This window comes from Salinispora pacifica DSM 45544 (assembly GCF_000378845.1).
GTDB lineage: Bacteria > Actinomycetota > Actinomycetes > Mycobacteriales > Micromonosporaceae > Micromonospora > Micromonospora pacifica.
Genome location: NZ_KB905359.1, coordinates 456899 through 569163, shown reverse-complemented (window position 1 = coordinate 569163; position 112265 = coordinate 456899). Strand labels below are relative to the sequence as shown.

Annotated in this window: 109 protein-coding genes, 6 pseudogenes and 1 riboswitch (2 of these 116 running past the window's edge); of the genes and pseudogenes, 43 read left to right on the top strand and 72 right to left on the bottom strand. The window is 70.0% G+C overall.

Annotation, left to right across the window (positions count from 1 at the left end; translation table 11 throughout):
* The 4 genes from SALPAC3_RS0102555 to SALPAC3_RS0102540 all read right to left on the bottom strand — a co-directional run.
* A protein-coding gene (locus SALPAC3_RS0102555; protein ID WP_026185167.1) for a tyrosine-type recombinase/integrase crosses the window boundary here: on the bottom strand, positions 1-894 show its 5' portion. It extends 99 nt beyond the left edge of the window; 894 of the gene's 993 nt are visible here — the first part of the coding sequence; the start codon lies at positions 892-894; its stop codon lies beyond the left edge, outside the window.
* Positions 895-1551: 657 nt separating this feature from the next.
* Positions 1552-2046 carry a DinB family protein gene (locus SALPAC3_RS0102550; RefSeq protein ID WP_018219702.1) on the bottom strand — a complete coding sequence of 165 codons (495 nt, stop codon included), beginning with the start codon at positions 2044-2046 and terminating at the stop codon, positions 1552-1554.
* A gap of 352 nt (positions 2047-2398) precedes the next feature.
* Complete coding sequence (locus SALPAC3_RS0102545) at positions 2399-4792, bottom strand: ATP-binding cassette domain-containing protein (RefSeq protein ID WP_018219701.1); 2394 nt, start codon at positions 4790-4792, stop codon at positions 2399-2401.
* A gap of 77 nt (positions 4793-4869) precedes the next feature.
* Positions 4870-5598: an SDR family oxidoreductase gene (locus SALPAC3_RS0102540; protein WP_018219700.1), complete on the bottom strand. Its 729-nt coding sequence runs from the start codon at positions 5596-5598 to the stop codon at positions 4870-4872.
* A gap of 132 nt (positions 5599-5730) precedes the next feature.
* Here SALPAC3_RS0102540 and SALPAC3_RS0102535 point away from each other — a divergent pair, with 132 nt between their 5' ends.
* Complete coding sequence (locus SALPAC3_RS0102535) at positions 5731-6438, top strand: hypothetical protein (protein WP_018219699.1); 708 nt, start codon at positions 5731-5733, stop codon at positions 6436-6438.
* Positions 6439-6514: 76 nt separating this feature from the next.
* Here the strand turns inward: SALPAC3_RS0102535 and cydB are convergent, their stop codons facing one another.
* Both cydB and SALPAC3_RS0102525 read right to left on the bottom strand, forming a co-directional pair.
* The gene (gene cydB, locus SALPAC3_RS0102530) at positions 6515-7513 is read right to left on the bottom strand and encodes a cytochrome d ubiquinol oxidase subunit II (protein WP_018219698.1); all 999 of its coding nucleotides are present in this window, start codon (positions 7511-7513) and stop codon (positions 6515-6517) included.
* 16 nt (positions 7514-7529) lie between these two features.
* Positions 7530-8942, bottom strand: coding sequence for a cytochrome ubiquinol oxidase subunit I (locus SALPAC3_RS0102525; protein ID WP_018219697.1), 1413 nt, complete (start codon positions 8940-8942; stop codon positions 7530-7532).
* Positions 8943-9106: 164 nt separating this feature from the next.
* Here SALPAC3_RS0102525 and SALPAC3_RS0102520 point away from each other — a divergent pair, with 164 nt between their 5' ends.
* From SALPAC3_RS0102520 to SALPAC3_RS0102505, 4 genes are all read left to right on the top strand, one after another.
* A complete protein-coding gene (locus tag SALPAC3_RS0102520; RefSeq protein WP_018219696.1) occupies positions 9107-9874 on the top strand; it encodes a lysophospholipid acyltransferase family protein in 768 nt (255 codons plus the stop codon).
* A 64-nt stretch (positions 9875-9938) separates the two neighbouring features.
* A complete protein-coding gene (locus SALPAC3_RS0102515) occupies positions 9939-10709 on the top strand; it encodes a glycerophosphodiester phosphodiesterase family protein (protein WP_018219695.1) in 771 nt (256 codons plus the stop codon).
* Between the two features lie 20 nt (positions 10710-10729).
* Positions 10730-12118, top strand: a complete 1389-nt coding sequence (locus tag SALPAC3_RS0102510) for an MFS transporter (protein ID WP_018219694.1) — start codon at positions 10730-10732, stop codon at positions 12116-12118.
* 54 nt (positions 12119-12172) lie between these two features.
* Complete coding sequence (locus SALPAC3_RS0102505; protein WP_080635109.1) at positions 12173-12880, top strand: thymidine kinase; 708 nt, start codon at positions 12173-12175, stop codon at positions 12878-12880.
* 43 nt (positions 12881-12923) lie between these two features.
* Here SALPAC3_RS0102505 and SALPAC3_RS0102500 read toward each other — a convergent pair whose 3' ends face one another.
* Entirely contained in the window at positions 12924-13382 is a 459-nt protein-coding gene (locus SALPAC3_RS0102500; RefSeq protein ID WP_018219692.1) for an Rv0361 family membrane protein, read from the bottom strand.
* An 82-nt stretch (positions 13383-13464) separates the two neighbouring features.
* Here SALPAC3_RS0102500 and SALPAC3_RS0102495 point away from each other — a divergent pair, with 82 nt between their 5' ends.
* The 4 genes from SALPAC3_RS0102495 (at position 13465) to SALPAC3_RS0102480 (ending at position 17577) form a co-directional block, all read left to right on the top strand.
* Positions 13465-14466, top strand: a complete 1002-nt coding sequence (locus SALPAC3_RS0102495) for a Gfo/Idh/MocA family oxidoreductase (protein WP_026185166.1) — start codon at positions 13465-13467, stop codon at positions 14464-14466.
* A gap of 91 nt (positions 14467-14557) precedes the next feature.
* Positions 14558-15724, top strand: coding sequence for a 3-dehydroquinate synthase family protein (locus SALPAC3_RS0102490; protein WP_018219690.1), 1167 nt, complete (start codon positions 14558-14560; stop codon positions 15722-15724).
* A complete protein-coding gene (locus SALPAC3_RS0102485; protein WP_018219689.1) occupies positions 15721-16632 on the top strand; it encodes a sugar phosphate isomerase/epimerase family protein in 912 nt (303 codons plus the stop codon). The genes SALPAC3_RS0102490 and SALPAC3_RS0102485 overlap by 4 nt, the downstream gene beginning before the upstream one ends.
* A gap of 12 nt (positions 16633-16644) precedes the next feature.
* The gene (locus SALPAC3_RS0102480; protein WP_026185165.1) at positions 16645-17577 is read left to right on the top strand and encodes an LLM class F420-dependent oxidoreductase; all 933 of its coding nucleotides are present in this window, start codon (positions 16645-16647) and stop codon (positions 17575-17577) included.
* Positions 17578-17600: 23 nt separating this feature from the next.
* On the opposite strand, the gene SALPAC3_RS0102475 is transcribed toward SALPAC3_RS0102480, so the two are convergent.
* From SALPAC3_RS0102475 to SALPAC3_RS0102455, 5 genes and pseudogenes are all read right to left on the bottom strand, one after another.
* On the bottom strand, positions 17601-18599 hold the full coding sequence (locus SALPAC3_RS0102475; RefSeq protein ID WP_018219687.1) for a tyrosine-type recombinase/integrase: 999 nt from the start codon (positions 18597-18599) through the stop codon (positions 17601-17603).
* Positions 18600-18612: 13 nt separating this feature from the next.
* Positions 18613-19584, bottom strand: coding sequence for a hypothetical protein (locus SALPAC3_RS0102470; RefSeq protein WP_018219686.1), 972 nt, complete (start codon positions 19582-19584; stop codon positions 18613-18615).
* Positions 19585-19745: 161 nt separating this feature from the next.
* A pseudogene (locus SALPAC3_RS25250) lies at positions 19746-21390 on the bottom strand (RCC1 domain-containing protein).
* Between the two features lie 130 nt (positions 21391-21520).
* Positions 21521-22693, bottom strand: a complete 1173-nt coding sequence (locus SALPAC3_RS0102460) for an MFS transporter (RefSeq protein WP_018219685.1) — start codon at positions 22691-22693, stop codon at positions 21521-21523.
* A 151-nt stretch (positions 22694-22844) separates the two neighbouring features.
* Complete coding sequence (locus SALPAC3_RS0102455) at positions 22845-23348, bottom strand: MarR family winged helix-turn-helix transcriptional regulator (protein WP_018219684.1); 504 nt, start codon at positions 23346-23348, stop codon at positions 22845-22847.
* Between the two features lie 64 nt (positions 23349-23412).
* On the opposite strand from SALPAC3_RS0102455, the gene SALPAC3_RS0102450 reads away from it, so the two are divergent.
* On the top strand, positions 23413-24465 hold the full coding sequence (locus SALPAC3_RS0102450; RefSeq protein ID WP_026185163.1) for a GNAT family N-acetyltransferase: 1053 nt from the start codon (positions 23413-23415) through the stop codon (positions 24463-24465).
* Positions 24466-24556: 91 nt separating this feature from the next.
* Here the strand turns inward: SALPAC3_RS0102450 and SALPAC3_RS0102445 are convergent, their stop codons facing one another.
* On the bottom strand, positions 24557-24880 hold the full coding sequence (locus SALPAC3_RS0102445; RefSeq protein WP_018219682.1) for a GYD domain-containing protein: 324 nt from the start codon (positions 24878-24880) through the stop codon (positions 24557-24559).
* 176 nt (positions 24881-25056) lie between these two features.
* Between SALPAC3_RS0102445 and SALPAC3_RS0102440 the strand changes: the two genes are divergently transcribed.
* Positions 25057-25656, top strand: a complete 600-nt coding sequence (locus tag SALPAC3_RS0102440; RefSeq protein ID WP_033660395.1) for a TetR/AcrR family transcriptional regulator — start codon at positions 25057-25059, stop codon at positions 25654-25656.
* Positions 25657-25680: 24 nt separating this feature from the next.
* Here the strand turns inward: SALPAC3_RS0102440 and SALPAC3_RS0102435 are convergent, their stop codons facing one another.
* The 4 genes from SALPAC3_RS0102435 to SALPAC3_RS0102420 are packed head-to-tail and all read right to left on the bottom strand — an operon-like array spanning position 25681 to position 29310.
* Positions 25681-26919 (bottom strand): glycosyltransferase 87 family protein, encoded by a 1239-nt coding sequence (locus SALPAC3_RS0102435; RefSeq protein ID WP_018219680.1) that lies wholly within the window; start codon positions 26917-26919, stop codon positions 25681-25683.
* Positions 26916-27590 carry a class I SAM-dependent methyltransferase gene (locus tag SALPAC3_RS0102430; protein ID WP_018219679.1) on the bottom strand — a complete coding sequence of 225 codons (675 nt, stop codon included), beginning with the start codon at positions 27588-27590 and terminating at the stop codon, positions 26916-26918. Before SALPAC3_RS0102430 ends, SALPAC3_RS0102435 begins: the two co-directional genes overlap by 4 nt.
* Complete coding sequence (locus tag SALPAC3_RS0102425) at positions 27590-28300, bottom strand: polysaccharide deacetylase family protein (RefSeq protein ID WP_018219678.1); 711 nt, start codon at positions 28298-28300, stop codon at positions 27590-27592. Before SALPAC3_RS0102425 ends, SALPAC3_RS0102430 begins: the two co-directional genes overlap by 1 nt.
* The gene (locus SALPAC3_RS0102420; RefSeq protein WP_018219677.1) at positions 28297-29310 is read right to left on the bottom strand and encodes a glycosyltransferase; all 1014 of its coding nucleotides are present in this window, start codon (positions 29308-29310) and stop codon (positions 28297-28299) included. Before SALPAC3_RS0102420 ends, SALPAC3_RS0102425 begins: the two co-directional genes overlap by 4 nt.
* 343 nt (positions 29311-29653) lie before the next feature.
* Here SALPAC3_RS0102420 and SALPAC3_RS0102415 point away from each other — a divergent pair, with 343 nt between their 5' ends.
* The 7 genes from SALPAC3_RS0102415 to SALPAC3_RS0102385 are packed head-to-tail and all read left to right on the top strand — an operon-like array spanning position 29654 to position 38401.
* The gene (locus tag SALPAC3_RS0102415) at positions 29654-30970 is read left to right on the top strand and encodes an aspartate aminotransferase family protein (protein ID WP_080635108.1); all 1317 of its coding nucleotides are present in this window, start codon (positions 29654-29656) and stop codon (positions 30968-30970) included.
* Entirely contained in the window at positions 30964-32007 is a 1044-nt protein-coding gene (locus tag SALPAC3_RS0102410; protein WP_018219675.1) for an NAD-dependent epimerase/dehydratase family protein, read from the top strand. The genes SALPAC3_RS0102415 and SALPAC3_RS0102410 overlap by 7 nt, the downstream gene beginning before the upstream one ends.
* A 15-nt stretch (positions 32008-32022) precedes the next feature.
* Positions 32023-33021 (top strand): UbiA prenyltransferase family protein, encoded by a 999-nt coding sequence (locus tag SALPAC3_RS0102405; RefSeq protein ID WP_018219674.1) that lies wholly within the window; start codon positions 32023-32025, stop codon positions 33019-33021.
* A gap of 14 nt (positions 33022-33035) precedes the next feature.
* Complete coding sequence (locus SALPAC3_RS0102400; protein WP_018219673.1) at positions 33036-34046, top strand: glycosyltransferase family 2 protein; 1011 nt, start codon at positions 33036-33038, stop codon at positions 34044-34046.
* Positions 34043-35065 carry a glycosyltransferase family A protein gene (locus SALPAC3_RS0102395; protein WP_018219672.1) on the top strand — a complete coding sequence of 341 codons (1023 nt, stop codon included), beginning with the start codon at positions 34043-34045 and terminating at the stop codon, positions 35063-35065. The genes SALPAC3_RS0102400 and SALPAC3_RS0102395 overlap by 4 nt, the downstream gene beginning before the upstream one ends.
* Positions 35062-36285 (top strand): endonuclease/exonuclease/phosphatase family protein, encoded by a 1224-nt coding sequence (locus SALPAC3_RS0102390; protein WP_018219671.1) that lies wholly within the window; start codon positions 35062-35064, stop codon positions 36283-36285. The genes SALPAC3_RS0102395 and SALPAC3_RS0102390 overlap by 4 nt, the downstream gene beginning before the upstream one ends.
* A 16-nt stretch (positions 36286-36301) precedes the next feature.
* On the top strand, positions 36302-38401 hold the full coding sequence (locus SALPAC3_RS0102385; RefSeq protein WP_018219670.1) for a glycosyltransferase: 2100 nt from the start codon (positions 36302-36304) through the stop codon (positions 38399-38401).
* Between the two features lie 230 nt (positions 38402-38631).
* Here SALPAC3_RS0102385 and SALPAC3_RS0102375 read toward each other — a convergent pair whose 3' ends face one another.
* Positions 38632-40536 (bottom strand): AfsR/SARP family transcriptional regulator, encoded by a 1905-nt coding sequence (locus SALPAC3_RS0102375; RefSeq protein WP_026185160.1) that lies wholly within the window; start codon positions 40534-40536, stop codon positions 38632-38634.
* Positions 40537-41390: 854 nt separating this feature from the next.
* Between SALPAC3_RS0102375 and SALPAC3_RS0102370 the strand changes: the two genes are divergently transcribed.
* Positions 41391-41957 (top strand): hypothetical protein, encoded by a 567-nt coding sequence (locus tag SALPAC3_RS0102370; RefSeq protein ID WP_026185159.1) that lies wholly within the window; start codon positions 41391-41393, stop codon positions 41955-41957.
* 26 nt (positions 41958-41983) lie between these two features.
* Here SALPAC3_RS0102370 and SALPAC3_RS0102365 read toward each other — a convergent pair whose 3' ends face one another.
* The 3 genes from SALPAC3_RS0102365 to SALPAC3_RS0102350 form a co-directional block, all read right to left on the bottom strand.
* Positions 41984-42763, bottom strand: coding sequence for an endonuclease/exonuclease/phosphatase family protein (locus SALPAC3_RS0102365; RefSeq protein ID WP_018219667.1), 780 nt, complete (start codon positions 42761-42763; stop codon positions 41984-41986).
* 163 nt (positions 42764-42926) lie between these two features.
* Positions 42927-43430, bottom strand: a complete 504-nt coding sequence (locus tag SALPAC3_RS0102355; RefSeq protein ID WP_018219666.1) for a peptide deformylase — start codon at positions 43428-43430, stop codon at positions 42927-42929.
* Positions 43431-43527: 97 nt separating this feature from the next.
* Entirely contained in the window at positions 43528-44952 is a 1425-nt protein-coding gene (locus SALPAC3_RS0102350; RefSeq protein WP_026185158.1) for a hypothetical protein, read from the bottom strand.
* A gap of 260 nt (positions 44953-45212) precedes the next feature.
* Here SALPAC3_RS0102350 and SALPAC3_RS0102345 point away from each other — a divergent pair, with 260 nt between their 5' ends.
* From SALPAC3_RS0102345 to SALPAC3_RS27820, 4 genes are all read left to right on the top strand, one after another.
* A complete protein-coding gene (locus tag SALPAC3_RS0102345; RefSeq protein WP_018219664.1) occupies positions 45213-45791 on the top strand; it encodes a DinB family protein in 579 nt (192 codons plus the stop codon).
* A gap of 222 nt (positions 45792-46013) precedes the next feature.
* Positions 46014-46328, top strand: coding sequence for a hypothetical protein (locus tag SALPAC3_RS0102340; protein WP_018219663.1), 315 nt, complete (start codon positions 46014-46016; stop codon positions 46326-46328).
* The gene (locus tag SALPAC3_RS0102335; RefSeq protein WP_018219662.1) at positions 46325-46726 is read left to right on the top strand and encodes a hypothetical protein; all 402 of its coding nucleotides are present in this window, start codon (positions 46325-46327) and stop codon (positions 46724-46726) included. The genes SALPAC3_RS0102340 and SALPAC3_RS0102335 overlap by 4 nt, the downstream gene beginning before the upstream one ends.
* Positions 46727-46826: 100 nt before the next feature.
* Positions 46827-47285 carry a hypothetical protein gene (locus tag SALPAC3_RS27820; protein WP_018219661.1) on the top strand — a complete coding sequence of 153 codons (459 nt, stop codon included), beginning with the start codon at positions 46827-46829 and terminating at the stop codon, positions 47283-47285.
* On the opposite strand, the gene SALPAC3_RS25245 is transcribed toward SALPAC3_RS27820, so the two are convergent.
* The 7 genes and pseudogenes from SALPAC3_RS25245 to SALPAC3_RS25240 form a co-directional block, all read right to left on the bottom strand.
* The gene (locus SALPAC3_RS25245; protein ID WP_018219660.1) at positions 47279-47722 is read right to left on the bottom strand and encodes a hypothetical protein; all 444 of its coding nucleotides are present in this window, start codon (positions 47720-47722) and stop codon (positions 47279-47281) included. The genes SALPAC3_RS27820 and SALPAC3_RS25245 overlap by 7 nt on opposite strands.
* Before the next feature lie 39 nt (positions 47723-47761).
* Positions 47762-48550: a S1 family peptidase gene (locus SALPAC3_RS0102320; RefSeq protein WP_232430444.1), complete on the bottom strand. Its 789-nt coding sequence runs from the start codon at positions 48548-48550 to the stop codon at positions 47762-47764.
* A gap of 96 nt (positions 48551-48646) precedes the next feature.
* Complete coding sequence (locus SALPAC3_RS28560; protein WP_018219658.1) at positions 48647-49018, bottom strand: hypothetical protein; 372 nt, start codon at positions 49016-49018, stop codon at positions 48647-48649.
* Positions 49019-49128: 110 nt separating this feature from the next.
* Positions 49129-50529 carry an autotransporter outer membrane beta-barrel domain-containing protein gene (locus tag SALPAC3_RS0102310; protein WP_018219657.1) on the bottom strand — a complete coding sequence of 467 codons (1401 nt, stop codon included), beginning with the start codon at positions 50527-50529 and terminating at the stop codon, positions 49129-49131.
* A gap of 959 nt (positions 50530-51488) precedes the next feature.
* A pseudogene (locus tag SALPAC3_RS28555) lies at positions 51489-51649 on the bottom strand (LLM class flavin-dependent oxidoreductase); the annotation flags it as partial.
* Positions 51650-51707: 58 nt separating this feature from the next.
* On the bottom strand, positions 51708-52322 hold the full coding sequence (locus SALPAC3_RS0102305; RefSeq protein WP_269744929.1) for a class I SAM-dependent methyltransferase: 615 nt from the start codon (positions 52320-52322) through the stop codon (positions 51708-51710).
* Positions 52323-52339: 17 nt separating this feature from the next.
* On the bottom strand, positions 52340-53596 hold the full coding sequence (locus SALPAC3_RS25240; RefSeq protein WP_080635240.1) for a chorismate-binding protein: 1257 nt from the start codon (positions 53594-53596) through the stop codon (positions 52340-52342).
* A gap of 96 nt (positions 53597-53692) precedes the next feature.
* On the opposite strand from SALPAC3_RS25240, the gene SALPAC3_RS0102295 reads away from it, so the two are divergent.
* Positions 53693-53893 carry a DUF5999 family protein gene (locus SALPAC3_RS0102295; protein WP_018219654.1) on the top strand — a complete coding sequence of 67 codons (201 nt, stop codon included), beginning with the start codon at positions 53693-53695 and terminating at the stop codon, positions 53891-53893.
* A gap of 123 nt (positions 53894-54016) precedes the next feature.
* Here SALPAC3_RS0102295 and gcvP read toward each other — a convergent pair whose 3' ends face one another.
* The 11 genes from gcvP to SALPAC3_RS0102240 all read right to left on the bottom strand — a co-directional run bounded on the left by gcvP (position 54017) and on the right by SALPAC3_RS0102240 (position 64090).
* Positions 54017-56833, bottom strand: coding sequence for an aminomethyl-transferring glycine dehydrogenase (gene gcvP / locus SALPAC3_RS0102290; RefSeq protein ID WP_018219653.1), 2817 nt, complete (start codon positions 56831-56833; stop codon positions 54017-54019).
* 71 nt (positions 56834-56904) lie between these two features.
* Positions 56905-57004: riboswitch (glycine riboswitch) on the bottom strand.
* A gap of 85 nt (positions 57005-57089) precedes the next feature.
* On the bottom strand, positions 57090-57992 hold the full coding sequence (locus SALPAC3_RS0102285; RefSeq protein ID WP_018219652.1) for an NAD-dependent protein deacetylase: 903 nt from the start codon (positions 57990-57992) through the stop codon (positions 57090-57092).
* 37 nt (positions 57993-58029) lie between these two features.
* A complete protein-coding gene (locus SALPAC3_RS0102280; RefSeq protein ID WP_018219651.1) occupies positions 58030-58596 on the bottom strand; it encodes a MerR family transcriptional regulator in 567 nt (188 codons plus the stop codon).
* Positions 58597-58796: 200 nt separating this feature from the next.
* A complete protein-coding gene (locus tag SALPAC3_RS0102275; protein WP_018724884.1) occupies positions 58797-59261 on the bottom strand; it encodes a bifunctional nuclease family protein in 465 nt (154 codons plus the stop codon).
* A gap of 160 nt (positions 59262-59421) precedes the next feature.
* Positions 59422-60117, bottom strand: coding sequence for a transcriptional regulator FtsR (gene ftsR, locus SALPAC3_RS0102270; protein WP_196231405.1), 696 nt, complete (start codon positions 60115-60117; stop codon positions 59422-59424).
* A 50-nt stretch (positions 60118-60167) separates the two neighbouring features.
* Entirely contained in the window at positions 60168-60620 is a 453-nt protein-coding gene (gene odhI, locus SALPAC3_RS0102265) for an oxoglutarate dehydrogenase inhibitor Odhl (RefSeq protein ID WP_018215541.1), read from the bottom strand.
* Positions 60621-60837: 217 nt separating this feature from the next.
* On the bottom strand, positions 60838-61218 hold the full coding sequence (gene gcvH / locus SALPAC3_RS0102260; protein WP_018219649.1) for a glycine cleavage system protein GcvH: 381 nt from the start codon (positions 61216-61218) through the stop codon (positions 60838-60840).
* A 62-nt stretch (positions 61219-61280) separates the two neighbouring features.
* Complete coding sequence (locus SALPAC3_RS0102255) at positions 61281-62234, bottom strand: DUF881 domain-containing protein (RefSeq protein ID WP_018219648.1); 954 nt, start codon at positions 62232-62234, stop codon at positions 61281-61283.
* Between the two features lie 10 nt (positions 62235-62244).
* Positions 62245-62577, bottom strand: a complete 333-nt coding sequence (locus tag SALPAC3_RS0102250) for a small basic family protein (RefSeq protein ID WP_018219647.1) — start codon at positions 62575-62577, stop codon at positions 62245-62247.
* The gene (locus SALPAC3_RS0102245; protein WP_018219646.1) at positions 62574-63497 is read right to left on the bottom strand and encodes a DUF881 domain-containing protein; all 924 of its coding nucleotides are present in this window, start codon (positions 63495-63497) and stop codon (positions 62574-62576) included. Before SALPAC3_RS0102245 ends, SALPAC3_RS0102250 begins: the two co-directional genes overlap by 4 nt.
* The gene (locus SALPAC3_RS0102240; protein ID WP_018219645.1) at positions 63494-64090 is read right to left on the bottom strand and encodes a cardiolipin synthase ClsA; all 597 of its coding nucleotides are present in this window, start codon (positions 64088-64090) and stop codon (positions 63494-63496) included. The genes SALPAC3_RS0102245 and SALPAC3_RS0102240 overlap by 4 nt, the downstream gene beginning before the upstream one ends.
* Before the next feature lie 375 nt (positions 64091-64465).
* Between SALPAC3_RS0102240 and SALPAC3_RS0102235 the strand changes: the two genes are divergently transcribed.
* On the top strand, positions 64466-65347 hold the full coding sequence (locus tag SALPAC3_RS0102235) for a universal stress protein (RefSeq protein WP_018219644.1): 882 nt from the start codon (positions 64466-64468) through the stop codon (positions 65345-65347).
* Positions 65348-65515: 168 nt separating this feature from the next.
* Positions 65516-65983, top strand: coding sequence for a hypothetical protein (locus SALPAC3_RS0102230; protein ID WP_018219643.1), 468 nt, complete (start codon positions 65516-65518; stop codon positions 65981-65983).
* Positions 65984-66032: 49 nt separating this feature from the next.
* Here the strand turns inward: SALPAC3_RS0102230 and SALPAC3_RS26560 are convergent, their stop codons facing one another.
* Entirely contained in the window at positions 66033-66227 is a 195-nt protein-coding gene (locus SALPAC3_RS26560; RefSeq protein WP_080635106.1) for a hypothetical protein, read from the bottom strand.
* A gap of 118 nt (positions 66228-66345) precedes the next feature.
* On the opposite strand from SALPAC3_RS26560, the gene SALPAC3_RS0102225 reads away from it, so the two are divergent.
* Positions 66346-66996, top strand: coding sequence for a hypothetical protein (locus tag SALPAC3_RS0102225; protein WP_026185156.1), 651 nt, complete (start codon positions 66346-66348; stop codon positions 66994-66996).
* A 4-nt stretch (positions 66997-67000) separates the two neighbouring features.
* On the opposite strand, the gene SALPAC3_RS0102220 is transcribed toward SALPAC3_RS0102225, so the two are convergent.
* Complete coding sequence (locus SALPAC3_RS0102220; protein WP_018219641.1) at positions 67001-67159, bottom strand: hypothetical protein; 159 nt, start codon at positions 67157-67159, stop codon at positions 67001-67003.
* A gap of 92 nt (positions 67160-67251) precedes the next feature.
* A complete protein-coding gene (locus SALPAC3_RS0102215; RefSeq protein ID WP_018219640.1) occupies positions 67252-67449 on the bottom strand; it encodes a hypothetical protein in 198 nt (65 codons plus the stop codon).
* Between the two features lie 515 nt (positions 67450-67964).
* Here SALPAC3_RS0102215 and SALPAC3_RS29335 point away from each other — a divergent pair.
* Positions 67965-68165 carry a hypothetical protein gene (locus tag SALPAC3_RS29335; protein ID WP_018219639.1) on the top strand — a complete coding sequence of 67 codons (201 nt, stop codon included), beginning with the start codon at positions 67965-67967 and terminating at the stop codon, positions 68163-68165.
* Positions 68166-68490: 325 nt separating this feature from the next.
* Complete coding sequence (locus SALPAC3_RS0102205; protein WP_018219638.1) at positions 68491-70179, top strand: RCC1 domain-containing protein; 1689 nt, start codon at positions 68491-68493, stop codon at positions 70177-70179.
* Positions 70180-70416: 237 nt separating this feature from the next.
* Here the strand turns inward: SALPAC3_RS0102205 and SALPAC3_RS0102200 are convergent, their stop codons facing one another.
* Positions 70417-71565, bottom strand: coding sequence for a geranylgeranyl reductase family protein (locus tag SALPAC3_RS0102200; RefSeq protein WP_018219637.1), 1149 nt, complete (start codon positions 71563-71565; stop codon positions 70417-70419).
* A gap of 213 nt (positions 71566-71778) precedes the next feature.
* On the opposite strand from SALPAC3_RS0102200, the gene SALPAC3_RS0102195 reads away from it, so the two are divergent.
* From SALPAC3_RS0102195 to SALPAC3_RS0102185, 3 genes are all read left to right on the top strand, one after another.
* Positions 71779-72015, top strand: coding sequence for a hypothetical protein (locus tag SALPAC3_RS0102195; protein WP_018219636.1), 237 nt, complete (start codon positions 71779-71781; stop codon positions 72013-72015).
* Positions 72016-72051: 36 nt separating this feature from the next.
* Positions 72052-73524 carry an MFS transporter gene (locus SALPAC3_RS0102190; protein ID WP_018219635.1) on the top strand — a complete coding sequence of 491 codons (1473 nt, stop codon included), beginning with the start codon at positions 72052-72054 and terminating at the stop codon, positions 73522-73524.
* Positions 73525-73591: 67 nt separating this feature from the next.
* Complete coding sequence (locus SALPAC3_RS0102185) at positions 73592-75214, top strand: alkaline phosphatase D family protein (RefSeq protein ID WP_018219634.1); 1623 nt, start codon at positions 73592-73594, stop codon at positions 75212-75214.
* A 48-nt stretch (positions 75215-75262) separates the two neighbouring features.
* Here SALPAC3_RS0102185 and SALPAC3_RS0102180 read toward each other — a convergent pair whose 3' ends face one another.
* The 3 genes from SALPAC3_RS0102180 to SALPAC3_RS0102165 all read right to left on the bottom strand — a co-directional run bounded on the left by SALPAC3_RS0102180 (position 75263) and on the right by SALPAC3_RS0102165 (position 79106).
* Positions 75263-76066: a hypothetical protein gene (locus SALPAC3_RS0102180; RefSeq protein ID WP_018219633.1), complete on the bottom strand. Its 804-nt coding sequence runs from the start codon at positions 76064-76066 to the stop codon at positions 75263-75265.
* A gap of 633 nt (positions 76067-76699) precedes the next feature.
* On the bottom strand, positions 76700-77629 hold the full coding sequence (locus SALPAC3_RS0102170; protein ID WP_018219631.1) for an SDR family NAD(P)-dependent oxidoreductase: 930 nt from the start codon (positions 77627-77629) through the stop codon (positions 76700-76702).
* Positions 77622-79106, bottom strand: coding sequence for a flavin-containing monooxygenase (locus SALPAC3_RS0102165; protein WP_018219630.1), 1485 nt, complete (start codon positions 79104-79106; stop codon positions 77622-77624). Before SALPAC3_RS0102165 ends, SALPAC3_RS0102170 begins: the two co-directional genes overlap by 8 nt.
* Before the next feature lie 115 nt (positions 79107-79221).
* Between SALPAC3_RS0102165 and SALPAC3_RS0102160 the strand changes: the two genes are divergently transcribed.
* Positions 79222-79662: an archease gene (locus SALPAC3_RS0102160; RefSeq protein WP_018219629.1), complete on the top strand. Its 441-nt coding sequence runs from the start codon at positions 79222-79224 to the stop codon at positions 79660-79662.
* 39 nt (positions 79663-79701) lie between these two features.
* On the opposite strand, the gene SALPAC3_RS0102155 is transcribed toward SALPAC3_RS0102160, so the two are convergent.
* The 9 genes and pseudogenes from SALPAC3_RS0102155 to amcA (SALPAC3_RS28220) form a co-directional block, all read right to left on the bottom strand.
* Entirely contained in the window at positions 79702-81120 is a 1419-nt protein-coding gene (locus SALPAC3_RS0102155; RefSeq protein WP_018219628.1) for an RtcB family protein, read from the bottom strand.
* Between the two features lie 28 nt (positions 81121-81148).
* A complete protein-coding gene (locus SALPAC3_RS0102150) occupies positions 81149-81751 on the bottom strand; it encodes a GNAT family N-acetyltransferase (RefSeq protein WP_018219627.1) in 603 nt (200 codons plus the stop codon).
* Positions 81752-81930: 179 nt separating this feature from the next.
* The gene (locus SALPAC3_RS0102145; protein WP_018219626.1) at positions 81931-82659 is read right to left on the bottom strand and encodes a coenzyme F420-0:L-glutamate ligase; all 729 of its coding nucleotides are present in this window, start codon (positions 82657-82659) and stop codon (positions 81931-81933) included.
* A 95-nt stretch (positions 82660-82754) separates the two neighbouring features.
* Positions 82755-83318, bottom strand: a pseudogene (locus tag SALPAC3_RS28545) (kinase).
* A gap of 15 nt (positions 83319-83333) precedes the next feature.
* Positions 83334-83996, bottom strand: coding sequence for a pentapeptide repeat-containing protein (locus SALPAC3_RS0102135; RefSeq protein ID WP_018219624.1), 663 nt, complete (start codon positions 83994-83996; stop codon positions 83334-83336).
* A gap of 62 nt (positions 83997-84058) precedes the next feature.
* Positions 84059-84241: a multiple cyclophane-containing RiPP AmcA gene (gene amcA / locus SALPAC3_RS26545; RefSeq protein WP_080635105.1), complete on the bottom strand. Its 183-nt coding sequence runs from the start codon at positions 84239-84241 to the stop codon at positions 84059-84061.
* Complete coding sequence (gene amcB / locus SALPAC3_RS0102130) at positions 84238-85377, bottom strand: cyclophane-forming radical SAM peptide maturase AmcB (protein WP_018219623.1); 1140 nt, start codon at positions 85375-85377, stop codon at positions 84238-84240. Before amcB ends, amcA (SALPAC3_RS26545) begins: the two co-directional genes overlap by 4 nt.
* Positions 85374-85721 (bottom strand): hypothetical protein, encoded by a 348-nt coding sequence (locus SALPAC3_RS0102125; protein WP_018219622.1) that lies wholly within the window; start codon positions 85719-85721, stop codon positions 85374-85376. The genes amcB and SALPAC3_RS0102125 overlap by 4 nt, the downstream gene beginning before the upstream one ends.
* Positions 85718-85882 (bottom strand): multiple cyclophane-containing RiPP AmcA, encoded by a 165-nt coding sequence (amcA, locus tag SALPAC3_RS28220; RefSeq protein WP_018219621.1) that lies wholly within the window; start codon positions 85880-85882, stop codon positions 85718-85720. Before amcA (SALPAC3_RS28220) ends, SALPAC3_RS0102125 begins: the two co-directional genes overlap by 4 nt.
* 369 nt (positions 85883-86251) lie before the next feature.
* Between amcA (SALPAC3_RS28220) and SALPAC3_RS0102115 the strand changes: the two genes are divergently transcribed.
* Positions 86252-87478, top strand: coding sequence for a helix-turn-helix domain-containing protein (locus SALPAC3_RS0102115; protein WP_018219620.1), 1227 nt, complete (start codon positions 86252-86254; stop codon positions 87476-87478).
* 6 nt (positions 87479-87484) lie between these two features.
* Here the strand turns inward: SALPAC3_RS0102115 and SALPAC3_RS0102110 are convergent, their stop codons facing one another.
* From SALPAC3_RS0102110 to SALPAC3_RS0102085, 6 genes are all read right to left on the bottom strand, one after another.
* Positions 87485-88165, bottom strand: a complete 681-nt coding sequence (locus SALPAC3_RS0102110) for a YdcF family protein (protein ID WP_018219619.1) — start codon at positions 88163-88165, stop codon at positions 87485-87487.
* A gap of 321 nt (positions 88166-88486) precedes the next feature.
* Positions 88487-89356 carry a carbohydrate ABC transporter permease gene (locus tag SALPAC3_RS0102105; RefSeq protein WP_018219618.1) on the bottom strand — a complete coding sequence of 290 codons (870 nt, stop codon included), beginning with the start codon at positions 89354-89356 and terminating at the stop codon, positions 88487-88489.
* A gap of 68 nt (positions 89357-89424) precedes the next feature.
* The gene (locus SALPAC3_RS0102100) at positions 89425-90480 is read right to left on the bottom strand and encodes an ABC transporter ATP-binding protein (protein ID WP_018219617.1); all 1056 of its coding nucleotides are present in this window, start codon (positions 90478-90480) and stop codon (positions 89425-89427) included.
* Positions 90477-91802 carry an ABC transporter substrate-binding protein gene (locus SALPAC3_RS0102095; protein ID WP_018219616.1) on the bottom strand — a complete coding sequence of 442 codons (1326 nt, stop codon included), beginning with the start codon at positions 91800-91802 and terminating at the stop codon, positions 90477-90479. The genes SALPAC3_RS0102100 and SALPAC3_RS0102095 overlap by 4 nt, the downstream gene beginning before the upstream one ends.
* Entirely contained in the window at positions 91799-92659 is an 861-nt protein-coding gene (locus tag SALPAC3_RS0102090; protein ID WP_018219615.1) for a carbohydrate ABC transporter permease, read from the bottom strand. The genes SALPAC3_RS0102095 and SALPAC3_RS0102090 overlap by 4 nt, the downstream gene beginning before the upstream one ends.
* Before the next feature lie 25 nt (positions 92660-92684).
* Positions 92685-95480, bottom strand: a complete 2796-nt coding sequence (locus SALPAC3_RS0102085; RefSeq protein WP_018219614.1) for a WD40/YVTN/BNR-like repeat-containing protein — start codon at positions 95478-95480, stop codon at positions 92685-92687.
* 237 nt (positions 95481-95717) lie between these two features.
* Between SALPAC3_RS0102085 and SALPAC3_RS0102080 the strand changes: the two genes are divergently transcribed.
* The gene (locus SALPAC3_RS0102080; RefSeq protein WP_018219613.1) at positions 95718-96587 is read left to right on the top strand and encodes a pentapeptide repeat-containing protein; all 870 of its coding nucleotides are present in this window, start codon (positions 95718-95720) and stop codon (positions 96585-96587) included.
* 82 nt (positions 96588-96669) lie between these two features.
* On the top strand, positions 96670-96897 hold the full coding sequence (locus SALPAC3_RS0102075; RefSeq protein ID WP_018219612.1) for a hypothetical protein: 228 nt from the start codon (positions 96670-96672) through the stop codon (positions 96895-96897).
* Between the two features lie 29 nt (positions 96898-96926).
* Here SALPAC3_RS0102075 and SALPAC3_RS0102070 read toward each other — a convergent pair whose 3' ends face one another.
* Positions 96927-98225, bottom strand: coding sequence for a lycopene cyclase family protein (locus SALPAC3_RS0102070; RefSeq protein ID WP_018828280.1), 1299 nt, complete (start codon positions 98223-98225; stop codon positions 96927-96929).
* A gap of 243 nt (positions 98226-98468) precedes the next feature.
* On the opposite strand from SALPAC3_RS0102070, the gene SALPAC3_RS0102065 reads away from it, so the two are divergent.
* Positions 98469-99677, top strand: a complete 1209-nt coding sequence (locus SALPAC3_RS0102065; RefSeq protein ID WP_026185155.1) for an MFS transporter — start codon at positions 98469-98471, stop codon at positions 99675-99677.
* 149 nt (positions 99678-99826) lie between these two features.
* Here the strand turns inward: SALPAC3_RS0102065 and SALPAC3_RS0102060 are convergent, their stop codons facing one another.
* The 6 genes from SALPAC3_RS0102060 to SALPAC3_RS0102035 form a co-directional block, all read right to left on the bottom strand.
* Positions 99827-101071: an MFS transporter gene (locus SALPAC3_RS0102060; RefSeq protein ID WP_018219609.1), complete on the bottom strand. Its 1245-nt coding sequence runs from the start codon at positions 101069-101071 to the stop codon at positions 99827-99829.
* A gap of 116 nt (positions 101072-101187) precedes the next feature.
* Positions 101188-102039 carry a slipin family protein gene (locus SALPAC3_RS0102055; protein ID WP_018219608.1) on the bottom strand — a complete coding sequence of 284 codons (852 nt, stop codon included), beginning with the start codon at positions 102037-102039 and terminating at the stop codon, positions 101188-101190.
* A gap of 147 nt (positions 102040-102186) precedes the next feature.
* Positions 102187-104085, bottom strand: a complete 1899-nt coding sequence (locus SALPAC3_RS0102050) for an AMP-dependent synthetase/ligase (protein WP_018219607.1) — start codon at positions 104083-104085, stop codon at positions 102187-102189.
* 150 nt (positions 104086-104235) lie between these two features.
* Entirely contained in the window at positions 104236-104526 is a 291-nt protein-coding gene (locus SALPAC3_RS0102045; RefSeq protein WP_018219606.1) for a hypothetical protein, read from the bottom strand.
* On the bottom strand, positions 104523-104933 hold the full coding sequence (locus SALPAC3_RS0102040; protein ID WP_018219605.1) for a DUF1622 domain-containing protein: 411 nt from the start codon (positions 104931-104933) through the stop codon (positions 104523-104525). The genes SALPAC3_RS0102045 and SALPAC3_RS0102040 overlap by 4 nt, the downstream gene beginning before the upstream one ends.
* Before the next feature lie 111 nt (positions 104934-105044).
* Entirely contained in the window at positions 105045-105845 is an 801-nt protein-coding gene (locus tag SALPAC3_RS0102035; RefSeq protein ID WP_018219604.1) for a potassium channel family protein, read from the bottom strand.
* A gap of 45 nt (positions 105846-105890) precedes the next feature.
* On the opposite strand from SALPAC3_RS0102035, the gene SALPAC3_RS0102030 reads away from it, so the two are divergent.
* The 3 genes and pseudogenes from SALPAC3_RS0102030 to SALPAC3_RS28540 all read left to right on the top strand — a co-directional run.
* On the top strand, positions 105891-106421 hold the full coding sequence (locus SALPAC3_RS0102030) for a MarR family winged helix-turn-helix transcriptional regulator (protein WP_026185153.1): 531 nt from the start codon (positions 105891-105893) through the stop codon (positions 106419-106421).
* Between the two features lie 41 nt (positions 106422-106462).
* Positions 106463-106960, top strand: a complete 498-nt coding sequence (locus SALPAC3_RS0102025; RefSeq protein WP_018219602.1) for a DUF421 domain-containing protein — start codon at positions 106463-106465, stop codon at positions 106958-106960.
* A 117-nt stretch (positions 106961-107077) separates the two neighbouring features.
* Positions 107078-107356 (top strand): annotated as a pseudogene (locus tag SALPAC3_RS28540) (cell wall anchor protein); the annotation flags it as partial.
* A gap of 25 nt (positions 107357-107381) precedes the next feature.
* Here SALPAC3_RS28540 and SALPAC3_RS0102020 read toward each other — a convergent pair.
* On the bottom strand, positions 107382-108662 hold the full coding sequence (locus SALPAC3_RS0102020) for an amidohydrolase (protein WP_018219601.1): 1281 nt from the start codon (positions 108660-108662) through the stop codon (positions 107382-107384).
* Between the two features lie 151 nt (positions 108663-108813).
* Here SALPAC3_RS0102020 and SALPAC3_RS0102015 point away from each other — a divergent pair, with 151 nt between their 5' ends.
* Positions 108814-108990, top strand: a complete 177-nt coding sequence (locus SALPAC3_RS0102015; RefSeq protein WP_018215603.1) for a thiazolylpeptide-type bacteriocin — start codon at positions 108814-108816, stop codon at positions 108988-108990.
* A gap of 230 nt (positions 108991-109220) precedes the next feature.
* On the opposite strand, the gene SALPAC3_RS0102010 is transcribed toward SALPAC3_RS0102015, so the two are convergent.
* The 3 genes from SALPAC3_RS0102010 to SALPAC3_RS26535 form a co-directional block, all read right to left on the bottom strand.
* A complete protein-coding gene (locus tag SALPAC3_RS0102010) occupies positions 109221-109961 on the bottom strand; it encodes a MerR family transcriptional regulator (RefSeq protein WP_018219600.1) in 741 nt (246 codons plus the stop codon).
* Positions 109962-109974: 13 nt separating this feature from the next.
* The gene (locus tag SALPAC3_RS0102005; RefSeq protein WP_018219599.1) at positions 109975-111210 is read right to left on the bottom strand and encodes an MFS transporter; all 1236 of its coding nucleotides are present in this window, start codon (positions 111208-111210) and stop codon (positions 109975-109977) included.
* Positions 111211-111467: 257 nt separating this feature from the next.
* Positions 111468-111872: an SAM-dependent methyltransferase gene (locus SALPAC3_RS26535; protein ID WP_408640395.1), complete on the bottom strand. Its 405-nt coding sequence runs from the start codon at positions 111870-111872 to the stop codon at positions 111468-111470.
* On the opposite strand from SALPAC3_RS26535, the pseudogene SALPAC3_RS29330 reads away from it, so the two are divergent.
* Both SALPAC3_RS29330 and tgmC read left to right on the top strand, forming a co-directional pair.
* Positions 111826-111927: pseudogene (locus SALPAC3_RS29330) on the top strand (ATP-grasp ribosomal peptide maturase); the annotation flags it as partial. The gene SALPAC3_RS26535 and the pseudogene SALPAC3_RS29330 sit on opposite strands and share 47 nt — an antisense overlap.
* Positions 111924-112265, top strand: a pseudogene (gene tgmC / locus SALPAC3_RS26530) (ATP-grasp peptide maturase system methyltransferase); it runs 803 nt beyond the window's last position. The pseudogenes SALPAC3_RS29330 and tgmC, both read left to right, overlap by 4 nt.

Sequence of the window (112265 nt, the reverse complement as noted above, 5' to 3'; positions counted from 1 at the left end):
CGCCAGCGACACATGCCCCAGCAGCCGCATGATCTCCGCCGCGCTCGCACCATCCTCCGCCAGCCGCGTCGCGAACGTGTGCCGCAACGCGTGCAGCCGCGCCCCCTGCGGCACCCGGTCACCAATCCCGGCCCGCCGAAAGCAGGAGTCCACCAGATACTGCAGTCCGCCCCGGCGCAGCGGCCCACCCCGTCGATCCATCAGCAACGGCGCGTCGGGGCGTACACTGCGGGCACCAAATCGATGGCGACAACTGCTCAGGTAGTCCGCCAACACCTGGTCCACCTCCGGCTCCACCGGCACCACCCGTGGCCGCCCACCCTTACCGGCCACATCAAGCCGCCGCTCGCCAACCCGCCCGGCCAGGGACGCCACCCGAAGCGCCAACATCTCGGCCAGCCGTAGCCCGCCGCACAGCGCCAGCGCCAACACCGCCACGTCCCGCTGCGGCCAGGGGTCTCGCTGCCGGCCGTCAACCCGGGCCACGGCGGTCAACAGCTGCTCTGGGGTGTCCGCTCCGCGCAGTGGCTTGGGCCGGGGTAGGGGCGCCTTCGGACGCCCGACCGCTGCCATCGGATTGCCGGCAACGATCCCGTCCGCCACCAGGAAAACGAAGAAGCTGTTCCAGGTAGACCAGGCGCGATGCACCGACGCGGCGGAGCGGGTAGCGGCAAAGTGGGCGAACGCTGACCGCAGCGTGCGGGAGTGGAGCGCCGCCAACGGCAGGTTATCCAGGGGGAGGGGAGGGGCGAGCGCCTCGGCGGCGATGCTCGCCACGGTACGCAGGTCCCGCCGGTACGCCGCCACGGTGTGGGGGGAAGGTTTGCGGGTGGCGCGATCGGTCAGGAACTCCTCGATCAGCCGTGCCACCGCTTCACCCGACCTATCCTGCATAAGGAACATTATGCATGAAACTTCGCGTTTTGGGCAGGGGGTGCTGTCGACAATCCCTGACGGAGGGCTGGGGACGCGATAGACCCGCCTGGGCTCATCCACCGGCAAGGCAGGGGCTGAACGGGCGACGGAAGGGTGACCGGGCCGTACCGACTGCGGCGGTGGTGCGCGGGGGTAGGCCACTCGGTGGCTGCCCGGATGATGGCGCCGCCGTCCGCGCCAAGGTCGCGATGCTGCCCCTGCGGGGTGAAACACCAAGGAGTCGAGCAACTGCACGTGGCCCGCCGCCCGGGGGTTTGGGGCGTAGCCGGAGAGGGGCCCCCGCTCGTCGGAGGGAGCCGTCCAACCACCTTACTTGACATAATGTACATTATCGAATCTTGGCGGATGGGTCGAAGTAGCCGAGAAGCCTCATCACGAGCCCACGAACGATCAGCCGTGCATACTGCGGTGTCAGCACGATGGCCCGGCCGTCAGCGGCAGATCCGGACGGTAGGACATTCCGGCCGTGGGACCAAGGCGTTCCACTGATGGTCGGCCGCAGCCATCATCAGTCCCGGCTCCAAGGCCTTCGCGATCTTGCCGAAGGCGGGCTGCGCCTCGGGGCTAGCTGTTCCGGCTGACCAGTGGTTGTGGCAGCTGGTAGCCGTCACACGATCAACGGCCGGTGACGCCGTCGATGAGTTCGCGAAGGATGTCGGCGTGTCCGGCGTGCCGGGTGGTTTCGCTGGTCATGTGAGCCAGTACCCAGCGAAGCGTACGGGGCTCCTCGTTCACGGACTGGGCCGTACGGACGTCAAGGTCGCCAGCCGCACGGATGTGCACGTCGCTGTCGGTCATCGCGGCGCGGTAGTCGGCAATGACCTGTTCGGCAGGCTGATCCTCAGCGACCACCATGTCCATGTTGGCATCGGCGTACTGGGCGTCACCAGCCACTGTGTATCCAAACCAGTACCGCTCGGCGCCGGTCAGGTGCTGGACCAGCCCGAGCATTGTCGTATCGGACGCCACCAGGCGGCGTCGCAACTTCTCCTCGTCCAGCCCTTCCAGCTTTTTCAGGACGCAGGACCGGCTGAAGGACAGAAACGCCAGTGCCGTATCCGTCTCGTTGTCGTCGTTGAACGGCACGGGTTCGCGCTGTGACTCGAGCATGGGCACGACCCTACGGTCACCTGCCCCCGGCAAGCACTCCCACACCAGCCGCTGAGCGTCTCCCCGAACACTGAGGCCACCAGGGCCAACGGAGACATCCCTGGGATCGAGTTCAGGGGATTTATCCAGTGCGGGCACGACGCCGCCACCCCGATCGACAAGGGCCAGGGGCAGCGCGGTAGCCCCCTCCACCTCCAGGTTGACAACGTACTTACTCACCGCGCCATGATCGCCTACTCCCCCAAAATGACCAACTCGAATTCCTCGTGCCGCCACACGACGGCTACCAGTTGGCCGGTGCGGTGTCCCCCATCAGCATCTGACGAACTGACGCCCGAGCGCCGACGGGTGCTCAGGGGCGGACGTAGGCGGCGAGATGCTCGCCGGTGCGGGTGCTCCGGCTGGTGACCAGGTCGGCCGGCGTACCGTTGAAGACGATCTGGCCGCCGTCGTGGCCGGCTCCGGGTCCGAGGTCGATGATCCAGTCGGCGTGGGCCATCACCGCCTGGTGGTGCTCGATGACGATGACCGACCGGCCGGCGTCAACCAGCCGGTCGAGTAGGCCGAGGAGTTGTTCGACGTCGGCGAGGTGCAGACCGGAGGTCGGCTCGTCCAGGATGTAGATCTCGCCCTTGTCGCCCATCTGGGTGGCGAGTTTCAGCCGCTGTCGTTCGCCGCCGGAGAGGGTGGTGAGCGGTTGGCCGACGCTGAGATAGCCGAGCCCGACATCGGCGAGTCGCTCAAGTATCCGGTGGGCGGCCGGGGTGCGGGCCTCGCCCGCGCCGAAGAACTCTCGGGCCTCGGCGACCGGCATCGCGAGCACTTCGGCGATGTTCCGGCCGCCGAGTGAGTATGCGAGTACCGAGGCCTGGAAGCGTTTGCCCTGGCACTCCTCGCAGGTGGACTCGACGGAGGCCATGACGCCCAGTTCGGTGTAGATGCTGCCGGCACCGTTGCAGGTGGGGCAGGCGCCCTCGGAGTTGGCGCTGAACAGGGCCGGTTTGACGCCGTTGGCCTTGGCGAACGCCTTCCGGATCGGGTCGAGTAGGCCGGTGTAGGTGGCTGGGTTGCTGCGTCGGGAGCCGCGGATGGCGCTCTGGTCGATCATGATCACGCCGTCGCGGCCGGCGACGGATCCGTGGATCAGGGAGCTCTTGCCGGAGCCGGCGACGCCGGTGAGGACACAGAGCACGCCGAGTGGGACGTCAACGTTAACGTCGCGGAGGTTGTGCGTTGTCGCGCCCCGGATTGGCAGGGTGCCGGTGGGTGTGCGTACGGACGGCTTCAGGGCGGCGCGGTCGTCCAGGTGTCGGCCGGTGATGGTGGCGCTGTGGCGTAGGCCGTCCAGGGTGCCTTCGAAGCAGACGGTGCCGCCGGTGGCGCCGGCACCGGGGCCGAGGTCGACGATGTGGTCGGCGATGGCGATGGTTTCTGGTTTGTGTTCGACGACGAGGACGGTGTTGCCCTTGTCTCGTAGGCGTAGCAGCAGGTCGTTCATGCGGCGGATGTCGTGCGGGTGTAGGCCGATGGTGGGCTCGTCGAAGACGTAGGTGACGTCGGTGAGTGCGGAGCCGAGGTGGCGGATCATTTTGGTGCGTTGGGCCTCTCCCCCGGACAGGGTTCCGGTGGGCCGGTCGAGGGAGAGGTAGCCGAGGCCGATCTCGGTGAAGGAGTCCAGGAGGTGGCGTATTCCGGTCAGGAGTGGGGCCACGGTCGGTTCGTCGAGGTCGCGTAGCCAGCTGGCCAGGTCGCTGATCTGCATGCGGCACAGGTCGGCGATGCTCCTGCCGTTGATCTTTGAGGAGCGGGCTTCGATGCCCAGTCGGGTGCCGTCGCACTCGGGGCAGGTGGTGAAGGTGACGGCGCGTTGTACGAAGGCGCGCAGGTGTGGTTGGAGTGAGTCGACGTCCTTGGCGAGCATGGACTTCTGGATGCCCGGGATCAGGCCGGTGTAGGTCAGGTTGATGCCGTCGATCTTGACTTTGGTGGGTTCCCGGTGGAGTAGGTCGTGTAGCTCCTGCTGGGTGTACTTGCCGATGGGCTTGTCGGGGTCGAAGAAGCCGCAGCCGCGCAGGATGCGGCCGTACCAGCCCTCCATGCTGTAGCCGGGGATGGTCAGCGCGCCTTCGTTGAGGGTGCGGGTGTCGTCGTAGAGGGCGGCCAGGTTGAAGTCGGTGACCGCGCCCATGCCCTCGCAGCGGGGGCACATGCCGCCGACTCGGGTGAAGGTGACCTTTTCGGTTTTCGTGCGGGCCGCGCCGCGCTCGAGGGTGACCGCGCCGCTGGCGGTCACCGAGGGCACGTTGAAGGAGTACGCGTTGGGTGAGCCGAGGTGTGGGTGGCCGAGCCGGCTGAACAGGATGCGCAGCATGGCGTTGGCGTCGGTGGCGGTGCCGACGGTGGAGCGTGGGTTGGCGCCCATTCGTTCTTGGTCGACGATGATGGCGGTGGTCAGGCCTTCGAGGAGGTCGACCTCGGGTCGGGACAGGGAGGGCATGAACCCCTGCACGAACGCGCTGTAGGTTTCGTTGATCATCCGCTGGGACTCGGCGGCGATGGTGGCGAAGACCAGGGAGCTCTTGCCGGAGCCGGAGACGCCGGTGAAGACCGTGAGTCGGCGTTTGGGTATGTCGACGCTGATGTCTTTGAGGTTGTTCTCGCGGGCGCCGTGTACGCGGATCAGGTCGTGGCTGTCGGCGACGTGCGGCCCGGCTGGCTGGTGTGCCGGGCTGGTGGCCGTGCTCATCGGGTCTCCTGGGTCGGGTGTGTGCTGGCTGGGTCTGGGTGCTGGCTCCGGTTGCTGACGGTCGGGTTGGTGGCGGGTCAGAGGCCGCCGGCGACGCGGAGGATGGTGCCGGTGGTGTAGCTGGCGTCGGGTCCGAGGAGCCAGGCGATGGCGGCGGCGACCTCGTCGGGTTCGCCGGCGCGTCCGAGTGGGACGCGGGTGGCGGCGTGGTCGGCTCGGTCGGGCTGGCCGGATTGGATGTGGATGTCGGTGCGGATGATGCCGGGGGCGACGGCGTTGACGCGGATGCCGCGGGGGGCGAGTTCTTTGGCCAGGCCGAGGGTGAGGGTGTCGGTGCCGGCTTTGACGGCGGCGTAGTGGACGTATTCGCCGGGTGAGCCGAGGGTGGCGGCGGCGGAGGAGATGTTGACGATGGCGCCACCGGCGGGCATCCGGCGGGCGGCCTGTTGGGCGGCGAGGATGTAGCCGATGAGGTTGACGTCGACGACGTGGCGTAGGTCGGTGGGGTCGAGGTCGACGAAGGGGCCGATGGGGCTGGTGACGCCGGCGTTGTTGACCAGGCCGGTGAGGTCGCCGAGGTCGGCGGCGGCGGTGAACAGGGTGGCGAGTTGGTCGGGGTCGCGGGTGTCGGCGGGGATGGCGATGGCGGTGGTTCCGGTGGCGCGTAGCTCGGCGAGGACGGTGTTGGCGGCGGTGTGGTCGCGTTGGTAGGAGAAGGCGATGTGGTGGCCGGCGCGGGCGAGGCGGCGGGCGGTGGCGGCGCCGATTCCGCGGCTACCACCGGTGATGACGGTGACTGGACTCAACGGTGCTTCTCCCCTGGTCTGGCGGGTGTGTGGCGAGGCTACCCCGGGGGTGTGATGGGGTGGCGCACCTTGGGTGGGCGGCAGCTGGTATCAAGTACTGCTGTCGGACAGGTGTACGGAGGAGGGGGTGTGATGTCGGGGCAGGGTTTGTCCACCGAGGAGGTGGCGGGTATCCGGGAGGCGGTTGCCGCGGGCCGGAAACCGAAGGTGGTGTTCACCGCGTCGGCGGGGCAGATCGCGGGGCAGGTCGGTCAGGTCGTGGCGTTGACCGATCCGGCGGTCTCCGACGAGTTCGTGGTGGTGCGGTTCGGGCGGGACGAGTTGCCCTTCTCCCCTGTTGATGTGGCGGTGGCGCCACGGGGGGCGGGGCGGAGGGTGTCGTCGGCGGAGCGGCCGGCTGGGGAGCCGGTGGTGGCGGAGCCGGTGGTGGCGCCGGAGCCGGAGTTCGTGTTGGACACGCCGCCGGTGGCGGCGCGGGCGGTCGGGGAGGATGCCTCGGCGCGGCCGGCGGAGTCGGCGAAGCCGGCGCGGCGGGCGGTAAAGCCGGTGAAGGCGGCGAAGGCGAAGGGGCCGGCGGGGCTGACGGTGACGTTGGCGTACGGCGAGGGCGAGTGGACGGTGGCGGCGCAGCAGGGGGCGAAGGTGCTCGCCAAGCCGTATGTGGTGAAGCCGGCGGAGGCGCTGCGGATGGTCGGTCTGGTGGATGTGTCGGGGGTGCAGGAGGCGGTGGAGCAGATCCTCGCCGCGGAGCGGGCGGAGGCGGAGCAGCAGGCGGAGAAGCTGCGTTCGGAGTTGGCGGAGGTGGAGGCGCGGCTGGCGGAGCTGCGGGAGGTGGGCTGAGGGCATTGTGCCGACGGTCGCCCGCCTCCCGGGTTTCGGGGGCGGGCGACCGTCGTTTTGGTGGGGCGTGGTGGGGTCAGTGTCGCGGGATGTGGGCCACGCCGATGCGCTTGCGGAAGACCCAGTAGGTCCAGCCCTGGTAGGCCAGCACGATCGGGGTGAAGATCACCGCCACCCAGGTCATGATTTTCAGGGTGTAGGGGGTGGAGGCGGCGTTGGTGGCGGTGAGGGTGCCGGCGGCGTCCAGGGTGGATGGCAGCACGTTCGGGAACAGAGCGGTGAACAGGGTCGCCACGGCCAGGCCGATCGCGGCGGCGGTGCCGATGAAGGCCCAGCCCTCCCGGCGGGCGTAGGCGGCGGCGAGGCCGCCGAGCAGGGCCACGGCGGCGGCGACGGCGAGGATGATGGCGGCCGTGTTGGCGCGGATGGTTAGGCTCCAGGTGAGGAACGCGACGGCGAGTACGGCGGTGGCGATGCCGACGCGGATGGCGAGGGCGGCGGCCCGGTCCCGGATGTCACCGACGGTTTTGAGGGCGATGAACACGGCGCCGTGGGTGAGGAACAGGGCGGCGGTGGTGAGGCCGCCGAGGAGCGCGTAGGGGTTGAGGAGGTTGAAGAACCCGCCGGCGTATTCGTGGTCGGCGGTGAGGGGTACGCCGCGCAGGATGTTGGCGAATGCGACTCCCCAGAGGACGGCGGGGAGCAGGGATCCGAAGAAGATGGCGTGGTCCCAGCGGCGTTTCCAGGATGCTTCGGGGCGCTTGTGGCGGTATTCGAAGGCGACGCCGCGGGCGATCAGGGCGAGCAGGATGAGTAGTAGTGGTAGGTAGAAGCCGGAGAAGAGGGTGGCGTACCACTCGGGGAAGGCGGCGAACATGGCGCCGCCGGCGGTGATTAGCCAGACCTCGTTGCCGTCCCAGACCGGGCCGATGGTGTTGATCAGGACGCGGCGTTCGCGGTCGTCGCGGCCGAGGACCGGTAGGAGCATGCCGACGCCGAAGTCGAAGCCCTCGAGGATGAAGTAGCCGGTGAACAGCACGGCGACGAGGAGGAACCAGATGGTGGTGAGTTCCATGTGGGGGCTCCGCAGATCAGTAGGCGAAGGCGAGCGGGCGCTCGGCGTCGTCGGTGTCGTCGGGTTCGGGGGCGGGGGTCAGGTCGGGTACGCCGGCCTTGGCGTAGCGGATGAGGAGTTTGCATTCGATGACGGCGAGGGCGGCGTAGATGAGGGTGAAGGCGGTGAACGAGGTGAGGACTTCGGCCAACGACACGCTGCGGGAGACGCCGTCGCGGGTGAGCATTTCGCCGAAGACGATCCAGGGCTGGCGGCCCATCTCGGTGAAGATCCAGCCGAAGGAGTTCGCGGCGAGGGGTAGGAGGGGCATGACCAGGCCGGCGCGGAGTAGCCAGCGGCTGGTGGGGGTGCGGCCCCGGCGTTGGCTCCAGAGCACCAGGAGGGCGATCGCGGCGGCGGCCAGCCCGAAGCCGATCATGAGGCGGAAGCTCCAGTAGGTGATCGGGATGATCGGGGTGTAGCTGCCGGCGCCGTACTGGGCGGTGTATTGGGCTTGGAGGTCGTTGATGCCGCTCACGGTGCCGTTGGGGTCGCCGGTGCCCAGGTAGGACAGCAGGTAGGGGATCTTCAGGGCGAAGAGTTCGCGGCTGCCGTCGAGGCTGCCGATGGTGAGTACGGAGAAGGAGGCGGGGCTCTCGGTGTCGTAGAGGCCTTCGGCGGCGGCCATCTTCATGGGCTGGACCTGGGTCATGATCTTGCCTTGGATGTCGCCGGTGATCATGACGGCGGTGGCGGAGATCAGGGTGACCCAGGATCCGAACTTGGCGGCGAACCGGTAGGCCGGGGTGTCCGTGGAGTCCGGTCTGCGGATCAGGTGCCACAGGGCGACGGCGACGAGGAGGGAGCCGGCGACGAGGAAGGCTCCGGCGATGGTGTGCGGGAAGGTGATCAGGGCGACCTTGTTGGTCAGGACGGCGACGAAGTCGGTCAGTTCGGCGCGGCCGGTGTCGGGGTTGATCCGGTAGCCGACGGGGTTTTGCATGAATGAGTTCGCGGCGAGGATGAAGTAGGCCGACAGGTTGGTGCCGATGGCGGCGGCCCAGATGGTGGCCAGGTGTAGGCGTTTGGGTAGCCGGTCCCAGCCGAAGATCCAGAGGCCGATGAAGGTGGATTCGAGGAAGAAGGCGACCAGGGCTTCGATGGCCAGGGGGGCGCCGAAGATGTCGCCGACGAAGCGGGAGTAGTCGCTCCAGTTCATGCCGAACTGGAATTCCTGCACGATGCCGGTGACCACGCCCATCGCGAAGTTGATCAGGAAGAGTTTGCCGTAGAACTTGGTGAGTTTGAGGTACTTCTCGTCGCCGGTGCGGTGCCACAGCGTTTGCAGGATGGCGACCAGGATGGACAGGCCGATGGTTAGTGGCACGAACAGGAAGTGGTAGACGGTGGTGACACCGAACTGCCAACGGGCGACGTCTAACGCGTCCACCTGTGACCCCCAGATCTACGGACTTACTACGAAGCGTAGTAGATACTACAGTCGGTCGTAGAAGAATTCTCAGGGGCGGGGGGCCCGAGGCCCCGGGACCAACGGCCTCGATCATCGGGGTCAACGGTCCGCTGGGTGCGCGCTCATGCGATCATGAAGCGCTGATGGAGACTGGGCACCCCGAATGGCGAGCGCCGCTGCTGTGGCGTACCGCCCAACCGCTCGCCCGCGTCGTGGTCGGCGCCCTGGCCCGGCTGGAGGTGGCCGACGAGATTCCGCGGCGCCTGCGCCCCGGCCCCCTGCTGCTGGCCGCCAACCACATCAGCCCGTTCGACCCGATCGTGCTCGCCGCCGCCTGCCACTCGGTGGGGATCGCGCCGCGGATCATGGCCACCGGCGGGCTGTTCCGCGCCCCGCTGGTCGGTGCCGCCATGCGGCACGCCGGGCACATCCGGGTCGACCGGGGTGCCAGCACCGTGGCCGAGGCGATGACGGTGGCCGCCGACGCCCTGGCCGGCGGCGCGGTCATCCTGGTCTATCCGGAAGGCCGTATCGGCCTGGATCCGGGGCTCTGGCCCGAGCGGGGCAAAACCGGCGTCGCCCGGCTCGCCCTACGCTGCGGTGTGCCCGTGATCCCGGTCGCGCAGTGGGGCGCCCACGAGGTGCTCCCCTATCGGACCCCGAAGGGGCTGGCCCCCGCGCTCGCCCGCACCGTCACCCACCGGCGGGTGGTCCGGGTACGCTTCGGCGCCCCGGTCGACCTCACCGACCTGGCGCCCGAAGCACCCGGTGCGGCCCGCCGCGCCACCGACCGGATCATCGACGCGATCACCGAGACGCTGGCCCCGCTTCGGCCCGACGAACCCGACCGTCCCCGCCACGTCGATCCCGGGCGGCCGGTCGACACCAGCCGCTCCCACCGTCGGAGCTGACACCCACCACTTTCGGGCTGTCGCCCACTACCTGACGACCGGGTTGGCCGGCATACTTCTCGGCGTGCTGACCGGCCCCTGCCCCTACCTCGACACACCAGCGCCGCTGGCATTCGCCCACCGTGGTGGCGCCGCCGAGGGCGACGAGAACACGGCCGCGGCATTTGCCCGCGCCATCGACCTGGGCTACCGGTACGTCGAGACCGATGTGCATGCCACCGCCGACGGCGTCGCGGTGGTCTGCCACGACCCCACGCTGCACCGGGTGACCGGCTCCCCCGGGCGAATCGCCGAGCTGCGGTGGGCCGACCTGGCGACGGTGCGCGTCGGCGGGGCCTCCGTCGTGCCCCGCCTGGACGAGGTGCTGCACGCCTGGCCGCAGGTTCGGTTCAACGTCGACGTCAAGGCCGGCTCCGGCGTCGAACCGGCGGTGGCCGCCGTCGAGCGCGCCGGCGCCGGCGATCGGGTGCTGTTGGCCTCCTTCAACGACGCGCGGCTGGCCCGGATGCGGACGTTGACCGAGGGCCGGATCGCCACCAGCCTCGGCGTACGAGGGGTGGCGCGACTGCGGATGGCGTCGTTGACCGGCCGGCGGGTGCGGCTGCCGGAGTCGGTGGTCGCCGCGCAGGTGCCGGTACGGTACGGGCGGCTGCGAATCACCGACCGTCGGTTTCTGGCCTACTGCCACCGCCTCGGCCTGCAGGTGCATGTCTGGACCATTGACGAACCCGCCGAGATGCACGAGCTACTGGACCTCGGGGTGGATGGCATCATGACCGATCACGTGGGCGTGCTGCGCGACGTCTACCGCAGCCGCGGCCACTGGGCCGTCTGATTCAAGGATAGCTCCCGGACATGTCCGCCACCCCCATCGTTGACGACACTCCCCTCACCCCGCGCAGCAGCCGTCGGGAACGCACCGGTTGGTACTTCTACGACTGGGCGAACTCTGCGTTCCAGACCACCGTCATCACCGTGTTCCTCGGGCCGTTCCTCACCACCGTGGCGGAGCAGGCTGCCGGCTGTGAGCTCGGTGCGGACAGCTGCATCGGGTACGTGTACCCGCTGGGGATCAAGGTCGCGGTCGGGTCGTACTACCCGTATCTGATCTCACTGTCGGTGCTGCTCACCGTCTTCGTGTTGCCGGTTGTCGGCGCGGTCGCCGACCGGACGCGGCACAAGAAGCGGCTACTCGCCGCCGCGGCCTACGTCGGTGCCGGTGCGACCGTCGCGATGGCCTTCGTCACCGGGGAGCGGTACCTGCTCGGCGGGGCGCTGTTTCTGGTCGCCAACATCGCCTTCGGCGCCGCGATCGTGGTCTACAACTCCTTCCTGCCGCAGCTGGGTGGGCCGGACGACCGGGACGGCATCTCGAGCCGGGGGTGGGCGCTGGGGTACCTCGGCGGGGGTCTGTTGCTGGCGCTCAACCTGGCCGTGGTCACCGCGTTCACCGAGGAGGGCAACCCGCAGCGCACCCTGGACCTGGCCCGCTGGTCGATCGTTTCGGCCGGGGTGTGGTGGGCCGCGTTCACTCTGGTGCCACTGCGCTGGCTCCGCGAGCATCCCACCGCCGCGGCGCTGACCGGCGGCGGCAACGTGCTCACGGATGGTTTCCGGCAGCTCGGGCGTACCCTGCGGCAGCTGCGGGCGTATCCGTTGACGCTGTTTTTCCTGCTGGCGTTCCTGGTCTACAACGACGGCATCGCGACGGTCATCACCCTGTCCTCCCAGTACGGCACCGAAGAGCTACGGCTGACGCAGAGCACCCTGATCATCACCATTCTGTTGGTGCAGTTCCTAGCCTTCGGTGGCGCGCTGCTGCTCGGCGCGCTCGCCCGGCGGATCGGTGCGTGGAAGACCGTCCTGTTGAGCCTGGTGCTGTGGATCGCGGTGGTGATCGCCGCGTTCCGGCTGCCCGCCGAGGCGCCGTTGCCGTTCATGGCGCTCGGCGCGGCCATCGGGCTGGTGCTCGGTGGTAGCCAGGCGTTGAGCCGGTCGTTGTTCAGCCAGCTCATCCCCGCCGGTAAGGAGGGTGAGTACTACGGTTTCTACGAGATCAGCGACCGGGGTACCAGCTGGCTTGGTCCGCTCGCCTTCGGACTGGTGTTCCAGCTGACCAACTCATACCGGGTGGGCCTGGTCTCGCTGCTGATCTTCTTCGTGGTCGGGTTTGTGCTGCTGCTGGCGGTACCGATGCGGCGGGCGATCGTGGCCGCGGGGAACCGACCACCGCGGGTGCTGTGAGCCGGTCGATTGCTGCCGTCGCCGCGGCGGGTTGATGGGCTAGGCTGCCGGACCGTGACCGACCACACCCCCGCCGATTCAACTCCCCTCTCCCCCGTGTCCGGATCGTCCGTGCGCGCCGGCGCGCACGGACGTCCGTTGCACGCCGCGGCGCTGCGGTTCTACTGGGGTCCGATGGACTGCGGCAAGTCCACCATGGCGTTGCAGATGAACTACAACCATGCCCGGCAGGGTCGGCGAGGCCTGGTCACCACCCGCATCGACCGGTCGTTGGGCCCGCGGGTGACCACCCGGGTCGGGCTGGCGCACGAGGCGGTTGAGGTCACCGCCAAGCTGGATCTGCGCGCGCTGGTCCGCAGCCGGCGGGCCGAGGGCGTCGGAATCGACTACCTGATCTGTGACGAGGCCAGTTTCTACCAGGTCGAGCAGGTGGAGCAGCTGGCCGAGTTGGTTGACGCCGACGATGTTGACGTTTACGCGTTCGGCCTGGCGACCGACTTCCGGTCCCGGATGTTCCCGGCCGCGCGGCGGCTGTTCGAGTTGGCGGACTCGGTGGCCCGGATCCAGGTGGAGGTGCTCTGCTGGTGCGGGCGGGAGGGGCTACTCAACGCCCGCGTGGTCAACGGGCGGGTGGTGCGGGAGGGCGCGCAGGTGGTTGTCGGCGACACGGCCGAAACCGCCCAGGTGCGTTACCAGGTGCTCTGCCGACGCCACCACCGTGCCGGCGAGTTGGGGCCGGCCACATCCGGCTGTTCCGGCTGACCGGATCAGTCCCGGTGCGGTAGATCATCCCTGGTTCGGTGGATCAGTACGGGTCGCCGCAGACCCGCCAGCCGCCGTCCTCGGTGATGATGGAGAGGTCCCGCTGTTCGGTGGTGCCGCTGTCGCGGGTCAACCGTACGGTGACGGTGCCCTGTGGTCGGCCGCGGCGGCTGGTTACCGCGACGTCGATGATCTCGTAGTTCTGCACGGTCGGCGGGGTTCGTACCCAGCTACTGAAGCCGATCTTGCTCCACCGGCTGCGGGAGTCGGCGCAGAGCTGTTCGTAGGCGGCGGCGGTGTCCCCGGTGGTGAGCTGTCGCAGGAAGCCGTCAGCGGTGCGCCGTACCGGCTCGGCGGCGCGGGTCACCGCCTGTAGGTTCCACGCGGCCAGCCCGGCGACGCCCACACAGCAGAGCAGGACCATGGCGCCCGCGACGACCAGACCGGTCCGGAGCGGCCGTCGCGGCTGCGACGGCCGAATCCACGGCGGCTCGGCGTTCACACCCTTCGACGGTAGAGACCTGCCTCCGGGCAATGGTGCGGAATACCGCGACGCCCGGCGGAAGTATTTCCATAATTACGGTATGCGTATTGCCGTTGTCGGGGTGGGCCGGATGGGCGCCATCCACGCCGCCAATCTTCGCCGCCACGCGGATGTCACCTCGTTGGTGGTCGCCGACTCGGACCGGCAGCGCGCCCAGGAGGTGGCGCACCGCCTCGATGCCAGCGCGGCCACGGTTGACGAGGTGTTCACCTCCTCGACGGAGGCGGTTGTCATCGCCGCCAACACCGCCGCACACGCCGAGTTGATCCGGCGGGCGGCACGGGCGGGTCTGCCCGTGTTCTGCGAGAAGCCCGTCGCGGCGGACCTGGCCGAGTCGATACAGACCGTGCAGGAGGTGCAGGCCGAGGGCGGGACTTTGCAGATCGGCCTCATGCGTCGGTTCGACGCGGGCTTTCAGGCCGGCCGGGCGCTGGTGCGGTCCGGACGGCTCGGTCGGTTACACACTGTTCGTTCTGTTGGCGCGGAGCCCGACCCCCCACCGGCCACCTACCTGTCGGCCTCGGGTGGGATCTTCTGGGACGCGCTGATCCACGACTTCGACCTGTTGCGGTGGATCACCGGCCGGGAGGTCGCCGAGGTGTACGCGTGTGGCTCGGACGCCGGGCCGCAGATCTTCGCCGAGCTGGGGGAACTCGACACCGCGATGGCGCTGCTGACGATGGACGACGGGACGCTCGCCGCCACCACCGCGGCCCGGTGCAACGGGGCCGGCTACGACGTGCGGATGGAGGTGTGCGGGGATGCGGACACCATCGCCATCGGGCTCGACCGGCACACCCCGCTGACCTCTGTTGAGCCGGAGACAACGTTCCCGTCGGCGGATCCCGTACAAAGTTTCCTGGAGCGTTTCGCGCCGGCTTTCGAGGCGGAGATCGACACCTTTCTTCAGGTTGCCCGTGGGGATCTGGAGAACCCGTGTGACGGGCGGGAGGCGGTGGAGGCGCTTCGGGTGGCGGAGGCGTGCTGGCGCTCGCAGCGGGAGCGGCGACCGGTTCGGCTGACGGAGATCGTCAGTTTCTGAGGCGGTCACGGTCTGCGGGACCGGCCGGCCCGGTATGCCGAGCTCCGGGCGGGGCGTGGCATGGTTTCGGGCCCGGCGGGAACCAGGGTTCATGCCCCGATCCTGGAAATGGGAGGCGCAGGTTTCCCGGCCCGTCGAGTGGCGGACCGCACTGTACGACGGGTTGATGGAGCTCACGCCCCGCAGCGAACCGGCGCTCTTCGGCGATCTGAGCCACTCCCGGCGACGCTTCGTAGCGGTCGACGAGAGCGCGTGGGGGTTGTACCAGAAGGAGATCACCTCGCTGCTGGACCGCTACCGACTCGAGTGGAACAACCCGCCCAGCCTGCTGCCGGGGGGCGAGGACGCCAAAACCCGCGACAGCGCGAACCGGATCTCCGATGAGATGAACGCCTTCGGCGTTGCCCGATTCGGCGAACCGCCGATCGCTATCGGCGGCGGCGTGCTGCACGACGTGTTCGGTCTGGTGGCGGGCGAATACCGGCGGGGCGTGTCGTGGGACTTCATCGGCACGACGCTCGTGTCCGCCATCGACTCGATGTTCGCCCTGAAGTGCGGCGTGAGCGCGGGATGGAAGAACCGGGCCGGTCTGTACCATCCCGCGCGGGCGTCGATGACCGATGCTCGTTTCTTCCAGACGTTGCCGCCGCACCAGATCAGGGACGGCTTCGCGGAGATCATCAAGATCGCTGTCGCCGGAGACCACGCCCTGTTCCGGCTCCTCGAGGAGGATGGACCGCGGGTCGCCGAGGAGCGTTTCCGCAGCTGCGACGGCCCTTCTGAGGAGATCCTCTGCCGGTCGATCTCGTGGATGCTGCGGGAGCTGAAGCGCAACCCGTTCGAGCGCGATACGGCCCGGGCCAGCTACCTCGGGCACAACATCTCGCCAGGGCTTGAGCCCACCGTGACGCACGGCCACGCGGTGGCGTTGGACATCGCCTGGACCAGCATGATCGCCTGGCGGCGGGGGCTGATCGGGCGTTTCGTCCGGGATCGGATCCTGCGCCTGATCCGCTCGTTCGGCCTGGACGTGTGGCATCCCGCGATGGCCGACACGGAACGGCTGGTGGCCGCCCTCTCCGACACCGCCCGACACCGCGGTGGTCAGCAACTCATCCCGACACCGACTCGGGTGGGTCGGGTGACCTACCTGGGGGATGTCACGGCCGACGAGCTGCGGCGCGCCGTCGAGGACCAGCACCAGTGGGACTCAGGCGAGCTGCGGTCGGATGCCGCGAAGGAGGGTGGTCGGCGATGAGTCCGTCGGACGGTCTGGATCACCGGATCCAGGTTGGTTCGTCCCCGGATTCCTGGGGGGTGTGGTACGCGAACGATCCACGGCAGGTTCCTTGGCCACGTTTCCTGGACGAGGTGGCCCGGGCCGGATTCGAGTGGATCGAACTCGGCCCGTACGGGTATCTGCCGACCGACCCGGCCCGGCTCGCCGGCGAAACCGCCCTCCGTGGCCTGCGGGTCGCCGCGGCGACGCTTTCGACGTCCCTGCACCGGGGCCAGAGCGGCTGGCAGGAGAGCTGGCCCCGGGTGGCGATGACCGCGGCGCTCGTGCGGGCGGTGGGCGGTTCCTGCATCGTGATCATGCCGGGCTACTGGCGCGACCCGTGGACCGGCGCGTTCACCGAGGAACCGCACCTCACGGCGGCGCAGTGGCGGGACCTCACCGTGTTGACCAATCGGCTCGCCCGACAGGTCCGCGACTCTTTCGGGTTACGCGTCATGCTCCACCCACACGCCTACACCCACATCAACAACGAGCCGACGGTCACCCGCTTCCTCGACGCGACGGACCCGGAACTGGTCTCCCTCTGCCTGGACGTCGGTCACTACGCCTACTGCGGCGGAGACAGCGTGAAACTGCTCGACACCTGTGGTGAGCGCGTCGGCCACCTGCACCTCAAGCAGGTCGACCCCGCGGTGCTGGCCGACGTTGTCGCCGAGGACGAGCCGTTCGGCACCGCGGTGGCCCGGGGGGTGTGGTGCGAGCCGCCGCACGGGCGTCCCGCGCTGGAACCGGTGCTGGCCGCCGCGCGACGACTCGACACCGACATGTTCGCCATCGTCGAGCAGGACCTCTACCCCTGCCCCGCCGACAAGCCCTTCCCGATCGCGGAACGGACCCGCCGACTCCTGCACTCCTACGGATTGTGATGTGATCGACACATGCAGTGCCATGTGTTCACCAATCCGCAGCAGGGGGCGAGCTACGACGAGGTCGCCGCCACCGCCAGGGCCGTGGAGCAGCTCGGGCTGGACGGCTTCTTCCGCTCGGATCACTTCCTGGCGATGGAAGGTGCCGCGGGACTGCCCGGTCCCACGGACACCTGGGTGACCTTGGGCGCGCTGGCCCGGGAGACCCGACGCATCCGACTCGGGTCGTTGATGACCTCGGCGACGTTCCGGCAGCCGGGACTGTTGGCGGTCACGGTCGCCCAGGTTGACCAGATGAGCGACGGGCGGGTCGACTTCGGGTTCGGCACCGGATGGCACGAGCCGGAACACCGCGCCTATGGTGTCCCCTACCCCGCCCTCGGCGAACGGTTCGACCGCTTCGAGGAGCAACTGGACATCGTCACCGGCCTGTGGGGCACCCCGCCGGGCGAGCTGTTCACCCATCCCGGGCGGTACTACCGGTTGACCGACGCACCGGGGCTACCGAAACCTGTCCAGCGGCGTCCTCCGATCATCATCGGCGGCACCGGACCGACGAGGACACCGCGCCTGGCGGCCCGCTACGCCGACGAGTTCAACTTTGCCTTCCCGACCCTGACGGAGATCGCGGAGCAGGGCGCGCGGGTGGACGCGGCCTGCGAGAAGGCCGGTCGGGTGCCGTCGAGTCTTCGCCGCTCGGCTGTTGTCCTGCTCGTCTGTGGTCGGGACTCCGGCGAGGTGGCCCGGCGCGCGGAACCGGTCGGTGGGCTGTTCACCGCGCAGATGATGGAGCACGGGCTGGTCGGTTCCCCGACGCAGGTGGTCGACCGGATCGGGGAGTTGGCCGAGGCGGGCATCAGCCGGCTCTATCTGCAGACGCCACACCAGTTCGACGTTGATCATCTGGCGTACTTCAGCCACCATATCCTGCCGCAGCTGGACTGACCGGTGCTGCCGGTGGGCCGGGGTCAGCCGCGGCGGCGGGACCGGGCCGCCCAGATCGCGTACGCCGGGTCCCGGTCGAGGTTGTGTCGGTCGCGGTCGTAGCGGCGGGTGGTGCGCGGGTCGGCGTGCCCCATCGCGTCCTGCACGTCCTCCAACGGCACGCCCTCGGCGCGGGCCGTCGTGGCGAAGGCGTGCCGCAGTGAGTGCGGTGACAGCCGCGCCCACCCCGGGATGCCGGCTTCCCGGGCCAGCCGGCGGACCAGCCGGAACACGGAGTGCCGGTCCAGGCGGGCTCCGGTCGAGGTCACCAGCAGCGCACCGGTCAACCGGTGCACCGGCACCGCCGCGGCGCTGGCGCGCGACGCCAGGTAGTCGTGCACCGCCGCCGAGGCGCTCGGGGTGAGGGCCCGCCGCCGGGCCCGGCCACCCTTACCGGTGAAGCGGACACTGTGGTGGCCGCGTTCGGTGCCCAGGTCCCCGACGTCCAACGACACCAGTTCGCCGACCCGCAGCCCGAGGTCGACCAGCAGCGCCACGGCGGCCCGGTTGCGGGCCGCGGTCGGGCCGGTGGCACTGTCGGCGACGGTGAGTAGCGCGTTGACCTCCTCCGGCGTGAGCCCGATGGTCGCCGAGTGGTCGCGGTCCACATGGGGGCGATCCGCTCCGGGCACCGGATTGGTCTCGACGGCCCGCAGCTTGACCAGAAAGTCGTACCAGCTGGACAGGGCGGAGAGTTTACGGGCGACCGTGGCGGGCGTCAGTGGCTTGCCGCTGCGGGTGCTCGGCGTCGATTCCAGCCGCCGGGCGTACGCGTTGACGTGCAGGAAGGTTGCCCGCAGCGGGTCGGTGTCGGCGTCGGCGCACCAGCCGAGCCAGCCGGCGACATCCCGCCGGTAGGCGGCTCGGGTGTGTTCGCTGAGCCGGCGGTTGGCCAGCCACGCCTCGGTGAAGTCAGCCGCGCCGGCCGGCAGCGCCGGCGTTGGGGTCCAGCGGCGCCGCACCGGCACCTCAGAGGAGAGCATGTGCGAAAGGTACTCAGGATGGGAGGGGTAACGGTCGGAGGCGCGCCCGCCGGAGCGCTGCGGTCACCGCCGCGAGGGTGAGCGCGGCGACCGCGGCGAACGCGGTCAGGCTCGCCAGGTCGGGGTGCAGGACTGACTGGCCCCGGCTGGCCTGCCAGCTGAGCACCGCGAACACCCCGGTACCGCCGATGGCGGCGGCGCCGACGAGGTCGGCGCGGGTCCGCTCGTCGCGCAGCCAGGGCCGGCGGGCCGCGGCGGCACCCAGGGCCACGGTGAGCAGCAGCAGCCCCTGGATGGCGTGCATGCCCACGAAGTGCGGAACTCGCAGGTCCCCACCGGTCGTGCTCCACCGGGTGACCGGCATTCCGTTGCCGTCGGGGTCGCCGATGCCGTGCGCGCCGATCAGGGACACCTGCTGGCCGTTGGCGTCGGCCACCACCCGCGGCGTCTGCCCCGAGCTACTCAGCCACAGGGCCACGACCATGCTGGCGACCGCCAGGCCGAGCCCGGCGCGCAGCGCCCGGGTCAGCGCGCGGTCACCGACGCGCTGGACCAGCAGCAGGATCGCCACGAAGAAGGTGGTCAGCAGCAGCGGCATGATGCCGACGGAGAACAACGCCTGGACGGTGCGGGCTACCGGGTCGGTGTTGTCGTTGAAGTGGCTGAAGGTGCCGTTGGCGGCGGCGTAGGCGACGGCACCGACATCCAGCACCCCGGCGAAGGCGAAGATCGTACCGAGCCACCAGCCGATGCGTCGGCCCCGGTGGAGCTTGCCGAGCAGCCACGCCAACACGAGGGCGTGCACGCCCATGGCAAACCCGAACTTCAACGGTTTCAGCCAGACCGGCTCGCCGACGAGCTGCCGATCGTCAAGCAGCAGGCCCCCGATGGACACCAGGGCAACGGTGAACATGAAGACCGCGTTCGTGAGCAGCGGCCGGTGCCACTCGGTCTGCCCGCGGTGAGGTGCGGTGGTGATACTCATGCGTCGCTCCGTCCGCCGGCGCGCACCCGGCCCGATGCCGGATGCGCCTCTGAGCGTCCTCGAACGCGCGGCGCGGCACCATCCTGCAGGCCACCGGCCGAGCCGGGGGTTAACCCTCCTTTCGCGGGCCCGGTTGCGGCGCGGTCATCGCGGCTGGGTGATCAGGGTCGGCGGGTGCGGTGCAGGAGGGCGGCGCCGGCGAGGATGAGCAGGGCGGCGGCGCCGAGTAGGCGGGGCAGGCTGGCCCCGGTGATGGGTAGGTCGGGATCGGTGGGGTCGGCGACGGTGATGGTGGTGGCCGCGGACTGACTGTGGGGGCAGGTGGTGGTGCTGGTGTAGTTGGCGGTGATGGTGTGGGCGCCGGCGGGGAGCCGGGTGGTGTGGGTGGCGGTGTTGGTGGCGTCCAGGGGCACGGTGGCGAGGTCGGTGTTGTTGGCGCGGAAGGTGATGCTGCCGGTGGGCGCAGCGATGTCGCAGGTGACGGTGGCGGTGAGGGTGACGTCCTGATCGGTGGTCGGGTCCACCGGCGAGATGCGCAGCGTTGTGGTGGAGCTCGCCGGCGCGGCAACCAGGGCCAGGCTGTGGTCGTCGCCGGCGGCGACGGCGGTGATCGGGGTGCCGGCGGGCAGGCTGACCGCGACCGGCTCGCTGCTGTCGGTGATGGTCCCGTTGCCCAGCTGGCCTTCGTTGTTTCTGCTCCAGGCGAGGGCGGTGGCGGTGGCGGTCAGCGCCACGGCATGGTCGCGGTGGATGGCGACAGCGGTGAGCGTGGCGCCGGCGGGCACTCGGACGGCGACCGGGGTGCTGCTGCCGGTGGTGGTCCCGTCGCCGAGCTGGCCCTGCCCATTGTCACCCCAGGAGAGGGCGCCGCCAGCAGCGGTTAACGCCAGGCTGTGGTCGGCGCCGGAGACAACGGTGGTGGCGGTGACGCCGGCGGGCACTCGGACGGCGACCGGGGGTGCTGCTGTCGCTGGTGCTCCCATCGCCGAGCTGACCGAAGGAGTTCGCACCCCAGGCATGGACGGTGTCGGTGGCGGTCAGGGCCAGACTGTGGAAGTCTCCGGCGGCGACAGCGGTGGCCGGGGGCAGCTTCACGGTGATCGGGGTGCTGCTGCCGGTGGTGGTCCCGTCCCCCAGCTGGCCGCGGGCGTTGCCGCCCCAGGCGAGAGTGGTGCCGGTGGAGGTGACGGCCAGGCTGTGGCCGAGGCCGCCGGCGATGGCGGTGACGGTGGTGCCGGCGGGTAGCCGCACCGCGACCGGGGTGCTGCTGCTGGTGGTGGTCCCGTCTCCCAGCTGGCCGGCGCGGTTTTCGCCCCAGGCGAACACCGCGCCGGTGGAGGTGATCGCCAGGCTGTGGTTGGCACCGGCGGCGATGGCGGTGACGGTGGTGCCGGCGGGTAGCCGCACCGCGACCGGGGTACTGCTGCTGGTGGTCGTGCCGTCCCCCAACTGGCCGAAGGTGTTACCGCCCCAGGCGAGCACGGTGCCGGCGGAGGTCAGGGCCAGGCTGTGGGTGTCACTGCCGGCGATGGCGGTGACGGTGGTGCCGGCGGGTAGCCGCACCGCGACCGGGGTGCGGCTGCTGGTGGTGGTCCCGTTGCCGAACTGGCCGAAGGAGTTGTCACCCCAGGCCAGGATGGTGTCCGCCGCGACGGCCGCGGTTGGTGTGCGCTGGGCACCCGCCGGCAGCACCCCGGCTGCCTGGGTGACCGTCACCGCCAGCGCGAGGCAGAATCCCCCGGCCAGCGCACGGGCCGCCCCACGCGCGCCAGCCCCTTGAAGATCCCGCGGACGAATTCCCGGCATTGTGCACACCTCCGAGCAGACAAGTGCCCGTCAATAGGACAGGGGCCATTATTGACCACTTATCACTCGGAAAGCGGTAGGAACATGCGCCAACCGGATCCTCGCCTGGTAGCCGGGTCGGGCCGCAGCCTCAGCGACGGCGGGTACGGGTCAACACGCGGACCAGGATGAGCATCGCGGTGGCCTGCGCGGCGGCGACCGCGGCGAGAAGCCCGCCCCGAGAAGAGTCGTACAGGGCGCCGGCGGCGACACCGCCGACGAGCGCACCGGCGGCCTGGACGGCGGCGAAGACGCCGTACGCGGTGGCCCGGCGCGCCCGGGGCACAAGGTCGGCCACGAAGGCCTTCACGGTGGAATCCTGCACCCCCAGCGCGACGCCCCACACCAGGACCCCGCCGGCGGCCACCGCCAGGCCGGAGGTGAACGCCAACGGGGGCACCACGGCTACCAGAACGGGCAGGACCAGCAGAACCCGGGCGCCGATGCGGTCGTAGGCCGCACCGGTGGCGAGCGCGGCCACCGCCGCCGACGCCATCGCCGCCGCGTACAGCAGCGGCACCCCCGCCGTCGGTACCAGACCGGTCTGTGCCAGGTGGAAACCGATCAACCCGAAGGTCACCAGCCCCGCGGTGCACAGGGCGCAGGCCACCGCGAACCATCCGAAGGACGCCGGCAGCGAGGCCCGCCCGGCCGGGTCATCGCGCTCGTCCCGGTCGCCGACGGCAACGTCACGCGGGTGCGCGATGCCGGCGCGGCGGCGCAGGAGTACGAGCAGGACCATCGCCAGCGCCCCCGGCACCGCCAGCCCGGCCAGCCCCGGCCACAGGAGTCCACCGGCGGCGGTGGTGAGTGCTGCCAGCAGCAGCGGGCCGGCGAACGCCCCGACCTGGTCCAGGGCCTTGTGGACGCCCATTCCACGGCCCATCCCCACCGCGCCGGCGGCGTCCGCCAGCAGCACCGACTTCGCCGGTGACCGCACGGCCTTACCCAGGCGTTCAACCACGATCAACACCGCGGCCGCCACCAACCCCGCGGCACCCAACCGCGGGGTCACCGCCAGCAGCGGCACGCACACCGCCGTCAGCGCATACCCAACGGTCGTCAACGTCCAGTAGCGGCGGGTCCGGTCGGCCAGCGGCCCCGACACCAGCCGCAGCGCCAGCGCGGCCGCCTCACCAGCACCAGTGATCAAGCCGACGATCAGCGCGGAGGCGCCCAACGATGCCAGTAGCGGCCCGTACACCGACCGGGCGCCCTCATACACCATGTCGGCGGCCAGGCTCACCACCCCGAAGCCGACCACCGTCCGCCACGGCGACCATCCCAACGCCCGCCGATCGTCGGGGTCTGCCGGAGCGCGCGGCGTCGGCCCGGAGTCCGTGGTTAGCACAGCCTCACCTAATCGGAGTTCGGGCTATGCGGTCAAACCGAGATCGCATGGACGCCTGGGTGGGTCACCGACCGATTGTCACGTCGCCGGGCCGATCTTCGCTGGCTTGGGGCTCTTCCAACCTGCGGGCGATCTGTTCGATGGCGATGAGGTCTGCGGGGGTAAGCCGGTCGATGAAGTGGCGTCGTACCGACTCGACGTGGGCCGGTGCGGCGTCTTCAAGCGCCGTCAGGCCCTGTGCGGTGAGCACCAGGAAGCAGCCCCGGCCGTCGTTCGGGTCGGGTGTGCGTTTCAGGAGACCACGCGCCGCCATTCGGGTGGCGTGCCGGGATAGCCGGCTGCGTGACCAGCCCATCTTGTCGGCCTGCTCCCCCAGGGTGCTGGTGTGGCCGGGTCGTTCCGACAGGGTGCTCAGTACTTCGTAGTCAGGTTCGGAGAGCCCGATCGCGGCCAGGTCGCGCGCCGTGCCGGCCTGGACGGCGACCGTGATGCGCAGGAACGCCCGCCAGGCGCGTTCCTGGTCCGGGTTCAACCAGCGTACGGTTCCGGTCGACGGTTTAGTTGACATGTAATCAAGCTAGCATCTACACTTCGTTTCCATGTCAACTAGACCGGTTCGCGTTCTTCTGCTGATCTGCAGCACCCGCCCCGGCGCTCTCGGTCCCCAGGTGGGCCGGTGGCTGGCCGAAGCGATCTCCCCACGCGCCGCGGAGCTCGGCGTCGAACTGATGCCGGTGGCCCTCGGCGATGTGAACCTGCCGTTTCTTGACGAGGAGGAACACCCGTCGTCGGGCAGCTACCAGCATGAGCACACACGGCGCTGGAGCTCGATCGTTGACCCGGCGGATGGGTTCATCGCGATCACCCCGGAGTACAACCACGGGATGCCGGCGACCCTGAAAAACGCGCTGGACTATCTCCGCCGCGAATGGGCGTGGAAGCCGATCGGTTTTGTCAGCTACGGCAACACGTCGGCGGGCACCCGATCGGTTCAGCACGCCAAGCAGGTGGTGACCACGCTGCGTCTGGTTCCGTTGGGTGCCACGGTCGCGATCCGTCTCACTGACGCCACGACGGATGGACAACTACCACCCGATGCGGCTCGCGACCGGGCCGGCCTCGACCTACTGGACGAACTGGTCCGGGTCGCGAACGCCCTGCGGCCACTGCGTGAACACGCGCGGGTCGACAGCCGACCCGGACCGCTGCCAGGGTCCTACGTCAGACGGCTAAGCGGCGACGACGAACCTGAGGTGACGGTACTGCAGCGGTGCTGCTGGGTGGAGGAGGCCCTCGCCAATGAGACCACGGACATACCCGCCTTACACGAGTCGCCGGCACAGGTGCGCGAATGGCTCGCGGCGTGGCACACCACGGGTCTGTGGCGTGACGGCCGCCTCCTGGGGATGGTGCGCGCCCGCCGCCTCGATACCGACTGGCACGTAGGTCGGCTCGCCGTCGTGCCCGACCTACGCGGCCAGGGGCTGGGCCGGTGGCTGCTGCGCACCGCCGAGGCCGGCGCCGCCCCCGACTGCGATCGCATCCTCCTGGCGACCGGAGCCAAAAGCCTGCGGAACCTCGACCTTTATCACAGCGAGGGGTACCACTCGGAATCGCTCACCAGCTCAGACGGAACCACCTGTCTCAGCAAGGACGTGACCCACCCGCGCGCACGCCGTACCTGAGGTCAGGGCGGTTCCCGCGCTGGTCAATCAGGTAGCTGCCACCACCACCTTCGCCAGCGAAGCCGGGTGAGGCAGGATGTGCTGCCGGGCCTCACTCCGGTCGGCCGGGCGCCTGGTAGGTGACCGGGAGCTTCACTGCCTCGTCCAGCTCTTCCGGAGTCAACAGTGGCACCATGATTGTCTCCCCACCGCCGGCCGCGCGGACGGCGATGCTGAGCGCGGCCGCGACCACGTTATCCCGCAGATCACACAAGACGTACACGTCGTGCTCACCGAACGAGAAGTACAGCGACTCCACCTGTCCGCCGGAGTTCTCGATGAGTGCCCGGACCACCTCGGCCCGTCGCGTCCCGCCCTCCTTGCCCAGTCCGCTGACACCCTGGGTGGTGTAGGTCGCTATCGCCAGGAACTTCACTACGCTGGCACCACCTTTCACCGTCGCTGGTGCTCCCGCTGCCTCCGCCCTGTACCCACAATCCGTCCCGCCACGCCTCGCCGCCTCGCGCCGGTACCGAGCCGGGGGCCGGGCGGCACCGGGGCGTCGGGAGGTCAACCGGTGTGCACAGCATCCGGGTTGTTACCGTGGTGAACATGTATGTACCCGAGGATCGCACCGCGAAGGCGATCATTCGGGACGCCGCCCTGGAACTGTTCGGCGAGCAGTGGCCGGCGGCGGCCTCACTCAAGCAGGTGGCGGAGCTGGCGCAAGTCTCCCAGTCGCTGATCATCAAACACTACGGGTCCCGTGACGGCCTGATCGCCGCGGTGGACACCCACGTGCTGGGCCTGTTGGGCAACGCGTTGGAGGCGCTCGCCGACACCGACGGAGCCAGTCGACCCAACCGCTTCCTCGCCTCGGCCGACGCGCTGCGGGCACCGGCCACCACCCGCTACCTCGCACACCTGCTCATCGGTGACACCGCACGCTCGGTTGAGGCGTACCGCCGGGTGCAGGAGTTCACCGACTCGCTGGTGCACCGGATGACCGAGACGGGTGCGGTCGCCGAGGACACAGACCGCGCGCAGCTCTCGGTCGTACTCCTGGCCCACGAGCTGTCGATCATCTTGTTGCGGGATCGCATCGCTGACGTGCTCGGCGCGGACCCGGTGGGCCGCGACGGCCTCCGCCGCTGGTGGGACACGATCGACCAGCTCTACTCGGGTACGGCGATCCGCAAGCCCTCCGGCTGAACCAGGGTGTGACGCCGCCCGCGTTCAGCGGCGTGCGGCGCTTCGCCGCAGTAGCCAACCAGCGAGCAGGACCAGCCCCGCGAGCGCGATCAACACGTACAGGTTGCTGTACACCAGGCCGAGGCCGGTGAAGTGCAGGTCCCAGCCACCCGGCGCGGCCAGCACCCAGCTGGTGCTGGCCACCAGCGCGAGCCAGACCGCGCCGAGCGCGGCAGCCCCGAGGCGGTGACCGTGCTGGCGGCAGCGGGCGGCGAGCAGCACCATCGCGGGCACCCACCAGACCCAGTGGTGGTGCCAGGAGACCGGGGAGACCAGCAGCCCGGTGCCGGCGCACGCCAGCACCGCGACCAGCTGGTCTGCGGCGCGCGCGCACCAGACGGCGAGGGCCGTACCGGCCGCGGCGACCACCGCCGCGGTCACCGCCCACAGCCAGGCCAGGTCGGGGGTGTCGGCGATGCGGGCGAGAGCGCCGGCCAACGACTGGTTCAGGATCGTGCGGGGGTCACCGGTGACCCGGGCTGTGTCGAGCAGGCCGCCCCCGAAGAACCAGGCCGAGTCCGTTGGTCGCCAGGCGAACCCGAGGCCGATGGTTGCCACGAACACGGCCGTGGCCGTGGCTGCCGCCCGGATCCGGCCGGTGAACAGCAGGAAACCCACGAAGATCAGCGGGGTGAGTTTGAGCCCGGCTGCCACCCCGATGCCGATCCCGCACCACCGGCTGGTGCGGCCGGGTATCAGGTCGTGGAGCACCAGCCACATGAGCAAGAGGCCGACCTGCCCTGCCTGCAGATGACCGGTGACGGGTAAGAGTGGCAGCACGGCGAGCACCGCCAGCAGCGTCGCAGGCGGCCGGCGACCGGGTGCGACGCCGGCGGCGTCGAGGGCCAGCCGGACGACCGCCACCAGCGCGGCCGCCGACACGGCCGTCCAGAGCCCCACGGCCACATCGGCGGGGACGGCGGCCAGTGGTCGCAGCAGCAGGGCGGCGAACGGCGGATAGGTGAACCCCAGCTCGATGCCGTCTTCGCCCCGGTAGGAGACCTGGTACAGGTTGCCGTCCCCGCTGGCCGCGGCGGCGGCGCCGGTGCGGTAGGCGGCCAGGTCACCCCAGAAACGCCCGGTGCCGCGGTGCACCAGCGCCGCCGCCACGGCCAGCAGGGCGACGATCCCCACCAGCGTCGCCCGCGACGCCACCGCTGCCACCGGCGGGCTGGCCGGCGGCGTCCGGGCGAGCTCGGAACCGGCGGTCGGCGCGTCGGTCACCGCCGCTCCCCCGCCGTACGTGACCCGGTGGCCTCCCGCGGCTGCTGGCCCGCCGGTGCTGGGCCGAGCACGAACGTGCCCCCGGCCGGCGCACCGTCGTGGAGCTGGGTTTTCTCCTCGTGCACGGTCAGCCCGCAGCCCCGGATCCGGTCGGCCAGGGCGGCGTGCGCGCCGCCGCTGTCGTACAGCCAGACGATGAGGACACCACCGGGGGCGAGCACGCGGGCCATCCGGTGGAGCAGCGCGACGGCCCGGTCGGCCGGAAAGTAGTAGAGCACCTCCCGCAGCAGGATCACGTCGTACGCCTCGGTGGCCCGGTAGGTGAGCACGTCGGCGACCTCGAACGAGCTGTGCGGTCGGCGCAGCGACCGGGCGCGACGCAGGGCGGTCCGGCTGATGTCAACGCCGTGGTAGTGCCGGTAGCCGGCGGGCGGCAGCACCAGATTCACTGTGGAGCCGCAGCCGAGGTCGAGGATCCGGGGTCGCGACACCCACCGATGGATGAGCTGCACGGTGGTGTGGTCGCCGGCCCGGTCCAGGTAGTTCCATCGGCCCAGGGCGTACTGCGTCTCCCAGAGCAGCGCGTTGAGCCGAGGGTACGGGCGGATCAGTACCGCCAACGGCCGGTGCAGTACGCGGGCGACGGCCCGCACCACGGCGCTGCCGCCCATCAGCTTCGCCCCGGGCGCCCCGGACCCGGTGCGGGCGGCACCGGGACGAAGCGTAACCCGCGTCGCTGTAGCCGGGGGATCACCGCCGCCAGCGCGACCACGGTCTGCCAGCGGTCGCCGCCGCCGTCGTGGCACAGCAGGACATGGCCGGAGCGGCTACGCGTCAACGTACGGGTGATGTGCGCCACGCCCGGCTGTTTCCAGTCGCTGGAGTTGACGGTCCAGTCCATGGGGGTGAGCCCGGTCTGCGCCACCGTGTCAAGGACCCGGGGCGACCACCCGCCGCTGGGTGCCCGGAACAGGCGCGGCGCCTGGCCGACGGCGTCGGTGATCTGCTGCTGCGCCTGTTGCACCTCATCGCGCAGCAGCGCGGTGGGGAGCGCGGCGAAGGGCATCGGGTGACGCATCGAGTGATTGCCGATCTCGTGTCCGGCCTCGGCGATCCGCCGGGCCAGCCGGGGGTGCTGGGCCACCCGTGCGCCGATGAGGAAGAAGGTCGCTGGCACGGCATACGCGTCCAGCAGGTCCAGCAGGGCCGGGGTCCAGCGGGGGTCGGGCCCGTCGTCCACCGTCAGGGCCACCCCACCGGGCTGGACCCGGAACATCGGCCACCGCCGGCGGGCCTTCGCGCTGGTCGTCCAGAGCCGGTGGTAGGTCCGCACGCCGAGGAAGGCCGCTTCCCAGGCCCGGCCCGGCAGCGCCGAGGTCACGAGTCGGCCCGCGCCGCAGCGGGACGGGACGGGCCGAAGTCCCGATCGGTCAGGAACCGCACCCCACCCACCGTCGCCCCGGCGATGATCGCCAACTGCACCAGCAGGTGCGTGGCGAGGAAGAAGGCGAGAAACGCCGGACCGCGTCGGCGAAGCACGAACCGCGCCAGCCCCGGGTCGGCCACGACGAAGCCGAGCAGCGCGGCAGCGGGCAGGGCGAACAGGGCGGGCGCGAAGAGGCCCGCCGGGAGGGTGCCGACGGCAAGCGCCGTCGCCAGCACGCCAAAGCTCCGGTTGGCCCGCAGCCCCGCCGGGCCGCGTTCCCGGACGGCCACCGGCACGAGCAGCTGGGAGCGGCCGAACTGTTTGCGGAGCATCGGCCACAACCGACTGTCGTCGTCGTGCCGACACGTCACCTCGGCGCTGAGCCAGACGCCGTGCCGGTCGGCCATCCGGTCGCTGAGTTCGACGTCCTCGGAGGCGCGCAGGTTCTCGTCGAAGCCGCCGACGTTGTCGAAGACCGTCCGGCGTACGGCGCAGAGCGCGAAGATGGCGGTACGGACCCGACCGGTGTTGCGGATCCGCCAGTAGTGGGCGTGCAGCAGCCGGTACGCCTCCACCGGCCCGTCGTCGAACAGCGGCTCGGTCAGGTAGATGCCGTGTACGCAGTCCACGTCGGGAGTCTCGGTGAGCACCCGCAGCGCGTTGGCGAGTGCGTCGGGCGCCGGCGCGCAGTCGGCGTCCACGAAGAACACCACCTCGCCCCGACTGGCCCGGATGCCCCGGTTGCGGGCCGCCGCCGGGCCCCGGTTGACCGGGTTGGGCAGCAGCGCAACGGCCGGGAACTCCCGGGCGATCCGCGGTGTCGAATCGGTGCTGGCGTCGTCGACGACGATCACCTCGTGCGGCGGGTGGGACTGGGCGAGGACCGCGGACAGGCAGGCGCGCAGGGTCCGCTCGCTGTTGTAGGCGGGAATGACGACCGAGACGTTCGCAGGCACGAACACCACCTATGTCAAATGGCCAGGCGCCCGCCGGGACTCGTACGCGAACGCGGTGACGGTTTCGTGCACGGTAACGACGGGGCGCGTTACGTACAAGTGCCCCAACGGGGTGTGCAGCCGGCCTTTGGTGCGGTTCCAGTCGTCGTTCAGTCGCAGTTCAGTGCCGCTCGAAATAATGTCCGGGGTCGCCGGGAGTGGTCGTTGTTGACGTGAACCCCAGGCCCGCGCCAGAACTGAAGAAGGGGGGCGCATGACGAGGCTACTCAGCGTCGAGGAATGTGAGCGTCTTTCGGTGAAGGACGTACACGGTCTGTATCGACGTTTTGTCAACCGAAGTCAGGTCGGCCTGATGACGTCGTTCGGCTTCGGCCGGGAGCTGGTGGACCACGCCGAGGGGGCGTACCTGCATCTGCGTGACGGTCGCCGGGTGCTCGACCTCACCGGCGGGGTGGGTGTGCTCAACCACGGCCACAATCACCCGCGTCTGCTGGCGGCCCGTCGCCAGTTCGCGCAGCGGCGCCGGATGGAGGTGCACAAGACCTACTTCTCCCCGTACGTGGCGGGGTTGGCGCACAACCTGGCCCAGGTGCTGCCGGGTGACCTGAACATGTCCTTCCTGCCGAACTCCGGGGCGGAGGCCGTCGAGGGCGCGGTGAAGTTGGCCTACAAGTACCACGGCGGCCGGCGCAACACGATCCTGCACGCCGATATCAGCTTCCACGGCAAACTTCTCGGCTCCGGCAGTCTGACCGGCGCCGCGCAGAATCATTTCGCGTTTCCGGGGATTCCCGGCGTGGTCTCGTACACCTATGACGACCTGGAGTCGGTGCGCGCCGCCGTCGCGGCGCACCCCGATGACGTGTACGCCATTCTCGTCGAGCCGTTCAGTGCCTCCACCATGCGTTCGTGTTCCGCGGACTTCCTGCACGGGCTACGCACCTTGTGCACCGAGCAGGACATCGTGCTGGTCTTCGACGAGATCTACACCGGCTGGGGCAAGACCGGCAGCATGTTCTACTTCATGCGCCATGCGGATCTGTTACCGGATGTGGTGACCACGTCAAAGTCCTTCGGTGGCGGCAAGTCGTCGATATCCGCGTATGTGGCCCGGGAGCCGGTGTTCCGGCAGGCCTACGACAACCCGGTCGACGCTCTCATGCACTCGACGTCAACCACCTACTACGGCTTCGGCGAGGAGTGCGCCACCGCCATCGAGGCGATCGCCATCGCCGTCGAGGACGACTACCCGGCCCGGGCGCGAGGCATCGAGCAACTCCTCGGACCAGGCCTGCGGCGGATCGCCAAGCAGCACCCCGAGGCGGTGGCCGAGGTCACCGGTGCGGGGGCGCTGTGGGGGGTCTTCCTCGAAGGCGGACCGAAGGTGCTGGACCTGGCCGCGAAGATCGCGCCAGCCGGCCTGGCCCGAGATCCGCGACTACGCACCAAGTTGATCACCGCATCGGTGATCAACGCACTTTACCGGGAGCATGACATCTACACGTACTACACCCTCAACGGCGCCAGCCCGCTGGTGGTCGGACCGCCGCTGGTCGCCACCGACGACGACATCGAACACTTCCTGCACGCCCTCGACGCGGTCCTTGGCCAGGGACTCAACCGCCTCCTGCGCCGGTTTGTCGCCCAGAAGCTCGGCTCGCTGTGGTGATCGCGGTGACCGGCGCCGCCGGGATGCTCGGCTCGACCGTGGTGCAGCGGCTGACCGGCGCCGGATCCACGGTGACCGGCGTGGACCTACGGGCGGCCCCCGACGGCCCCGACACGCCGGGCTACCGGCACCTGGTCGGGGACATCCGCGACGCGGCGGTGCTGCGGGCCGCCTTCGACGACGCCGACGCGATCGTGCACTGCGCCGCCGCGCTGCCCAGCTACCCGCCGGAGCAGATCCGGGCCATCGTCGTGGACGGCAGCCGGGCCGTGCTGGACGCCGCCCGGGCCGCCCGGGTGCCCCGGTTGGTCTACATCTCCTCCACCGCCGTGTACGGGCTGCCCACCCAGGTGCCGACACCGGAGCAGCACCCGTACGCGCCGGTCGACGCGTACAGCACCGCCAAGGCCGACGCGGAGCGACTCGCGGTGGGCTACCGCGAGCACGGCCTGATCCTGCCGGTGCTGCGACCGAAGACCTTCCTGGGCCCCGGCCGGATGGGACTGTTCGCGATGCTGTTCCAGTGGGCGCACGAGGGGCGTAACTTCCCGGTGCTCGGCGACGGCTCGGTGCGCATCCAGATGCTGCACGTCGCGGACCTGGTGGACGCCGTCGAAACGGTGCTGCGGGTGCCCGCCGAGGCCGCCAACGACACGTACAACATCGCGGCGGCGACGTTCGGCACGCTCCGCGAGGACTTCCAGGCGGTCCTCGACGCCGCCGGACATGGCAAACGGGTGATCGGTCTGCCGGCCCGGCCGGCCCGGGTCGCGCTCGGGCTACTCGAACGCAGCGGCCTCTCGCCGGTGTACGGGCGGTTGCTGCACAAACTCATGGCCGACTCCTACGTCGACATCGACCGGGCCCGGCAACGCCTCGGCTTCCACCCGCGACACAGCAACCGGGACGCGGTGCTGGAGACCTTCCGGTGGTGGCGCGGCCAGCAAGCCACCACCGCCGCCTCGACGGCCAGCGGACCGACCAGCCGTGATCCGTGGCGGCAGGGCGTACTCGCCGCCGCCCGGGTCTTCTTCTAACGCAGGAGGTCAGCCATGACCGCGGTCGAGGTGACGGCAGAGTCGGTTCCGGCCGAGGCCCGCGACGCTGCCGGCAGGCGCAACCCGGCGCGGCCGGCGACCGCGACCGAACGGCTCGACCTGCGCCTGGTCCGCCACGCCGGCGACCTGGTCCTGCTGGCCCGGCCCCGTCAATGGGCCAAGACGGTGCTGGCCGTGCCGCTGGCCCTGCTCGACACTCCGGCCTGGACCGTCGGCGGGCTCGCCCGCACCGCCTGGGCGGTGCTGCTGTTCACCCTCGCCTCGTCGTTGGTGTACGTCGTCAACGACATCGCCGACCGTGACCTGGACCGGAGGCACCCGGCGAAACGGGCCCGGCCGGTGGCCAGCGGCCGGACCTCGGTGGCCACCGCCGTCGGGTTCGCCGGCGTCCTCGCCGGACTGCTGGGCCTGGCGTTCGCCGTCGGCCCCGCGCTGCCCGGGTGGCCGCTCGCCGCCTACCTGGTGCTGAACGTGGCTTACAGCCGCTGGCTCAAACACATCCCGCTGGTGGACATCAGCGTGGTGGCCACCGGGTTCGGGCTGCGGGTGGTGCTGGGCTACGCCGCGACCGGCGCGGCCGTGTCGGTCTGGCTGCTCACCGCCGTCTTCACCGCCTGCCTGGTGCTGATCCTCGGCAAGCGACGCGGGGAACTCGCCACCCAGGGCACCGGGTACCGGCCCGCGCTGCGCGGCTACACCCTGAACCTGGCCGATCACCTGATCAGCGTCAACGCCACCCTCACCGTCGCGGCGTTCCTGATGTACCTGCACACCGACGCCCCGATCGGCGCGCACCGCGAGGCCATCGTGCTCGCCGCCGTGCCCCTGACCCTCCTGGCCATCTCCCGCTACCTGCAGGCCGTCCTGGTACACCACGGCGGCGCGGATCCGGTCCGAACCCTGCTGCGGGACCGGCTGATCGTCGGCTCCGCCGCCCTGCTGGCGGCGGCCGTCGGCGCCGGGCTGCTCGCCGCCTCCCTGCCAACCTCCTGAAAGCGGTCTGCCTCATGCCCGAACCCCTGGTCTCGGTCGTCGTACCGAACTACAACTACGCCCGCGCGATCGGGCTGTGCCTGGCCGCGCTACAGGCCCAGACCTATCCGAACCTGGAGATCATCGTTGTGGACGACTGCAGCACCGACGACTCGGTCGCCGTGGCCCGCTCGTACGGCGTGCGGGTCGTGCGCACACCGGCCAACGGCGGCCCGTCGGTGGCCCGCAACCTGGGCGCGTCACACGCCCGAGGGGAGATCCTCTTCTTCGTCGACTCCGATGTCGCGGCCAGACCCGATGCGGTGGCGAACGCGGTGGCGCTGCTGACCGAACGACCGCAGATCGGTGCGGTCTGCGGCAACTACGACCCGCAACCGTTGATCCGCGACAGTCTGCTGGAGGAGTACCGCTGCCTGCAGCAGTCCTACTGGCTGATCGCCGACGAGGGACGCATCTACACCCTGTACACCGCGCTGCTGGCCCTGCGCGCCGACGTGTTCGCCGAGATCGGGCCCTTCGACCCCCGGCTACGCGAGACCGAGAACGCCGACTACGGCCTGCGGCTGGCCCGCGCGTACGAGATCTGGCTGACGCCCACCGTCCGCGGCGTCCACGACCACGACCACGACCTGCGCGTCCTGGTCCGCAAGGTCTTCACCCGCACCATGCTGCACATCCCGATGTTCGCGCGGGCACCCCGCTTCCCCGGTGGGCTACGCAGCGGCCCGCGCGCCTGGAGCAGCGTGGCCGCCCCGGTCGTGCTCCTGACCGCGGTGGTGCCGGTGCTGCTCGGCGCGGTCTGGGCGGTGCTTCCCGCGGTCGGGTTCGCCGGCTACCTGCGCCTCGACTGGCCGATGTACCGGTTCGTCGCCGCCCGCCGCGGCCCGGTGTTCGTCGCCTACTTCGTCGCCATGCACTTCCTGCTCAACCTGGTGATCGCCGTCGCGGCCGCCGTCGGTGTGTTCGGCCTGCTGACCTCGAGGACGTTCCGGCGGCTGTACGACAAGCCCGCGGAGGCGCTGTGAACCCCACCCCGCTGGTCTCGGTCATCGTGCCGAGCTACAACTACGCCGCCTCGCTCGAGGTCTGCCTGCGGGCCGTGCTCGACCAGACGTACCCGGCCATCGAGGTGCTCGTCGTCGACGACCACAGCACCGACGACTCGGCCGCCGTGGCCTGTTCCCTCGGCGTACGCGTGATCGCACTGCCGGACAACGGTGGCTGCGGTCGGGCCCGCAACGTCGGGGTCGCCAACAGCGCCGGTGAGATCCTGTTCTTCGTTGACGCGGACGTGGCGATGGCCCCCGACGCGGTCGCCGAGGCCGTCGCCGTGCTCACCGCCGAGCCGCAGGTCGGCGCGGTGTGCGGGATCGAGGACCCGGAGCCGCTGCTGCACGACACGGCGATCGCGCGCTACCGGGGGTTGCAGTATCACCACTGGTCGGCCAGCGGGGAGGGGGAGGTCACCTTCCTCTTCCCGGCCATGTGCGCGATCCGACGGTCCGTCTACGACCAGGTCGGCCCCTTCAACCCGGCGCTGAAACAGACCGAGGAGGTGGACTACGGCTACCGGCTGTCCCGCCGGCACCGCCTGCTGCTCACCTCCCGGGTACGCGGCCGGCACGACCACGACCACGAGCTGCTGCCGCTGCTGCGCAAACTGTTCCACCGGGCCCGGCTGCGGATTCCGCTGTACGCCCGGGCCCGGCGGTTCGCCACCGGGTTCGAGACGGCCGCAAGGGCATGGGGGTCGCTGCTGGCGGCGGCCACCCTGCCCGCGCTGCTGCTCGCCGCGCTGGCCGGGCCGGTGTGGCTGCTCGCCCCCGCCGCCCTGTTCGGCGCCTCAATCACCGTCGACCGTGCGATGTACGCGCTGGTGCTGCGGCGGCGGGGGGTACGTTTCCTGCTGTTCTTCGTGGCCGTGCACTTCATGGTCAACGTCACCATCACCACCGGAGTGGGCGTCGGGGTCCTGCAGTGGCTGACCTCCCGCCCGTTTCGCCGGTTGTACGACAGCACCTTCCCGGTCGAGGCTCCGGCGTGACGGCACCGCCCCACGCGGCCGCCGCGACTATTCCCGCCGTGTCGGTCGCGGCGGCCGCCGCGACTATTCCCGCCGTGTCGGTCGCGGCGGACGCCGCGACGGTGGCCGACGATGAGCCGGTGCGGGTGGGGCAGGTCGGGCCGACGGTCGCCGGTGGGCCCACCGATCGGTGGTGGCGGCGCTGGCCGCGCCGGGCCCTACTCGCGGCTGCGGCGCTGTGGCTGGGCTTCACCACCGCGCACCTGCTGCTCAGCGGCCGACTCTGGTGGTGGCGGTTGGCCGACCTGCTACCGCCGATCGCCTTCCTCGCGACCCCGGTGCTGCTCGCGGTGGTCGCGGCCGGGAGCCGGCGGGCCCGCCGACCGGTGACGTTGCTGTCGCTCGCGGCCCTGCTGCTCGGCGCCGGTCTGACCGGGGTGAACCTGCCGGGACCGCTGCGGCCGGCGCCGCCGGTGCCGGCGGACGCGCTGCGGGTGGTGTCCTGGAACACCGAGTACTGGCATTCGGCGGGCCGGACCACCGAGTTCTACGACCTGCTGCGCGCCCAACGCGCGGACGTGTACCTGTTGCAGGAGTACCTCGACGAGGTGGACGGGGAGGTGGTCCGCGCCGACGAACTCGACCAGGTTCGCCGGCAGCTGCCTGGCTACCACCTCGCGGTGGTGGGTGAACTGCTCACCCTCTCCCGGTACCCGATCGTGGCCGCCACGCCGCTGTCCGCCTCCGGCCTGCCGCCCGCGCCGACCGACTTCACCGACTTCTGGAACCACCAGGTGCTGCGCACCGACCTGCTGGTCGACGGTCGGGTGGTGTCCGCCTACAACGCGCACCTGCCGGTTCCGCTCTGGGCCGGCGGTCCGAGCCTGTTCAGCGGCGCCTTCCACGAGGCGATCCGCACCCAACACGAACGCCGGGTGCCACAGTTTCGGGCGTTGGCCGCCGACGTGGCGGACAACCCCCACCCGATCCTGGTCGCCGGAGACCTGAACACCTCACCGGCGATGGGCGACACCCACCGGTTCCCCCCGCAGCTGCGCGACGCCGGCCACGCCAGCCGCTCCGCGTACCCCGTCTCCTGGTCAGCCGGAGGCCCGAGCCTGCTGCTGTGGCGGCTGGACTGGGCGCTGGTCTCCGACGACGTCGAGGTGCATCGCTACGAGTTCCGGGACCCCGCCGGTCACTCCGACCATCGGCTCCAGTTCCTGTCGATCTCGGTCTGAACCGGGGAGGAGTGCCATGACCTCGACGACCGGTGTGGCCCAGACGGTGGCGCTCGGAGCCGGCAGCATCCCCGGCGGGTCCGAGCCGCCCGCGCCGACGGTGTCGGTGATCGTGCCCAACTACAACAAGGCCGCCAGTCTCGCCGACTGCCTGCGGTCAATCCAGGAGCAGACCCGCCGGCCCGTCGAGATCATCGTGGTGGACGACGCGAGCACCGACCGGTCCCGGGAGATCGCGGCCGGATTCGGCTGCCAGCTGATCGCGCTGCCCACCAACCGGGGCGTCTCGGCCGCCCGCAACATCGGTGCCGCCGCGGCCAGCGGCGACGTGCTGTTCTTTCTCGACTCCGACATCGCCCTCGCGCCGGAGGCGATCGCCACCGCGGTGCGAACCCTGCGCGCGCATCCCGACTGTGCCGTCGTCCAGGGCATCTACGATGCCCAGCCGCTGCACGACGGCGGCCCGGTGGAGGTCTACAAGACCCTGTTCGAGCACTACTGGCGCCGACGGGGCGCCGGGGTGACCGATGCCACGCTGTTCGCGTTGACGGCCATTCCCCGACCGGTGTTCGAGGAGGTTGGCGGCTTCGATGAGACGCTGCGCGACGCCGAGGACATCGAGTTCGGCACCCGACTGCCGGCCCGCTACGAGATTCGGATGAGCGCGGACGTACTGGGCCGACACGACGACGTGGACCGGTTCTGGCCGTACCTGTCCGAGCACGTCAGCCGCGCCGTGGGCTACGGTCGGCTGCTCGCCAACATGCTGGCCGGGCGCCGTCGTACGGCGACCGACACCACCGGCACCCGACCGGACGGGGGTCGGACCGGCAAGACGGTGGACAGGGCTGCCGTCGCCGCCATGCTCTGTTGCGCCGGGGTGCCGCTGACCCTGCCGCTCGCGGCGGTCGCCGTCCAACTGATCGTCGTCCCCCTGCTGCTGGCGGCCGGTTTCGCCGTGGTCGACCGAGGCCTGCTCGGCTTCGTCCGGCGCCGCCGGGGGCACCTGTTCCTGGCGTACTTCGTCGGTATGCACATGCTCATGCACGCCACCCAACTCGTCGGGATGGCCGCCGGCGCTGCTGTCGCCACCGTGGACCTCCGCCGCCGCCGACGCGGTGGCACGGCAGGCCGGCGGCGGCTACTGCACCGGGCCGTCACCGTGCTGTTCGTGGCACTGTTGGCCGTTGGTCTGGTCACCGTGCTGCGCGGGCAGGACTGGCGCCCCGTCCGGGAACTGGCGGCGAGCCTGGACCTGAGCACCGTCTATCTCGCGCTCGGCGCGGCCTTCACCATCAACTGCGTCGGTCTGGTGTTCGGGGTGCTCTCCTGGCGGGCGCTCTTTGCTGACCTCGGGGCCCGAGTGGACCCGTGGACCGCCTCCCGGATCTTCTTCGTCGGGTTCCTGGTGAAGTTCGTACCCGGCCGGTTCGTCGCCCTGCCGGTACTCCTTCGCCTGGGCAAGGCCGTCGACGTGGGGCCGGTCCGGCTCGCCTCGGTGTTCATGGTGAGCTGGGGCATCGTGGCGTTGACCGGGGTGACCGTCGGACTCGGCGCCGGGCCGGCGGTCGCCGGCACGCAGACGTGGTGGCTGCTCGGGCTGGCGGCGTTGCCGGTGCTCGCGCTGTTGATCCGGCCGGACCTGCTCAACCTGGGCATCCGTACCGCCGCGCGGGTGTTCCGCCGGCCCGCCCCGACGTTCGCCGCGTCCCGGTCGGGACTGCGGCGGGCCATCGTCACCCAGTCCCTGTCCTGGATCATCTCCGGACACCACCTCTGGCTGCTCGCCGTGGTCGCGGGTGCGCCACCAGGGCGCGCCTACCTGCTCTGCGTGGCCGGGTTCGCCCTGGCCACCGTGGCCGGGCTGGTGGTGCTGGTGGCCCCGGACGGGATTGGGGTCCGGGAGGGGGTGCTCGCCCTGGCGCTGGCGACCGTCCTGCCACTGCCCCTGGCCGGCACGGTGGTGTTGGCCAGCCGAATCGTCTCGATGCTCAGCGATGTCGTCGTCGGAGCAGGTGGGCTGCTGCTCGCCGAATACCTACACCGACGTCGACGCCGAGCACCGCCGGCGACACCGGCCGTGGGGAGAGCCGAGGGCCGGACTGGTGCCCGCTGACCTGGTTGCGGCGCGTGCCGTCATACCTCGCGCTCGGCAGTACCGCTGTGGATGGTCGGCGCGGTCACCGGTGCGGTTGGGCTGTCGGTGATGTCCGCTCCGAGAAACGGGTGCCGCCCGGCGGGCGGGGATGTGCTGCTCGGATTGCCCGGCATGCCCGGTGGCTGGCTGGACACCGGTGTGGTGGCGCTGCTCGCCTTGTGGCTGTGGCCAGCCGGCTGGGCCGGCGGTCAGCCGGGCAGACCGACCGTGGCCGGCTGCTCGGTGTACGGATGCTCGGTCTCCACCAGGTGGACGGCGTACGCTCGCAGTAGCGCATGCATACCGTAGCGGCAACCCGGGCCGCGCTGGATGAGGTGAGCGCGGGCCAGCAGGTCCAGCAGCCGCCACGCCTCCGCGACGGTGGTGCCGAGGATTCCGGCCGCGGCCTGCGGCTCCACCTCCGGGTCGCAGTGGCGGCCGAGCAGCCGGAACGCGCGGGCGGCATCTGCCGGCAGCCGCCGGTAGGACCAGGAGAGCACCGCACGTACGCCGGTGCGCCGGTCGCCACCGGCGTCGAGCAGGTCCAGTCGATGGCGTTGGTCAGCCAGTTCCTGGACCAGGTGGGCCAGCGGTGTGCCCGGCCGGCTGTCGGTCACCTCGGCCGCCAGTCGCAGCGCCAACGGCAGCCGGGCGCACTGCGTGGCCAGCGCCGCCGTCGCGCCCGGCTCAGTGGTGAGCCGTGGGTCGGTCAACCGACGGATCAGTACCACGGCGTCGTCCTGGGGCAGCAGGTCCAACTCGATGCGTCGGGCACCATGCCGCGCCACCAGGGCGGCGAGTGAGTCTCGGCTGGTCACCACGACGAAGCAGGACGGCGAGCCCGGTAGCAGCGGACGGATCTGCTCGGCGGAGACGGCGTTGTCGAGCAGCACGAGCATCTGTCGGCCATCCATGTGGCTGCGGTACGCCGCGGCCCGCTCCTCCGTGCTCGGTGGAAGGTCGGTACCGGTGACACCGAGCCCGCGTAGGAACCCGGCGAGGGCCTGCCGAGCTGCCACCGGCGGATCCGCGTCGTGCCCCCGCAGATCCACATGGAGCTGGCCGTCGGGGAACCAGCCGCGTACCCGGTGGGCCCAGCGTACGGCCAGGGCGGTCTTGCCCACCCCGGCCGTACCGGACACGGCGACGAGGGCGGTCGGAGCCGCACCGGCGGAGGTCGGCCCCGGCCGTGCGGGCCGTTCGGCGAGGAGCCGGTCCAGGTGGTGTAGTTCGGCGCCGCGCCCGGTGAAGTCGGGAATGTCGGCGGGTAGCTGGGCTGGCACCACGAAGACCTCGCCGGTGGCTGCGGTGCGTGTCGCCGGGACGATTGCGGGACCCGGCTCGGCTGGTGTCGCCGGCGGCGCCTCGTCGTGCAGCAGCGCGGTGTGCGCGGTGGCCAGTTGCGGTCCTGGCCCCACCCCGAGTTCTTCGGTCAACAACCGCCGCACCTGGTGATACCGGCTGAAGGCGCGGGAACGGCGTCCAGCGGCGTGGTAGGCACGGATCAGGCGGGCCTGGGCCGACTCGTCCAGTGGCTGGGCCGCGGCGGCCTCCTCCAACACGGGCAGTGCCTCCTCCGCCCGGCCCGCGGCGATCATCATGTCGCCGTAGCGGTCGAGCGCGGCCTGCCGCTCCGCGGCCAGGGCGACCACCTTGGGATGGGCGGTCAGTGTGGGGATGTCGGCCAGCGGCGAACCGTTCCACAGCGCGAGCGATTGCCCGAGCAGGTCGGCCGCGCCGTTGATCTCGCCCCGGTGGGCGAGGCCGGTCGCCGCGGTGACCTGGTGTCGAAACCGCACCGCGTCGACCGCGCTGGCTGGCACGTGTAGGGCATAGCCGTCACCGACCTGGCGCAGGATCTGGCTCGGTGCCCGTCGTCGCCGGTCCGGCTCGAGGATAGAGCGCAGGTGTTTGACGTGTGTCTGGATCACATTTCGGGCGGTGGGCGGCGGTAGTCGGTCGGGCCACACCGCCGCCATGATCTGGGCGTGTGACAACGGCTGTCCGCAGACGATCGTCAGCAGCCCCAACATGGCTCGTTGGGCTGCGGGGCCGAGATTCAGGGGTTCGTGGTCGCGCCAGGCAGAAACCGGGCCGAGGATCTGAATTCGCACAGTCGCCACCGTCTCCAGTTGTGCCGACGTCGCCGCCCGCAACGGTTAACTGTATTTAGCGTTCGCCTACTTCAAGCTAATCAATGCTGGCGGACACTGCAACGGGCGGGAACGTTGCACCAGTAAATGGCATGGCATCCATTGGTACATCTTTTTTGCAGCCCTTCCGGGCGACTAGTGACGTTTTTCCGATACGACCCATGGGCGCGCTAGCCCCGATCTGCCGTACCACTTAACCTCGACGAAACATTGGATCGAAAAGGTACGTCCATCGCTCAACGAATAGGAAAACGGCCCCTTGCTGTCCGGGTGAAGACTTTCCCCGCCTCGGATGGGAGCGCTACACCTCGAACCACGTCGACCTACGAGCCGCGAGGAAACGACGGCCAGTTCGGCGGGATGAGTGAGCCCAATCGGCCGACAAAGGACGTCGAATGGTTGACCTACCCGACCTCACCTGGCGTTCGTCCCCGTCGATTCGGGGACCCGGACCCATCGATCGCCATAGAGGCATCGAGTCAGTTTGGCGATCGGATTGCCGGTCACCGGCGCCTCACGCCGAAATTCGCACGGCGAATTCGGCCCCTCGGATGCGAGCTGGATCGACGGAGCCGGAAGCCGCTCGGAACATGATGGTCGGTGGGAAACGGCCCAGCGGTCCACGCCCACAGCCATCAGGGTCGCGGGCCACGGATCGCGTTCCCGCACCGTTATCGGGGCGCGGGCGCCGCTGCGAAACCTCGATCAATCGACAGTGCCGGGCCTGTGCGGGTCGGGGGCACGCTCGACAGGTGTCTAGGTGTTCACTAAGGTGAACGAACCTGCACCGGTTGGAGTGAAGGATGGAGATACCCATGACAGCTCCCATGCCCCTGCCACGCCGCGCCACCTCGCGGCTCAACGACCTGCTCATCGCCCCCGGCGCCACCCGAATGGAGCGGTGGCTCAGCTACCTCACCGCGGTCGTCGGTGCCGGCGTCGCCGCAGCCATCGGCGTCGCAGCGGGCTACCCGTCCCCGGTCGTGGTGGTACTGGCAGTCCTCGGTTTCGACATCTTCGGCGGGGCCGTGGTCAACGCGACCGCGTCGGTGTCGCGTCGGTTCCACACGGGCGTGACCGCCGCCCGCCGGCAGGTGTTCTTCGTGGCGGCCCACGTCCACCTGCCGGTCCTGGCACTGATCCTGCCCGCGTACCCGTGGTCGACCGCGATCACGCTCTACGCCGGCACCCTCGCCGCCGCCGTGTTGGTCGCCACCGCCGCTCCGATGTCCAAACGTCCGTTGGCGTTCGCCGCCGCGTCCGGGCTACTGGTCGCGGCGGTCACGCTCCTGCCCGCCCCACCAGCACTCGCCTGGCTGGCGCCGCTGCTGATCCTCAAACTCCTCCTCGGGCACCTGCTGCCCGGCCCGCGGGCGACGTGAGCCCGACACCACGCCAGCGCCGCCGGTCAGCCGAGGTCAACCACGAGGGGCCGGTGGTCGGAGATCACCGACAGTGGGGTTCGCACGGCCGTCACCGGTGGGAGCCGATGGCGGTCCTGCGGGTCGGCCAGGACGTGGTCGAGCTGGATGCGGGGCCGTCCAGCCGGAAACGTGGGTCGGCGGCCGAGGGGACGCCACCCAGTCAGGAGTCGCGCCGCCCCGGCGGGCAGGTTGAGGTCGCCGAGCAGGATCCGTGGTGCGGGCAGGGCCCGCAGCGCGCGGACGGTCTGGCGTAGCTGGCGGGCGTTCCAACCGGGGACGAACGACAGGTGGGTGGTGGCCACCGTCAGAGGACCGCGCGGGGTGCGCAAGACCGCCGCGAGCACGACGCGAGGTTCGTCCCGGAGCAGCACGAGGCCACCACGGGCTCCGGGTACGTAGATCGGTGCACGGACCGGGGCCGGCTTCAGCCGGATGACCCGCCAGGAGATAACCGGATGGCGGCTGACCAGGCCGATGCCGAAACGGGGTTCGTCCTGGCCGTCGTCGTCGTGGGTCAGCGGGCGGACCGCTCCGCCGGGTTCCCCGACGACGGCGGCGGCGAAGCGGTGTTCGCCGGCGGCAAGGGCGTCGGCGGCGAGAGCGGTCTGGTCCAGGTAGCCGCTGCGGCCCTGACCCAGGTCGACCTCTTGGAGGGCGAGAACATCGGCAGCAAGAGCAGCGACGGCAGCCGTAAGCCGGGGCGGCTCGACCAGCCCGTCGGTGAGCGACCGCCCGTGCAGCAGGTTGAAGGTGGCCAGGCGCACCGATTCAGCCTAGAGCCGTGGCATGGTGGGCCGGTGGTGAAAGTGTTCGTCTGCTCAGTGCTGGTGTTCGTGGCGGTCGGGTCGCTCGGCCTGTGGCTGCGGCAGCGGCGGGGACGATGAGGTGAGCGCGGCCAACCGGTACCCGCCTCGGTGGGGGCGGCGGTCACCGACCACGCGGCGCGTAGCGGCCGGCGCGGATCTCCCGCAGGGCACGCCGGCGGGTCTCCCCGCGCAGCGTGTCCACGTAGAGTCGACCGGCGAGGTGGTCGGTCTCGTGTTGCAGAGCGCGGGCGAGGAAGCCGGTGCCGGTGATGGTCAACGGTTTCCCGTACTGGTCCACACCGTGTGCGGTGGCGCGCATGGCGCGCGGGGTCGGGAAGTACAGGCCAGGAATCGACAGGCAGCCCTCATCGTCGTCCTGGCGATCCTCGCCGAGTTCCAGCGTGGGGTTGATCAGGTGGCCGCGGTGGCCGTCGGCGTCGTAGACGAACACCTGGGCGGAGACGCCGATCTGCGGGGCGGCCACCCCGGCACGGCCAGGAGCACCGAGCAGCGTGTCCATCAGGTCGGCGACCAGCGCGCGCAGCTCGGCGTCGAAGCTGGTGACCACCGCGGCGGGAGTGCGAAGCACCGGGTCGCCGATGATCCGGATCGGGCGCATCGTCATGGCCCAGAGACTATCGCCCGGCGGAACGGCGGGACGGTGCCGGCCCGGGCAGCGAGATGCCCCGGCGGTCACCGCCGGGGCATCTCGAGCAGGTCGGTCAGCCGAAGCAGGTGGGTACGGGGTTGGGGCTGCCGGTGCAGTTGGTGGGTCGGTTGTTGATGATGATGACCTTGCCGAAGACGTTGATCACGCCGTTGTTGTAGACGCCGCCGGGTTCGTTCTGGGCGAGGTTGTCGGTGACGCGGACGTCGGTGAGGGTGAGGACGGTGGTCGGGTCGGACGGGTCGAAGAAGATCCCGCCGGCGACTTCCCCGGCCTGGTTGCCGGAGACGGTGGTACGGCGCAGGGCCACCACGGCATCGCCGACGATGGCGATGCCGCCGCCGTCGCCGGTGGTGGCGGTGTTGTACACGATCTTGCTGTCCTCAATGGTGGCGCCGATGTCCTCAACGAGGTAGAGCCCTCCGCCGGAGGTGGCGGTGTTCTCGGCGACCTTGACGTGCTGGAGCAGGAGGGCTTCGTTGCCGTTGTCGTAGATGCCGCCGCCGAGGCCGCTGGCGGTGTTGCGGACGATGGTGCTGTGGACGATCTCGGAGAGGTTGCCGTCGTTGTCCACACCCCCACCGTCGGTGGCGGTGTTGTCGCTGATCAGCGTGTGGCTGATGGTGGCGGAGCCCTCGTCGTTGGAGAACCCGCCGCCGGTGGTGCCGGAGGTGTTGTGGGTCAGCTTCGACTTGCTGATCGTAAAGGTGCCGTTGTCGCTGGAGACACCGCCGCCCTCATCGGTGGCGGTGTTGCGGGTGATGGTGCTCTTGGTGATCGTGACCTTGCTCCGGTCACCGGAGATGCCGCCGCCGTCGCCGTTGTTGCCGAGGGTCATGTTGTCCCGGACGGTCACGCGTTCGAGGGTCAGGCGGGTGCCTTCTCCGGCGAAGATGCCGCCGCCGTCGTCGTTGCCGCCCTCGAGTCGTCCGCCGGCGACGGTGAGGTCTTTGAGGGTGAGGTCGCCGCCGGTGACGACTTCGAAGATGCGGAAGTTGTCGGCGGCGGCGGCCCGGATGATGGTGGCGCCCTGGCCGTGGATCGTGATGGGCTGGAAGACCTGGGGTAGTCCGTTGTCGTCCTGGTTGACGGTGAGGGTGTAGGTGCACTTCTCGGCCAGGCGTAGCGTGCCGCCGCCGGCCTGGTTCGCCGCGGTGATCGCGGCGATCAGCGCGTTGGGGTCGCAGGGCACCGGGGTGCCCTTGCCCTTCCCGTCACCATGCGCATCCCGCTTCCAACCCGAGTGGCCGGCCTTCCCCCAGTCACCACCCCACTCACCGTCAACCTTCGACCATTCCCGGTGTGGTTGGCCGTCAGTGACGGCGCGGTCGGGCGAGGGCTGGTACGCGGTGGCCGGCCCGGCGCCGGCCAGGCCAGCGACTCCGGTGAGGGCCACGGCGCTGACCGCCGCGACGGTCCGGGGGGCGCGGTGCCGGCCGCGCTCCCCGGACGGGCGGGGGAGTCTCCTGCTCTGCAACATCGTTCATCGCTTTCTGTGCGGTCGGTCCGGTGCGGTGGCAGCGAGCTGACGCCACAACAGGAGTCAAGTACACAAAAGTCTTCCGATCGGCCAGTAGCCCCAAAAGCGAACCTAAAGCATGAAACCGGCACATATTGGCTTATTCTGGTCGCTCGTTGGCTGATGTCCGTCGGGCGATCTCGCTACCGCCGGCGCAGGGCCTCGGTGTAGGCCGGCTGCGGTGCCGCTGCCCTTGCTGCCGCATGACAGGCTCGTGCACCATGATCGATGATTCGGTGAAGGACTGCCTTCATGGCCAGCTCAAGCGGACCCGCGCGGCCCTGGTATGGAAGCTCGAAGGCCTGTCCGAGTACGACATCCGGCGTCCCTTGACAGCGACCGGGACCAACCTTCTTGGTTTGGTCAAGCACTTGGCGACCTGCGAGGCCTGGTACTTCGGTGAGGTCTTTGGCCGTCCGTTTCCGGAGCCGTTGCCGCACTGGCGCGATGCCGACGGCAGCGACCTGTGGGTTGCCCAGGACGAGACCCGAGAGCAGGTCATCGGTTTCTACCAGCGCGCCTGGGAGCATGCGGAGGCCACGATCACGGAGCTGCCCATCGACGCTGCCGGCTACGTGCCGTGGTGGCCGCGCCCCGAGGTGAAGCTGCTCAACGTCGTGGTCCATGTCCTCATGGACACCGCCCGGCATGCCGGGCACGCCGACATCCTGCGCGAACAGCTCGACGGCCGGACCGGGCTCAGAGCCGAGCACGAGGAGCAGATCGACACGGGAGCCCGTGAGACCTACCGCGCGAAGATCGAGCGAGCTGCCCGGACAGCGGCCGGCGGCACGGTTTAGTTGGGCTGACCTGTTGCCCACCACCAGGACGGAGGTCACGGATCGCGGGTGCCTGTATCCGCAGCCGCCCGATCAGCGGACGTCGCGACGCCGGACGTCGGCGTAGGGGTCTGCTGCACCGATGGGTGACAGTTCCAGTTACGCGGCCTGCCTGGCCGGTCGGGTCGTGACCCGTTGGGGCGCTTGCCGGCATCGCGGGTGCTACCGAAGTAAGGTTTCGGTATGACTGAGTTCCGCAAGCTGTCGATCAGCGTGCCTCCGGATGTGGCCGAGACCCTGGAGAGCCAGGGCAAGGGGAAGGCGAGCGCCTATGTGACCGGGGCAGTGCGTGCGCAGCGGGCGTGGGAGCAGTTCCGTGACGAGCAGGCTCGTCGGGGCATCGCCATCACGGAGGAGGGGGTGGCTGCCGCTCGTGCGCGCCGGTACACGGTGCAGGCCGAGTGGACGCCCGAGCGGTACGCCGCGCTACAGCAGCAGGTGCGTGAGCACATGGAGCGCGGGTTGTTCGACGGCGACCAGCAGGCGCCGGCCGCGTGAGCGCCGAGGACCAGGAGGCTCCGATCACCCTGGTGTTGGACCGGTCGGCGGTGCTGGCGTACGTGGCCGGGTCGATCCACGCTGTCGAGCCGGTAGCGGAGGTGGTCACCGACCGGCAGCGGGTAGGCATCACCAGTGTCACCGTCGCCGAGGCCCTGGCGCTGCTGGCCGATCCGAAAGGCCGGGAGGACCTGCACGCGCTGCTGGTTATGGATGTCTGCGTGGTGCTGCCGACCTGGGGTGAGGACTGGCTGGAGCTGGCCTACTGGCGCCAGGTCACCAGCCGCGCCGACCTGGCCACGACGGTACGGGCAGCGCTGGAACATCGGGCGTCGATCCTGACTGGCGAGGGTCACCGCTACGGCGATGGCCTACCCGTGATCCACATGCCTGAATAGGCCCTGCGGATGAGTAGGGATTGGCGGGCCGCGCGGGAGCTGTGAGAGGCGTGGATACAGCGCATCACCCATCCTGCCGCGTGAGGGCAGCGTTGATCAGTTGGATGGGTCGGGGCTGGGTGCGCTGGCAGGTGCGGCGGGTGATGGGGTCGGTGGCGGCTTCGCCGGTGCGGATGTGTCGCCGCTGCCGCTGGCGCCGCACCAGGCGATGTATCGGGGCTCGCCGTTGGGGCCGGTGATGCTGCTGCGGCTGCCCAGGTGCACGGCGTTGCCGCGGCCGATGCGGACGGGCGCGAGTTGGGCGGGGCGGCTGGTGGTCATGGTGGTCTCCTTCTGCGCGTCCACCGGTGACCTTGCGGCGCGGGTGGGGCTGCGCGGCCGATTGGCGTGGTGGCGGCCCGTCCGCACCAGCGACGTCCGCACCTACACGGATCCGACCCGGACGAACAGCACCGAAGCGCACCCGTCCCCAGGCGGGGCGGGTGCGCTTCGGTGCTGTGGACTCACCTCGGTGCGCGAGGAAGATCCGGCGTCACACCGGGGCCGAAAGTGCTACTGACCGTGAAGCTTGTCGATGACTGCGACCTGCTCCGCGCCGCTGGCGCAGGTCTCGGGGATGGTGGGCATGTCGTCACCGAGCGGTGGGGTGGCGTAGCCGCCAGATGCAGTGAAAGTGGAGCCGACCTGGACGGTGCCCGCGCCGGGTACCTCGACCCCGGTGGTGCCGCCGCCGGTCTTCAGGTCGCTTCCGGCCGGCCACACGACGACCAGTCTCCGATTCTCCGCGGTCTGCACGGCCAGGCACTGGCCCTTGCCCACCACAAGTTCACCGACGATCTCGGCGTCTCGGCCTCCATCAGCCTCCGGTGCCACGAACGTGATGACCCCGTTCGCTTCCACGGTCCGCCCTGGGCTGTCCTCCCCACAGCCGGACAGGAAGGCCATCGGCAGGACGAGCGCGTAGGCGGAGACTCGGGAACGGAGATAGCTCGGCATGTGCGTCCCTCCTGGTCCGTGAGTGTTTGATGCCCCTGGTCAGGACGTCTTGAGTAGCAGGCCCAGGGTGATGTGGACCTGCTGAATCGGTGTGAACATGTCGCGTTGCAGCAGATTGTAGGTTTTGTACCCAGAGTGCACACCGTAGCCGGTGGTGCCCCAGTACCAGGGGCCGCCACTGTCGCCGTTGGCCGCCTTGCGGCGGTGGGTCATCGCCTGGCCGCAGTACACGCCCCGGCACTGGTTGAGCTTGTACACCTCGTCGCAGGTGGCCCCGGAGGTCTGGCCGAACTTGCAGACCGGCAGGCCGGGCGTGGGGCTGCCGACGTACTGGGCGTTACGCCGCACGCCTGTGTTGTAGTAGAACTGGTTGCCCACCGCCTCGGTTGACCGGTGCCACTGCATGTCACCCTGTGAGCCCTCATGCGCGGCCATGTACGTGAGTACGCTCCGACCCGCGTACGTCTGATAGTTGTCGCAGTGCCCGGCGGTGCTCAGGCCGTGCTGTGATGTGTTGGTCGACCGGCGGACGGGGAAGCCAGCGGTACAGCTGGAGAGGGATCCACCACCATAGACGGCATGATTGCCGCTGGTCAGCTGCGGGTCCATCTCGATCGTCACGGTAAGGCTGGCCGGAACGGCACGTAGGAGCGAGGCGGCCGGTCCGCCGTCGGCGGCGGCGGCCACCCGGGCACGCATCTCGGTCACAGGGGCGCCATTCTCGGTGCCCACCGACACCCGGATGGCGCCGGTGGTGGTGTCCGGGTCGGTCGCCACCGAGGAGTCATTGAGCAACGCGTAGTGAACTCCCTGCGCGGCCGTTACCAACTCGGACTCGCTCCAGCCAAGGTGTTCGTGGACCTGGACGGCAACGGGAATGGCGGCGAGTGTCGCCTGTACATTACGGGGAGCTGCTTCCTTGAATCACACCCAGGCGCGCTGTCCTGGGCCGGCGCCAGCGTCAGCAAAGGCGGCCGGATGGGCGGTGCGGAGTTGGTCGACAGCGCGGGCGAAGGTGTGCCGCCAGCCGTACTCGGCGAGGGCCTTGTCCAGCGGCGTTCCCCGTTCGCCGGCGAATTGCTGCAAGTCTTCGAGCTCTTCTGGACTTAAGGCGTGCTTCATCAGTGCGGTCTCGTCAACGACATGCTCGGCGAACCACCCCGGCCCGGCCTCCCCGAGGGGCGCCCCAAGCGCATGACGCGGGCGGGCCGCATCGAGCGGCCTCTCGCCGCCCTCGAGGAACCGCGCCCCAACGGCGGAGGCTCGTTCAAGGACTAGCTGGACCGGATCGCCCACAGCACCGGCGGACAAACCGGAGCACTGACCGCGTAGATACGGCGAAGGGATCCCGTCCCCACCGGCAAACGGCAGAACGGGATCCCTCGTGGATCTGGCGTACTCGCTCACTATCCAGCGCAGCCGGGAACGTCGCCGGAGCAGTTGTCCGGCCGGTTCTTGACCACAACGGTGCCACTGGCGATGTTCAGCTCGACCGTGCCACCTGCCCCGTTGAAAATACCCCCACCATCAGTGACAGCAACATTCTTGACCACCTTTGTATCGAACAGGCGTACGGCACCGCCGAGCGTGTTGTAGATGCCGCCGCCTTGGCCTTCTGCCTCGTTGCCGGCGACTGTGGCACGTCGCAAGATAGTGATTCCCTGATTGGACACCCCGCCGCCGTCGGAGCCGGCATTGTTGTTTTTGATGAGGCTGTCCTCGATGACAGCAAAGGAAGTACCGTTACTGATCGGTCCAGAGACGAACAAACCTCCGCTACTGCCGGCCGTGTTGTCGGTGAGGCCGACGCGCCGCAGTGTCAGCTGTCCCCCGTCTATGACCGCGATGCCGCCAACGGCGTCACCGGCGGTGTTCCCGGTGACATGGGTGCCAACAACGGTGCCGATACCGTCGTCGATGAGCATGCCACCGGCGCTGAGGGCTGCCCTGTTTCCGGCTATACTTCCCCCCTTGACGCTAGCGCCGGCTGCAGCGACACCGCCGCCCACGTTTGCGGTATTCCGATCTATCTGGGACTTGACGACTCTTAGTGGGCCGCTACTGGAAACGCCGCCCCCTGTTTCACCAGCGACGTTCCGGTTGACGCTGGAGCCTGTGACGAAGACGGTTCCCTGGTTGAAGATGCCCCCGCCACCCTGGCTGGTGATGTTGTCCAGGATCTTGCTGTGGTTAATGACGGCGGAGCCGCCGGCGGCGACGCTGATACCTCCACCGTTTTCGGCGGCTTGTCCGCCGGTGATCTTCAGGCGGTTAAGGGTGAGGTTACCGCCGGTGTCGACGGTGAGAATCCTGAATTGGTCGGCGGCGGCCGCCCGGGTGATGGTGGTGTGTTCGCCACCGTTGAGGGTGATGGGGGTGGTGATCGCGGGCAGGCCGGCGCCGTCGATGTTCGCGGTGAGGGTGTAGGTGCACTTTGTGGCCAGGTTGAGGGTGGCGCCGCCGCGGGCGTTGGCCAGGGTGATCGCAGCGATCAGGGCGTCCGCCTTACACGGAATAGGGACACCCTTCGGCTCTGCCTGCTTCCTCCAGTCCTTATTCTTTTCGCCCCTGTTCCTGTCCTGGTCGTGGTTGCGGTCATTGCGTTGGCTGCGGTCATCGTCGGTGGACGATCGGTCGCCGGCGATGGTGGGGGTACGTACGACAGCGTCAGCGGCCGGGGCGACGGTGACGCCCACGGCACTCAGGGTCAGGCCGGTCATCCCGGCCAGCCCGACAGTCCACCATCGGGAACTGGCGCGCCGTCCACCTGGCGGGGCGGGTTCGTGGTCGTGGAGCAGTTGGTTCATGCGGTCTCGTTATCCTTCCCTCCGTGAACGGCGAGGAACACCCCACCCCCGAGGCAGGCGTGTTCCTCGGCTACCAGGTAGGCGGTAGCAACCGCCCCGAGCTAATCCGACACCAACTCCCATATAGGCATTAATGCGAACAAAACCCTCAAAAGAGATGCCGGAGCTACAGCCAAAACACCACCGCGCCCCGAAGGGAACTTCGATGACTCACGACTACCCGACCTCTCTGATCCGCACCGCGCGCTAGCGATGGCCGGCTACTACGCCCTCGTCAGGTGGCCGTGGCCGGCTGTCCTGCTCGGCACGTCGGCCGCCCACGTGCGAGGCGCCGACCGCTCGGCAGCGGTAGCAACGCTCTCGGGGTGTTCAGCCGAGGGCGAGCCGACCCTCCGCAACCTGTTCTTCCATCGACCGGCCGGACCGACAGCCATGGGGTCCACGCCGGACTTGGGGACAACTACGGGCCCGTCGCCCACTAGTGAAGAATCTGAAACACGGCCGGACCCGATGGAGGAACGGGCCTGGTAGCGCGGTCCGGCCGCGACTCCTAATGTTTCAGCACCGCAGAAAGGCTACGGCAAGCGCCCCGGAAGCCGGCGCTGTCGTATCCCTTGTCCAAGAGCAGGGCGGGGAACCGTCGGCGGTGACCGGTGATACCGCGTCAAGCAGGTCCACGGCCTTGCTGATGTCGGGCACGTTGCCGCCGGTGGTGATCACCGCGAAGGGTATGCCGTTCCCGTCGGCTATCACATGATGCCTGCTGCCGGTTGCCATGGTTGACCGGGGATGGTCCGGTACGGTCGCCCCTTTAGTGTCGATGTTCCCACCGTCGATGGCCGCCCTGGGTAGCCGCGAGGTCGAACCTCTGACCTGAGAAGACATCCGACGTAGGGTCGCCGGCCCCACTGCGACGAGATAGATCGACAGGTCCGGACGGTACCCTCCGCGCAGAGGTGCAGCGGAGCGTCGATCGGCACGCCGTACCAGCCCTCCGACACGTCGGGGTTGGAGACGCCGCGCCCGAGCCGGAACCGTCCGCCGGAGAGGGCGCGTCCAGGGTCGCGGTGGTCAGCGCGGCCGGGGCCGGGATCTGCATCACCACGGATCCCAAAGCGATGGAGGCTGAAGCCCGGCCCCGACCGGTCCGGGTCACCGCTGGCGGAGCGCTGACCGCGTCACCGCACGGCGAAGAGGCACACCGACTCGACCGGCGCGATGTCTGCGCACAGGGTGTCCTGGACCTTCCAGCCGCCCTCCGTCAGCAACGCCGTCGCCGCGTCCACGACCTGCTGGTTCTTCTCCGGGAAGGGGGGCTGGTGAAAGACGAGCATGCGCCCGCCCGGCGCCAGCGTCTCGGCGAGCTGGTCCAGCTCCCGCGCCGGCGCGGTCCAGAACAGGCTCACGTTGAACGAGAAGATCACGTCGTAGGCGCACGACGGTAGCTCCGCCTTCGCCAGCGTCGTGGTCCGAAAGTCGGCGATCCCGGCCGCCACGTGAGCCTGATTGCGTCGGGTGGCGGCTTCGATCATCTTCGCCGAGCGGTCGATGCCCAGCAGGTGCCCGCCGTCGAGCCGCTCGCACACCAGGGTGGCCGCGACCCTGTGGCCGCAGCCCATCTCGAGTACCCGGTCGGCAGGCGCGACCCGCATTACCTCCAACGCCCAGGCAAAGCGTTCCAGGCCCTCTCTGGCATGGTCGTCCGGTAGGCCCGGCCGCAGCCAACCCGGCCCTGACGGTCGCTCAAATGCAGCAGATCCTGGGTGGGGGCGACCTCGAGATAGCCGAGACATACGCCCGTCGAGGACGGTCACACGTTACCACCGATGCCCCGCCGCAGCCCCTCGGTGGCCAACGCGGCGCGGACCGGGGCCGACTTCGCCGCCGCCTCCGCGACCTCGGCCTCCGGGTCGCTGCCCCAGGTGATGCCACCGCCGGCCCACACGTGCAGGTGATCGGCGTCAGCCGCGGCGGTGCGAATAGTCAAACCAAGGTCGACCCGGCCGGACGTGACCCAACCCAGCGCGCCCATGCTGGCCCCCCGACCCACCGGCTCCAAGGCGGCGATGTGCGCCAGGGCGGCGAGCTTCGGGGCCCCGGTGACCGACCCGCCGGGGCAGACGGCGCGCAGCAACTCCGCCAGACCGACCCCCTCGGCGACCGCCGCGGAGACGGTCGACTCCGCCTGCCACAGGTCGCACCACCGTCGTACGGCGAACAGCTCGTCCACCGCGACGGTGCCGGTACGGGCAAGCCGAGCCAGATCATTGCGCTGCAAGTCGACGATCATGACATGTTCTGCGCGCTCCTTCGCGCTGGACAACAGCGCGGCCCGGCCGGCGACGGTGGCCGGGCGGGTGCCCTTGATCGGCCGGGTGATCATCCGCCCGGCCGTGACCTCCACGAGGGTCTCCGGGGAGGCGCAGCCAATCGCCCACCCGGCGCCGGTGAGTACACCCCCGTACCGGGCGCCGGGCAGCGCACCGAGGCGGGCCAGGGCGGGCAGCGGATCGCCGGCGTAGCGGGCGGCGGCGTGTCCGACCAGGTTGGCCTGGTAAACATCCCCGCGGCCGATTGCCGCGCGGACGGCACGCACCGCGTCGGCGTGCTGCTGTGGGGTCCAACTCTCCGCCCAGGCGCCGAGCCGCCAGCCCGACGGCCGGCGGCGGGCCGGGCGGCTACGGGACGTGGCGGCGTGGCCGTAGACGACGACAGCCACGTCGGGTAGGGCGGGGGCCGGGGTGGCCGGGCCAGGGCCGCGGCCGACCCCCAGCGCGCCGGCCGCGGCCGAGACGTAGAGGGCAGCCCCGCAGGCCCGCTCTGGGGTTCGTCCCGCCGGCCGAGCGAGGTCGTCCAGGGCGAGACCCTGAGCGGCGAGGAACTCCTGGACGAGCGCCGCCGGGTCACCGCCGTCGCCGACGCGCCACTCCCAGCGGGCCCGTTCGACGTGGGCGCTCCGGCAGCCCGGCGGCGCCGCTGGCGGAGCCGCCGTCACCCTCGCTGGAAGCGTTTCCACGCTATCTGGTCCATTCCGCCTCAACCGTTCAGTGGATTTTCCACGCGGCACGCGCACACCCGCTCGATGCTCGTCACTTGAACTTGGTACTGTGCGTCACTGGCCATGTGAACCATCACACAGTTCCCCCACCCTCCGGAGAACCCGATGTGCCAGCACCAACCCACCTGCCCCTCCGCCGACGCCACCGACCGGGACGCCGCCAAAGTCATCGCTTGCTTCCCTGAACAGGGCTGGAGCTTGCTCTGCAACGGGGTCATCAGGTTCGAGGACACCGGCGAGATACTCCCCGACGGAAGCAGTATCGCCCCGCACCGCGGCCCAGCTCGGCACGCCCTCGTCGCCTGATGGCAACTCACAGTAGTCATCTGGTTCCGTCGCCCTCAGGCTAGCCGCCCGAACAGGTCACCGGCCTGGGAGTCGACACCAACCGGCCGGGCGGACAACCCCGCCCGGCCCGCCGGCCGCGTGTCACTCCTCAAACGCCTGCGGCGCGGGACAGGAGCACACCAGGTTCCGGTCCCCGTACGCGCCGTCGATCCGCCGCACCGGCGGCCAGTACTTCCCCAGCCGATTCCCCGCCGGGTAGGCCCCAACCGACCGCGGATACGGGTGCGACCACTGGTCAGCCGAGACCATCGCCGCCGTGTGTGGGGCGTTCACCAACGGGTTGTCCTCCGCCGGCCACTCCCCCGACCCCACCTTGTCGATCTCGGCTCGGATCGCGATCAGCGCGTCACAGAATCGATCCAACTCGGTGAGATCCTCGCTCTCCGTCGGCTCCACCATCAACGTCCCGGCCACCGGGAACGACATCGTCGGCGCGTGGAAACCGTAGTCGATCAGACGCTTGGCCACATCATCGACGCTGATCCCCGTCGCCTTCGTCAACGGCCGCAGATCCAGAATGCACTCGTGCGCCACCAAACCCTTGTTGCCCGCGTACAACACCGGGAAAGCGCCCCGTAGCCGCGCCGCCACATAGTTGGCCGCCAGCACCGCCACCCCGGTGGCCCGGGTCAGCCCAGCCGCACCCATCATCCGCAGGTACATCCACGGAATCGGCAGGATCCCCGCCGACCCGTACCGGGCCGCCGACACCGCCGGCCGAGGCGAATCCACCGCGAGCGGGTCACCGGGCAGAAACGGCGTCAGATGCGAGCGCACCGCCACCGGCCCCACCCCCGGCCCGCCACCACCATGCGGGATACAGAACGTCTTGTGCAGATTCAGGTGCGACACGTCCGCACCGAACCGTCCCGGCTTGGCGAACCCGACCAGGGCGTTGAGGTTCGCCCCATCGACATACACCTGCCCGCCCGCGTCGTGCACCTTCGCACACACCTGAGCGATGCCCGTCTCATACACGCCATGCGTTGACGGATACGTCACCATGATCGCGGCGAGCGTCTCCCGATGCGCATCGATCTTGGTGTCAAGGTCAATCAGGTCGATGTTGCCGTCGACGTCGCAGCCGACCACCACCACCCGCATCCCCGCCATCACCGCCGACGCGGCATTCGTACCGTGCGCCGACGACGGAATCAGACACACGTTCCGGTGCTCCGCACCCCGCGACCGGTGATACGCACGAATCGCCAACAGCCCCGCCAACTCCCCCTGCGAACCAGCGTTGGGCTGCACACTGACCGCGTCGTATCCGGTCACCTCCGCCAGCCAGCCCTCCAACTGAGCGATCAGCTCCCGGTAGCCCGCGGTCTGCGACTCGGGCGCCAACGGATGCACCTGCGCGAACTCCGCCCAGCTCACCGGCTCCATCTCAGTGGTCGCGTTCAGCTTCATCGTGCACGACCCCAACGGGATCATGCCCCGGTCCAAGGCATAGTCCAGGTCCGCCAGCCGACGCAGGTACCGCAGCATCGCCGTCTCCGACCGGTGGGCGCCAAACACCGGGTGGGTGAGGAAATCCGACGTACGGGCCAACGCCGGCGGCAACGCCGTATCCACCGCACCGGTGAAGACCGGCACCCCGAACGCCGCCCACACCGCCGCGAGATGCGCCTCCGTCGTGGTCTCGTCGCAGGAAACACCCACCCGGTCGGCGTCCACCAGCCGCAGATTCACCCCCCGCTGCGCGGCAGCCGCCACCACCGCCGCCGCCCGGCCCGGCACCACCGCCGAAACCGTGTCAAAGAACAGAACATCCGCAACATCCACCCCACCCGCGCGCAACCCAGCCGCCAGTCGCGCCGCCATCGCATGGGTTCGCGCCCCGATCGCACGCAACCCGTCCGGGCCGTGGTACACCGCGTACATCCCGGCCATCACCGCAAGCAGAACCTGCGCGGTGCAGATGTTGCTCGTCGCCTTCTCCCGACGGATGTGCTGCTCCCGGGTCTGCAACGCCAACCGGTACGCCGACTCCCCATCCGCGTCCCGCGACACCCCGACCAACCGTCCGGGCAGCATCCGCTGCAAGCCCGCGCGGACCGCCAGATAGCCGGCGTGCGGGCCACCGAATCCCATCGGTACCCCGAACCGTTGGGTGGTTCCCACCGCGATGTCAACACCGATCTCCCCCGGCGGACGCAGCAGCGTCAACGCCAACAGGTCGGCGGCCACGGTCACCAACGCGCCCGCGGCATGCGCGGCACCCACCACCGAAGCATGGTCCCGCACCGCCCCGGACGCCCCCGGATACTGCAGGTGCAGGCCGAAGAACTCCGCCGGCAGCTCCACACGATCAAGGTCAACCACCTGCACGTCGATGCCGAGCGGCTCGGCCCGACCCGCGATCACCGCCACCGTCTGCGGCAACGTGTCCGCATCCACCACATACACCTGGCTCCGGCTGCGGCTCGCTCGCCGCGCCAACGTCATCGCCTCGGCCGCCGCGGTGCCCTCATCGAGCATCGAAGCGTTCGCGGTCGCCAACCCGGTCAGATCCGTGACCATGGTCTGGAAGTTCAGCAACGCCTCCAGCCGACCCTGGCTGATCTCCGGCTGGTACGGCGTGTACGCGGTGTACCAGCCCGGACTCTCCAACACGTTGCGCCGGATCACCGCCGGCGTGTGCGTGCCGTAGTAGCCCAGACCGATCATCGACACCGCGGCAGTGTTGCGCTCAGCCAGCGCCCGCAGCTGCGCCAACGCCTCCGACTCACTGGCCGGCGCCGGCAGGTCCAGGGTGCCCGACCAACGGATCGCCTCCGGAATCGCCGCATCCATCAGCTCGTCGACAGACTCGTAGCCGACGACCTCCAGCATCCGGCGTTCGTCCTGCGGATCCGGACCGATATGACGGGCGGCGAACTGCTCAAGGGACATGGGGCGCTCCCCGGGGATGAGGTCGACAGGTCGGCCTCCCCCTCTGTCGCGCCCACAGACGCTCCACAGTGCCTACCCGTGAGGTCCTTTTGCCTGAGAGGTTCCGGGGAGGATTTGCCCCTTCGGCGCCGCACCGGGTGGTTTCCGGGCGGTCTCTCCCACACGGGTGCGACCGGCACGACCAACGCTACCAGCGACCATCCCCACCCGGGCGTCCCCACCCGGGCCACTACCGACCGCACAACAACCGCCACGGTCAGCCCACCGCGACCGGTCCCCCCGCGCCGTCCGGGACGGCACCCAATTGACCCGCGCCGTCCGGGACGGCACCCAACTGATCGGCCAGCGTCGGCAACACCCGGCCCAGCGGGGCATCCACCGTCACCGCCGCATACGCATCGCCGCGGGTCGCGCCCTGGTTAACAATCGCCACCGGAATCCCCAAACCTGCCGCCCGCACCACAAACCGCCGCCCGGACATAACCGTCAGCGATGACCCAAGCACCAGCAGCAGCCGCGCGGACTCCACCATGGTGAAACACCGGGCCACCCGCTCCGCCGGCACCGACTCCCCGAAAAACACCACATCCGGTTTCAAAACTCCCGTGCCACACTGGGCGCAATCGACCATACGAAACCCCGCCACCGCCGACTCGGCGAGATCTACATCACCATCCGGGTTGACCGTCGACTCCCACGCCGCAAACCCCGGGTTCACCTCCGCCAACCGCTGATGCAGCTCCCACCGCGACACCCCAGCCCCACACTCCAGGCACACCACCTCGGCCAGGCGCCCATGTAACTCCACCACCCCGCTGCTACCCGCCGCCGTGTGCAACCCGTCCACGTTCTGCGTGACAACCCCGTCCACCAAGCCGGCCCGCTGTAGGCGAACCACCGCCCGATGCCCGTCGTTGGGGACCGCCCCGGCAATCGTGCGCCACCCCAGATGACTCCGCGCCCAATACCGCCGTCGCGCCAACGGGTCCCGCGTGAACACCTGATACGTCATCGGAGAATGCCGCCGGGCCGCCCCACTGGCCCCCCGGTAATCGGGGATACCCGATTCGGTGGACAGGCCAGCACCGCTGAGCACCACCACTCCGCCACCCGAGACCAACCCTGCCAGCACGTCAACCTGTTCGCTCACCAGAACCATGCTGCCGCGTCCGCGACCAACCGCCCACCACCGCCGCTCAACTCACCCGCCGCCGCGCCCGCCGCGCCGCCAACTCATCCCCCACCACCTCCACCGCAGTCGGCGCCGCCGACTGCGGTGCCACCGGCTCCGCCGGCAGATGCGACAACGACCCCTGGACCTCCTTGAAGGCCCCACCGATCGCGATCCCAAACACCCCCTGGCCACCCTGCAACAGGTCAACCACCTCCTCCGGCGACCGACACTCGTACACCGTCGTCCCATCGGAAATCAACGTGATACCCGCCAGGTCCGCCACCCCCCGCGACCGCAACGCCTCAATCGCCTTCCGGATGTTCTGCAACGACACCCCAGCATCCAGCAGCCGCTTGACCACCTTCAACACCACCAGGTCCCGGAACGAGTACAACCGCTGCGTACCCGAACCCGACGCGTCCCGCACCCCCGGTACGACCAGATCCGTCCGCGCCCAGTAGTCCAACTGCCGGTAACTGATACCCACCGCGTGGCAGGCCGTCACACCTCGGTAGCCGACCTCGCTGTCACCGTCAATCGCCGCCGCACCTGGCCCCGAACCCAAATCGGAATCCCACGGCTCCTGCATCCGGACAACCTCCCCGCCGTGCGGTGCCACGCCCACGCCGAAACGAGCACCCCTCGATACGGTCACCCTAACGCCGCAGCCGACGGTTACCAGGCAACAACAACACGACACGCCGCGCCCGCAACACGCCCACAGAGGCCGTAACCAAACGTGACGGCAGCGCAACAGCCCATGACCACCGGATCAACCGGTCAGCCGAATCAGCCGGCAAAATCTTCCGGACTCACCTGGTCCAAGAACTCCCGGAACTTCTCCACCTCGTCCTCCTGCTCATCCGGAATCACGATCCCGGCCTCACTGAGAACCTCGTCGGCGCACCGAATGGGCGCCCCCACCCGCAACGCCAACGCGATGGAATCACTCGGCCGCGCCGACACCCGCACCCCGTCACCGAGCAACAGATCAGCGAAGAAGACATTCTCCTTCAACTCGGTGATCTCCACCGCCTGCAACGGCGCTTCCAACGCCGCCAACACATCGCGCAGAAGATCGTGCGTCAACGGCCGCGTCGGCTTGACCCCCTGCTGCTCGTAGGCGATCGCCGTCGCCTCGACCGCGCCGATCCAAATCGGCAGATAACGGTCCCCCTCGACCTCCCGGAGTAAGACGATCGGCTGGTTGCCCGGCAGCTCCACCCGAACTCCGACCACACTCAGCTCGCGCACCGCCGCCTCCGTGTCGTTGTCACCTACGCCGCACCGCACCCCTTCTGCACGGTACACGGACCGCGACCCGGCCGTCCCACGCGCGGCACGCGCCGCAGAAGGGGTTACCCCGGCAAGCCTACGGCACGCGCAACCGAGCAGATCTTTCCGCACACCCGCCTCACCGCCCCAACGTCGAACGCAACCCCACCCGCACCAACGCCGCGTGCAACCGCTGCGACAACGCCACCAACTCCCGCGCCGTCTCCGCCGCCCGCGCCCGTGCCGCCGGATCACTCTGCCGCGCCAACGGCGTCACCAACTGCGCAAACAACCCCACCTCACGGTCCGCCGCCAACCGATACCCCCGCAGATGCCGCGGCTCCAACCCGTACGCCGCCAGACCCGCCACCGCCTGAGCGATGATCAACGCATCTCCGTCATACCAGCCCGGCGGATCCGTCACCACCACACCAAGCCGCTCCAGCTCCACCAGCGTCGCCTTGTCAACACCGCTGCGGGCAATCAACTCGGCCCGATCCAACCGCATCCGCGCCGACTCGGCCTCCGCCGGCTGCCCCGGCACCTCCCCACCCGGGCCCACCGCCACCAACGCAGGCCGAGAACGACCCGGCTGCTCACCCGTGGCGTCCCAATCCGCCAACTGCTCACGAATCACCCGCAGCGGCAAATACTGATCCCGCTGCGCGGTCAGCACAAACCGCAGCCGCGCCACATCATCCCAGCTGTACTTCCGGTACCCCGCCGCCGTCCGCTGCGGTTCCACCAGGCCTTCAGCCTCGAGGAACCGCAACTTCGACAACGTGGCATCCGGAAAATCCACCCGCAACTGGGCCAGCACCTCACCGATGCTCATCAACGGCTGCGGACGGGATGACCCCGCCGCAGCGGACGCCGCCGGCTCACTCACCCCCGGCCGGCCCCCTCCTCGGGCCGCGGACCAGCAAGGAACACCAACCGGAACTTACCGATCTGCACCTCGTCGCCATTGCTCAACGTAGCCGCCTCGACCCGCTCCCGGTTCACATACGTCCCGTTCAGGCTCCCCACATCCCGCACCGTGAACGTCCCACCATCCCGGTGGAACTCCGCATGCCGCCGCGACACCGTCACGTCATCCAGGAAAATGTCACTGTCCGGATGCCGCCCACTGGTCGTCACATCGTGGTCCAGCAAGAACCGGGCGCCCGCGTTCGGCCCCCGCCGCACCACCAGCAGAGCCATCCCTGGCGGCAACGAGCCGGACATCCGGTTCGGCATCACATCGGTAACCGGCCCCTCCAGGGCCTCTTCGAGCGAGCCGAGATTGAGCGTCGAAGTGACGTCGAGTGGGGGGAACTCGTCGTCTGGGCGCGTCATCGGGACCACCTCACGGATCTATTCGGTCAGCGTCGAGTAAGAGCGGGTTTGGCCGCCGGGCATTCTCGCACCCGGCGGCTGGCTCCCCGTGCCAGGAAGGCAACTACACAACGCTCAACTATCGGATTCTCGGTCGACTGGGCGAGCCTAGCCAGCGCCGAAAAGCAGGGCAACCGGACGCGCGGAACCAACCCCCGCGCCGGCAGAAGGGCACCACTCAGCCCTCGGTGAGCTCGCGATACGCACCCGCCGACAGCAGGCCGTCCAGCCCGCCCTGGTCAGCCACGGTGACCTCGAACAGCCAACCCGCAGCATACGGATCACTATTGATCAGCTCGGGAGTATCGCCCAGCGCCTCATTGCACGCCGACACCGTCCCGCCGACCGGGGTGTAGATCTCCGACACGCTCTTCGTCGACTCGATCTCACCTACCGAATCGCCAGCGGACACCGCCGACCCCACCTCGGGAAGTTGGACGAAGACGATGTCACCCAGCGCGTCCTGCGCGAAGTGCGTGATACCAACCCGCAGCACACCGTCGCCACCACCTGCAACCCACTCGTGCTCGGCGGTATACCGTAGATCCTCAGGAATCACCAGATGCGTCCTTCATCCCATCGTGCGCCAGTCCCCACGTGACGGCGCAGCCGCGCCGCCAGTCACGTAATCGGACGGGCGTGTTCCAGCTCGATCGGGGCGTGCAGCGCCGAAACCTCGGCCACCTCACGATCCTCGACGATCACCGTACCGCCGTCACCGTCGACCGTCGCCACCACCCCGCCCGGAATGTTCAACGCCGTACGCATCGTCGCCGGATCCCCGATCACCGTCATCGTGTACGGCCCCGTCAACAACCGCCCATCCACGAACAGGGAACCATTCTCCCCATCCAGGAAATAGGTCGAGGCAACGATCCGTACCGTCACCCGGTCGCCGCCGGAAATCTGCATCGCCTCGGCGCCCGCGCCCCGCAACTCCTGCACCGCGTCCAACACCCGCATCGCCGAAATCGCCGCCGCACCACCGGGCTCGAACCGCACCACCAGCCCCGGCCCCTGCGCCGGCAGCGTCCCGGCCAGAATCCCCAACTCATCCGCCCGCCGCGCCGCCTCCTCCAACGCGGCCTGCCGGCCCTGCTCCCCCGACGCCAGCTGACGCTGGCTGTCCTCCAAAGCCGCGATGTCCTGCCGCAGTCGGTCCTCCCGAGCGTTCAGGTCGTAGAGAATCCGCACCAGATCCTCCTGTCGCGCCGCCGAGATGGTCGGATCCGTTGATGTCGTCCGCAACTGCTCCACCAGCGTGAATCCCAGCAACGCCAGCAAGACAAAGATCATCACGGTAGCCGGACTCGTCCGCCGCCAGCCGCCGATCAGGGCAAGGGCGGACGTGAACGGACGCTCCGCCGAGCGATCCAGCGTCGCCTCGCCCGGCTCGGCTGGCTGGGCTGGCTCACCCGACTCGGCTGGCTCGGCCTCCGGTGCCAGCGGACTCAACTCGTCCGGATCCGGCGCGTCCGGACGAGGATCCGGCTCCCTCGCCGGACCCGCCGGAGGCAGCGGACCCGGCTGGCCCGGCCAACCCGTACCCGTCTCGTTGTGCTCGTCACCACTCATCACGACCAACCTACGCCCGGAACAGATGCCGGCGGATCGCCGCCACATTCCCGAAGATTCGAACCCCCAGCACCACCACCACACCGGTCGAGAGCTGGCTACCCACCCCCAACTGATCCCCCACATACACGATCAGGCCAGCCACCAACACGTTGGAGATGAACGACACCACGAACTGCTTGTCGTCGAAGATCCGGTCCAGCTTCGCCCGCACCCCACCGAACACCGCGTCCAACGCCGCCACCACGGCGATCGGTAGATACGGCTGCAACGCCCCCGGCACTGTCGGATCGAGCCACAACCCAAGCAGCACGCCCGCGAGCAACGCCAACGCCGCAATCATCGACCACCTCCGAAATCGGGAGCCGTCGGCGAACCAGACGCCCCGGGACTGACCGGCCGACCCGACGGCGTCGGACTGGCCGGTGGCTGCGCGTACTGTAGCCGCGGATCCGGCGCGGCAGGCAGGGTCAGGTCATCGGCGTCCCGCATCTCGAACGCCACCCCGGTATCCGCCGCGACCTGCCGCATCATCGCCGCGATCCGGGTCTGCGCGAACCGCTCCCGCAACTCGTCCGGGCCGATCGCCGACACCTCGTACGGTCCGGTCACCGGCCGGAAATCGACCAAGATCGCCTGCCCGGCCGACCGAATCGTAGACGTTGCCGTCAACCGCTGCCCGTTGATCGAGATCGCCTCCGCCCCCGACGCCCACAGCCCGTTCGCGACCCCCTGAAGATCGATGTAGATCACCCGCGGTGGCCCGGAGACCGGATCCGGAACCATCTGCTGATCTGGCGGAGCATCGGCCAACCGCACCACCACACCGTCCCCACTCACCCGGCCCAAACCGGTGCCGGCCTCCAACTCGTGTAGCTGCGCAGCGTCCGTCCCCAGCGCGGCGGCCCGCTGCCGGGCCACCTCCGCCCGCAACTCGTCGGCCCGCTCTGACAGCTGGTCGGTCTCGTCCTCCCGCTGCTCGATCTGTGCCACCAGTCCCTCCCGAGCCTGCTGGCGCCCCGGCGCAGCCGTCACCGTCTGCCGGTACGCCACCGCGAACAGAACACCGAGCACCACGACGACGACGAGGCTCACGGCCCGGACCGACCGGGGCCACCTCACCGTGGCCCCCTGCCGCCGCCGGGCCGCCGCGTCGGCGTACCCCGGATCGAGCGGATTGCGGAACAGCTCGGTGAGGAAATCCGGCGCGTACGTCCGCCCGGTCGACTCCCGGCTCTCCGGTCGAAGCTGCGAGTCGGTCATCGTGTCCTCGCTGCCCGCACCAGCCGCCTGGCCTGCACCACATACATCGCGCCAGCGACCCAGTACAGGGTCAGCCCCCACCAGGCCAGGCTCCAACCAGCCGCGCTGAAGACTGTTGCTGGCACCGCCTTCGCCAGCAACAGGACCGGGAACGCGGTCAACAACAGAAACGTCGCCGTCTTGCCCACATAGTGCACCGGCGGAGGCCCGTATCCGTAGCGACGTAGCGTGCCGAGGGAACCCAACAGCAGCACCTCACGGGCGAGCAACGCCACCGTGAACTGCCACGGCACCACCTCACGGACAGTGAATGCGACCAGCGTGGCCAGGATGTAGAGGCGGTCCACGAACGGATCGAGGAGCTCGCCCAGTCGACTCACCTGCCGGAGCCGCCGGGCGACCCAGCCGTCCACCCAGTCGGTGGTGCCACCGACCGCCAGCACCACTATCGCGGCCACATCGGCCTGGGCCACCAGGAGTAGGTAGAGGAAGACCGGAACACCGAGGAGTCGGACGAAGCTGATCAGGTTCGGCAGCGTGAAGACCTGGCCGGAGGCCTGCGGAGTGCCAACTCGAGCCGGCCGCTGCGACACCGAACCTCCTCCACTGTGCGCCTCGGCGCCCGACCCACGTCTGCCAGCCGTACTGCCGGGTCGGTAGGCCGGCACCCCCGGCACGGTGACTCCAGCGCGGGCCGACCCGTTGGACCCGCCCTGAGATCCGAGATGATCGTGGGCCGGGTCAGTTGCGCTGCCACTATATCCGCCCGGTGACGGCATTGATGTGCTGAGTCAGCACGGATACGTGTGGTGTTCGAGTGTGTGGTGACACACGTTTTTTAGAGCAGCCTAGGATACTAGGGTTTGTGTGGGCACCGCTTCCCAAGCGGCAGCTCCAACTGGGGCGAACCCGCCAGTTGCGCCTCCTGGCCACCCCCATGGCCGCGATACTGGCCGTGGGGGTGAGGGGTGAACTCGTCGGACGGCGCCGCGGTGGTAGTCGGCGTGGACGGGTCCGAGCAGGCGCGACGGGCGGTACGCCTCGCGGCCGGCGAGGCCGCCCGCCGCAACCGAATGCTGCGGATCGTCCACGGCTTCATCTGGCCGCTCCTCCACGTGCCGGTGGGAGCACCGCCCGGCGGACCGCCCGGATCGGGCCTCCGCAACCAGGCGGAGCGGTTCGTCACCGACGCGATCACCGAAGCCGAAGCGACCGCGCCCGGCCTCCGTGTCTCCGGCGAGATCATCGACGGCGAGGCCGCCGCCGTGCTGGTCGGCGAAGCACCAAACGCCATGCTGATCGTGTTGGGTGACCGGGGCATGGGCGGTTTCGCGGCCCTGGTCGTCGGCTCGGTCGCGGTACAGGTCGCCACCCACGCCGACTGCCCGGTCCTGGTCGCCCGCGGCACGGACCGCACCGAGGGGCCGGTGATCGTCGGGGTGGACGGATCCGCGGTGTCCCCTCCCGCCGTCGAATTCGCCGCCGAACAGGCGTCGCTGCGCGGCAGCGACCTCGTCGCGGTACACACCTACCTACACCCGGTCGCCAGGGAACCCGGCGACATGCAGCCTCTCGTCTACGACGAGGAGAAGCTACGCCACGAGGAACGCCAGCTACTCGCCGAATCCGTCGCCGGGCTGGCCGAGCGGTGGCCGGATCTCACCGTCCACCAACAGACCATCCGCGGCCGCCCCGCGCCGATCCTCACCGAGGCATCCCAGCAGGCCCAACTACTGGTGGTCGGCGGGCACGGACGCGGTGCGCTCAGCGGCCTGCTGTTGGGCTCGGTCAGCCAGTCCGCACTGCATCACGCTGACTGCCCGGTCGCGGTTGTCCGCGCGCCCGGCTGACCCGCTCGGCCGCCGGCTCGGTCACTGAGCGTCCCGACGCGGTTGGTCACCACCGGACGGGGTAGACGCCCGGGCAGACACCACCGATGAGCGCGACCGAGGAGGCACCCGGATGCCAGCACCACAACCAGGGAACGACGCGTACGGCCAGCACGGCGGCGACCCGCTATGAGAGCCGGAATCCTGGCCGACGGAGCGATCGCCGGCGCGGCCGGCACCACCGCCCTCAACGTCGTCACCTATCTGGACATGACGCTACGAGCCCGGCCGGCGAGTAGCACCCCAGAGCGCAGCGCCGGCCGGGTCGCCGAGGTGGCCCACCTGAACCTCGGCCCCGAACCCCAGGCAACCAACCGCCGCTCGGGGCTCGGCCCGCTACTCGGATACGGCATCGGGATCGCGGCCGGAGTCGGCTTCGCCCTGTTGACCCGGGGCCGACCAATGCCGCTGGCCCTGGCCGCTGGGCTGCTCGGCGGCGGTGTGATGACCGCCTCCGGCGGCTCGTACGCCGTCTTCGGAGTCAGCGACCCACGAACCTGGAGCCGTGGAGACTGGCTGTCCGACCTCATCCCGCACCTGGCGTACGGCCTGGTCGCCGCGACGACCTGGAACCGACTCCGGATGCCACCCGCCTGAGGCTAGCCACCACACCGCCCGCCCCTGAACGCTGGGCGGGCGGTGTGGATCAGCTGTCGTCCTCAGCAACCGGCTCGCCTGGGGGTCCATAGCCGGAGACCTGGCCCCGGGGCACCGGACGCCCCCGGTCGCCCTGGGACGATCCCCGGTTACGTGGATGACCCGTCGGACCGGGCCCCTTGGCGTCCTGCACGTTCGATCCCCGGGCGCTACGCCGGGCCTCCTGCTGCTGCGGGTTCGTCACCGCTGTCTCCTTCCCGCTGGACGGCGGCGCACGCGGCAGCCGCCTCCACCTCCGAATACCCACCGATGTCACCGGACATGCCGCGGGCTAACCCGGCCTACGCCGGGTACCCCCGCCGATGGGAGACAGTCACGAGACAGCGCGGGTGCTGCTGGAACGACGCGGACAGACCTACACCGAGGAGGCCGGGATCCGGCTGGCCGACCGGCCCGGCCCGCTCTATCAGCTGTTGGTGCTCGCCACCCTGCTGAGCGCGCGGATCCGAGCCGGTGTCGCGGTGGCCGCCGCCCGGGAGCTCTTCGCTGCGGGCTACCGCACCCCGTCGGCGATGGAGGCGGCGACCTGGCAGGACCGGGTTGATGCGCTCGGTCGTGGGCACTACCGGCGCTACGACGAGCGGACCGCCACGCTGCTCGGCACGGGGGCGCGACTCTGCCTGGACCGCTGGCAGGGTGACCTACGCCGGCTACACCACACCGCGCCGGGCCAGCCGGCGCAGCTACGCCGCCTGCTCACCGCGTTTCCGGGCATCGGGCCCGCCGGCGCGGACATCTTCCTTCGCGAGGCCCAGGCGGTCTGGCCGGACCTGCGTCCCTTCGCCGACCGACGCGCACTCAGCGGCGCGGAGAGGTTGGGTCTGCCGCAAACCCCGCGGCGGCTCGCCGGCCTGGTGGCGGAGGCGGAGTTCGGCCGCTTCGCCTCCGCCCTGGTACGGGTCGCGCTCGGCGAAGAGTCCGCTGGCGCGGTGACACGGGCGGCGAGCCGGTGACCGGTCACTTCGTTGCGTCGCCGCGAGGCCGGGTGAGATACCACACCAGCAGCGCCGCGAGCACCGCCAGTGCGATCAGACCGCTGGTGACGCCCTCACCGTCCGGTTGATCCCGGCCAGTCGTTCCAAAATAGATCACTGCCAATCCGGTCAGCACCGCCACGGCGGTACGTACTCCTCGGTCCCTCACACTCGGTGACCCTAGCCAGCGCCAGCCGCGAAGGGCGGCAAACTACTTTTTTCCCCTAAACAGGGTCAGTCGACCTCCAGGTCGTCGAGTGAAATCTTGTGGCTCATCAGCCAGCGCGCCAACGAGGACATTCCGAACAGCCACAGCGGGGCCGACTCAGTCGTCCCGCTGGTGGCAAAGATCGCGAACCGGAGGTCGGGCGCGCGGTAGGCCTCGATCCGCCACCGGTGTTGCCGGTCCCGCCAGATCGCTGAAGGGTCCATGCCCAGACGCTACCGAGTTGGCCCCGCATGGGGGGTCAGCTCGGGGACCCGGAGCCGGCGGCCAGCACGGCTTCGGGTTTGGCTTTGGCTTTGGCTTTGGCTTTGGCGAGAAGAGCACCGCCCTCCGAGGCTTAGGCCTCGGAGGGCGGTGGGTGGCCGGTGTGCAGGTCGCCTCTCGGCGCGTGGCGCGTGGCGGCTCCAGCCGAACGGTATTCCGCGACGGCTTATTGGTGAGGCCCGGGGACACTGGACACACCGACACCCGTCCCAACAGCGTACCCGCCCTGACCCTTCCCACCGGCCAGGTGACCGTTGTCACCAGACTGCTGGTCGGTCAGTGCGCACGCCTACGCCGAGGGCTACGAACTGCTGGCTACTACCGGTAGCGGACAACAGGGTGAACCGCTCCCCCACTGACTTCGGTGGGGGCCGACACCATCGCTAAAGCATCCTAGGATCCTGGATGGTTTGCTGGCCCGTCCAACACTCTGCGGGAGCGCTGTCGCACGTTGGCGGTGCTGGAGGCGATCCTGAACCGGGAGGAGGAGTCCCGGCACTACTCGTTCACGTCGTCCTGGTCGGACGGCGAGAAGATGGCGTCGATGGACAACGGCTCCGAAGCCACCTGGTCGGTCGTATTCTCGCCAGCGGGAACCTTTCTGCGGAAGTTCGATCATGAGTCTTCGATGAGCCTGGCTGTTCTCCGCGCTGCCTGACCCGACAGGCCTGGCGTACCACCGCTTCGCGGAGGACTATTACGGCAAGGCCATAGATTTGACGCTGTCCGCCAGTCTTTCGCGCTGTCCCCGCTGACCACGAGCTTGGTGCGACGCCTGACCGCCGACCGATCGGCAGCGGCTCTCCTAGCCGACTTGTCCCAGATCGGCTATCCCGCGCAACTCATACCCCAACCGCGCCCGTGCCGACCTGCACAGCGCCAATCTCAGCGACGCGTCGAGGCCTGCGGCCGTCCGGAGTCGTTGTACAGGCCGTGGTCGGACACGGGCCGGTGGCGGGGAGACGACAGAGGGGTAGGGGTAGGTGGAGAGCTGGACCAGCGAGGCTGCGGACGTGAGAAGAAGCTGGGTACGGCCCGCGAGTCTGCGGGGGCTGTTCGCGGTGCCGCTGATGGTGGCGCTCGTGTTGGGCATAACCTCGGTCGGTGCGGCGCGCGTGCTCGCGCAGAGCGTGCCATCGGCGGCAGCGGGCCCTCCTGGTACCGGCCTGGCCTGGGGCTTCAACCTCTGGGGCCAGGTGGGCGACGGGACCACCACCAACAAAAGCACCCCCGTCGCGGTGGACCTGCCAACCGGCACCACGATCACCACCATCGCCGCCGGCCAGGGCCACAGTCTGGCGGTGACCTCCGCCGGTACCGTGCTGGCCTGGGGACACAACAACTTCGGCCAGCTAGGCGACGACACCACCACCCGCAGAAGCACCCCCGTTGCGGTGGACCTGCCAGCCGGCACCACGGTCACCACCGTGGCCGCCGGCGACCGCCACAGTCTGGCGCTGACCTCCACCGGCACCGTCCTGGCCTGGGGCGACAACAGTGCCGGCCAGTTGGGAGATGGCACCACCAACAACAGCAGCACCCCCATCGCGGTGGACCTGCCAGCCGGCACCACGATTACCGCCGTGGTCGCCGGCGCCAACCACAGTCTGGCCGTGACCTCCGCCGGTACCGTGCTGGCCTGGGGCTTCAACTTCTGGGGCCAGGTGGGCGACGGCACCACCACCAACAGAAGCACCCCCATCGCGGTCAACATGCCAACCGGCACCACGATCACCACCGTGGTCGCGGGCACCGGCCACAGTCTGGCCGTGACCTCCGCCGGCACCATGCTGGCCTGGGGCTACAACAGTGCCGGCCAGCTGGGCGACGGGACCACCACGGACAGCAGCACCCCCGTTGCGGTGGACCTGCCAGCCGGCACCACGATCACCACCGTGGCCGCCGGTGAACGCCACAGTCTGGCGCTGACCTCCGCCGGCACTGTCCTGGCCTGGGGCTACAACAGTGCCGGCCAGTTGGGCGATGGCACCACCACGGACAGCAGCACCCCCGTTGCGGTGGACCTGCCAACCGGCACCACGATCACCACCGTGGCCGCCGGCGACCGCCACAGTCTCGCCGTGACCTCCGCCGGTACCGTCCTGGCCTGGGGCGACAACGCCTTCGGCCAGCTAGGCGATGGCACCACCGCCAACAAAAGCACCCCCATTGCGGTGGACCTGCCAACCGGCAGCACGATCACCGCCGCCGCCGGCACCCGCCACAGTCTGGCTGTCGTCTCGTCGACATCAACCACGACCCTGCAGGTGACCCCACCCAACCCGACACCGGATCAACCCCTCACCCTCACCGCCACCGTGACCTGCACCGGCAGCACCCCCACCGGAACCGTGACCTTCCACGACGACACGACAACCCTGAACACGACACCCCTGACCGGCAACCCCACCACCACCGCAACCCTCACGGTCACACACCTGGCACCCGGCACACACCACATCCAGGCGCGCTACAACGGCGACAACAACTGCCCAGCCTCCACCTCCAACCCCACCACAGTCACCATCCCCAACCCCACCAGCCCAAAGCCCACCATCCCCGTCACCGGCACCAGCCTGCCCACCATCCTCACCACCGGCTTCCTCCTCACCCTCACCGGCACAGCCCTGACCCTCGCCACCCACCGACGCCGACCAACACACAGGACCTGAGACGACGTCTGCGGGTCTACCACATCAACGGCTGATCTTGGCAATTAACGTGGGCCAATACCCCAGGCCACCAAGCCGGACATGCCCAGCCACACTGCTCATCCGCGCCGCCTTTCACTCCAGCGGTCACGTGGCACTCACCTGGGAGCTCCAACCCTGGACAGGTGACTCTGCCGGTCGGGTGGGCCTTGCTGGAGCCGCGGAGCTGGTGCTCGCAAGCCGCGGAGACCAACAGTGTCAACGCTGGCGGGTGTCTCCCCGCCGGGGCAGCCCCGCCAGCACTCCCAACGCCATCCGCACCGGCACCCGGGAGAGCAGCTCATCGAAGCCAGCCCGCCCCTGGCAGAAGGCGACAAAGGTCCGCCAGCCCGGCGGTGTCGCCAACAGCCCGTGGAACAGCCCCGGCCGGTGCGAGAAGGTTTCCAGCAACTGCTGGCCCGCCCGCATCTCTGGAGCCAACTCCCCCGCGACTGCCGACTCGTACTGGCCAAAATCGTCAGCGGCGACCGCCGCTCCCGCCAGCGCGCCGGAACGCAGGGCGTAGCTGATCCCCTCCCGGCTCCACGGCTCCAGCAGCCCCGCCGCGTCCCCCACCACCAGCACCCGCCCCCGGCGCAGCGGCGAGCCCTCCTGCCGGCATCGGGTCAGGTGCCCGGAATCGTGCGCCGGCTCGACTCCCGCCAGACCCAGCCGGTCCACGAACGACCGCAGGTACGCCCGGGTCTGCTCCCCTGTCCCCCGCGCCGCGATCACCCCCACCGTGAGCAGGTCGTCCTTCGGAAACACCCAGGCGTACGAGCCGGGTAGCGGGCCCCAGTCCAGCAGCACCCGACCCCGCCAGCGGGCCCGTTGGGCCGGTGCCACCGGCAGCTCCAACTCCAACCCCAGGTCGACCTGCCGGTGTCGCACCCCCACGTGCCGCGCGGTCACCCCCGACGACCCGTCGGCGCCAACCACCGCCCGCGCGGTCACCGTCGCCCCGTCGGCCAGCCGCAGGCGGACCCGGTCGGGCTCCGCCTCCACCGCCCGGACCGCGACTCGCTGACGCAGCTTGGCCCCGGCGGTGACCGCGGCGACCCGTAGCCGGTCATCAAACTCGTCCCGGCGCACCATCGTCACCAGCGGACCGGCCGCGCTCCGCCGGGTGAACGCCCGCCGCCCATCCAGGGTGAAGGTCACGCGCTCCGCCCGATCCTGCGCGGGCACCTCGATCCGGTCCGCCAGTGCGGCCAGCGAGGTGCCGATCAGGCCACCACCACAGGTCTTGTAACGCGGATGTACAGCCCGCTCCAGCACGAGGGTCGCCAGACCCGCCCGTGCCGCGACGTGGGCGGCGGACAGGCCTGCCGGGCCCGCACCCACCACCGCAAGATCCCAGATCGTCACCGTTGCCAGCCTAGGGCCCACGTCAACGTTCCTGGTCGAGGCGGGCGGGTTCCCGGCACCGTCGCGACCCGGCGCACGTTCGGCACCGAGCTCTGCCCCAGCCGACGGCCGGGGCAGGGCGACATACCCGATCGGGGGAGCATCTTCGGTGGCCAGCCGGGTAACCACCGCCCAGGCCGACCGCCCGCCCGGCGGTTTCCGAAGGAGGACGACATGCGGCAGGTGCAACTGTCGGAGCTCGAGGAACAGGTGTACGACGCGGTCGCGGTCCTGGAGGCCCGCGGCCAGGTACCGTACCCAGACCTGATCGCCGAGGAGACCGGGTTGACCGAGGAACAGCTGATCGCTCCGCTACACCAACTCACCGAGAAGAACCTGCTGCACCGCGAGGACTCACCGATGGCCGGCCTGGACTTCGGCCCGCGGTTCTGCGCCCAACAGCTGACGTGAGGCCGCGACACCCCGAAGTGGGTGGGTAGCCGCCGGATGGGTGACCGTCCGTCCCCGGGCCAGGGAACCGCACCACCCGGTGGTGATCCGGCCGAGCGACGACGCCGAGGGGCGGCGCTCGGCGTTGGTCTGGTCGCCGTCTTCATGACGGTGCTCGACGTAAGCATCGTCAACGTCGCCATCCCGTCGATGGACCGGGCACTCGATGTTGCCCCGAGTGACGTGCAGTGGGTCCTCGCCGGCTACACGTTGACGTTCGGGTTGATGTTGGTGCCCGGCGGCCGGTTCGGCGACCGGCATGGGCGGCGGACCGTCTTCGTCGTCGGCGTCGCGCTGTTCACCATCACCAGCGTGACGGCCGGGCTGGCTCCTACCGTCTCCTGGCTCATCGCTTCCCGCCTGCTCCAGGGTGCCGCCGCCGGACTGATCAACCCACAGGTCACCGGATTGATCCAGGAACTCTTTCCGAGCTCCCAGCGGGGCCGCCCGTTCGGGCTGCTCGGGGCGGCGGTCAGCATCTCCACCGCGGCCGGGCCGCTGCTCGGCGGCCTCCTCATCCACGTCGGCGGCGCCGAGCACGGGTGGCGGTGGGTCTTTTTCATCAACGTGCCCCTCGGTGTGTCCGCCGCCATCCTCGGCTGGCGTCTTCTCCCGCAACGCGCCCAGAAGATCCCCGACCATCACCGGTTCGATCCGGTCGGGCTGCTACTGCTCGGCGCGGGTGTCCTACTTGTCCTACTGCCCCTGGTCCAACAGCACTGGCAGGGCCCGGCACGGTGGCTGACGCTCCCGGCCGGTCTGCTGACGCTGGCCGCCTTCGTCGGCTGGGAGCGGTGGTACGCCCGCCGGCGCGAGCCCCTGTTCGACCCGCGCCTACTCGGCATTCGCTCGTACCGCTTCGGTGTCCTGATCGGCCTGCTGTACTTCGGCGGGTTCACCTCGATCTTCTTCGTCCTCACGGTGTACCTGCAGAACGGCCTCGGGCACAGCGCACTCGCCGCCGGGCTGGCCAGCACCCCGTTCACGGTTGGCTTCGCCATCACCTCCGTGGTGGGCGGCCGGTTCGTCAGACGATTCGGTCGACCGCTGGTCGCCCTCGGCCTGGCGACCGTCGCCGTCAGCCTCGTCGTCGTGGTCCTCGTCGTCAACCGGGTTCCCCCGGGCGCCACCGTGTCCTGGTGGACTGCCACTCCGTTGCTGGTGGCGGGACTCGGCAGCGGCCTGGTGGTCACCCCGAACCAGGCTCTCACCCTCGCCCAGGTGCCGGTGTCGCGCGCCGGCAGCGGCGCGGGCATGCTGCAGACCGGCCAGCGCATCGGCTCAGCGGCCGGTATCGCCACGGTCGGCAGTGTCATCTTCGCGGCACAGGGGTCCACCGGGGACTGGTCGGTCGCCTTCCACCACGCGATGCTCCTGATCAGCGGAATCAGCATGCTCGCGCTCTGCCTGGCGCTGACGGACATCGTCCGCGACCGCCGCCGAGCGGAAGCCTCGACGACGCCCGACTAATAAAGACGGCGAACACGCCGATACGGGGGCAGCGGCCGGACCCTGCCTGCCGGTAGAAACAGTGCCCATGACGAACTCCCTCGACCGTCGGACCCTCCTGCGTATCGCCGGCGCCTCGGCCGGCACCGCGGTTCTCGCCAGCGCCGCCCTCGCCGGCCCGGCCAGGGCCACCGGTAGCGCCTTCCAACACGGTGTCGCCTCCGGTGACCCGTTGCCCGACGGAATCCTGCTCTGGACCCGCCTCACCCCCACCGAGGACTCTCAGCCGGGCTCGGGCGTGGGCCCGGAGGTGACAGTGACCTGGCAGGTGGCCGCCGACCCGGATTTCGCCACCCTGGCGGCGCAGGGCACCGTCGCTACCGGCCCGGCTCGGGACCACACCGTCAAGATTCCCGTCAGCGGGCTCGCGCCGGCCACCACGTACTGGTTCCGCTTCGGTCACGCCGGCACCTGGTCGCCCACCGGTCGGACGATGACCGCGCCGGAGGCGGACGCCGACATCGATCGGATCCGGCTCGGCGTGGTGTCGTGTGCGAACTGGGAGGCGGGCTACTTCGCCGCCTACCGGCACCTCGCCGAGCGGGGTGACCTGAACCTGGTGGTGCACCTCGGCGACTACCTGTACGAGTACGGCACCGGGGAGTTCGCCGCCGGGGGAACCGTGGTGCGGGAGGTCCAACCGACGCACGAAACGCTGACGCTGCAGGACTACCGCGTCCGACACGCCCTGTACAAGACCGACCCCGACCTCCAGGCCCTGCACGCGTCGGTGCCGTGGGCGATCACCTGGGACGACCACGAGGTCGCCAACGACCAGTGGTCGGGCGGCGCGGAGAACCACACCCCCGGCGCCGAGGGTAGCTTCGCCGATCGGGTGGCGGCAGCGCGCCGGGCGTACGCGGAGTGGATGCCGGTGCGCACCGGGGCGGACGGCGCGATCTATCGGCGGCTACGTTTCGGCCGACTCGCCGATCTGTCCATGCTGGACCTGCGGACGTACCGGTCCGAGCCGGCATCGGGTCTGGACATTGACGACCCGGAGCGAACGATCACCGGCGCGGCGCAGATGGCCTGGCTGAAGGCGGGTTTGGCCACCTCGGACGCTCAGTGGAAGCTGGTCGGCAACCCAATCATGATCTCCCGGCTGGACGTCGGCGCCCTCCCCGCCTGGCTACTCGGGCCGCTGGGCACGTTGCTGGGAATACCGGAGAACGGCGCGGTACTCAACACCGACCAGTGGGACGGCTACAACGCCGACCGCAACGAGCTGATTGACCACCTGCTGGCGAACGACACCCGGGATGTGGTCTTCCTGACCGGTGACATCCACACCTCGTGGGCGAACGAGCTGACCACGAAGTCGACCGGGCGGGACAACCCGGCCGCTGCGGAGTTCGTGGTGCCGTCGATGACCAGCGACAACATCAACGACTTCCTGGGAATGCGGGAGGGCAACACGCTCAGTGATCTGGCGTCGGGCGTGATCCGCTCGACCAACCCGCACGTGCGCTGGACCGAGCTGGACGGGCACGGCTACGGGGTGTTGGAGGTGACGCCGCAGCAGTGCCGGATGGACTGGTTCCACCTGGTCGACCGGACCCAGCGCAGCACCGGTAGCCGCTTTGTGGCGGGCTGGTCGGTGTCCGCCGGCTCGTCCCGGCTGCGTTCGGAGAGTTCGCCGCTGAGCTGACCCGCCGAGCCGGCCGTTGCCCGCGTGGGCAACGGCCGGCTCGTGGTGTCACCAGAGCTCGGCGACGAGCTCCGCTGCCTGCTCCTCCCACTGGGCGTAGTGGAACGGGTACGCCGACACCTGCACCGTCTGGGCCGCGACGGTCAGTGGCAGCTCCTGCCAGCCATTGACGTTCTTGAGCGCCTCGAAGAACGCCGTCGCGGCGTACTGCGGGTCGGTGATCTGCTCGGGCGTGCCCCATCCGGTTGACGGGCGCTGCTGGAACAGGCCCTGCGAGTCGTGGTCGTTGTAGTAGCCCAGATGGCCGAGGTTGTACAGCTTCGACTCCTGCAGCGCGGTCGCCACGCCGATGACCGCACCCCGCTCGCCGACCCCGGTCGCCTTGGCGACCTCGATGATCTCCTTGGCGTTCGCGCGCTGGGCGTTGTCAACCTGGATGTAGGACTGGGCGCCCTGCACACCGTGGGGGATCAGTTGTTCCCGGGTGGGCGAATCGGTGCTGTCGGCGTCGCTCGCTGCCGTCTCGGGGCTCCGGTCCGGGTCCGGGGTCGACTCGGTCGGGCCCGACTCGACGTCCGGGTCGGTGGTCGACTCGGTCGGGTCCGGCTGGAGGTCCGGGTCCGACTCACCGTCTGCGGCCTGCTGGCCGGTGGCCAGCTCGATGGCGGCTACGGCGCCGGGATGCGGGCCGCTGGTCACCGATGCCGCGGCGGTGGTCGGCGCGAGCGCGAGACCTCCGATCGCTGCGATGCCGGCCACGCTCAGGACGAGCCGGCGGTTCGGCTCGGTCGAGAGCCATTGGTACGGGGTCTTCGCGATGGCCGGGAGCCATCGGGTGAAGTCATCCTTCACGATGTGCCCTTTCGGTCAGGCGAAGCGCTCCGGGTGAGCACTCCTCGGGGAACCGCCACACGGGGTTTGGGTTCCGGCGGTACCGGGGACACAACCTGGTCGCCATGTCCACCATTCCGGGATCGCCCTGAATGAGAGCAGCTGCGGCCCAGGTCACAGGCGATCGGCGCTATCCCAGCAGCAAACCGGGCAAGGGACGCAACGACACCTGTGGGCCACGGAACCGTCGCACCGGACGTTTTGCCACGGAAGGCCGGGCCAGACCGCCCGGCGGCCGTCGCGGCAGCTTCGGTTGATCGCGGTCAGCTCTCCGCCAACGCCCCCGCCTTCGACTGCGGTGGGAGCGGCGCGGCTGCCCGGGCACCACCAGGCCACGACCCGGCCAGAACTTCCCACTCCGTAGGCGGTCGCGGCGAAACCGACGTGGATCGCGGAGCGGGTCCCGACAGGTACGGGGAGGCCGCCAGGCTGACCACATGGGCGACGTCCCCGAACTCGGCGACTCCCATGCCCAGCGAGGTAATCGCCAGCCGGTGGTGCCTCCTCATCGCCGCACCAGCGCCCGGAGGAGCACGTTGCTCTTCCCGATCCGGTCCATCAGGAGGAGCGACTGCCGACGCCAGACGTCGGCAGTCACCCCCGGTCGTCCGCCGGGGGTGACGGCGACGCCGGCGGCTGGTCGGCCGGCTGCGGTGTCGGCGCGGCCCCGGTGGTCACTCGACGGGTCGGCGTACCGGCATTCTGGTTGGGCCCGACCCGCAGCAGCCGCCCGTACGAGCCTGGCGCGATCCGGGCGACCAGGTCGGGCAGCTTCGCCGACCAGCCGATGAGCACCCGGGGCCGGCGGCGTGCCACGCCGCGCAGGATCACCTCGGCGGCCCGGGCGGGTGGGATGCGGAGCAGGCGATGGAACTGGCGCCGGCCCACCTCGTAGTCGTCCCGGTTGACCTCGCTGCCGACCCGCGCGTTCTCGATGATCCGGGTGGCTATTCCCCCGGGGTGCACGGAGGTGACACCGACGCCGTCGGTGGCCAGTTCGTGCCGCAGCGCCTCGGTGAAGCCACGGACGGCGAACTTGGTCGCCGAGTAGGCGGCCTGCCCGGACGGGGCGATCAGCCCGAACAGGCTGGAGACGTTTACCAGGTGCGAGCCGGGCTCCGCCTTGAGGGCGGGCAGCAACGCGTGCGTGAGCTGCACGACCGCACGGAAGTTGATGTCGACCACCCACTGAAACTCGTCCAGGGTTACCTGGTCGAACCGACCGCCCAGTGCCACGCCGGCGTTGTTGACCAGGAGCCGGATTCGGGGATGGCGGACGAGGATCTGCTCGGCTGCCCCCGCCGTGGCCGTCGCGTCGGCGAGGTCCACGACGACCGGTTCCACCCGCCGGTCGGGGTACGCGGCGCCGATCGTGCTCACGACGGTGGCCAGGCGCTCCGCGTCGCGATCGAGCAGGACCAGGTCACTGCCGCGCGCCGCCAGGCCATAGGCGAGGGCGGCGCCGATCCCGCTGGCGGCACCGGTGACCACGGCGGTCGCGCGGTGGTAGTCAAACCTACGCACGCGCGGGACTCCGCTCCGGCTTGCCCGCCTGAGAGAACCGGACCCCCGCGTCGGTGAGCCGGCCGTACCGCATCAGCAACAGGTCCCGCGGGTAGTTCTGGGGCAGCCGCCAGGGCACGCGGGCCCCCTGCCGAGGCAGGGCGGCGAGGTCGCGCAGCACGTAGCCGGCGGTCAGGTCAAGAAGAGGGCGCCGCTCGTCGTCGGGCGGCGGCAACGGGGTGACGACCTGCTGTCCGGTGCGGTCGAGGTGGGTGAGGAGCCGACACACGTACCGAGCGATCAGGTCGGCCCGGAGGGTCCAGGAGGCGTTGACGTAGCCGATGGTCATCGCGAAGTTCGGCACGCCCGAGAGCATCATCCCCTTGTAGGCGACCGTGTTGGCCAGATCGACCGGCGCACCGTCCACGGTGAGCTGGGCATCGCCCAGCGCAAGCAGCTCCAGGCCGGTGGCGGTGACGACCACATCGGCGGCCAGTTCCTCGCCGGAGGCCAGCCGGATCCCGGTCTCGGTGAGGGAGTCGATGGTGTCGGTGACAACCGAGGCCCGGCCCGCCGTGATCGCATGGAACAGGTCGCCGTCGGGAACCACGCAGAGGCGCTGGTCCCACGGGTTGTAGCGGGGCGAGAAGTGTCGGTCGAGGTCGTACCCGGCCGGGAGTCGGCCTCGCGCGGCCCGCCGCAGCAGACGCCGGACCAGGTTGGGGGCCCGCCGGCTGAGCTGGTAATTCGCCGTGAGCAGCAGGATGTTCTTCCAGCGGACCACCGGGTAGACCACTCGCTCCGGCAGCACCCGGCGCAGCGCGGCGGCGGCTGCGTCCCGCGCCGGCAGCGCCAGGATGTAGGTGGGTGAGCGTTGCAGCATCGTCACGTGGGCGGCTCGCTCGGCCAGCGCGGGCACCAGGGTCACCGCGGTCGCGCCGCTGCCGATCACCACCACCCGCTGGCCGGTGTGGTCGAGGTCGGGGGGCCAGTGCTGCGGGTGCGCGATCCGGCCGGCGAACCGTTCCGCCCCGGGCAGTTGGGGGGTGTAGCCCCGGTCGTAGCGGTAGTAGCCGGCGCAGGTGTGCAGGAACGAGCAGGTGACGACGACCTCCTCGCCACCCTCCCGGCGGGCGTACACCGTCCACCGGGCGGTACGGCTGTCCCAGTCGGCGCGGACGACCCGGTGCTGGAAGCGGATGTGCTCGGTGACGCCGTACTCGCTGGCGGTGTCCCGGACGTAGTCTCGAATGGACGGGCCGTCAGCGAGGGCCGTGGGGTCGCTCCAGGGCCGGAACGAGTAGCCGAGAGTGAACATATCCGAGTCCGATCGGATGCCCGGATAGCGAAACAGATCCCAGGTGCCACCAATCGCTCCCCGCGCCTCAAACACGGCGTACGTCTTCTCCGGACACTGCCGGACGAGGTGGCAGGCCGCGCCGATGCCGGAGAGACCAGCACCAACAATGAGCACGTCAACATGGTCGGTCGTCGCCATGGTGTCTCCCGTAAACGAGCCTGTGCACTAGACACTATCGAGGACCGTCAACGCGTTCAACAGGGCCCGGCAGCCCACCGTGGCGAACCGGGTCCGGAGCAGGCGATCGTAGCGGATGATCGGGGGCGTGGAACCACGACCCGAACGCGGCCACCACTGCCTGCCGCACACCGCTGACGTGCGCATCGAGGCGTGGGCGCCGACGCGGGCAGAGTGCGTGGCCGAGGCGGTCACCGCCCTGGTCGACACCTTCGTCGACCCAGGCCCGGCGCAACCCACCGCCGAACGGGCGTACCACGCCCCCGCCGACGAGGACGCAGACCTGCTGGTGAACATCCTCGAGGAGGTGATCTTCCGGATGGAGACCAGGGGTGAGCTGCCGCTGCGTACCGAGGTTCGCGACGACGGCGCGGACGGGCTACACGTCCGCTGGCAGACCACCGACGCCGACACGGTGGAACTGACCGGCGCCGTACCGAAGGCCATCTCCCTGCACGAGCTGCGCTTCGGCCCCGACGGTCCCCGCTGGTCCTGCACGCTCACCGTGGACGTGTGAGCGGGCAGCACCGTCAAACCCGCGCGGCCGCCCGGGGCATCAGCCCTTGACGACGCCGATCGGCGTCAACCGGGCGACCTTCCGGCACAGCCCGGCGCCCTCGGTCGCCTCCACCACGGCATCGACGTCTTTGTACGCCGCCGGCATCTCCTCGGCCAGCCCACGCCGGGAAGCACCGCGTACGGCGATGTCCTGCGCGACGAGTTGCTCGCGCGGATCCTGGCCACGCTCGGCCCGCACCGCCTGCTTCCGGCTGCGCACCCGCCCGGCACCGTGACAGCTGGAGGCGAAGGCCGGGGCACCGGAGACCCCGGTCAGCACGTAGGACGCGGTGCCCATCGACCCGGGGATGAGTACCGGCTGCCCGACCTGAGTCAGCTCCGCCGGCAGGTCCGGGTGTCCCGGAGGCAGTGCTCGGGTGGCACCCTTGCGGTGCACGCAGAGTGAACGCCGCTCGCCATCCACCCCGTGCGTCTCGATCTTCGCCTGGTTGTGTGACACGTCGTAGACCAGGTCGAGGCTCGCCCCGGTGACCCGACGAAAGACCAGCCGGCTCACGTGGGTGAGTAGCTGACGATTCGCCCGGGCGTAGTTGGCGGCGGCGGCCATCGCACCAAGGTAGGCCTGCCCCTCCGGAGACGAGACCGGGGCGCAGGCGAGCTGCCGGTCCGGCACCTGGATGCCGTAGCGACGCATCGCCTTCTCCATCCGGCGCACGTAGTCGGCGCAGATCTGGTGCCCCAGCCCGCGAGAGCCACAATGGATCATTACGCAGACCTGGCCGGGCCGTAGCCCGAACACCTCCGCGACGCGCTGGTCGTACACCTCCGTGACGGCCTGCACCTCAAGGAAGTGGTTGCCCGAACCGAGACTGCCCACCTGCTTCGCGCCGCGCTCGATCGCCCGTTCACCGACCGCCTCCGGGTCGGCGTCGCCCAGCGCACCGTGGTCCTCGCAGCGTTCCAGGTCCCGCTCGACGCCGAAGCCGCGCTGCACCGCGTACCGCGACCCGTCGCGCAGCACCCCGTCCACGTCCGAGCGGCCCGCCAGGTGCCACGCCGCGCCGCGGCCCGCCCCGCGCGGGGTCGTCTCAGCCAGCCCATCCATGACCGCGTCGAGCCGGGGACGAAGCCCCGCCAGATCGAGGTCGGCCGTGAGCAACCGCACCCCGCAGGAGATGTCGAAGCCCACCCCGCCCGGGGACACCACCCCGCCCGCCACCACATCCGTGGCGGCCACCCCGCCGATCGGAAAGCCGTAGCCCAGGTGCACGTCCGGCATGGCGAACGAGGCGTCGACGATGCCGGGCAGGGTGGCAACGGCCGCGACCTGCTCCAACGACCCGTCCGCCCCGATCTCCGGCAACAGCGCCTCGGCCGCGAAGACCACTCCGGGAACCCGCATCGGGTCCCGCCGATCGATCCGGAAACGGTACGGCGACTCCTCGACCAGGTCCACCCGCGCGACCTACCCGGTCCGGTGCGACCTACACGCTGGCCGGAGGACGACGCATCGCCCACACCCGCGGCCCCCCGCCCGGCACGGTCACCTCCCCGGTCACCTCGAACCCACACCGTCGGTAGAACCGCAGATTCGCCGAGGCGGACGTCTCCAGCGTCGCCGGCAGGGCGGCCCGGTCTGCCTCGACCAGGCCGGGACGCAGCAGCCGTGAGCCGACTCCCCCACCCTGGCCCGCGGGGCGCACCCCCACCGTGGCCAGCAGGAACGCCGGCTCCGCAGCCCGCAACGGGGCACAGGCCGCCTCCGCGGCGAGCATCGCCGGATGGCGGTCCCCGGCATACTTCGCGTTCCCGGCAGCCACCTCGGCCCAGACCTCGTCGGGCACCGGCCGGTCCGACCGCAGCCACACCGCCACCGCCTGCGGGCGGCCGTGCGGGTCCAGCGCCGCCCAGACATCCCCGTACGGCAGACCAACCGTGGTCAGAGTCGCCGCGAAGAGGTTTGCCAGCCGTTCCCGATGCCGATCAGCGCCGACCGTCCACGCGGTCCAGGAATAGCCGTCAAACGCCTCGGCCAGCACCCCGGCTGCCGCCTCGACCAACTCCGGCCCAATCCGCCGTACCTCCACGAACGTCCTCCCCATCCGTCCCGATCCGAACCGCGATCCTCGCATCACCGCAGCATCCGCCGCCGGGAATATTTGCGTCCCCCGGGAGCTGGCCAACCCCGGCACCCGAGCCGCGCAGGCAGAGCGGGAGGTCAGGGCCGGGTGGCCGATGGTCCCGGCGGCTCCGGTGAGCAGCAATGTCACGGCTGGTGTTGAAGCATCGACGCCACGCCCGCATCACTGCTCTCGTAGCCGATGCCGCGCAGGACGGCGACCGGGGCCCCACGGCCCCGCTGCCCGAGGATGATCCCGGCCGCTGCGGCGATCAGGTCGGTGAAGGTTTCCTCCTGCCGTTTACCGCCGTGCTCCGTGACGCGCAGCGGCCCCACACCCGCCGCGCCGATCGAGATGACGGTCGCCCCGCGCCGGTCGGCGCGGCCGTCGGAGTCCGCGACCACCACCGCCACCTCCGCGCCCGTGTGAGCGATCAACGCGTCGCGCAGGGCGCGGGCGGAGGCGTCCGGATCCACCGGCAACAGCCACGCACCCTGCGGGCCGGCCCGGTCAATCCCGGCGGAGGTGAGCTGGAAGCCGAGCCGGTGCCGCGCGATGATCGGGCCCTTGTCGGTGGCCAGGAAATAGCTGTCGCTGGAATCCAAGATCAGCTGCACGACCTCGGCAGGCTTGCCCGTGCGAGCGGACAACTCCAGCGCCTCCGGGCCAACCACGACATTGGCCAGGTCGACGTACCGCTTCTCCGCGACACTCACGGCCTTGGAAGCCACCACCACCACATCCCCGTCCTGCAACTCGGTGCCAGTAGAGGCCAAGACGCCGGTGATGGCGCCCGCCAGGTCCGCACCCGGCTGGAGCTCGGGAAAAGGTTCCAGCGCGAAAGCGGAGAAACCAGAGGTCGGGACGGCGGTCATCGTCGGGCTCCTGCGAAAGTGAGGACGACAGGTGCGTATACGGATGGGTCCGGCGGCGAGCCTCGCTGGAACGGCGAAACCCTTGGCCGGCGGGGCTATGGGAATGGCGCGTGTGGAAGCCGGTCGTCGTCGCGTCCGGTCTGGGGAAGATGAGTGGCAGCGGCGATGGCCTCGACGGCATCGTTCAGTCCCGTGGTTTCGGGCAGGACGAGTTCACCGGGCCAGCCCAAGATGTCATGGGCGGTACAGGCCGCTCATATGCTCGGCGGTGAACTCGCCGGCCTGCGGGCGCATGAGATGACGGCGCAGCGTCTTGGGCAGGGACACATCGATATAGCAGAACAGCGACCGGCCACTGTGGCCGTCTCGCAGGGCCGTCAGCATGCTGTGGTAGCGGCTGGTGTGCATGCTGCCCTCCAGCACCACATGATAGCCGTGATCAAGAGCGAACCGGACGGTCTGCGCGATCAGGGCGGGTGCCGCTCCCCCGGGCTTGTCCCGCTCGCGTAGCAGGATGCGGCGCAGGCCTGCTCGACCAGGGCGCAACCCCGGCCGTGCCGGCGTCGCAGCTCACCGGCGATGCTGCTCTTACCCGAGCCGGAGTTACCCCGTACGCAAACAAGGATCGTGGCCGGGCTGCCAGTGGCTTCAGCGGGCACGGTACCTCCTCGGCTTCAGTCGTTGCGGACGGTCAGATTGACGGCGGCGATGGCCAGCCGGGTGAAGTCAGGAAGTTGGTCCTCGCCGAGGGTGACGCCGCGCAGATTCTCCAACGGCGTCCTGAGCCCGTGGAGGCGGCTGCCCCGCAGGTCGGCCCCGCCGAGGTGGCAGGAGTCCAACTCCAGATCGACAAGGTCACAGGAGCGCAGCGCGATACGCGGCAGCCGACAGGAAGACCACTCGCCGTTGCTGAGAGTGCAGTCGGTGAACGCGACCGAGCCGGCGGCGGCGACGCGCTGGAGGGTGGCGTAGTCGAAGCGGCAGCCGTCGAACAGGACATCCTTGAGACGTACGTCGGTGAACCTGGTGCCGGTGAACCGGGAGCCGGTGATCGCGCATCGTTCGATAGTGATGCCGGTCAGGGTGGCTCCGGAGAAGTCTGTCCGGGTGACCTCGCAGCCAAACAGGCTCCCCGCCTCCCAGGTGCACTCGCCCAGGTCCACACCGGTGATCAGGCTGCTGCGGATGCTGGCATCCGCAAGCTGCGCACCGCGCCACGCCGCGCCCTCGACCAATGCCTCGATGAGGTCACCGTCCAGGTCCGTCCTGGTGTCGAGGTCGTCCGGATCGAGGTCCGGCAGCAAGACCTTCACGTCGCCGATCGTGGTGGTACGCATGTGTCCTCAACCTGTGCCGGCGCGGAGTGGGCACGCCACCCCGTGCGTTCCCCTGTTGGGGGCTACTTCTTCTTGTTCCAGTTGTCCCAGCCGGGCCTGCTGTCGAATCTTCCTCGGTTGTCCCAGGTGGGGCGGTTGTCAAACTTCGCCGCATCGATAGACGCTATCGACCGCTGCGGGTCGACGCCGCGGCGGGCTAGTTGCTCGGGTGCGGCGTTGACGAGGACTGCGAGAGCACTGGTCATGGCGCTTCTCCTTGAGGGGTGAGCTGGTCCGCGGCGGCGCGGACCAGAGCCTGTCGCGTGGTTCGGCAGTAGGTGGTTTCGCGGGCGGTGAACGTCGCGTGCTCGAAGTAGCGGTTGCCGGCCTGGGCACCACGGCAAAAGTCGTAGAAGGCGCAGTGGTCGGCACAGTCGTTGAGGGCCGTGACGAACTCGGCGACGTAGCCCAGGTCGCCGGCGCCGGCGAGCATGGCGGTGATGGGTTGCTGGAGGACGTTGCCGGCGATGAAGTCGCCGTATCGCGGCTCGGTGATGCCCAGCAACTCCGGTGACAGCAGCACCACCTGCCCATCCCAAGAAACGGTCGGGATCGGCTCGTACGGCGCATGGTCAACGCGCCCGGCGCGGGTAGCGGCGACATAGTCAGCCAGCCGGTCCACATCGCGGATCCGCAGCGGGCTACCACCGACACGACGTGCAATGAGAAGCTGCCAAAACCGGTACGCGGCATCCACCGACACCGGTACCCGGTCGGCGCCCTCCTGCTCTTCGATGTTGAAGCCGACCGACTCGCAGCCGGGCAGGCCGGTGAAGAAGTCGACAAGGGCTTCCGCATGGTCGATGGTCTCCGGGGTGACCACACAGATCACCGAATACCCCAGCCCCGCTTCCGCCAGGGCCTGCAGGCCGCGCAGGGTACGGGCATCCGTCGCGTTACCGGCCCGGTCGAGGCGGCTACGGTTCAAGGCGCTCGGTCCGTCGATGCTGACCCCGACCTCGAACCCGTAAGTGGTGAACAGCTCGCACCATTGACGGTTGATCAGCGTGGCGTTCGTTTGGATCTCGTGCCGCACCAGCCCCACGCGCCGCAACTGCTCGAACGGGGCCAGCAGGCCCCGGAACAGCCCGATGGGTGTGGCAGTGGGTTCGCCCCCGTGCCATACGACACTCACGGAATGACCGCTGTTCTGCTGGGCTATCGACTCGGCACAGGCCTGCGCGACCGCGCCGCTCATCAGACGCAGGGATCTCCGGTCGGGCAGGTAGCAGTAGGTGCTGCAGTCGAGGTTGCAGAAGCTCGTTGGCTGCACGACCAATGTGTGGAAGCTGCCAGCGACCGCCGGCTCGCCGGTGGAGTGAATGAGGCCGATGCCCTTCACGAGGTGGCCTCCTCGATGCTGACGGCCGTGGTGGTACTGACGCGGTAGGCGGGAGTGTGGCGGACGGGCCAGCCGAGGAACCGGTCGAACATCTCGGCGGCGCTGCCCGTGACGCTCTGGTTGAGAGAATGCAGGTCGTCGATCGCATCGTGCAGGCAGCCGGCCAGGTAGAGGAACAGGCTCACCGGCAGTTCTCGGTACTCGGCCAGGAGGGCGAGCTTCGCTGCGCCGCAGGGCCACGGCTGCCCGCACCGGCGGCACAGCCATAGCGGGCGCATCGGCAGATGTTCCACCTCGGCTGGCGCGAGCCGGTTCGTCGCGAGGCGGCGCTGCGGCCCGGTCACCGGCGACCGTCCTCGCGGGCCTGCTGCTCGAACAGCCGACGCCACACGAAGGTGAGTAGCGGCGGATCAGCGGGCCACACCTGCCCCGGCGAGGCCGTCCACCTCGACTCGGGGTGCCGGGACTGGCTGGCCATGGCGTGACGCGAGACGTACACCGTCATGCCGCCATCTCCACCAGGGACGATGAGCGGCGGGCTCGCCGGGGGAAGGGCGAGCCCGCCGCCGCACCACGGCGGCTGGGAACAGACCGCCGATCACCCACCCGCGCAGCCCTCATGGCGGTACGCAGGCGGGGAAAGCGCCGCGACAGTTCGCTCCAGGACGGGCCGAGCCAGCGGCCCAAGCCGTGGTGTGGTGCGCCGCTCATCGATCCCTCCATCTGCAGCTCCCTGTCAGTCATCCCGCCACCGGCATCGACACGCGCCGGTGATCCGGGGTGAACTGAACGTAGGGGCGGTCCGTGCGGAGGACCGGGAAAATCCGTACCGGGTCCGGCGGGCTTCAGCGGGCAGGGTGATGGTGTGCGAGGGATGACGGACGACATGACGATCGGCCAGCGCGTCGCCTTCTACCGGCGTCGGCGAGGGCTCTCCCAGGAGGTGCTGGCCGGTCTGGTCGGCAAGACGCAGGAGTGGTTACGCAAGGTCGAGACGAACCGGGCCGACCTGGACCGGCTGTCGGTCATCCGCGCGATCGCCAAGGCCCTCGACGTGCCCCTCGGCGACCTCATCGGTACACCGAGCCTGTTCGAGTGGTCGGACGACTCAGGACGCGAGACCATCCCGGCCTTGCGGGCCGCGCTCCACGACTATCGTCACCTCGCGCCAGCACTGGCCAGCGCGGGGGACGTCGAGGCTCCGGCGCTGCGCGAGATCGAAAACGACGTCGCCGAGATCTGGACCGCCTACCAGCACTCGCGGTACGGCATCCTCGCCCGCCGGTTGCCCCACCTCATCCACGACTGCCTCACCGCTACCGAGGCGTACGACGGAGACGAGGGTCGGCGCGCGCATACGATGACCGCCTACGCGCACCAACTCGCCGCGTTGTTCCTTACCAAGCTGAGCGAAGGTGACCTCGCGTGGACCGCCGCCAGCCGAGGGCTGGCCGCCGCCAACGCCAGCCAGGACCACGTCGTCATCGGCTCACTCAGCCGCTCCGCCGCGCACTCGCTGGCAGCTATCGGTGAGTACGCCCAAGCCCGCGGCCTCGCCGCCACGGCGGCACAGTTCCTGGAACCACGGCTCGGCAAGCCGACTCCGCAGCTCCTGTCGGTCTACGGGAGCCTGCACCTCGTCTGCGCGCTGGCCGCCGCCCGAAACGACGACCGCGCATCCGCCGACACCCACATCGCCGAGGCCGACGCAGCCGCGCAGCGGCTCGGCGCCGATGGCAACCACCTGTGGACCGCGTTCGGGCCGACCAACGTGTCGATCCACAAGACAACCATCGCGATAGAACTCGGTGACGCACAACGCGCCATCGCCATCGGCGCCCCACTCGACACCAGCACCGTGCCCGTCGAGCGGCAGGTTCGCCACGCCATCGAAACCGCCCGAGCCCTCGCCCGGTGGAACCGCATCGACGACGCGCTCGCCACACTGCTGGACGCCGAGGTCATCGGCCCCGACCAGGTGCGCTACCACCGGCTCTCCCGCGACCTGGTCCGGGACATCCTCACCCGTCCCCGGCCACCTCGACTCGCCGTCGAACTCAGCGACCGGATGGGCGTCCGGCCGGAAGGGCCGCGCTGGTAGCCCGGCTCAAATCAGCCGGCTCGTGTAGCCGGCCGCCACCAGGCGCTCGAACGCCGCCCGTACCTCGGCCGGCATCTCCTGCCGGATCGCGAACCCGCGCTGCGCGTACACCTCGATCCGCTGTGTGTCGCCGACCAGCATGTCCACCACCCGACGCGCGTCGCCGATACTGCGCACGTAGTCATCCAGTTCGAGTGGATTCGACGCGCACACCACCTCGACCTCCGGCCACACCAGCCGGCACGTCGCATAAGCCCGACGCTGCTGGTAGGGCCGCGACATGATCAGCACCGACTCCACCGGGATCCGGCGTTCGGCCAGCAGCGCACGGGAGAACTTTAGATTCTCGGCGGTATTCGTGGCACGCGGCTCCACCAAAACCGCTCCCGCCGGTACGCCCCGCTCAACGGCGTACTCGCGGTAGTGCACCGCCTCCCCGCGCGGGAACCGCCCAACCGTCGTCGGAGCATTCGCGCCGGTAAACACGATCGTTGGGAACAGGCCCTCGTGGAACAGACGCGTCGCGACGACCGCCACCCCAAGGTCATGACTACCCAGCCCGATCCCCACATCACACGAACGCAACTCATGACGCAGATCGTGGTAGCGCCACAGCGTCACCACGTCCGCCCGAACAGCGTCGGGAATCACCTCGGCAGCAGCTGCCGCACGCCGGTCCATCAGCACCTACCAGTCCGGTCCGCGCTGGGTTCCCACATGCCGCCAGCGTAGGGGTAGCAGCGCAGCACAACACCGCTGACTCCAGCGCCACGCCGCCGGCCACCTCAGAACCAGGAGGTTGGCGACGGCCAGGATGATCGTGACGTCCAACGGCTCCCGAGCACCCACCGAGCGACCAACCACCACCGCCGTACGCGAAGAAGGCCCCGACCGGCACAGAAGTACCAGGTCAGGGCCTTGCTCGTTGGTGCGCCGCCAGGGACTCGAACCCCGAACCCGCGGATTAAGAGTCCGACGGAAGCCACGGAACCGACAGGCCCTGAGTGATCACAGCCGATAGAAGGCCCGGTAGCGGCGGAACAGCCGCCACTGCAGCACCACCGCCGCCACCGTCAGCAGCATCATCACCAACGTCGCGGCGGCGGCATAGCCGTAGCGCAGGTACTCGAACCCGGTGCGGTAGATGAACAACGACAGGTAGGTGGTGGCATACGGCGGTGGGCCACCATCGGTCACCACGAACGCCGGCACAAAGGAGAAGTGCAGGCTGGCGATCAGATCCCGCACCACCAGCAGGGCCAACACCGGCGCCATCAGCGGCAGGGTGACCCGGCGGAAGACGTCCCAACCGGTCGCGTCCTCCAAGGCCGCCACCGCATAGACATCCGCTGGCAGGGCCCGCCGGGCGGCGAGCAACACCACGAAGGTCTCGCCCATGGTGAAGACGCTCATCAGGATGATCGCGGCGCGGGCGTCGGTGGGATCGGTGAGCCACTGCGGCGGGGTACGACCCAGCACGGTCAACCCGTTCTCGCCGCCGACCCGCAACAGCTGGTTGATCGGGCCGTACAAGGGGTTGAACAGCCAGAGCCAGAGCAGGCCATAGGCGATCTCGGGTACCGCGGTCGGCAGCAGCGCCGCGACCCGGGCGGGACGGCTCCCGAACGACCGGCGATGCAGCAGCAGCGCCAGGCCCAGTGCGAGCAGCACCCGAAGCGGCACCGCCACCAACGCGAACACCAGCGAGTTGGTCAGCGCGACCCGGAACACCGGGTCCGTCACCAACTCGGAGATGTTCGCCAACCCGGCCCAGCTCGGCGGATTGACCAGGTCGTATTCGGTGAAGGCCAGGGCGAGTGTGACCGCGGCGGGGAACAACACCAGACCGACCAGGCCGACCAGATACGGCGCCAGCATCACCGCCACCTGCCGGTGCCCACGCGCCGCCGGCCCTGCCCCGGCGCGTGACCGCTCCCTACTCACCCTCAAGAGGTACACCGCAGCCCGGTGGTGGCGTCGAAGACGTGCGTATCAGTCCAGCGGACCCCGACTCGAACCGCATCCCCGCGCGCGGGCCGGTGGGCGGCGGGCACCCGGGCCACCACCGGGTTCCCGGCGCGGAGGGTGAGGTAGGCGTAGGCGTCCGTGCCGACCACCTCAACCCGGTCAACGGTCGCCGGCACGCCGTCGGATCCCCCCAACACCACCGCCTCCGGGCGGAATCCGATCTCCCGGTCGCCGGCCATCCCCGCCGGCGGAGCACCGGACGGGTGGATCGGGCCGGAGCTGGGGAGCACGTTCATCGCCGGGGAGCCGACAAAGCCAGCCACGAACCGGCTCGCCGGGGTGTGCCAGATCTCGTCCGGCGTACCAACCTGCTCCACCCGGCCGTCGCGCAGCACCGCGATCCGGTCGGCCAGCACCAGCGCCTCGGTTTGATCGTGGGTGACGTGCACCATCGTGGCGCCGAGCCGCTCGTGCAGGGCCCGCAACTCGGCCCGCATCTGTACCCGCAGCGCAAGGTCGAGGTTGGACAGCGGCTCGTCGAGGAGGAAGACGTCCGGCTCCCGCACCAACGCCCGGGCCAACGCGACGCGCTGTCGCTCGCCGCCGGAGAGCTGCCCGGGTCGCCGGCCGAGCAGGTGTGCCGCGCCGACCTGCTCGGCGGCGGCCCGGGCCCGTTCCCGGGCCGCCGCCTTCGGGACATCCCGCACCACCAGGCCGAACGCGATGTTCTCGGCGACGGTCAGGTGGGGAAAGAGGGCGTACGACTGGAAGACCATCGACACGTTGCGCCGGCCCGGACGGTCGGCGGTGACATCCCGGCCGGCGATCCAGACCCGCCCGGTGGTGACCGGCTCCAGGCCGGCCACCACCCGCAACAGCGTCGACTTGCCGGCGCCGGAGGGGCCGAGTACCACCAGGAGTTCTCCCCGGGCCACGGTCAGCCGCATCTGCTGCAGAACGGTGACGCCCCGGTAGGCGGCACTCACTCCGTCCAGAGTCAGTCCGGCGTCATGGGTCAGACCGGCATCGCTCACCCGTGCTCACCACGGGCGAACAGTGGGCGGGTCTGCTCATCGAGGGCGCGGATGACCTCGTCCAACCGGTCGCCCCGGTACAGCGCGTTCTCCAGGATCCCGGCGGTCACGTCCTCGACCTCCGGCCAGGTGGAGATGGTCGGCAACGTCCGGAGAGTGGGAATCGTGTCGAGGAAGACCGTCGCGTTGCGCGGCGGCTGGGACGAGTCGAGGAACACCGGGGACTGCGAGACACCGATGTGCGACGGCACCGTCCGCCCGGTGGCGGCGATGATCTGCTGCCCCTCGGCGGAGATGGCGAACTCCAGGAACCGCCACGCCGCGTCCTTACGCTTGGCACCCCGGGTCATGCAGTACGCGTCCGAGTGCAGCACCCCGACCTGGTCCTGGTAGACCGGCAGCGGGGCGACGTCCCACTCGAAGTCGGTGATTGAGCGAAAGGTGGTGGTGGAGCGCCGCGAGGACATCAGCATGGCGAGTCGACCGTTGGCGAAGCGGGACTCGTCGTCCTCCGCCTCGACCTCCTCGTCGGTGGGCACCACCCCGTACGCCTGGCGGAGGTCGACCAGGTTCTTCAGCGCCTCCCGGCCGGTCGGGGTGTCCAGGGTGAGGCGGGTCGGTCGGTCCGGGTCATCGACGATCTCACCACCGGCGGACCACGTGAACGGGGCGACCCGGATGATCGACGGCTCGACGCCGAGCCCGTGCACGGCCGGGCGGGCAGCGGCCCCCTCGCTCTCGGTGCCCCTGACCACCACACCACGGTCGTCCCGGGTCATCGCGATGGCGGTCCCGACCATGTCGTTCCAGGTCCAGCCCGCCTTCGGCTCGGAGACCTGGTATTTGGCGAAGAGGGTGCGGTTGTAGTACACGGCGAGGCTGGAGACGTTCTGCGGCAGGCAGAGCTGTTTACCGCCCCAGCTGAAGGCCTCCATCGCCACCGGATAGTAGTCAGCGGGATTCACCTTCTCGGAGGCGGCGATCCGCTCGTCCAGGGGCTCCACCACGTTCTTCGCGGCGAACTGGCCATAGAAGCGGTAGTTCATCAGGAACAGGTCCGGTGGGGCGCCCCCGGCGACCGAGGTGGCGAGCCGGGCCAGCAGGTCCTTGCGGTCGCTCGCCTCGATCAGCTGCACCTCGCTACCGGGCCGCGCCTGACCGTACGCCTCGATCAGCGTGCGATACGCGGCCAGTTCCTCGGGAGCACCGAAGACCAGCAGCCGCACCGGCCCGTCGGCGGCGGCCCCGGGTCCGGTCGCGCAGCCGGACCCGAAGAGCACCGTCGCGAGCAGCGCCGCCAGCAGCGCCTTGGGTCTTCTCATGGCCGGTTCCGTCCTGTCTGGTCGTCGTGGTGGAAGAATCGGCGCTGGGCGAACCCGAAGACCAGCACGGCGGGGCCGGTTGCCAGGACCGCCCCGGCCAGGAACACCGGGAAATTCGTCGGATCCAGCACCGACAGCGAACGCAGCGCCAAGGGCAGGGTGAACAGGTCACGGTCGTACACATAGATCAGTGGATCGAGGAAGTTCGACCAGGTGAACACGAAGGTCAGGGCGGTGATCGCGGCGGTGACCGGACGCACCATCGGGAGCGCGACCCGCCACCAGATGCCCATCGGAGTCATATCCTCCACCAGACAGGCGTCGTGGAGGTCCCGCGGCAACGCCCGGAAGGCCAGGTAGTAGACCAGGACATAGAGCGGTGAGGTACCCAACAGCGCCGGTGCGATCAAGGGCACCAGCGTATCGGTCAGCCCGAGCACGCGGAAGATCGCGAACCGGGGTACCAGCAGTGCGGTGGCCGGCACCATCAGGGCCACCAGGGAGGCCACCACGACGAGCGCGGCCCGCCGGGGCGCGAGCCGGGCCAGCGCGAAGCCGGCCAGCGCGGCGACCAGCACACTCAGCGGCACGGCGACGACCGCGACCAGCAGCGAGTTGAGCGCGGCCCGCAGCACCCCGCCGACCGCCAGGGCCTGTTGGTAGCCGGCGGTGGAGACGGGATCGGGAATCAACTGCGGGGTGGGGGACGGTGGCAGGCCGGGCTCGGTGAGCGAGCCCGAGACCAGTAGCAGGAGCGGCGGGACGAAGACGAGCACAACGAAGAACGCACCCAGGGCACGCCAGATCCGGCCGATCCTCCCGGACAGCGGTGGGGGGCCGCTGGTGCGGCCCCCCACCCGGTTGGTGGTGTGAATGATCGACCTACTTCAGGTTGAGCTGCCAGGCGCCGAGGCCGTGCGAGGCCGCGTAGAGCACCCGCTCGCCCGGCACGATGGTGAGCCCGGCGACCTCCACATTCGGCATGCCACCGCCGGCCTTGGTCCAGCTGCTTGCCCCCTCGGCCAGCCGCAACACACCGAAGTCGGTCGAGGCGTACAGGTCACCGGTGACGTCGTCCCGGACCAGGTCGGTGATCGGCTGATCGCCGAAGTCATGCGAACGGTCGGTCCAGGTCGCCGTCGTGCCGGCGGTCGTCACCTCGAAGGCGTGCCCGAGCGTCTCCGGCGTGTTCGAGTTGAAGCCGCTGTAGGAGACCCACGCCCGGTTCGGGTCATCCGGGTCGATGTGGACACTGGTGACGAAGCGGTTCGGGGTCTCCGGGTTGTCTATCCGGGTCCAGGTCACCTCGGCGGCCGACTCGGCGTCAACGTTGTGGCTGACGAAGACCCGACCGGTGCTGGTGGCCGCGTAGGCGGTGGCGGAGTCGGTGTCGACCCGCTGGACCACCGAGACCGCCCCGCCGGCCCGGTCCCCCCACGCCCCGTCGGTGAGCGGCGTGGGGCCCAACTCCTCCCAGTCCCCGCACTGCTCCTCGAAGGTACCGGTCCAGGTGTTGCAGATCCGGTTGGCCTCCTCGATGCTCCGGTCGCCCAGACCGAAGGTCTTCGTCCGGTACACCGAGCGACCGGTACCGGCGAACATCGTGCCGCTGACCACCGGGTCACTGATCACCGGCGCGTAGAAGAGGGTGCCCGGCTGGCCGTAGATCGGATCCGCGGTCCAGATCCACTCGGCGATGTCACCACCGGCGAAGTTCACCTCCGGCGACGCGTTGAAGAAGGTGTGGAAGCGGAACTCGGGCTTACCGACGTCGAAGCCGGAGGCGCCGCCGTCACCGATCATCGTGTTCGACCAGCGCCGCCGCTCGCCGTTGTTCTCCCAGGTCCCGTTGTCCTGGGTGCCGCCCTGCAGCAGGTTCACGTCGTGCGGGCTGACCGACAGGCTGATGAACTGCAGCGTGTTCATGCCCTTGTTGACGCTCTCCAGCTTGCTCGGAATCCGGGAGAGCATCTGCTTGCAGCGATCCTGCTGGGCCGCCGTGGTCAGGTTGCGGTCCGGGTTGTCACACCAGGCGGATCGGTCGACGAAGTCACCGCTGGAGCGCATGATCCCGCCGTCGTTGGCCTCGAAGAACTGGTACGGGTCACGCGGGTGGGTCACGATCGCGTGCTGGTCCGGGTGCAGCCCGTTCGGGTGCAGCTCGTCGGTGCCATCGAAGGTCATGTCGGTGCCGCTGACCCCGGCGTCGGTGGAGAGGACGACGGCCCGCTTGTGCGCGACCGTCTCACCGTAGACATAGGAGCCACCGGTGTAGACGATGTCCGGATGCCCCGGCGGGGTGTGCACGAACATGTCGTACCAGCACTGGCCGGTGCACTGGTTGTAGGTGGCGTACCCCGGGTCTGCCGGGTTCGAGCTGCTCAGATCGGTGAACGTGGGGGTTCCGCCGGCCACGTCGTCGCTGCGCAGCAACCGCGAGTACGGGTTGCCGAAGTTACCCTCGTAGACGTACATCCGGGTCTTGCCGTTGGGCAGGGCGGTGACGTCGATGGCGGCCCGGGTCTGGAACAGGTCCGGGTTGAGCGACGGCTTGATCTGCGTCCAGCTGGCTCCGGCGTCCGGGGAGCGCCAGACACCACGGGCGTACGACGACGCGTACACGATGTCGGAGTTCTCCGGGTCGAGCTTGACGTAGCGGACGCCGCGTGGCGAGCAGACCGCGTTGTTGCCGAACTCCTCGGCGTCGCCGGTGCAGTCGGTGGCAGCGGCCGAACCGTTGTGGATGAAGCTCCAGTTCTCGCCACCGTCGGTGGTCTTGTAGAGCCCCCACTTCTCGGCGTCGGGCACCGGTCGGGTCACGCCCGTGCAGCAGGCGCTGGACATGCCGCGCAACGCGGTGGTGGTGGCGACGTAGATCGTCTTCGGGTCGTCCGGCTCGATGGTGATCTCGGCGATTCCCTTGCCGGCGAGCACCTCCTTGCCGAGCGGGCCCTGCCAGGTCAGACCGCCGTTGGTGGAGCGGTAGAGACCGACACCGGCGACACACCCGGAGCCGCAGATATTGGCCTCACCGGTACCGACGTAGATGGTGAGCCCGGTCCGGTCATTACGGTCGATCTTGACCGATCCGGCCGCGTTGATGCCGAGGGGCCCGCCCAGGTAGAACCACTTCGGCTCGGCGACGAGGATGTTGAGCGTGCCCCAGACGCCACCACCGGAGGGCGTGGCGTACGCCCGGCAGAGCCACCGGTTGCAGTCGGGGCTGATGTCGAGAGAGGTCACCCGGCCACCGGCGACGTACTCGTTGGGAACGTAGTTGAAGGCGTTGCGGTACTCGGTGAACGGGTACACCGCCTCACTCGGCCCGACGTTGGTCCACCGTTGGCCGCCCCGGAACCGGCGCTCCGCCGCCGCGAACGCCGCCTTCGAGCGGTCGACCTCGGCGAGGCTCACCTCGTTGGCCGGGTAGGCCCGCTTGAGGAACTCCTGCTGTGCGGCGCCGCCCGGACCGTCCACCGACATACCGTCGTTGCCCGGTATCGACCGACGCATCTGCTCCAGGTGGGCCCCGAGGGCGTTCGGTAACTCGCCGTCCCCGGTCGCCGCGGCGGCGGCCGGCACTTCGGTGCCGGCGAGGTGGATTCCGGCAACACCCGTCGTCGCGGCGAGGGCGACGATCGCTAGTCCGGCAAGTAGCTGGCGACGTCTGCGCTTCACAAGGTTCCTCCCGAAGAAGGCGTCGCCGCAGCGCGGCCTCCGGGATTGGCAACCGTCACTGGCAGCGTCCATCCGGGAGGATGTCAGAGAAGGTCGGGAGGGCACAATCCCCTGCCGAAACTAAGTCGATGTTCGTGGATGAACGCCACCACGCAGTCACCGCAAACCGGTGCACGTCCGACGCCGTGGCACAATCGGAGGTTCGCATCGAGTGCCACGGCAGGAGGATCGGTCACCATGACAGCGGTCGGTCCGGAGGAGCTGCGCGCCGACTGCTCCCGATGCGTGGGGATCTGCTGCGTGGCGCCCGCCTTCGCCGCCTCGGCCGACTTCGCGATCGACAAGCCGGCCGGGCGTCCCTGCCCGAACCTACGGCCGGACCTCCGCTGCGGAATCCACACCGACCTACGCAGCCGCGGCTTCCCCGGCTGCACCGTCTTCGACTGCTTCGGCGCCGGTCAGCGGGTGACCCAGGTGACCTTCGGGGGGCGAGACTGGCGGGACGACCAGCCCACCGCCCAGGCGATGTTCGACATCTTCACCGTGGTACGGCCGCTCCACGAACTGCTCTGGCATCTGACCGAGGCGCTGACGATGGAGCTGCCCGCGCCACTGCGGGCCGCGCTGGCTGAGGCGCTCGCCGCCACCGACCGGCTGGCCGGCGGCGACCCGGAGTCGCTGCGGTCGCTGGCCGTCGACGCGCACCGGCGCGGAGTCGTTCCGCTGCTGGCCCAAGCCGGCGACCAGGCCCGGGCCCGGGGTGGCCGGCCCGGCGTCGACCGCCGCGGCGCCGCCCTGCTCGGCGCCGACCTGCGCCGAGTGGACCTGCGTCGGGCGAGTCTGCGCGGCGCCCAGCTGGTCGGTGCCGACCTACGCCGAGTTGATCTGACCGGCGCGGACCTCACCGGCGCGGACCTACGCGGGGCCGACCTACGTGGCGCGGACCTGTCGGGCGCTCTCTTCGTGCACCAGTCACAGCTGGATGCGGCCCGCGGCGACCGGGCCACCGGTCTTCCGCCGCGGCGCAGCCGACCCAGGCACTGGGCAGCCCCACGGCGCGCCCGCGACGGCTCCCCGCGTTTCCCCGGGCGGCGTCCGGGTAGGTGAGCCCGGGGTAAGCCGGCTTCGGTCACCGCGGCAGGTGCGGTGGCCGGGGCGGTCACCGCAAGCCAACGGGCGGGAGTGCGCCATGACCGAGCAACACCGCTTCGACCTGGCCGACACGGACGAACCGGACGGCGTCCCGGCGCTGGAGGCGTCGCTTCGGCCGCCGGGCGAGTCGCTGCCGCAGACCGAGGACGTCGGTGACGACTTCGCGGACCTGCCCGCCGAAGACCGGCGATCGGCGCGGGAGATCAGTCGGGCCGGTTACGACGTGGCTGACGTGTCCGGGGCCGTTGACCCGAACCGGGAGTGAACCGCGGCACGCAGGTCCGGCGGCGTGGGTCACTCGTCCGGCTGGAGGTGTCGCGGCGCGCCGGTGACCGGCGGCGGGATCTGCCCGGCGGTGGGACGCCGCCAGGGCAGGAGCCGGTCCCGCAGCCGGGCGGCGGCATCACCGGCGGTGGCGGCGAGCATCGGCGCCAGCCGGGTGGTGCCCATCAGCGCGGCCTCCTCGGCCGGGCTGGTGGTCCCGTCCAGGAAGCGCAGCACCCGGTCGGTCGGGTTGCGGTCGAAGAGCCGGTCGAAGAAGTCGGGGCCCGCCAGCGGGCCACGGTCCAACGCGCGCAGCGCGACCGCGTCCAGCCACCGGTGCCGGCGGGGGTACGCGGGTGCCGGCACCGGTGCCCGCCCGGCGGCGAGCGCCGCGGCGATCTGCCCCGCCTGCCGGTGCATGGCGGCGAATGTGAAGCCGGTGGAGGGTCGGGTGGCGCCACCGCCGGTGCCGAGGCGGACCACCCGGGGCGAGGGCCGCGGGTCGAACGGACCGTCGGTCATCGGGATCACCCCGTTCTCCACCTCCCGCACTCGCAGCCGGGCCGGGTCCAGCCCGAGCCGGTCCCGGTACGCGGCCAGCGCCGCGTCGTAGCCGGCGTCGGTGAGTAGGCCGGGGGTGAACTCGGTGTACTCGACCAACGCGTACCGGTCGTTGACCGGCAGCACGTACCCGAACGAGACCCCCCGATCCGGCTGCGGGGTGCGGAAGTCCATCAGCACCGCCCGACCCGGGTCGAAGAGCGGCCGGTCGGCCTCGAGCCACCAGCCACGGAAGTGCTGCAGCCAGTTGGTACGCCCGGCCCGCCGGGGTGGGCGCGGCCGGGAGTCGAGGACCCAGGCTGCCCGCAGCGTCGATCCGCCGGCGTGGACGGTGACCCGGTCGCCATCGTCCTCGACCGCCTCGGCCGGGGCGCCGACGCGGACCGCGCCGAGCCGCCGCTCGGCGCGGGCGGCCCGGTCGTAGACGGGGGCCGAGCGCAGCATCGCGTACCGCAGTGGGGCGAGGTCGAGCACGCGGTGCCGCTCGGGGGTCGTCACCTCCACCTGTGACCAGCTCGCGGTCAGCAGCGGGTCGAGCCCGTCGTCGGGTCGGCCCCAGAAGGCCCAGGTCCGGTCCGCCCCGCGACGCTGCACCGGATCGATCACCGCCACCCGTAGGCCACGCACACCCCGCCGGGCCAGGGCGGCGAGCACGAGGGAGCCCGCGCCGCCCCCTCCGACCAGGGCGAGGTCAACGTCGACGGTGGGCACCCGTACACGCTGCCACACCCACGGTCGGGTTCGCCGGCCGGACCGGCGGCCCCGCATCCATCGGCGTCGCCGGGTCAGCTGAGCGGTTCTCGCATCCGCCCCCGATCGCAGCTATCCTGGCCGTGATCGACAGTTAGGAGTTGGCATGCGCCAGGGCAAGGTCACGGTCACCGCTTCGCCGCGAGAGCACACCGCGCGCTAGCCGGTTCCACCGTCGGGCTCGGACCCCACGGTGTGGCGCTCCTCGCCGCGAAGCGGTCGCTCCCACCACGACCGTTTTCCCTTGCTCGAGGAGCTATTTTGCGTGCCCTTGTATCCGCGCGTCTCGGCGCGGATTTCACCAAGCTGTGGACCGCCTCAGCCGTATCCAACATCGGTGACGGAGTCACCATGGCGGCCGGTCCGCTGCTGGTCGCCTCCATCACCACCAATCCGGCGCTCATCGGTGGCGCTGTCTTCGTCCAACAACTGCCCTGGCTGCTGTTCGCCCTGATCAGTGGCGCCTACGTGGACCGGCTGGACCGCCGCAAGCTGGTGGTGGCCGTCAACGCGCTGCGCGCCGCGGCACTCACCGCGCTGACCCTCGCTGTCGCCACCGACACCGCCACGGTCGCTCTGGTCTACGCGGTGTTCTTCCTCCTCGGCACCGGGGAGACCCTGGCCGACACCGCCGCCGGCGCGTTCCTGCCCGCCATCGTGGCACCGGACCAGCTGGCCAGCGCCAACGCCCGGCTGATGGCGACCTTCACCATCGCCAACCAGTTCGTCGCCAAGCCGCTGGGGGCGTGGCTGTTCGTCATCGCCGCCGCCGCGCCGTTCGGCGTCAACGCCCTGACCTTCGCCGTGGCCGCGGCGCTGGTGGCGACGATCCGGCCGGTCCCCGCGCTCCCGCCGGCGGCACCGCGCCGGAGCCTGCGGGAGGAGATCACCGACGGTGTCCGCTGGCTGTTCGGACATCGACTGCTGCGTACGCTAGCGGTGAGTATGGGGCTGGCGAACCTCGCGTTCTGCGCCGCCTTCGCCACCCTGGTCCTCTACGCCCGGCAGCGACTGGGCCTGTCCGACCTCGGTTTCGGCTTCCTCCTGACCACCTTCGCCGTCGGCGGGTTGGTCGGTACCGTCCTCGCGCCGCGGCTACAACGGATCGTCGGGGCCGGCACCCTGCTCCGCGCGGGCCTCGTCGTCGAGTTCGTCACCCACGTCACCCTGGCGATCACCACAACCCCACTCCTCGCCGCCGCCGTTCTGATCGTCTTCGGGATCCACACCATGGTCTGGGGCGTCATCGTGGTTACGCTGCGCCAACGCGTCGTGCCCGCGCACCTGCTCGGCCGGGTCGGCAGCGTCTACTCGCTACTCGATCTCGGCGGAGCGGCCCTCGGTTCGCTTCTCGGCGGCCTGCTCGCCGGGGCGTGGGGACTCACCACACCGTTCTGGACCGCCGCCGCCGTGCTGGCGCTCATCGCTGTCATCGCCTGGCGACCGCTGCGTACGGCATCGGTCGTCTGACACGTCCGGGGCGCCCCGCTCCGCCCGGGCCTCGTCCTGGTCGGTCGGGGCGCCGCCCGCGTACCTGCCGAAGAAGCGCAGCAGCTCCACCGGGCGGGCCGGGGCGACGACACGGACCGCCGTACCTGCCGTCACATCCACAGCCTGGGTCATCGGCGGACCGGTCGGACGACGGCCACCAGCAGCGCCACGACAAGGTAGGGCGCCACCGCCACCGCGAACGCGACCCGGTTGCCGGCGACGGTGGCGAGCAGGCCGTACCCGACGTAGCACGCCATGATCGTCGTGTCGGTCGCCATCCCGGCGAGCGAGGTTACGGTGGCGCGGGCCGGGCCGCCGATCCGCGCCTGGAGCCGGACGTCGGCGAGCACAGTGGCCAGTTGGAAACCGCAGAAGGCGACGCCCACCAGCAGGAAACCGACCGGGTGACCGATCAGCGCGCCGGCGGCGAGCGCCCCGGCGGCCCCACCGATCAGGCCGGCGTACCCGCGACGGCCCAGCCGCTCCCCCGCCGGGGCGAGCAGACCGCCGACGGCGACACCGACCCAGGTGAGTACGAGCAGCAACGGCACGGTCGGCCCGCTCGCCCCGACGTCTCGGGCCAACAGCGGAAGGTACTCGTCGAGCGCCCCCCATCCGGCGGCGACGGCGGCGACCAGCAGCACCGCCGCGCGCACCGTCCGGTCGGCGTGCGCCTCGGCCAGCCCGCCCCGCAGGGAGAACCACCAGCCGGGTTCGCCGTCGTCGAGGTCGGTGCCCGGCCCGGCGGCCGGCTCGCGGTGCTCCGGTAGGCGGGTGGCGACGGCGGCGGCCACCAGGCAGGCCAGGACGCTCGCCACGCCGAGAGCGGGGTAGCCGCCGAGGGCGAGTACCGGCGCCGCCAACACGAGGGAGGCCAACACACCGAGGGTTTCCGCGGTGCGGGCCCGACCGATGACACGGGCGTACCGGCTGGCCGCGCCGAGCCGGTCCAGGCCGGTGTAGACCAGGGCCTCCAATGCACCGGAGGCGAGCGCGCCGCCGACTCCCCAGAGCAGGAAGCCCACCGCGAAGGCCGGGTACGAGGGCACGAGTGTCCAGAGCGCGAAGCCGACGGCGGTCACCAGCGGCGCGAGGCAGAGCAGCAGCCGCCGGGAGACGGCGTCGGCCAACGCCCCGGAGGGGACCTCCAGCACGATCGAACTGGCCGACCAGATGACGAACAGGGTCGAGATCTGCCACACCGTCAGACCGGTGTCGGTGAACAGCAGCGGGTAGACGGGGTAGAGCAGGACGAGGTCGCGCAGGAACGCGTACCCGTAGAGGGCCGCCGCGAGTGACCGGACCCGCCGGTCGGGCGAGGCGATCGGGCCCGGGTGCGGGCCACCTCGCAGTGGAGTCGTGTCGAAGATCATCGTTTCTTCCCGTGGGGTGAGTGCGGACGCCGGAGGTACGGCGACCGCGGTGGCCCACGGGAAGGGCACTCAGCGGTGGATCAATGTCGCCAGATCATGCGGCCGATGGTAGCCGTTCAGCGGGCCGGACGCGGCCCGCCGTCGCGGCGGTGCCCGTCACCGGCCAACGCGGCTGCCTGCTCCGCCTCCTCCTGGTCGGTCGGGGCGCCGCGGGCGTACTTGTCGAAGAAGCGCAGCAGCTCCACCGGGAAGGGCATCACCAGGGTGCTGTTCTTCTCCGCCGCCACATCGGACACGGTCTGGAGCAGCCGCAGTTGGTAGGCCCCCGGGGTGTTGGCCATGGTCTGGGAGGCGTCGGCGAGCCGCCGGGACGCCTGGTACTCGCCGTCGGCGGCGATGACCCGGGCCCGTCGGTCCCGTTCGGCCTCGGCCTGCCGGGACATCGACCGCTTCATCCCCTCCGGCAGCGAGACGTCCTTGACCTCGACCCGCTCGATGTTCAGCCCCCACGGCCCCTCGGTCGGGTCGTCGATCACCGACTTGAGGTCGGCGTTGACCTTGTCCCGGTCGGCGAGGAGGGTGTCCAGGTCCACCTTGCCGATCACCGAGCGCAGCGCGGTCTGCGAGATCTGGAGCACCGCTGCCGGATACTTCTCCACGTTCACCAGGGCCTTCACCGGGTCCACTACCCGGAAGTAGACCACCGCGTCAACCTTGAGGGTCACGTTGTCCCGCGTGATCGCTCCCTGCGCCGGCACGTCGATCACCGTGGTCTGCATGCTCACCCGGACCATCCGGTCCACGATTGGAATGATCAGCCGCAGGCCGGGTTCCCGGACGGGCAGCACCACCCGTCCGAAGCGGAAGACCACCCCGCGTTCGTACTGCTGCACGATCCGCAGGCTCAGGGCGCCGAGCAGCGCCAGAACGACAAGCACGATCACCACGCCGATGAAGCCGGCTGCCATGGCACCCCTTCCGGTACGCCGCCACGGCTCCCCCGTCGCGGCCCTCGCCCGGACGGACGTCAGCTCCGCCCGGGCCCAACGGACGCCAGCGCCCACCCGGTTCGGTGGGCCCTGTTGCCGGGCACGGACGCGAGCGCCCCGCCCAGCTCAGTGGCCCTGGTACAGGGCGTTGACATCCTCGCTGAAGTGTTCCTCGACCACACTTTTTTTGATCTTGAGAATGGGGGTGAGTTCGCCATCGGACTCGGTGAGATCCCGGGGCAGGATGCGGAAGGTCTTGACCTGCTCGGCCCGGGAAACGGTCGCGTTCGCGCGGTCGACGGCCGCCTGGATCTCGCCACACAGCTCCGGGTCGTCCCGCAGCTCGGCCACGGTCGCGTCGTCCGAGCGGCCGTGCTCGGAACGCCAGCGATCCCAGGCGGACGGATCGATGGTGATCAGCGCGACGACGTAGGGGCGACCGTCGCCGATCAACATGCACTGGCTGACCAACGGGTGCGCGCGGATCGCCTCCTCGATCGGCGCGGGCGCGAGATTCTGCCCCGAGGCGGTAACGATGATCTCCTTCTGCCGCCCGGTGATCCGCAGAAATCCGTCCGAGTCGAGCTCTCCCAGGTCACCGGTCCGCATCCACCCGTCCTGGGTGAACACCGCCCGGGTTGCTTCCGCGTTGTTCCAATACCCCGGGAAGACCGGATCGCCGCGGGCGAGGATCTCACCATCGTCGGCGATCTGGATCCTCACCCCCGGCAGGGGTCGACCGACCGTACCGATCCGCTGTGTCGTCGGCGTGTTCGCCGTCAACGCCGGGGAGGCCTCGGTGAGTCCGTACCCCTCCAGCACCAGCAGGCCCGCGCCCCGGAAGAAATGTCCCAGCCATTCGCCGAGCGGCGCGCCGCCGACAATCGCCGCGGAGCATCGACCACCCAGGGCGGCCCGCAGCTTCCGGTACACCAGCAGGTCGAACCCGCCTCGGGCGAGCCGGAGCAGGGGGTTCGGGCCCCAGGAACGATCGAGGCCGTGGCTGTACCGCACCGCCACCCGCTCGGCGAGCCGGAACAACCAGCCCCGGTGGCTCTCCTCGGCCCTCTGCCGGGCCCGACTGTGCAGCTTCTCGAAGACCCGGGGCACCGCCAGGACGAACGTCGGCCGGTGCCGGCGCAGCTGCTCCAGCACACCCGCGATGTCGGCGGTGTGCACCATGGTGCTCCGGGTCTGCACCACCCCGACCTGGATCATCCGGGCGAACGCGTGCGCCAACGGCAGGAACAACACCGTGGTCGCCCCGGCGTGTAGCAGCTGCGGCAGCACCGAGACCGCGGCGCTCACGTCGCAGTGGATGGAACGGTGGGTCAGCACACAGCCCTTTGGCCGACCGGTCGTGCCGCTGGTGTAGACGATCGTGGCCATGTCACCGCCGGTCACCCGACGACGCCGGCCGTCAACCACCGCGGCGTCAACCGCACGCCCCTGGTCGGTCAGATCGATCAGATCACCGGCGTCGATCTGCCACACGGCGCGCAGCGCTGGCAGCTCCGAACGTTGGCCGGCGACCAGCTCGGCCTGGCCGGCGGTCTCCACCACGCAGCCCACCACGCCCGCGTCCGACAGGATCCACCCGAGCTGGTCCGCGCTGGCCGTCTCGAACACCGGCACCGACACCGCCCCGATCGCCCAGAGGGCGTAGTCGACCAGGGTCCACTCGTACCGGGTGCGGCTGACCAGCCCGACCCGGTCACCGTGCCCCACCCCGGCCGCGAGGAAGCCGCGGGCGAGGCTGAGCACGTCGTCCCGGAACTGGGCACACGTCACCGGCACATCCCCACCGCGCACCGAGCGCCGTGCGGGCCAGGCGCGGGACACCGGTGCGGGCCGGACGAACTGCACCGCCTCCGGTTCCTCCCGGGCGTTGGTCCACACCTGCTCGGCCAGCCCCGGCAGCACCCCGCCGATCTCCTCCACCGGCGAGACCACAACCTCCTGCACCTTGCTACCCCCGGTAGCTTCACCACCGGCACCTGGCGTGCCGGCGCTCGTACCACCCATCGTGCGACCGGCGGCGGCACCGGCGGCGGAACTACCGGCAAACCGGCCCGGGTGCCGCGCCGACGTGGTAAGACGCCGTCAACGCTGGAAAGCGCTCGGCTCCGCCATCGGAACGGGCAGTTGGCGGCAGGACGACTGACGGCGGTGCGCCTAGCGGACGGAGGGGCGCTGCGACAACCCACGCTCCGCTGGCCCGGGCTGGCTGCGGCCGGCGGTCAAACCCACTCGGACCAGCTGACGGATCACTATGATCGCCACCACGTAGAGCAGGTTCTCCCCCACCGGTGCCGGGGCGAGCCGCAGCAGACTGGCGGCCAACCACAGGTCGAGGCCGACGTGCAGGGCTAGAAGCCCATCCCGGGACACCAGCAGGACCACCGCGGCCGAGCCGATGCCCGCGGCGATACAGGCCAGGGTGGCGTACTCGACCAGGGTGCTCACGTGGTGGGCTCCTCACCCGCCCGGTTCGGGTCGGCGGACCGGTGCGAGCCGAACTCGGCGATCTCGCGGCGCTCCTGCTTGAGCTCACGGGCGAGGAAGAAGTTCAGGGCGGTTCGGATCGCCGCCACCGCGGCCAGCTCGGAGATGTCCACCAGGGTTGGGGCGACCGAGGTACGCATAATGTCCGAGGCGAGTTGAAACTCCAGCCCGAGGGTCAGGAACCGGCCGAGAGTCAGCCGGATCGGCACGAACGCCCGGCTCCGCCGGTGCCACAACCCCGCAAGTAAGAACCGGACGAACGCCAGCATCGCCCCGACGAAGATGATGAGGATGCCGGCGGCCTCCACCACTCGCACCAGGAGGTCCACCGCTTCCAAGAACCAATGCTGGTCGGCCATGCCATCCATACCAGCGGCTCCATGCCGCCGCGAGCGCCGGCACGCCGGGACAACACCCGATCGCGTCGCCGTCGGCCGACACCGCCCCGACGGGCGGTGCCATCCGCCGAAGGTTTCCCGTCAGGTGTGGGTCGTCCGGGCCGGCTGCACCGGCGGGGCCACCGCGTCGGCGGAGCCGGCGCCGACCGACGGGTCGAGCTGCTGGCGCAGCGCCGCGATCTCCTGGCGCAGCGCCGCGACGTCCTCGGCGGTCGCTGCCGGGTGCCGGTCCCGCCCGGTCACCCGGTCCACGATCCAGGTGGCGAGCGAGCCGGTCACGAAACCGATCAGCCCGATGCCGCCGATCATCAGGCCGACCGCCACCAGCCGCCCCTCCGGGGTGACCGGATAGAAGTCGCCATAGCCGACAGTCGTGATGGTCACGGCCGCCCACCAGAGGGCATCGCCGTAGTTGGTGATGGACGGGTCCGGAGCCTGCCGCTCGGCGTCCAGGACCGCCAGGGAGGCCACGCCCACCAGCAACACCGTGGTGGCGGCGACGTAGATGCCGAGCCGGCCGCGAACCCAGGCCTCGGTCCGCCGGCTGAGCGAGAGCACCACTGTCACCAACCGCAGCGCCCGCAGCGGACGGAGCATCGGCAGGAGCAGAACGGCGAGGTCGAACAGGTGCTCCCGGAGGAAGCGTCGCCGCTGTGTGTGCAGGATGAATCGAACAGCCATGTCGAGCCAGAACACCAGCCAGGTGGTGAGCGTGGTCACCTGACAGACCGTGATCCACGCCGGGCTGAGCTGCGGATCCAGGATCGGCGCAGCGTATGCGGCCAGGAAGACCAGAGAGAAAACGGTCAACGGCAGCGCGGTCAGACGCTCCCAGCTCGCGGCCCGCTGCTCCCGCCGACTGATGGAGCCGGTGTTATCCATGATCGCCCCCGACCGTGGTGCGAGTATCCGTGTAACTATGGGCCGATGCGACTCTACGTGGAGCCAATGGGGTCGTCGACGGCGGTGGACGAGCCTCAGGTAGACGAACCACTGGTAGACGCGCTGGCAGCGCTGTGCCGCTCCCTGGTCGGCGTCACCGTCCGTACGCTCGACGCCCTCGATGTCGACCTCACGATGTCGCAGTACCGAATTCTGGTCCTTCTCGTCTCCGGGGGGCCGGTCCGGGTCGTTGACCTCGCCACGAGCCTGCACGTCCATCCCTCCACCGTCACCCGCGCCTGTGATCGTCTGGCCCGACGGGGGCTGGTGACCCGACGGACCGGCGAGAGCGACCGCCGGGTGTCCTGGCTCAGCCTGACTGTCGCGGGCCGGGATCTGGTCGGCGAGGTCGTTCGACGCCGTAGCGCCGAGATCCGGCGGCTGGTCGCGGTGACCGGCACCGCGCCCGAGGTCGGGCTGATCGGCACACTGGAGGCGCTGGTGGCCGCCGCGGGCGAACCGGATGAACGGCAGTGGCGGCAGGACTGGGAAAGGTGTGGCGGAGCAACGCGCTGAGCTCACCGGCATGACGCAGCCGTCGTCGGGTAGCCGCTGCCGTGGTCGACTGGCGGGCGGTCTTCACGCCGGACGCTCCGCTGTTGGAGATCATCGTCCGGGGCAGCGTGATGTACCTGACGCTGTTCTTCCTGCTGCGGGTCCTGCTGAAGCGGGAGAGCGGCACCACCGGTATGACCGACCTGCTGGTCATCGTGCTGATCGCCGACGCCGCGCAGAACGGCATGGCGAACGGCTACACCTCACTCGCCGACGGGGTGCTTCTGGTCGCGGTGATCATCGGTTGGGCGTACCTGCTCGACGCCGTCGCCTACCGCTGGCAACCCGCCGCCCGACTGATCCGACCGAAACCACTGGCCCTGGTCCGCGATGGCCGGATGTTGCACCGCAACATGCGCCGGGAGTTGGTCACCGAAGACGAGTTGTACGGGCAGCTACGCGAGCAGGGCATCGACAGCCTGGCTGACGTCCGGGAGATGCGAATGGAGTCGGACGGCCAGTTCAGCGTGATCCGCCGCGACTCCGGCACCCGGCCCTGACCTCAGCCATCAGTCTTGGTCGCGGTGGCTGCGGCATTTCTCCACGAACAGGATGGATAGCTGTCAGCAATAGCGCCTGTCCGGTTAGCGACTCTTGTCCACCTGAGGGTTGGAGCGATGCGGAAGCTCGGCCAGCAGTCAGCCCATGACTCCGGCGCGGCTGGGCGCGATGGGCCATCGCCGGATGGTGTCTGCTCACGATGGCGGTAGCGGTCACGCAGACGATCGCCGTGTCGCCTGCGGTCGCCCAGAACACACTGTCACCGTCCCCGCCGCGTCGGACACCATCCGCGCCTGGGGTGACAATCTGTACGATCAGCTGGGGACGGGGCTGGCGCCGACAGTGGCACGCCGGCTACACCAGCACCAACACCTGCCCCGGCAGCCAGTCCACCCCCACCAGCATCACCTGGGCTGCTGGTCAGCTGCTGGCGAGCAGCGGTCGGGCCGCAACCACCAGGGCCGTCACACCGGTCGGCAGCGCCAGCTCCACGCTGGGAGCGAAGGCCGGGCTGTGATTCGTCGGCAGGTTGCCCAGCTTCTCGGCCGCGTTGGCCCCGGGCGCCCTCCGCCACTGTCGCGGCCCCACCGTGCCGAGCATCCAGTAGCTGCTCGGTATCCCCCCGGCGGCCAGCAGCGGAAAGTCCTCCGCCGCCAGGGACGGTGGCCACCAGCCCACCCGCTCCGACCCGAACACGCCCGCGTGGGCATCCCGTACCCGGGCAGTCACCGCCGGATCCCCCACATAGCCAGGAGTGCGCGAGACGACACGTACCGTCGGCTCGCGCGGGCTGCCGGCGGCCGCACCGGCGGCCCGCACGACTCGGGTCACACTGTCCAGCACCCGGTCCAGGGTCGGCTCACGCAACGCCCGAATCGTCAGCCCGAGGGCGGCCTCGTCGGCGATGACCCCCGGATGGTGGCCGGCGCGCAGCGTTCCGACGGTCAGCGCCACCTGATCAGCCGGGTTGACCTGGCGGGCCACCAGCGCCTGCAACTGCACGACGATGTTCGCGGCGAGCACCACGGGATCCACGCAGAGGTGCGGGGTGGCCGCGTGCCCACCCCGTCCGGGTACGGTGACGTCCACAGTGATACAGCCGGCCGTCATCGCGCCGGCGCCGTGGGCGACCATTCCCGCCGGTAGCGGCGCGGCATGCTGGGCCAGGAGCAGGTCGGGTCGGCCGAACCGCTCGTAGAGGCCGTCGGCGATCAGGGCCGCCGCACCGTGCAGGGTCTCCTCGGCCGGCTGTCCCAGGATCAGCAGCGTCCCCCGCCAGCCGTCCCGGCCCTGGGCCAGGTGGGCGGCGGCGCCGGCCGCCGCGGCCAGGTGCAGGTCGTGCCCGCAGGCGTGCATGACCGGTACGGTCCGGCCGTCGGCGGCTACGCCGGTAGCGGTGCTGGCGTACGGCAGGCCGGTCTCCTCGGCGACCGGAAGCGCGTCGAGCTCTGCCCGGATCAGGACGGTCGGGCCGGCCCCGTTCCGCAGGACCCCGACCACGCCATGCCCACCGACTCCGGTCGTGACCTGGTACCCAACCCCCCGTAGCGCAGCCGCGAAGCGAGCCGCGGTGCGCTCCTCCGCCCCGGAGAGCTCCGGATGCGCATGCAGGTCGCGGTAGAGCCGGGCCGCGGCGGCAATGATCTCCCGACCAACCGGCGGGCCGGCCGACTCGGCGGCATCGGCTGCTACGAGTGCCATGGGGTCAGCCAAGCCGACGCCGCTGTCATTCCACTGACATCGGGCGACAGTGATGTGTGACAGCGGCACCACGCGATCGGTAAGCGCCCTGGGGTGTGCTTGCGGTGGGCCGACCGGACAAGCCGGCCGGCCGCGACCGGGAGGAGTCACCATGGAGCACGACACCGACCTCAACGCCCTCGCCGAGGAGATCATGGAGCTGGAGTCGGAGACCTTCGCGATCTCCGACTACGCCGACGCGTCCGAGGCGATCCTCGCCTCCTGCTCCTCGTCGGCCACCACCTCGACCTGCAGCAGCACCACCTCCACCACCAGTTGCTCGGCCTGAGCAACAGCAGTACGACGTCGGGCCATCCGGAATGGGTGGCCCGACGTTCTACGACCAGGCATTGATCTTCGCGTAGGACGTAGGCCCCGTCGCCCGGTAGGGCCGTCGCGGACGGCCACGGCTGTTTCCACTGCTGCCGCCGGGGCTGCAAAGGAGTAGCGAGCCGGTGCTGATCCGTCCCACGCCCAGGTCAGCCGGGGTGACGACGGGTGCGGGTACGGCGCAGTCGTTCACGGTTGATCGGCACTGGCCAGCCGGACGAGAAGCTCACGCTGGGCGTCATTGAAAGCCACTTCCTGGTACGACATGAGCAGCGCACGGGTCCGCGGATCCAACTCCGTCCACCCGTCGACGCTCAGCGGGCGCAAGGCGAGGTGGTAGTCGGCGACCAGCCGGTCGATCTCCTCATCGCCGGTGTCCGGCCCGAGCGCGGCGAACCGGGCGGCCAGCGCGGTGGTGGCCGCCAGCACGTCCGGCTCGGTGGCCTGCCTGAGCAGACCGATCAACGCGGCCCGCCCCTTGTTGTCCAGGAGGTGGTGCAGCAGCAGGATTACCTCGCGGTCGTGTTTGAGTATCTCTGGCGGCAGGTCCGGGCCGCCGCCGCTGCCAATGCTCGCGAGCAGGCCGGCCAGTTCCGACGGCGTGTCCGCGGCGGCTCCGGCGGCGCGAAGCTGGGCGATCACCTCGCGGCGGGCGGTGAGCCGATCGATCTGGTCGGCCAGTTCGCGATCGAGCTCGTCGAGGACAGCGTGGGCCCGGTCGCTGGCCCCCAGTATCGGCGGAATTTCGTCGAGGGGGATGCCGATCTCGGCCAGCCGCCGGATGCGCAGCAGCAGCACCAGGTCGTGCACCGTGTACTCGCGATAGCCGTTCGCCCGCCGTGCCGGCTCGGGAAGGACCCCAACCTGGTGGTAGTGCCGCAGGGTGCGGACGCTGACTCCGGCCAGCCGGGCGATTTCGCCGCTGTTCATCCGTTCCTCCAGGTCAACTTACTAGTTCGGCCTCGGGTGCCGGCCTTGGTTCCAGGTCGCGCAGTGCCCGTGCGCCGATCGCGGCGACGCCGGTGATGAGCCAGATGAGGGCGAGGACGATCGCGCCGGTCCGAGCGCTGAACTCCGCGACCAGCAGCGCGGCACCGCCCATGCCGAGTGCCGGGGCGAGGGTGAGCAGCGAGTTCTGGAGGCTCATCACCCGACCGCGCATCGCGTCCGGAATTCGCTCGACCATGAGCACGCCGATCAGGCTGCCGAACAGCCCGTTGCCGAGCCCGACCAGGGCCGCAGCGCCGAGCACGAGCCACGGGCTCGCCAGCGTCGCCATAGCGCTGAAGCCGGCGATCATGATCAGCACTCCGGTCAGGAACCAGCTACGCCGCCGGCCCCGGCTGCCCGCCGCGGCGTACGTCCCGCCGCCGATCAGCAGCCCGACAGCGAGCGAGCTGAGCACCAGTCCGAGCAGCTCAGGCCGCTGCTGCAGGGTGAAGTATACCGGCAGGACCAGCGCCTGAAAGCCGGCCAGAACCACCACCACACCGGCACTGATCAGGGTGGTGGCCAGCAGGAACGGCGAACGGCGCAGGGTGTGCCAGCCGTCGCGCAGCATCACCCGCTGCGGCACGGCCTCGTCTGCCGGGGTCACCGCAGCCGGGACCACGCCGGCCTCGCGCGGGATGAGCATCGTGACCGCCGCGGCCGAGGCCGAGGTCGCCGCGGTCACCCACAGCACGGCGGCTCCGTCAAACGCCGCGATCAGCACCGCCCCGACCGCCGGCCCGATCAGCATGACCATTGCGCCGAGCGCCTCGCGTAGTCCCAGCAACCGCTCGGCGCTCGTCCGCCCGGTCCGGATGACACCCGGGATCATCGCTTCCCGGGCGGTCAGCCCCGGCACGTCACCGAACGAGCCGATCACCGCGAACAGCACGAACCAGCCGAGCGCGAGCCCGACGGTGGCGTCGACCAAGGGCAGTGCGGCAATCGAGAGCGCGGAGATCACATCGGTGAGCACGGCGGCCGTACGCCGGTTGATCCGGTCGATCACCACGCCCATGACCAGCCCCGCGACGGCTGCGGGCAGCGCCGAGGCAACGGCGACCGCACCGGTGGCGAGCACGCTGCCGGTGATCTGCAGGACCAGCAACGGCAGGACCACCCCGGCGATGGAGTTCCCCAGCATGGATAGGACGTAGGAGGTCAAATAGGCCCAGGACACCTTGCTCATACGACCATCGCAAACCATGACGCCGCGTCGGGGTCAACTCCACGGCGTCCGTCGGGAGGTGTGGCGCTGCCCCGATCAACCAACTCCCCTCCGAGCGGGGAGGCACGCGCTCGTCCAGCTCATCGGCGGGCCCGGGTCGACTGCGCGCGGAGCATGTAACGGAACGTAATGACAGCACGCATGGCTCGCCCTAGCGGCGAGAGCGCTCTCCGATCCCGCCGTCCTCAGCACACCGAAGGGCCAATGCGACCAATTCCCTATTCCTTGCGGGGTGACTGCGTGGCGAAGTAGTGACCGAGCATGTCGGTCGTCCAGTGCGCTTGACACACCTCGCCACGAGGACCGAACTCAACAAACCATGGCTTGATATCAAGCACCGGTGTGCCGTCAACCGCATCAAGCCCCTCAACGTGAAGGTCTAGGCCATCCACTTTGAGTAGACGGCAGCGCGACACACCAAGCCAGTTGATCCGTCTCATGTTTCGGTGGCCAAAGATACCCACTTCCGGCCAGTCCGGGTTGTCTCGTGGCCGACGGGCGCCGAGGTTAAGGTCCGTCGGGTCCGTAAGGTGAAAGCGAAAGACGACTTCGAGGTGAGAGAACGCGTCAAGCCCTTTGGAGATCAACCCAAATGGGCAGTGGGCGTGGCTGCAAGACGCCACCGGGCTGCCCATCTCCGCCGCGATAGCCGATGCTCTGACCAAGGAGACAAGATGACGGCCACCGCCGAATGGGCGCGCAACCGGCTCGTGCACGAGCTGACCGGCCACGGCTGGCTCACCGAGGCGTGGCAGGCAGCGTTTGCCGCTGTGCCCCGCCACCTGTTCCTGCCCCGCTTCTTCCGCCAGACCCAGACCGCAGCCGGTACGAAGCGGCCGACGCGAACGATCCAGGGGCGCTGGAGCTGATCTACTCCGACCGCGTGCTCCCTACCCAGCTCGACGGCAACGACTCCCGCTGGGACGAGTCCCGGCGCCACGGCCCGGTCGACGGCGCGCCGACCTGCTCCAGCACCCAACCGGCTCTCATGGCAGTCATGCTGGACGCACTCGACA

Excerpts from the sequence above, each read along its gene's own strand:
- SALPAC3_RS0102550 (WP_018219702.1), bottom strand. The coding sequence starts at position 2,046 with ATGCTCGAGTCACAGCGCGAACCCGTGCCGTTCAACGACGACAACGAG.
- SALPAC3_RS0102545 (WP_018219701.1), bottom strand. The coding sequence starts at position 4,792 with ATGAGCACGGCCACCAGCCCGGCACACCAGCCAGCCGGGCCGCACGTC.
- SALPAC3_RS0102535 (WP_018219699.1), top strand. The coding sequence starts at position 5,731 with ATGTCGGGGCAGGGTTTGTCCACCGAGGAGGTGGCGGGTATCCGGGAG.
- cydB (WP_018219698.1), bottom strand. The coding sequence starts at position 7,513 with ATGGAACTCACCACCATCTGGTTCCTCCTCGTCGCCGTGCTGTTCACC.
- SALPAC3_RS0102520 (WP_018219696.1), top strand. The coding sequence starts at position 9,107 with ATGGAGACTGGGCACCCCGAATGGCGAGCGCCGCTGCTGTGGCGTACC.
- SALPAC3_RS0102510 (WP_018219694.1), top strand. The coding sequence starts at position 10,730 with ATGTCCGCCACCCCCATCGTTGACGACACTCCCCTCACCCCGCGCAGC.
- SALPAC3_RS0102495 (WP_026185166.1), top strand. The coding sequence starts at position 13,465 with ATGCGTATTGCCGTTGTCGGGGTGGGCCGGATGGGCGCCATCCACGCC.
- SALPAC3_RS0102490 (WP_018219690.1), top strand. The coding sequence starts at position 14,558 with ATGCCCCGATCCTGGAAATGGGAGGCGCAGGTTTCCCGGCCCGTCGAG.
- SALPAC3_RS0102485 (WP_018219689.1), top strand. The coding sequence starts at position 15,721 with ATGAGTCCGTCGGACGGTCTGGATCACCGGATCCAGGTTGGTTCGTCC.
- SALPAC3_RS0102480 (WP_026185165.1), top strand. The coding sequence starts at position 16,645 with ATGCAGTGCCATGTGTTCACCAATCCGCAGCAGGGGGCGAGCTACGAC.
- SALPAC3_RS0102475 (WP_018219687.1), bottom strand. The coding sequence starts at position 18,599 with ATGCTCTCCTCTGAGGTGCCGGTGCGGCGCCGCTGGACCCCAACGCCG.
- SALPAC3_RS0102470 (WP_018219686.1), bottom strand. The coding sequence starts at position 19,584 with ATGAGTATCACCACCGCACCTCACCGCGGGCAGACCGAGTGGCACCGG.
- SALPAC3_RS0102455 (WP_018219684.1), bottom strand. The coding sequence starts at position 23,348 with ATGTCAACTAAACCGTCGACCGGAACCGTACGCTGGTTGAACCCGGAC.
- SALPAC3_RS0102440 (WP_033660395.1), top strand. The coding sequence starts at position 25,057 with ATGTATGTACCCGAGGATCGCACCGCGAAGGCGATCATTCGGGACGCC.
- SALPAC3_RS0102430 (WP_018219679.1), bottom strand. The coding sequence starts at position 27,590 with ATGGGCGGCAGCGCCGTGGTGCGGGCCGTCGCCCGCGTACTGCACCGG.
- SALPAC3_RS0102415 (WP_080635108.1), top strand. The coding sequence starts at position 29,654 with ATGACGTCGTTCGGCTTCGGCCGGGAGCTGGTGGACCACGCCGAGGGG.
- SALPAC3_RS0102405 (WP_018219674.1), top strand. The coding sequence starts at position 32,023 with ATGACCGCGGTCGAGGTGACGGCAGAGTCGGTTCCGGCCGAGGCCCGC.
- SALPAC3_RS0102400 (WP_018219673.1), top strand. The coding sequence starts at position 33,036 with ATGCCCGAACCCCTGGTCTCGGTCGTCGTACCGAACTACAACTACGCC.
- SALPAC3_RS0102385 (WP_018219670.1), top strand. The coding sequence starts at position 36,302 with ATGACCTCGACGACCGGTGTGGCCCAGACGGTGGCGCTCGGAGCCGGC.
- SALPAC3_RS0102370 (WP_026185159.1), top strand. The coding sequence starts at position 41,391 with ATGACAGCTCCCATGCCCCTGCCACGCCGCGCCACCTCGCGGCTCAAC.
- SALPAC3_RS0102355 (WP_018219666.1), bottom strand. The coding sequence starts at position 43,430 with ATGACGATGCGCCCGATCCGGATCATCGGCGACCCGGTGCTTCGCACT.
- SALPAC3_RS0102350 (WP_026185158.1), bottom strand. The coding sequence starts at position 44,952 with ATGTTGCAGAGCAGGAGACTCCCCCGCCCGTCCGGGGAGCGCGGCCGG.
- SALPAC3_RS0102345 (WP_018219664.1), top strand. The coding sequence starts at position 45,213 with ATGATCGATGATTCGGTGAAGGACTGCCTTCATGGCCAGCTCAAGCGG.
- SALPAC3_RS0102340 (WP_018219663.1), top strand. The coding sequence starts at position 46,014 with ATGACTGAGTTCCGCAAGCTGTCGATCAGCGTGCCTCCGGATGTGGCC.
- SALPAC3_RS25245 (WP_018219660.1), bottom strand. The coding sequence starts at position 47,722 with ATGCCGAGCTATCTCCGTTCCCGAGTCTCCGCCTACGCGCTCGTCCTG.
- SALPAC3_RS0102310 (WP_018219657.1), bottom strand. The coding sequence starts at position 50,529 with ATGAACCAACTGCTCCACGACCACGAACCCGCCCCGCCAGGTGGACGG.
- SALPAC3_RS0102305 (WP_269744929.1), bottom strand. The coding sequence starts at position 52,322 with ATGTCTCGGCTATCTCGAGGTCGCCCCCACCCAGGATCTGCTGCATTT.
- SALPAC3_RS0102295 (WP_018219654.1), top strand. The coding sequence starts at position 53,693 with ATGTGCCAGCACCAACCCACCTGCCCCTCCGCCGACGCCACCGACCGG.
- gcvP (WP_018219653.1), bottom strand. The coding sequence starts at position 56,833 with ATGTCCCTTGAGCAGTTCGCCGCCCGTCATATCGGTCCGGATCCGCAG.
- SALPAC3_RS0102285 (WP_018219652.1), bottom strand. The coding sequence starts at position 57,992 with ATGGTTCTGGTGAGCGAACAGGTTGACGTGCTGGCAGGGTTGGTCTCG.
- SALPAC3_RS0102280 (WP_018219651.1), bottom strand. The coding sequence starts at position 58,596 with ATGCAGGAGCCGTGGGATTCCGATTTGGGTTCGGGGCCAGGTGCGGCG.
- ftsR (WP_196231405.1), bottom strand. The coding sequence starts at position 60,117 with ATGAGCATCGGTGAGGTGCTGGCCCAGTTGCGGGTGGATTTTCCGGAT.
- odhI (WP_018215541.1), bottom strand. The coding sequence starts at position 60,620 with ATGACGCGCCCAGACGACGAGTTCCCCCCACTCGACGTCACTTCGACG.
- SALPAC3_RS0102255 (WP_018219648.1), bottom strand. The coding sequence starts at position 62,234 with ATGAGTGGTGACGAGCACAACGAGACGGGTACGGGTTGGCCGGGCCAG.
- SALPAC3_RS0102250 (WP_018219647.1), bottom strand. The coding sequence starts at position 62,577 with ATGATTGCGGCGTTGGCGTTGCTCGCGGGCGTGCTGCTTGGGTTGTGG.
- SALPAC3_RS0102245 (WP_018219646.1), bottom strand. The coding sequence starts at position 63,497 with ATGACCGACTCGCAGCTTCGACCGGAGAGCCGGGAGTCGACCGGGCGG.
- SALPAC3_RS0102230 (WP_018219643.1), top strand. The coding sequence starts at position 65,516 with ATGAGAGCCGGAATCCTGGCCGACGGAGCGATCGCCGGCGCGGCCGGC.
- SALPAC3_RS0102225 (WP_026185156.1), top strand. The coding sequence starts at position 66,346 with ATGGGAGACAGTCACGAGACAGCGCGGGTGCTGCTGGAACGACGCGGA.
- SALPAC3_RS0102215 (WP_018219640.1), bottom strand. The coding sequence starts at position 67,449 with ATGGACCCTTCAGCGATCTGGCGGGACCGGCAACACCGGTGGCGGATC.
- SALPAC3_RS0102195 (WP_018219636.1), top strand. The coding sequence starts at position 71,779 with ATGCGGCAGGTGCAACTGTCGGAGCTCGAGGAACAGGTGTACGACGCG.
- SALPAC3_RS0102190 (WP_018219635.1), top strand. The coding sequence starts at position 72,052 with ATGGGTGACCGTCCGTCCCCGGGCCAGGGAACCGCACCACCCGGTGGT.
- SALPAC3_RS0102185 (WP_018219634.1), top strand. The coding sequence starts at position 73,592 with ATGACGAACTCCCTCGACCGTCGGACCCTCCTGCGTATCGCCGGCGCC.
- SALPAC3_RS0102165 (WP_018219630.1), bottom strand. The coding sequence starts at position 79,106 with ATGGCGACGACCGACCATGTTGACGTGCTCATTGTTGGTGCTGGTCTC.
- SALPAC3_RS0102160 (WP_018219629.1), top strand. The coding sequence starts at position 79,222 with ATGATCGGGGGCGTGGAACCACGACCCGAACGCGGCCACCACTGCCTG.
- SALPAC3_RS0102145 (WP_018219626.1), bottom strand. The coding sequence starts at position 82,659 with ATGACCGCCGTCCCGACCTCTGGTTTCTCCGCTTTCGCGCTGGAACCT.
- SALPAC3_RS0102135 (WP_018219624.1), bottom strand. The coding sequence starts at position 83,996 with ATGCGTACCACCACGATCGGCGACGTGAAGGTCTTGCTGCCGGACCTC.
- amcA (WP_080635105.1), bottom strand. The coding sequence starts at position 84,241 with ATGACCAGTGCTCTCGCAGTCCTCGTCAACGCCGCACCCGAGCAACTA.
- amcA (WP_018219621.1), bottom strand. The coding sequence starts at position 85,882 with ATGACGGTGTACGTCTCGCGTCACGCCATGGCCAGCCAGTCCCGGCAC.
- SALPAC3_RS0102115 (WP_018219620.1), top strand. The coding sequence starts at position 86,252 with ATGACGGACGACATGACGATCGGCCAGCGCGTCGCCTTCTACCGGCGT.
- SALPAC3_RS0102105 (WP_018219618.1), bottom strand. The coding sequence starts at position 89,356 with ATGCTGGCGCCGTATCTGGTCGGCCTGGTCGGTCTGGTGTTGTTCCCC.
- SALPAC3_RS0102095 (WP_018219616.1), bottom strand. The coding sequence starts at position 91,802 with ATGAGAAGACCCAAGGCGCTGCTGGCGGCGCTGCTCGCGACGGTGCTC.
- SALPAC3_RS0102080 (WP_018219613.1), top strand. The coding sequence starts at position 95,718 with ATGACAGCGGTCGGTCCGGAGGAGCTGCGCGCCGACTGCTCCCGATGC.
- SALPAC3_RS0102075 (WP_018219612.1), top strand. The coding sequence starts at position 96,670 with ATGACCGAGCAACACCGCTTCGACCTGGCCGACACGGACGAACCGGAC.
- SALPAC3_RS0102070 (WP_018828280.1), bottom strand. The coding sequence starts at position 98,225 with ATGCGGGGCCGCCGGTCCGGCCGGCGAACCCGACCGTGGGTGTGGCAG.
- SALPAC3_RS0102060 (WP_018219609.1), bottom strand. The coding sequence starts at position 101,071 with ATGATCTTCGACACGACTCCACTGCGAGGTGGCCCGCACCCGGGCCCG.
- SALPAC3_RS0102055 (WP_018219608.1), bottom strand. The coding sequence starts at position 102,039 with ATGGCAGCCGGCTTCATCGGCGTGGTGATCGTGCTTGTCGTTCTGGCG.
- SALPAC3_RS0102050 (WP_018219607.1), bottom strand. The coding sequence starts at position 104,085 with ATGGGTGGTACGAGCGCCGGCACGCCAGGTGCCGGTGGTGAAGCTACC.
- SALPAC3_RS0102040 (WP_018219605.1), bottom strand. The coding sequence starts at position 104,933 with ATGGATGGCATGGCCGACCAGCATTGGTTCTTGGAAGCGGTGGACCTC.
- SALPAC3_RS0102035 (WP_018219604.1), bottom strand. The coding sequence starts at position 105,845 with ATGGATAACACCGGCTCCATCAGTCGGCGGGAGCAGCGGGCCGCGAGC.
- SALPAC3_RS0102030 (WP_026185153.1), top strand. The coding sequence starts at position 105,891 with ATGCGACTCTACGTGGAGCCAATGGGGTCGTCGACGGCGGTGGACGAG.
- SALPAC3_RS0102020 (WP_018219601.1), bottom strand. The coding sequence starts at position 108,662 with ATGGCACTCGTAGCAGCCGATGCCGCCGAGTCGGCCGGCCCGCCGGTT.
- SALPAC3_RS0102015 (WP_018215603.1), top strand. The coding sequence starts at position 108,814 with ATGGAGCACGACACCGACCTCAACGCCCTCGCCGAGGAGATCATGGAG.
- SALPAC3_RS0102010 (WP_018219600.1), bottom strand. The coding sequence starts at position 109,961 with ATGAACAGCGGCGAAATCGCCCGGCTGGCCGGAGTCAGCGTCCGCACC.
- SALPAC3_RS0102005 (WP_018219599.1), bottom strand. The coding sequence starts at position 111,210 with ATGAGCAAGGTGTCCTGGGCCTATTTGACCTCCTACGTCCTATCCATG.